The following is a 110,719-nucleotide window of genomic DNA, read 5'->3' as shown; positions in this document are numbered from 1 at the left end:
CCGTGCTGAAATCGGGATGACCATGTCCAACTCCACGCCCGCCTCCATCCGCCTGCTGATCGTTGACGACCATCCCATCGTGCGGCAAAGCCTGAGCGCCCTGCTCGGCGCCTATGGCCCGCCTATGCAGGTGGTGGCCAGTGCTGGCAGCGCCGAAGAAGCCCTGATGCTGGCCGAACAGCACTCGCCCAGCATTGTGCTGACCGACCTGCAGATGAAGCCCACCAGTGGCATCCAGCTGATACAGCAGCTGAGCCTGCGCCAGCCGGACATCCGCTACGTGGTGTTCACCGCATCCACGCAGGACGAGCACATGCTGCAGGCTTTTGATGCCGGCGCCCAGGGTTTTGTACTGAAAGAGGCCGAAGCGGGTGAACTGATAAAGGCGATTGAAGCCGTGATGGGCGGCGCCACCCACTACCCCGCCGGCCTGAAGCGCGCCCTGGACCGGCGCCAGCAGCAACCCGCCCTGACCGCCCGCGAAACCGAGGTGCTGGCCCTGGTAGCCCAGGGTCTGACCAGCAAGGAAATCGCCCGGGCGCTGGACATCGATTCACGCACCGTGGACGCCCACCGGGCCAACATCCGGCAGCGCTTTGGGTTGGACAGCAGCGCGGCGCTGCTGCGGTTTGCGGTAGCACACAGCACGGGCCCGCGCTGAAATCTGGACCCACAGGCCTTTCACGCATCCACCATCTAGGATGCGCGCTACTAAAAGAGTAGCAAATTTTCCTCAATACCACGTATACCCATATGTTCTCGCTCGTAGCAGAAGTAGAACCTGGGCGCTGCATCATCTTGTTACAAAAATGCATATGGCACATGTTTTGCTTCATGCTGCAAAACATCACATTTCGTCATTTTTACGCGTAAATGGTTATTGACTTGTCACCCTCAGCCTGTATAAACCACTCCCATGCGAACTTATGTATCGATTTACGTATTTTTTCTCGAAATATCGATACCACCGCCACTCCGCTCTGGCGGAGGGTTATTTGAAAAATGTAAATACTTGTATCCAACCGTTTACAAAGCAGAAGGATTCGAACGCTGATGACGCCACAAGCAAAGAAAAGCAGAGCCAATGAATGTCCGTGCAGTACTTAAAACAAATACGTTTAACTTGCCGGACTATTTACTTTTGAATTGACAAGACAGTTAGTTTTTCCCAAGAGTTGAGTTAACGCAAATAAGGCAAAACCACTCCGATAGAAAACACAAAACCTAGCCAAGTCGAACCCGGCCCCTACCAGAACATCAAGAATCTCCCCCGATCTTTGCTGCATAACCAGCAGTCAAGAATTTAATGTGCCTCCAAAATGAAAAAGGAGTTGTTATGAAAAATTCACGTCGATATTCGGCGTTGGTAGTGGCTGCAGCTTTATCAGCCGTATCGAGCATGGCCTCAGCGTCATGGATTAGAACCGATACTGGCCAGGTAATACCGGGTGATGGGACCTATGCATTAAATGCCGATCTTCAAGCATCCAATACATACGATGATTGGTACTGGCGCGGCAAGTACCACAATATGGCAATGTACTGCAGTAGCGGCTCTCTCGACTGCACCTATAGTTTGGGCAGTACCGTCACAACGACGTACCAACGCGAGCAAGGAATTTCCGTAGCCGCCGGGCTGGGTTATAGCCTTGGACCATTTACGGCCCAATACCAATACGCGACCACAAAAAGCCAGCAACAAACAAAAAGTTCTACGGATACCTTTTCGAATGGCGTCACTTTTAAAGGTGGCCTCTGGTGCAACCCTATTAAGGTGACTGTACGTCGCTGGACGCGCGGTAGTTTCATGAACGCCTGGTTCCGCACAGGGTATATCAGTGGTGGCGGCAATAATACCGTTTACGACTGGTTAAATAAAAAACATGGTTATTGGACTGCCAACAGAGCCGAATGGCACTACATCACGTTCCAGATCGCCAAATCCATCTAATTGACGTTGATTTTTTGTCGCAAAAATTTAACTAAATGAAAAAACCCAATATGAAAAAATTTGTTAAGGCTGCAGTTGCAACAGCCATGATTGCCGCGGGCGTGGCCCCCTCCATCGCGTTAGCGCACGACGTATGGATCTGCGGTGGCAAACGTAACCTCTCGTTCGGTTCCCAGTACGGCAACTCAAGCACCCCACACAACTACTGGACTACCCGCGTACAAGGCATCAACCAAGCCTCAAACACTTGGAATGATTGGACATGGCGTGGAAAGTCCCAAGGTTTGGTTCAGTTCTGTTCTGCCGGTTCGAGCTACTGCACTTTCACTTGGGGTGGATCCAAGACGACAGGTTATGGCCACAGTACAGGTACCAGCGTAGGCTTTGACCTTGCCTTTGCAGCCGAAGAAGCCGGTAAACGATGGACGAATAGTGAAACCTATTCACAGTCAACCACGCAGTCATGGGCCGCAAATGCACGCTTTGCACCAGGCATGTGGGCAGAGCCTGTAATTGCCGTAGCCCGCCGCTGGAAACAAGGGAAGTTCGCAGGATTTTTTGTTCCCCAACAACAAGTTTCCTGGGATGAATGCGGCAACAACCTGGCTTGGGCCTATAACTGGAACGGTGAACGGACTGACGGCCACTGGGTCAAAAATGAGGCCGAATATACCTTCAAGATGTTCTACGTAACGGCAGATCGCAATACGCTCTGATTTTCCGTGCAATTTCCTATTGTTATATGCACTACCATTAACATAGGAATAAATCACCCCAAGGATTGAAATATTTTCAATCCTTGGGTAATTAATAAAATTACAAATCAAAGACAAGGTTAATCAAGGAAGGTATTTTTAAATTTCCCCGAATACCTTATCACATTTCTGAAAATGAATAGCAACGAACGCACCAGTCTTTGCCCTCACCGCACAAGCAGGAGTCACAACATTTGTAATCGCACCAACATGTAGCGTGCGTACCCGAACGAGTGAACTCATTTCGTGCATCCATTTTTCTTTATTTTCATATGAAAATTCAATCATTCTTCTTAGTGCTCGCAGCCTGCGCTGCTCTGGCCGCCTGCAGCGCCAAGACTGAAGAGCAAGTTGGCCAAACAAGCACTGACAGCAAGCCCAAAGCAAGTGCAGAGAACAACTTGTTGACCGACGCCCAAATGGATGCCCTGCGCCAATCGCGCACCGTAGCGGTGGTATTCACCCCAGCGGCTGGCAGCAGCGGGAATGGCGAAGTCATGACCGAACTCAAGGCCATAGGCGGCCCATTGCGCGAACCGAATCTCAATTACGATGTTTACGACACACAAAGCAATCTCAGTACAAAAGAGCTGAAGCAACGCATTGTCGAAAGCCTGGACAAAGATCGCCAGGTGCTGGTGGACAACGGTGGCACCAACGAATCGCGGGAAAAAGCGGCGGCCATTGTGTTTGAAACCACGGGTGGCTCCATCCCGGAGGCCGCCGGGACCATTATCCGCAAGGCTCCAGAGGACAAAGGCGGCGGTTATTTACTCATTCCCATTTACAGCAAGGCAGATGTAGAAGCGCAAGTGGCCAAGGGCTTACTGCCCAATGCAGCAGAACAGAGCAACTCCATAGAAAACTTCTTCATTGAGCCGCAAAGCAAGTAACAGTCGCCCCAATTGCGAGCGCAGCCAGGCCATATCGCGCTCATTAACAGTTGATTGGAGCATTTGAATGCGTTGGAATTTTTCCGGCCTGCTGTCGCGTGCCCGTATGGGATGGTCGCCATACGCTGGCATGTTGTGGGCCGTACAGTGCCTGGCTTGCGTGGCTATAGCCTGGATTGCCGCGCAAACAATTTGGTGGCTGGCAACGCCAAGCAGCGCCCCGCTTGCAGGCAAAGCCTCGCTCACACTCGTGGAGCAGAGCAACCGCGTGACGGCTCGCCATTTTTTCGATGTTGAAATTGCACGGCGCCCCGCCGCTGGGCCTGGCGCAGATACCCCACCAGGAGGCATTGACCCGCGCTGGCGGTTGCTGGGCACGTATGTGGACTCTGGTGGCAGGAGCCGTGCACTGTTAGTGCTGGAAGGCAGTGCCCAAGTAGTAGTGGCCCAGATCGGGGACCGGCTGCCATCCGGCCATACTGTCATGGAGGTGCTGCCTGAGCGCATCGTTCTGGACAAGGCGTCCCAGCGCAGCGAGTTAACTCTAAGGCCAACAGCCCCCAACGGGCGAGAGCAAGAAGCACCCGGAAGTCGCTCCGGGATGCCTAGCCCACCACCGCCCTCGGGCCCCATTTCGTTTACCAAGGATCCTCGATGAATTTTCGCAAGTTGCTCTGGGGCGTCGGCCTGGGGCTGTGGGGCCTGGCTGCGCAGGCTGCCGAAGACACGGTAACTCTTAACCTGGCCAATGCCGAAGTGTCTGTGGTGTTGAAGCTGGCGTCTGAGTTGACCGGCAAGCTATTCGTACTAGACCCCAAGGTCAAAGGCAATGTCAACGTAGTGTCGGCAAGCCCGATGCCGCGTTCGCTCGTGTATCCCACCTTGGTGGCTGCACTGCGCTTGCAAGGCATTGCCGCAGTGGATGATGGAAAAGTAGTGCGCATCCTGCTTGATGCGGATGCTCGTCAACAATCTGTTGGGGTAGGCGTGGGTGGATCACCCCTGAGCGGTGACACCATTGCAACCCGCATGTTCGCGCTGAAATATGAAGCTGCCCAGTCGGTGGCTTCTGCAATCAAGCCCTTGCTGAACAATAACGCGACCGTTGTCGCCTATTCGGCCAACAACACCCTGGTGGTTACCGACTATTCGCAGAATCTGAAGCGACTTGAAGTCGTGTTGGCAGCTATCGACGTGTCGGGGTTGGGCTTACCCGTGATGGTGCCACTGAGCCACGCGACGGCAACGGAGTTGGCGCCCCTTATCCAGAATCTGATGAGCGACAGTCCTTCCCAACAGGCGTCTACAACAGCTTCGCCCGGCGGTGCTGCTGGAGCCAATGCTGTGACTGCTGTGGGTGATAGCTTCGCCGTCATGGCCGAACCGCATAGCAATAGTTTGCTCATTCGCAGCAGTTCACCGGGCAAGCTGTTGCGCGCGCAGGAACTGATCAAGCAGATAGACCGACCTGAAGCGGGTGCCAGCATCGAGGTCATCTACCTCAAGAATGCCGTAGCCAGCGAGGTGGCGCAGATGCTGCGCGCCATCCTGTCTGCCGACCAGGCGACTTCCAAGGCCGCCGGATCCGTATCAGGGGAAAGCAACAACTCGTCGGCGCTCGGCTCCAACCGCTCGTCTGGCCTGGTGCCCAACAATGCCATGGGCAGTAGCACTTCAACGTCAGGGGCAGGAGCGAGCGGCGGCAGCAACGGTGGCTGGCAAACCACCGGGGGCTTGGTACAGGGAAGCTATGTGCAGGCGGACGTAGCCAACAATGCGATTCTCATCAGCGCGCCCAACATCGTGATTGAACGCTTGCGCAAAGTTATCAAGCAAATGGATTTGCGCCGTGCGCAGGTCTATGTGGAAGCGCTGATCGCCGAGGTCAACAGCGACACCGCTGCCCAGTTCGGCTTTCAATGGCAGGCATTAAGCGGTTTGGGCACCGGCAGCTCCGGCGCCCAATTGGTGGGGGGCACCAATTTCTCAGGAGCCAATACAGGCATCCTCAGCTGGGCCCAAAACCCGACTTCGGCCGGAACCGGGCTGAGCCTAGGTATCGCCAACGGAACCATCACGCTGCCTAACGGAACCATCATCAACAACCTGATGGGATTGGCGACGTTCCTGGAAACCACTAGCAGTGGCAATATTCTGTCCACGCCCAACCTGATGACCTTGGACAACCAGGAAGCACAGATCATGATCGGACAAGACGTGCCGATCGTCACAGGCAGCTATTCGTCAACCAGCTCATCGTCCACAGTCACCCCGTTCCAGACATTTGACCGGCGCAAAGTGGGCTTGTCTTTGCGGATCCTGCCCCAAGTGTCCGAAGGGGGCATGGTCCGCATGAAGATCGTTCAGGAGGCGTCGTCAGTGGTGCAAGGCACTACATCGAACGCATCGGGGCCCACCATCAACACCCGTACCATCGAAACAGCGGTCCAAGTACAGGATGGCGGTCTGATTGTTCTAGGCGGACTATTGCAGGACAACTTGGGAGATACAGAAAACAAAGTCCCCGGCCTAGGGGATCTACCGCTGGTAGGGGCTCTGTTCAAGCACACAAGTAAAACCCGGTCCAAGACCAATCTGCTGGTGTTCATCCGCCCAAAGACTCTCCGCTCGGCAGAGGCGGATGAAACGCTGTCCATGTCCCGCTATTCCTATATCCAGGGGCTACAAAAATCGACCAACGAAAAAGCCAAACTGGAGTTGGGCCCCCTGCTGCCTTCCCCTGAGTTGAAAGCTGACGCAACCCTCACACTTCCCGCCCAACCCACACCCATAACGCAACCCGTTGCTGAAGAGCCGAGGTAGTCGATGGTGGCGCTGAATTCGTTGGACGGTGGACGCATACCGTATCTATTTGCGCGGCGTCATGGGATGCTGCTGCACCCTACTGATGGAGGCGAGCCAGTCCTATGGGTGTGCAAGGCCACGCCTGTAGGGCCTTTGGCCGAGGTTCGCCGCGCCTTAGGCTCAGCAGTTACGCTCAGGATGGTCTCGGATGAAGAGTTCTCCCAAGCCCTGACATCGATTTATTCAGACGGCACAGACAGCGCCGCCTCGATCGTGGACACGGCCGGCCAGGAGGTGAACCTGGACCAGTTGGTCAACGATTTGCCGCCGGTCGAAGATTTGCTGGCCAGCGATGGCGATGCCCCCGTCATTCGCCTGATCAACGCACTCATCGCCCAGGCCGTGCGCGAAGGCGCATCGGACATCCACATTGAGCCCGAGGAGCAGCGCACCGTGGTGCGTATGCGTCGCGATGGCGAATTGGTGGAGGTACTGGCACCGCACCGGGCACTGCACGCCGCCATGTCCTCCCGCATCAAAATCCTGGCGCAACTGGACATTGCCGAAAAACGCCTGCCACAAGATGGTCGCATTGCCATCCGGCTGGCGGGCAAAACGGTGGATGTACGGGTATCCACAGTGCCGACTTCGCACGGCGAGCGCGTGGTGATGCGCCTGCTGGACAAAGACCCCAAGCGCATGGACTTGGCCGTGCTGGGCATGGCACCCGACACGCTGGCGAGCTTCGACTCCGCCATCCATGCACCGCACGGCATCGTGCTGGTGACCGGTCCGACGGGTTCGGGCAAGACCACGACGCTGTATGGCGCCTTGATGCGCATGAATTCGCGCAACCGCAACATCATGACGGTAGAAGACCCGGTGGAGTACGACCTGGCAGGTGTTGGTCAAGTGCAGATCCATTCCCGCATCGACATGACTTTTGCGCGCGCGTTGCGCGCCTTGCTGCGGCAAGACCCTGACGTGGTGATGATCGGTGAAATTCGGGATCTCGAAACAGCCCAGATCGCCATCCAGGCCAGCCTGACAGGCCATCTGGTGCTGGCCACTGTGCACACCAATGATTCGGTCAGCGCCGTTACCCGTCTGGTGGACATGGGCGTTGAACCATTTTTGCTGGCGTCCAGCCTGATCGGGGTACTGGCGCAGCGCCTGGTACGTCAGCTGTGCCCTCACTGCAAAGAACCCGATCCCGCGTACGCCGACGAACCCGAGGAACTGGGGCGCGCGTTTCGCCCACGCGGCTGTGTGCAATGCAGGGGCACCGGTTATGCAGGACGATTAGGCATTTACGAGTGGCTGACCATGGATGACCGGCTGCGCCGCCTGGTCCACGACGGCGCAGGCGAACATGTCCTGCGCGACACTGCACGCGAGCACGGAGGCCTTCGGCTGCTGCAAGAGGATGGTCAGCGCTGGGTTCGATCTGGCGTGACGTCGGTAGACGAGCTGATGCGCGTGGCAGGAGACCGATGAAAACTTTCCGCTACCAGGCCATTGATGCATCCGGGGTACGGGTCGAAGGCAGCCAGGAGGCGGACAGCGCCCCCCAGCTACGCACCACCTTGCGGGAAAAGGGGCTGCTGCCGGTATCGGTGGAGGAAGCCAACGCCCACACATCCTCGGCAGGAGGACGGCGCAGCCGCATCCCGCCACGGGCCTTGTTTCTGCTGACGCAGCAATGGTCGTCGTTACTGCGAGCGGGGCTGAATGTGGACGCCTCGCTAGCGACCCTGGCCGGCCAAGTGGACAAGCCTGCACACGGTTTAATCATCAATGCAGTGCGCAATGAGGTCCGTGCAGGCCACAGCCTGGCCAACGCCTTGGCTATGCACCCGCGCACCTTTCCCCCGCTGTACCTCGCATTGATCCGGGCAGGCGAGACAGCGGGCGAACTGGGCGAAGTCATGTCTCGCCTGGCCGACTACCTGGCCGAAAGCCAAACCCTGCGCAGCAAAACGATGGAGGCCATGATCTACCCCCTGGTCATGTTGGTGGTGGCCCTGAGCGTAGTGGGTGTGCTGTTGGCATATGTGGTCCCCCAAGTGGTAACCGTGTTCCAAAACCAGCACCAGACACTGCCGCTGCTCACCCGCGCATTGCTGAGCGTGAGCAGCGGTGTACGCGCAGGTGGCGGCTATGCAGTAGGAATGGCCATTCTGGCCGGCATCTGGTGGCTCCATGCCATGAAGCAATATGCCTTTCGCCGCGCGGTGGACGTCCGACTGCTGCGCTTGCCTATTGTGGGAAAGCTGCTGCGGTCTGCAGACACCGCGCGGTTTGCCAGCACCTTGGCCATTCTGGTGCGCAGCGGTGTCCCGCTGCTACTGGCACTGGAGGCAGGCAAGGCGCTGCTCGAACGCCTTCCCCTGAAGGAAATTGTGGGTGGAGCACTTCAGGAGGTCAATGCCGGCAAGAGCCTGAGCCGTTCGCTCAAGCACAAAGATGGGTTCCCGCCTTTGCTGATCAACCTCATCGCCAGTGGCGAACAAAGCGGCCAACTGGCTGAGATGCTGGCCCAAGCCGCCCGGCTGGAACAGTTGTCGCTGGAACACGATGTGGCCATCCTGATCCGGCTGCTGGAACCACTGATGATCCTGGTGATGGGCGGCATGGTGCTGATGATCGTGCTGGCCATCCTGCAACCCATTTTCAATATCAACCAGGTGCTGATGTAATGGGTTTCAAGACGCTCCGGGTACGGGGCTTTACGCTGATTGAAATCCTGGTGGTTGTCGCCGTCCTGGGAATCATGCTGGCCATGGCCATGCCCAACACCCGCAATGCCGCGATGGTGCAACGGCAGGTTTCGCTGGAAAAATTCGTGAACACACTGGAGGCGGCTATGTTCGCCAGTGTCATTGGAGGCCAGCACCTGCGCCTGCTGTCTGATGGGAGCCACTACCGCTTCGAAAAGCGCCAAAACGATGGCACATGGATGCCCCCCACCGACGCCGACGCATTGAAGGCGGGCCAGTTGAACGACGATGTGCACATCGAGCAGGCCTGGCAGGACAACAAAGCGATGCAACCGCCACTGCGCATCGAGTTCATCGGCGCCACCCCACCGCTGCTGCGGATCCAGCTGCGCGACGGTGCCCGGCTCGTCCGATTGGAAACCACGGCTTCCGGCGGTGTAGTGCAAACGGTGGAGCCAGGGGGCTGAATGCCATACAGGAGCTTGAACGTGGCCGCACAACGTAGTCGTGCCCGGGGCATCAGTCTGTTGGAAGTGCTGGTGGCACTGCTGGTGCTCAGCATCGGCCTCATTGCGGCCGTGCGGGCCACAGGCCTGACGGCGGCCAATGCGCTGCGCCTGCGCACCCAAATGTGCGCCGATTGGGTGGGGCAGAACCGGCTCGAACTGCACCATGCGCGCGCAGACTGGCTGGACGCGGGCATCCAGCCCGCGCAAACAGAGCGCCAGTGCGGGCTGGAGTTTGTTGTTGCCGAAGAAGTGAGCGATACCCCCAGTCCCTTGGCCCGCAAGGTAGACGTGCATGTGTCCCTAAAAGACGATCCAACGGCAAAGGTAACGGTTCAGGGGTATCTGACCCACCAGGTCAACCTCATACCAGGAGAGCCATATTGACTTTCCGGCATAGCGCAAAAGGCATGACTTTATTGGAAGTCATGGTCGCCATGGCCTTGCTGACCGTGCTGGGAGCCATGGCGAGCAAGGGTCTGACACAAGTCCTCCGTGCCCGCGACGTGGTGTATGCCGAACAGTCGCGCTGGCGCAGCATTGCCATGGCCTGGGCACGCATCGGGGAGGATGTCACTTGTGCGGTCGATGGCTTGCCCATCGACGTTATCCAGGTTCACTGGCAGGGCGAAGGTGCCACAGCCCGCTGGGCCATCTGGGGCTCGGCGGGAAGCGTGCTGCCAATTCAGTACAGCTTGCGCAATGGCACGGTAGTGCGTACTTTGGGGGCCGACCTTTCTCGCCCGCAAGTTGCTGGGCCTGGCACTGGCCGAACGCAAGCCCCGCCTGCGGAACTGGATACACCGCTGCTCGGTGGCGTGCGGACCATGGCACTGTCTTTCCTGGATGGCCAGGGCAATTGGCACGATCGCTGGCCAGTCGAAGGGGCATCCGATGCCAAACTGCGGGCCCTGCGTGTCGCCCTGACGCTGGACGATGGGCGCGACGTCACACGGGTCTATGCCCTGCCATGAGCATGCACACCTCGCACGTTACCCGGCACCAAAAAGGCGTAGCCCTGCTGATGGCACTGCTCTTGGTGGCTGTGGTCACCGTGTTGGCGTCGGCCATCCTCTGGCGCGTCGATATCTGGGTTACGCAGGTAAAAGTGCTGCGCGACGCACGCCAGGCGCATCGCCTGGTAATGGGTGGTGTGGACTGGGCCCGTTCGGTCTTGTATGAACGCCAGCGCCAACGCATAGGCAAAGACTACCTGGGCGAGGCCTGGGGCACGCGGGTGCCTCCCATCCCGATCGCCGGAGGCGAAATCAGCGGCCAGATGTTTGATGAGCAGGCCAAATTCAACATGGCATGGCTGTTGGCCGGGGACCCCTATGTCTGGGGCCAATATGAACGCCTGCTGCAGGCGCTGGGGCTGCCCCCTGCGCTGGCCGCGTCCCTGAAAACGGCGCTATCGGGCAAGGTGTCGGAACGTGTCCGCTATATGGGTACGGCCAGCCTGGAGGCTATACCCGGCTACACACCGGAAACCATTGCAAAACTGGACAAATACATCACCCTGCTGCCCACCGCCAATTCAAAGCTGAACGTCAACACTGCGCCTGTGGAGTTGATTTACGCCATAGCCCCCGGCCTCAGCTTCCAGCAGGCGAAAGAAATTTTTAACCGGCGTGCCGCCACACCTTTTGAATACACCCCGGATTTCTACACCTTGCTCAACGAGGATGCCAGGGACACATTTCGCACGGAATCCGTTTCGGTTCGCAGCGACTTCTTCAAGGTCGAAGTGCACGCCAACTTTGAACAAGGCCGGGCGTCTGCGATTGCCCTGCTAAGACGCAAACCCGGAGCCTGGCCCGATGTTGTTTGGATGAAGCGCCCATGAATCGAACCTTATATCTCTCTATCGATGCGGGCTGGCCGCATCAACACCTGGACTGTCCCTGGAGTCTGGTCGAAGGTGAGCGCCTGCTCACCACAGGGCAAGACACCCACAAGCAGTGGCCACCAGCCACGGAGCACGTGCTCATTCTCTCCCCAGAGCAGCTTGTTTACCACACGGTAAAGCTCCCTCCAAAAGTGAATTGGAAAGACGCTGCCGCAGTCGCCATGGCGCTGGAGGACCGATTGGTGGACGACCTGGGCCGTTTGGTCGTGATTCCCCTGCGCCAACAAGGTGACGAAGTGGTCTGCTGCACATTGCAGCGCCAGCGACTGGAACTGCTGGTAGCCACGATGCAAGAACTGGGGCGGTCCTTGGCGCGCGTGGAGGCATTGGCCGAGAAGCTCCCCACCGCCGCGGGCGCATGGCGGGTTTTCCAAAATGAAGACGACCTTCTGTGGGTTCACGATGGCATGGTTGCAATGGAACTGGACATGCCCGGCGACGGTGCAGGCATTCCCATTGCCCTGGCCTTGCACCGTGAGCAGGCTACGCCCCCGCCACCGACCCGCATCCAGTTGTACGGCGTGACACCCACTCTCTTTCAGGGGCTGGAAGAGGCATGGGGTATTCCGGTCGAACGCGTAACTGCATTGGATTGGCGCGCCACCTTGTCGAACCCCAGTGCCAACCTGCTGGTCGGAGACTGGATGCCCCGGCGCAAGCTTATGGCCGAGCCCGCATTCAGGACTGCGCTGATCGCGATCGCAGCCTGCGTGTGCATTCAGACGCTAATGGCCTTGGCCAGCATAGGCAAGACATGGTGGTCCATCCACCAGGTCAAGAGCGAGCAACTGGCTTTCTGGCAGGAGGTAAGTGGCAAGGCCGACCAGACCGACAAGCCGGCCCGCCAGTTGCACCAACTGTGGCAGGCCGCACGCGCCCGCGTGGGCGAATCGCGTACAGACGGGTTTGTGCCAGTGCTGGCGGCGCTGGCGCAGCAGCTACCACAGGCCAAATTCACCAGCCTGGACTATGACCAAGGCCGCTTGATCGCCGTTTGGAGCGGCAGCAGCCAGGATGCGCGCGCGCTGGAAACCGGCATGCTGCAACGCGGCTACACCGCCGTCACGCAATCGACCAACAATGGCACGGTCACCACGGCGCTAATGGCCAAGGAATAACCATGAAACAACTGCAATCCTGGTGGAAAGGCCTATCCCGACGGGACCAGCGCCTGCTTACGGCGTGGCTGCTCGGCATGGCCGTGGTGGCGCTGGTCTGGTTCTGGTCGGCGCTGGCCGCAGCCCAGGAACGGGCCCAAAGCCAGCTGGCGACTGAATTGAAAGTCCTGGGCACGATGCGCGTCCAGGCCGACGAGTTGCAACGGCTCAAACAACTTCCCACAGCGGGCGGCAACGTCAACCAGGTGTATTCAGTGGCGGTGTCTGATGCACTGACCAAGTTTGGCTTGCCCACCGAAATCGTCCAACCCCTGGATTCCGAGAATCAGGTCTCTTTGCAAGGCGTGGTGCCATTCGACAAGTGGGTGGATTGGCTCGCCTTTGTGCAGAAAGACATGCGCATGCTTGTGCAAAAGGTAAAAGTCACCCGGGCAGATGTACAAGGCATGGTTGAAATCCAGGCCACGTTGGAACTGTGGAGGACCGAGCCGTGAAGCGCTCCCGTCAAATCGCCGTCACCTGCCTGCTAACCGTGGTGTTTATGCTCTGGCTGGCCCCAGCCAGCCTCATTGGCACAGTTCTGCAACAAGCCACCAACCATGAGTGGGATTTGGCCGACGCCGACGGCACACTGTGGAACGGACGCGGGGTAGTTACGGGTATGCGCGGCAAAGACCCGCGTCAGCTGTCTCTGCCGCCTCTGGAATGGAGGCTGGACGGATTCCAGAACGCTGGCCTGCTGTTCCAGATCAAGGTCAATGGCTCGTCCATCGGGCAAGTACAGCTGGGCTTGTATGGCTGGCAGGTCAACCTGCGGGGACTGGGCGTAGAGGCAAAGGAAGTCACACCGCTGCTGCCCGGCATGCTGAACAAAGGCGACTGGCAAGGCTTTTTGAACTTTCGCCAGATTTCTGCGCAAGGCAACCTGCAGTCCACCCGCATATCCCAGATTGAAATGGAATGGCTCAACGCCGCGACCAGCCTGGTTCCAAAAGGGCAACTGGGCACTTTCGAGCTGAAAGGCCATAGCGAGAATTCCGGTGTGAGCTTTTCAATCACCAGCCAGGACGGCCCTCTGGTGATTTCCGGCCAGGGTAGCCACTCCGTGCAACAAGGATTCCAGTTCACCGGAGAGCTCATCGACAATGCCGGGTTGACCGCCCAGTTCCCGGGATTTCTTGGAGCTTACTTGCAAGCTGCTGGAGCCCCTGGCCACTACACCCTGAATGTTTCCAAACTGAATATTTGAGCAAGGACCATCACATGCCACGCATTCGCAAAAACACCGGCTTCACGCTGATCGAAATTCTGGTGGTCATCACCATCCTGGGGATTCTGGGGGCTTTAGTGATTCCTAAAATCATGGACCGCCCGAATGATGCGCGGGTCGCTGCAACCAAGCAGCAAATTGCCGACACCGTGCAGGCCTTGAATCTGTACAAACTGGATGCCGGAAGTTTTCCCAGCAGCAGCCAGGGCCTGGGGGCTTTGGTACAAAAGCCCAGCAGCGGCAAAGTGCCACCGAACTGGCGCGTGTATATGGATCAAATGCCCAAAGACGCCTGGGGCAATGAATTGCAATACCGGTCCCCAGGCTTGCACGGAGAGATCGATGTATTCAGCCTGGGGGCTGATGGCGAAACTGGCGGAGAGGGATACAACGCCGATATAGGCAGCTGGATGCACTAGGCGCTGATACCTCCTGGGTTATTTTTGTTCACGAAAGCTGAGTCTGGGAGTTCGGAAACAGCCCTCCGAACTCCCAGGGGTAATCGATTAAATCCCCCAAAGAACCAAAGATTGCCCGTGGCTCTGGCAGTTCTCCAACCCCTGTATCCATACAAAAACACCTTGTAGCGCAGATAAAACCTGCGGAGACAGCTACAAAAAAAGTAGCACACCCCACCCTTGAGCGACTGCGGCCACGCAGCCGATCCAGCGCAGACACACCAGCCACCTACGCTTGCCCGGCGAAAAGATCGGGCGAACATGGGTGCTAGTGAACGCACTACCTGATCGATTCACGCAACATTAATGTGCAACTACACGGGTTTATCTGCGCGATTGAAGAAACTACATTGCACTCCAACGCACCGGGCGTTACTTACCCACAAGTGACCTTGGCGCCATGTCCCTGGACATCGGCGCCAAGGTCAACAAGGGCGAGATGAAGCGCTAAGTAGTTAACCAGCAGCAACCCCGATAGGAGCCCAAAATGAAACCCTTTAAAACCCTCTTCGCCGCAGCATCTCTTGTGGCGATCTTCTCCAGCAGTGCTTTTGCCCAAACCAACAAAGAGATTGTGGTTGCGGGCATGAAGGGGCTGTTCATCACGCATGACGCTTCGGTCATTGACAAGTACTGGTCGCCCAACTACACCCAGCACAACCCTGCGGTGCCCAACGGTTCCGAGGTGCTCAAGGGCTGGATTGGCAGCCTGGGGCCAGACTTCAAGTACGAACCAGGCATGGTGGTGGCCGAAGGCGACTTCGTCATGGTGCACGGCCGCTATACCGGCATGGGCCCCAAAGCCATGGTGGGCGTAGACATCTTCCGTTTGGCAAATGGCAAGATCGTGGAGCACTGGGACGTTTTGCAGGAAGAAGTCGTGAAGACCACCAGCGGCAACCCGATGTTTTCCAATCCACAAAAGTAATTGGATGGCCCCACGCACATGACAGCGGGCTGTTTATTCGCCCCTGTGCGTGGAAGCAGCTATGGTGTACAGAACACCCACAAAGGAGCATGCAATGGCCATTCTTCACCAAGTCCTGGAGCATATGCGCTCGGGTCGCTGGATCGAGGCCCACAACCTGGTGCAGACCGACGACTCGCAACTGGCCGCCTGGCTGCACGGCATCTTGCACATCCAGGAAGGCGATCTGGAGGATGCCGAGTACTGGTACGACAAAGCCAACCGCCCATTCCGCAGCCGCGGGACTTTGGATGAAGAGCTGGAACGCTTCCAGGCAGAGTTGCTGAGCCGGGACGGGCAGGCATAGCTGGCAGAAGCCGTATTCAACAAAAGTGCCTGTAGCGCATATAAAACCTGCGCAAGCAGCTACCAAAAAAAATAGCAACTACTTACCCACACCCTGCTGTGCCCGCGTCGTCACCAGCACGCCCAGGGCCACTACCACCGCCCCCAGCCAGGTCAGCAGGCCATAGTGCTCGCCCAGCACCAAGGTGCCCGTGCCCAGCCCCACGGCGGCAGCCACGTAGCCGATCTGGCTCAGGTACACCGGCCCGCCCACGCTTTGCAGGCGGAAGAACACGGCGAACATGGCCGCACTGATCGCCACCTGGGCCAGCAATAGGCCGGGTACGGCCAGGGCAGCCGAGAGCGGCAAGCTGCCAGTCCACACCAGCGACAGCACACCCAACACAGCGCCAGCCCCCAGGTTGGTGCCCGCGGCCAGAGCCAGGCCGCTGGTGCCGGCGGGCCAGGCCACGGTACGGTAGATATTGCCGCAGGCCAGCAGCAAGGGGATCAGAAAAGCCAGCGCCAACCACAGGGCCGCGCCGCCACCGGCTGTATCGACGCGGCCCTTGGACAGCACAATGACCAGGGCCCCGGCAAAGCCCAGGGCAATACCCGCTGCACCCAGTGCGCTGGGGCGCCGGCGCTGCAGCAGGCTGTGCAACACCAGGGTCACGATGGGCGAAAACGCGAAGAAGATGGAGATAAAGCCTGCCCCCAAATGCGGCATGGCGCTGAACACCAGCAGATTGGGCAGCGCGTTAGATACCGCGCCCGTCACCAGGTAGTAGCGCAGATGGCGTGCGTCCAGCGGCAGCCGCACGCGGCCCAGCCACAGGGCCAGCAGCAAAACCAGGCCGGCGCCAACGGCCATGATCCAGGACCAGACGATGGGCGCAACACCCGCCGCCCCGGCCAGCTTGCCCAAAGGAAAGCCCAGTCCCAGCAGACTGCCGGTGATTAACAGGAGGGGAAGTGGGCGGTTCAGCATGCGGTCTACAAAAAGCCAAACCTGCAGGATAACCCGCTATAAGAAAAATAGCTGCCGACGCAGACCACACCTGCGCGGGCAGCTAAAAGGAGACCGGTTAAAGACTAGGCGAGCGCCTGTTGCGAAGCGGCGATCAGCTTTTCACGGGCGGCGTCGTAAGCCTTCTTGGGCACGGGCACGGCGTCGGGGTTGCCCAGGTCCACCATCTGCACGCGGTAGGTTTCGCGGGCGGTCCAGGCAGCGATGGCGGCAATCACCGTTACGGCCAAGGTGATGGAGCCAATGGTGAACGGGATGTTCATCGCACCGGGGGGCGCTACAGCGGTGAACAGCGCGGGCAGCAAGGCGGTGACCAGCGTGCCCAGATTTTGCGAGATGGCCATGGCCGACACCCGGGTGCGGGTGGGGAACATCTCGGGGTAGAAGCTGGGGAACACAGCGTTATAGCCCTGGTACACCACGCCCCACATCAGCAGCGACATGGTGATGGCCAGCGGCACGTTGTGCACGCTGATGGCGTACAGGTAGCCGAAGGACAACAGACCCGAGCCCAGGGCACCGATGATGATGGGTGGGCGGCGGCCGATCTTGTCGGACAGATTGCCCACGAAGGGGATCACCAGCACGGCGACGATATTGCCCATTACCGGAATCCACAGGTACACGTCTTTCTCAAAGCCAATGCCGTAGCCGGGCTGCACTGCATAGGCCGCGCCGAAGATGGTGGTCACCACCGGGATGACGTTCATCAGCGAGCAGCACATCACACGCAGCATGTCGCGCCAGCTCTCGGTCACTGCCTGGATCATCGGGGCCTTGGGCACGGTGCCGTGGGCACCTTCTTCGGCGAAGGCAGGGGTTTCGTCCACTTCACGGCGGATGATGTAGCCGGCCACGATGACCAGGAAGCTCAGGATGAAGGGTATGCGCCAGCCCCAGGTGTTGAAGGCCTCGGTGGGCATGAAGTGCGCCAAGGGCAGGAACACCGCCGCCGCCAGGATCTGGCCGGCCTGCACGCCCTGCAGCGTGAAGCTGGAGAAAAAGCCGCGTCGCCCGAAGGGCGCGTGCTCCAGAATCATCGAGCTGGCCCCGGATATCTCGCCAGCCACCGCAAAGCCCTGGATCAGGCGCAGCATCACCAGCAGCGTAGGTGCCCACAGACCGACCTGGTCATAGGTCGGCAGCAGGCCCACGGCAACGGTGGAAAAGCCCATCAGGAACATGCAGATGATCAGCACTTTCTTGCGGCCCTGGGTATCGCCCCAGTGGCCTAGAAAGAAGGCCCCGATGGGCCGCGCCACATAGCCCACGCCATAGGTGGCCAGCGAGGCGATGATGGCGGTGGTGGGGTCGCCCTTGGGGAAAAAGATCTGCGGGAAGATCAGCGACGCCGCGGTGGCGTAGATGAAGAAGTCGTAATACTCCAGCGCCGAGCCGATCCAGCCACTGGCTGTGGCCTTCTTCGACTGGTGCTTGGCGCGTGAATCGCCGGCGGTGGTGCTCATGCATGTCTCCTGGGTGGGTGAACGTTGTTCTGCAAGCGGCTCATGCCGGACAGAGGGCGGAGGGTGCGGTCGCGCCAGCGTTCAGATGGTCCGTTAGCGGCCAGACCTGGCCGCGGTGCGGAGCAGAATGTAGTGTCGCCAAGGGCAAATCGCCATACAGCAGACGATCCACTCGTGCGATTATCAAACCAAGACGTTCACTAATCGCTCACAACTGGGGTAAGCCCTAGCATATCAACGCAGGCCCTTCCAGCCCGCAGTGCATCACGTGCCGGCATATGACTCGGTTCTATTTTTATAAAAAATACCGCTTCAGCGCAGAATTTATCTGCGTAAGCAGCTACTAATTCAATAGCATTACAAATGCTTGCATGGGGCCCGACACCCCGCTTTACACTCCCTTCACAGCCAGCCGCTAAGCTCCGCGACGACCGAACCGGGAGCCGCCCCATTAACTTGCCCGATCTTTGCAGGGCCCGCCGCCACTCCGATGCCAGCCCCCTCGCCCACGCGACAGAACGTCCACTACCCGCATTCAGCGCGCCCAAGCCCGCGCCCCAACCGGCACCAGCGCCATAGCTGACATGACCCCAATCCCCTCCTCTTTTTCTTCCTCCCATCCCGTACCGTCCCGCGCCCAATCCGGCAAGCTCTGGCTTACCGCCATATGGGTCTGCCTGGGCCTGGGCGTGATCGGCACACTGGTGCTAGCCATTGCAGCCGTCTGGTACTACCCCGGCCTGCCGCCGTTGGACAAGGTAACCAGCTACCAGCCGCAGCAGGCCATGCAGGTCTACACCAGCGACAACGTGGAGATTGCCCAGTTCGGCTCCGAGCGGCGTGACTTCCTGCCCATCGCGCAAATCCCCAAGCTAATGCAGGACGCCCTGCTGGCCGTGGAAGACGCGCGCTTTCGCGAGCACAGCGGCATCGACCCCATAGGCGTGCTGCGCGCCGTGGTGTCCAACCTGACTGGCGGGCGACGCCAGGGCGCGTCCACCATCACCCAGCAGGTGGCGCGCAACTTCTTTCTGAGCAACCGCAAGACGGCCGAGCGCAAGCTGAAAGAAGCCATGCTGGCCATCAAGATCGAGCACAGCCTGAGCAAGGACGAGATCCTGGAGCTGTACATGAACCAGATCTACCTGGGCCACCGGGCCTACGGCTTCAGCGCCGCCGCCCAGGTGTACTTCGGCAAGACCCTGCCCGAGCTGTCCGTGGCCGAGGTCGCCATGCTGGCCGGCCTGCCGCAGAACCCGGCCTTCGCCAACCCCATCAGCAATATGGAACGCGCCACGCGGCGCCAGCAGCTGGTGCTGGGACGCATGCTCAGCGTGGGCGTGATCGACCAGGCCCAGTTCGATGCCGCCACCAAGCAAAAACTGGTAATCCGCTCGCCGCTGCAGGTGCCGGTACATGCCGAGTACGTGGCCGAGATGGCACGCCAGGCCGTATTCGAGCGCTATGGCCAGCAGGCCTATTCGCAGGGCATCAAGGTCTATACCTCGCTGATCGCCGCCGACCAGCAGGCCGCCTACCAGGCACTGCGCAAGGGTGTGCTGGCCTTTGACCGCAAGCAGGCCTACCGTGGCCCCGAAGAAAACGAAGACCTGCCGCCCGCCCCGGCCGACGCCACCGAAGAAGACGCAGCCGCAGCCCAGGCGCTGAAGGACTACAGCGACGACGAAGACCTGCGCGTGGCCATCGTGCTGCAGGCCAGTCCGCAAGAAGTGGTGGCCCGCCTGGCCACAGGTGAGACGCTGCACATCCAGGGCGATGGCCTGCGCTGGGCCCAGCCCGCGCTGAGCGCCAAGGCCCAGGCCCCGCTGGCGCTGCGCCGTGGCGCCATCATCCGCGTGCAACACATGGACGGCAAGGGCGGCGGCTACTGGGCCGTGTCGCAATGGCCCGAGGTGCAGAGCGCCTTGGTATCGCTGACGCCGCAGACTGGCCGGGTGCGCGCCCTGGTGGGTGGATTCGACTTCTCCGACCAGCAGTTCAACCACGTGACCCAGGGCTGGCGCCAGCCCGGCTCCAGCTTCAAGCCCTTCATCTACTCCGCCGGTATCGACAAGGGCGTGATGCCGTCCACCCTGGTGAACGACTCGCCGCTGAACGTTGCCGCCGCCAATGGCGCACCGGCCTGGAACCCGCAGAACGACGACGGCCAGTTCCTCGGCCCGGTCAGCCTGCGCCAGGGCCTGGCCCAGTCGCGCAACCTGGTCAGCATCCGGCTGCTGCAGTTCCTGGGCGTGCAGCCGGCCCGTGAATGGGCAGGCCGCTTCGGCTTTGAGATCGACAAACAGCCGGACAACCTGACGCTGGCGCTGGGCGCCGGCAGCACCACGCCGCTGCAACTGGCCTCGGCCTATTCGGTGTTCGCCAACGGTGGGCATCTGCTGCCACCGGTGGTAATTGAGCGCATCACCGACGCCCAGGGCAAGCTGTTGTTCGAAGCTCCGCCCGCCCCCGCCCTGACCGACGAAGACCGCGTGCTGCCCGAGCGCAATGCCTACATCACCAACAGCCTGTTGCAAAGCGTCACCAGCATCGGCACCGCCGCCAAGGCCCAGTCCACGCTGAAGCGCCCCGACCTGTACGGCAAGACCGGCACCACCAACGACGCGGTGGACGCCTGGTTCGCCGGCTTCCAGCCCACCCTGGCTACCGTGGTGTGGATGGGCTATGACAAGCCGCGCAGCCTGGGCAGCAATGCCTTTGGCGCCAGCCTGTCGCTGCCCATCTGGATCGACTACATGAGCCGCGCGCTCAAGGGCGTGCCGGTGGCGCCATTCGCCCCGCCGTCGAGCGTGATGCGCGACGCACTGAACGACTGGACCTACACCGAGCCGCCGGAAAACGGCGAGCTGATACGCATAGGTTTTGACGAGCCTCCAGCAGACGCGAACACGGTCTTCCCCGCGCCGGCCGCGCAGTCTGTGGCGCCTGCAGCGCCTGCAGCGCCCGCTTTCCCCACAGCGCCTGCAGCCCCCATAAGACACTGAGCGGACCCATGTTGTCGTTGTTTCTGAAATGCCTATTGGGCGCGCTGGCGGTGCTGGCGATTGCACTGCTGTCGCGCTCCAAGAATTTTGTGGTGGCCGGGCTGGTGCCGCTGTTTCCCACCTTCGCTCTGATCGCCCATGCCATCGTGGGCAGCGAACGCTCAATGGCCGACCTGCGCACCACCGCCTTGTTCGGCCTGTGGTCGCTGCTGCCCTACGCCGTGTATTTGCTGACCGTCTACGCCCTGAGCCTGCGCTGCACGCTGACCACCACCCTGCTGTCGGCCACGGCCAGTTGGGCGCTGGCGGCCACGCTGCTGATGCTGGCCTGGTCCAGGCTCTATCCCGTGGGTCAATAACACCACGCTGGCCTATCGGCATTGGCGCATACACCTACAATCGTGTGCATGCGCGCCCTTCTATCCCTCCCCCTTGCCTTGCTTAGCCTGTTGCTGAGCCTGTCTTCCGCCTGGGCTGCAGTACCTGCTGCCCCCGCCCCTCCTATCGATCAGCGCATCGAGCACATCGAAGTCATTGACTCCGGCGCCCGCGTCAACGAACTGCGCGTAGGCGGTGAAACGCAAAACATCAGTGTCCAGCCCAGCAACGGCATGCCCGCCTATGAAGTGGTGCCGGCCAACGGTGCACGCAACCGCCGGCTGGACGAGCGCGATGGCGGCTCTGGCAGCGTGGGTCAGCGTGTCTGGAAACTGATCAGCTTCTAAGCCATGGCGGTGTACACGAAAGTCTCGCTGAAAGAGGCACAGGCCCTGGCGCGCCAACTGGATCTGGGTGATGTAAGCGCACTGCGCGGCATCGAAGGCGGCATCGAGAACACCAACTACTTCGTCACCACCGAGAGCGGCGAATTCGTGCTCACTCTGTTCGAACGCCTGAGCTTCGAACAACTGCCGTTCTACCTGCACCTGATGAAGCACCTGGCCCAGCGCGGCATCCCGGTGCCCGACCCGGTGGCCACGAAGGCCGGCAGCATCCTCCACACCGTCAAGAAAAAACCCGCCTCGGTCGTGAGCAAGCTGCGCGGCAAGAGCGAACTGGCGCCGGGCGTGCTGCACTGCACCGCCGTGGGCGACATGCTGGCGCGCATGCACCTGGCTGGCCGCGACTTCGACATGGAGCAACCCAATCTGCGCGGCCTACCCTGGTGGAACGAGACCGCGCCAGTGGTCATGCCGCACCTGGAACCAACCCAGGCCCAGTTGCTGCAAAGCGAGCTGGCCTACCAGAACCACATTGCCGAATCCAGCGCCTATGCGGCCCTGCCGCGCGGCCCCATCCACGCCGACCTGTTCCGCGACAACGTGATGTTCGATACGGTGGACGGTGCGCCCCAGCTCAGCGGCTTCTTCGACTTTTATTTCGCCGGCACCGACACCTGGCTGTTCGACCTGGCCGTGTGCCTGAACGACTGGTGCATAGACCTGTCCACAGGCGCCAATGACGCGGCGCGTTGCCAGGCCTTTCTGGACGCCTACTGTGCCGTGCGCCCGCTGGCCGCCGCCGAGCGCCAGCTGCTGCCCGCCATGCTGCGCGCCGGCGCACTGCGCTTCTGGATCTCGCGCCTGTGGGACTGGCATCTGCCGCGCGAAGCCGACATCCTGAAGCCTCACGACCCCGGCCATTTCGAACGTGTTCTGCGCGAACGCGTGGCCCATCCCATCACGCTCTGACCCCCGCGAAGCTCTCCATGAAACTCAAAATTGTCTCGGCACGCACTGGCATTGTGTGGGTGCGGCTGGGCATACAGGTGTTCTTCAAACAGCCGCTGGCGCTGACCGGCCTGTTCTTCCTGTTCATGGCCACGCTGTCGGTGCTGAACCTGGTGCCTCTATTGGGCAGCGTGGTGTCGCTAATGCTGCTGCCCACGCTGGGCCTGGGCCTGATGGCGGCCGCCCAGCGTGCCAGCCAGGGCAGCTTCCCTATGCCCACGGTGCTGCTCACCGGCCTGCGCGGCCCGCAGGCCAGCACCAAGCCCCTGCTGGTGCTGGGCCTGATCTACACCTTCTGGTTCTGCGTAATCGTGGCCCTGACCGCGTTGGCAGACGGCGGCGAATTCGCCCGCATGTTCTTTCTGCACGGCCCGCAGGACGAGGCGGCCGGCAGCGCATCGGGCATGGAGCTGCCGCGCGGCATCTTCCTGTTCATGCTCTTGCATCTGCCTTTGTCGCTGGCCTTCTGGCACGCGCCGGCGCTGACGCACTGGCATGGCATCACGCCGGTGAAAAGCCTGTTCTTCAGCCTGGTGGGCTGCTGGCGCAACAAGGGCGCGTATGTAGTGTTCGGCCTGGCCTGGTTCGCGGTGGTCATGGCCGAAGGCATCGTGGTGCAGATCCTGGCGCTGCTGCTGAACTCGGCCGAAGTGCTGGCCATGGGCACCTACGCCGTCAGCCTGCTGACCACCAGCATGTTCATGTGTTCGGTGTACTTCAGCTTTCGCGACAGCTTCGAAGCCGACGAAACCCTGGAAGAGCTACCAAAACCATAGCTGCCAGCGCAGACTCTACCTGCGCTAGCGGCACTTTTCATCTATGCCTAGCGCAGCAGCACCTGCATTTTCCCGCCGCATCCCTCTGATCGTGGCGACGGCCTTCTTCATGGAGACGCTGGACAGCACCATCGTCACCACCGCGCTGCCGGCCATCGCCACCAGCTTCCACACCAGCACGCTAAGCCTGAGCCTGAGCATCTCGGCCTACTTGGTGGCGCTGGCCGTGTTTGTGCCCACCGCAGGCTGGGCCAGCGACCGTTTTGGTACGCGCAAACTGTTTGCCGGGGCGATCGCGCTGTTCACTCTGTCGTCCCTTCTGTGCGCGCTCAGCCCCAATCTGTGGAGCTTCATTGCCGCGCGCACGCTGCAGGGCATGGCCGCCGCCTTTATGTCGCCAGTGGGCCGCTTGGTGGTGCTGCGCAGCACGCCCAAAGCCAGGTTGATCGAAGCCCTGGGCCTGATCACCTGGCCGGGGCTGATAGGCCCGGTGCTGGGGCCGCCGCTGGGCGGGCTGATCGCTACCTATGCGTCCTGGCATTGGATCTTCTTGATCAACCTGCCGCTGGGCCTGATCGGCATCTGGCTGGTGCTGCGCTATGTGCCGAATGAAACCGCCCAACGAACACCTTTCGACCTGTACGGCTTTGTATGTACCGCCGTAGCGCTGGCCGGGCTGGTGCATGGCCTGGCGCTGCTGGGCGAGGTGCAGGGCTCGGCCCAGGTCGCCCTGCTGTGGCTGGGCGGCGCTGGCGTTGCCGGGGTGCTGGCCATACGCCACGCGTTGCACCACCCCACGCCCATGCTGGACCTGCGCGCCGTGGGCGTACCCAGCTTTGCCATCAGCATACTCACCGCCGGCATGCTGGCGCGCATCGCCATCAACGCCACGCCCTTTCTGCTGCCGCTGATGTTCCAGATCGGTTTTGGATTGAACGCCTTCCAGGCCGGGCTGATGATCCTGGTCTACATGGGCGGCAACCTGGTGATGAAAAGCGCCACCACGCCGGTGCTGCGCCGCTTCGGCTTTCGCCGGGTTTTGACGGTGAATGGCGCCATGTGCGCAGCGGCCATGGCGGCCTGCGGCCTGTTGGCGCCAGGCCAGCCCATGGCCCTGGTCTACCCGGTGCTGTTCATCGCCGGCATGACCCGCTCCATGCACTTCACCACGGTGTCCACGCTGGCCTTTGCCGACATCCACGCCGAACAGCGCGCCGGTGCCAGCACCTTGTCGGCCATGTCGGCGCAGGTGGCTGCCACGCTGGGCGTGGCTTTTGCCGCGCTGGCCCTGGCGCTGTTCCAGCAGCTGCGCGGCGCGGCGGCCCTGGGCTTGGCCGACTTCCAGCACGCCCAGCTGGCCGGTGCGGCGCTGATGGCAGTCGCCGCTGCATGGTCCCTGCGGCTGGCGCCGAATGCGGGCCACGAGGTCAGCGGCAAGGTCTGAGCTGCTTGCTATGAAATTGGAAGCTGCCAGCGCAGGTTTTATCTGCGCTGACGACCCATTTCATCCTTAAATCTCCCGCTGATTCACCCGCCGGGACAAGGCCTCGGCACTTTCCTTGCGCTCGCTGTAACGGTCCACCAAGTACGGCGTGGCGTCGCGGGTCAGCAGGGTGAACTTGACCAGTTCCTCCATCACATCCACCACCCGGTCGTAGTAGGCCGAGGGCTTCATGCGCCCGGCCTCGTCGAACTCCAAAAAGGCCTTGGCCACCGACGACTGGTTGGGGATGGTCAGCATGCGCATCCAGCGGCCCAGCACGCGCAGCTGGTTCACCGCGTTAAACGACTGCGAACCTCCGCTGACCTGCATCACCGCCAACGTCTTGCCCTGGGTGGGCCGCACTGCGCCCTGGCTGAGAGGAATCCAGTCGATCTGGGTCTTCATGATGCCGGTCATGGCGCCGTGCCTTTCAGGCGAACACCAGACCATGCCCTCGCTCCACAGCGTCAGTTCGCGCAGCTCCTGCACCTTGGGGTGCGACTCCGGCGCATCGTCGGCCAGCGGCAGGCCGTGCGGGTCGAAGGTGCGCGGCTCGGCGCCCATGGCGCTCAGCAATCGGGCGGCTTCCTCGGTCAGCAAACGGCTGAACGAGCGCTCGCGCAGCGAGCCATACAGCAGCAGGATGCGCGGCGGGTGGCGGCTGGGCGTGGCAGGCTGCAGCGCGGCCTGCGTGGACGCCATGAAAAGTGCCGGGTCGATGTGAGGTAGTGCATCAGGGAGCAAGGCGCTGCCCCTGGGCGTTGACGACCTTTTCGCCGTCTTCCTTGGCAAAAGCGCCTTGCTGCGGGTGGGGCAGGATGTCCAGCACCGCCTCGGACGGGCGGCACAGCTTGGTGCCCAGCGGCGTGATGACGATGGGCCGCTCCAGCAGGATGGGGTGGGCGACGATGGCGTCGATCAAGGCGTCGTCGCTCAGCGCGGCATTGCCCAGTTCCAGTTCTTCATACGGCGTACCCTTTTTGCGCAGCACGGCGCGCACCGGCAGGCCCAGTTGGACGAGTAAGGCCAGCAGCTTTTCACGGTCCGGCGGCGTTTTCAGATACTCGACCACGGTGGGCTCGACGCCCGAATTGCGGATCAAAGCCAGCACATTGCGCGAGGTGCCGCAGGCCGGGTTGTGGAAGATGGTGGTGTCAGACATGGTGTGCTCCTGCAGAAGATGTTTCTAAAAGTCTGCCCAGGCCTGCACCCGCCAGGGCGCCCAGGCACTGGGCCCATACAAAACCAGGCGCGCTGGCAGGCGCGATACCGGAAAAGCTGTCGCTCAGCATGCGCCCCAACACGGCGGCCGGGTTGGCAAAGCTGGTGCTGGCGGTAAACCAGTAGGCCGCGCCGATATAGCTGGCCACCAACGCGCTGGCCTTGCCGCTGGGCGCGCGCAGTATGACCAGCACCAGCCCGGCGGTGGCCACGGCCTCGGCAATCCACTGGCCCGCGCCGCTGCGCACATGCTGGCTGGTTTGCAGCAGGGGCAGCGCGAACATGGCATGTGCCAACCAAGCCCCCAACACCGCACCCAGCAGCTGAAATGCTATGAATAAAAGAGCTACCCGCGCAGGTTTTATCTGCGCCAACCGGCCTTTTGACCACATGAGCAAAGTCACCAGCGGGTTGAAGTGCGCGCCGCTCACCGGCCCGAATATCTCGATCAGCACGTACAGCGCAAACACCGTGGCCAGGGTATTGGCCAGCAAGGCCAGGCCGACGTTGCCGCCACACAGGCGTTCGGCCATCACCCCGGAGCCGATCACTGCGCACAGCAGCCCAGCCGTGCCCAGGCATTCGGCCAGCAACTGTTGCGGCAGGCTCGGTGGCGTGCCGGGCTCAGCAGCAGACATTAGGGGCTCCGCAGGCTGCGCCCTGGCAGCAATGCTCGGTCAGGTAGCCGAGCAAGGCATTCATCTGGTCGAAGTTGGCGCGGTAGATCAGGTTGCGGCCGCGCGGCTCACTGGCGATCAAACCGGCATGGGTCAGCTCTTTGAGGTGGAACGACAGCGCGCTGGGCGCCACACCCAATTGCTCGGCCATGGTGCCAGGCGTGAGCCCCTCAGCGCCCGCAACCACCAGCGCCCGGAAGGCACGCAAGCGTTGCACCTGGGCCAGCGCGGCCAGCGACTGCACTGCGCTGGTTTCGGAGATGTTTAATATTTCCATAATTCAATAATAATTGAATTATGAAATACTCCACGTAAAAAATCCCCTTCAATACGAAAAGACGACAGCTATTCGCCACCGCGTCGCAACAGACCATCGACATGCTCTATGTTCGTTCCCAGCCACTCCTGGGCAAATTGGTCCCGAAAGCGAATGAGCAATTGCACACGCGATTGCGCCAACGCCCGTCCCTCAGCCGTCTGCATGCTGGCAGGAAGCTGCAGCAGCTTGTTCTCAATATGGTCAAGGGTGTAATGCACATCGTCTAACGGGCGATCCTGCGCAAGCGGGTCGGTGGCGTGCGCAAGTGCCCGCCCCAGCTGCCCTCCAATGTGGAACATGCGTGCCAGCCCCACAGCCCCCAAAGCGTCCAGACGGTCCGCATCTTGGACGATCTTCGCTTCAATCGTTTCAGGGCTTATGGCAGCGGAAAAGCTGTGCGCTTCAATGGCATGCACTACGCCCCTCAGCTTGTCCTGCGGAAATCCCAACTTCGACAACGCTGTCTCGGCCTGTTGTGCAGAAAGCCGCGATGCCTGTGCTCGCTCAGGATGGTCCTTGGGCAGATTGACGAGGTCATGCAGATAGCACGCCGCCATCACCACCAACGGATCAGTCTGCGGATGCGATGAAAGAAGTTGCCTGGCCGTGGCCCATACCCGATCCAAGTGGTTGAGATCATGCGCACGATCAGTCGCTCCAGCTTGGGTGGCCAGTCGAACCAATACAGGTCGCCAATGGCCAACCAGGTCTTTCCATTCGTTCATGAGGCAAGCAGGCTTAAGCAATCCATAGCTTGCCATCCTAAACCCAAGCGGTCTGTGCCTTGAAGACTAAGGCCGCCGCCCAACTATCGGAAAACAAACCGTCAAGCACCCATCTGCAAAAATGCCACCGGGTCGCGTGCGATGCGCAGGCCTTGCTCGCGGGCGTGGGCCAGGGCAGAGTCTTCGGACATGAAGGGGTTGTCAAAGCTCAGGGTACGCTGGCTGGGGATGGGCATGCCGTAGTGCTGGGCGATGCCGACACGGGCCAACCAGGTGCCGTCGATCATGGGTTTGGCATACAACGAGACGACGCAGTCGCCTACGTGGAATTCGGTCAGGTCGGTCATGGTGCGCTCCTGGATTGTTCTTGGGCCTCAACACAAGCATGCTGCGCCCGCTGTATGACAGCCAGAAGACACAAACCGGATACATCGCAGATACCTTGTGTATCAGGGCACGGGTGTCAATTTCGCAACACTTAACGCCAGCCACTTCACGCCGTGGCGTGGAAAGTTGATCTGCGCGCGCGCGTCATCGCCCTTACCCTCCAACAAATTGACCTTGCCTTCACCGAACTTGGTGTGGAACACCTTCATGCCCACGCGCAGGCCGTGGCTGGGTGCCTCTTTCTGCGGTGGCACAGGTGGGCTGGCAAAGGGCGCATCTTCTTTATTGAATCGGCCTCCAGCGCTGTATCCGCCTGCGCTAGCAGCTCCGAATTTAGGAGCAAAGCTGGAGGTGCCGTAGCCCGCGCTTTTGGAGGTGATCCACTTCAACGCGGACTCCGGCAGCTCTTCAAAGAAGCGGCTGCGCGGGTTGTAGCGCGTCTGGCCATGCAGCAGCCGGCTTTGCGAGAAGCTCAGGTACAGGCGCTGGCGCGCGCGGGTGATGGCCACATACATCAGGCGGCGTTCTTCCTCCAGGCCCTGGCGGTCACTGAGCGAGTTCTCATGCGGGAACAGGCCCTCTTCCATGCCACCGACGAACACCGCGTCGAACTCCAGGCCCTTGGCCGAATGCACGGTCATCAGTTGCACCGCGTCCTGGCCGGCCTGGGCCTGGTTGTCGCCAGCCTCCAGGGCAGCGTGGGTCAGGAAGGCGGCCAGCGGCGACAGGGTTTCACCACTGTCCTGGTCCAGGAAGCCGTCGGCAGACGGCGCGTTCGGGTCCAGGCCCTGGCTGACAGGTGACTGGCTGAGCTCGTCCACCGGCAGGGCCACGGCATCGCGGCCAAAGCCTTGCTGGGACACAAAGCTCTCAGCGGCATTGACCAGTTCTTCCAAGTTCTCCACCCGGTCTTCACCCTCACGGTCGGCCTTGAAGTGGGCCATCAGGCCGCTGTGCTCCAGCACCAGCTTGATGATGTGGGCCAGGCTGCTGCCCTGCGTCTGCTCGCGCAGCACGTCCAGCTTGGCGACAAAGGCGCCGAAATTGGCCCCCGCCTTACCGGGGATGGCGCTGACCGCATCGTGCAGCGAACAGCCGCTAGCGCGGGCCGCGTCCTGCAGTATCTCCAGGCTGCGGGCTCCAATGCCGCGCGGCGGGAAGTTAACCACGCGCAGAAAGCTGGTGTCGTCGTTGGGGTTCTCCAGCAGGCGCAGATAGGCCAGCGCGTGCTTGATTTCAGCCCGCTCGAAAAAGCGCAGGCCGCCGTACACGCGGTAGGGAATGCCGGAGTTGAACAGCGTGGTTTCGATCACCCGGCTTTGCGCATTGCTGCGGTAGAGTACGGCGATCTCCTTGCGCTCCATGCCCTCGCGTACCAGCTGCTTGATTTCATCGACGATCCACTGGGCCTCGTCCAGGTCACGCGGGCTTTCCACCACGCGCACGGGCTCGCCGGGGCCTTGGTCTGTGCGCAGGTCCTTGCCCAGGCGGTTGCTGTTGTGGCTGATGAGGTGGTTGGCCGAATCCAGGATGTTGCTGAAGCTGCGGTAGTTTTGCTCCAGCTTGATCTGCTGGGTAACGCCAAATTCACGCACGAAGTCGGCCATATTGCCCACCCGCGCGCCGCGAAAGGCATAAATGCTCTGGTCGTCATCGCCGACGGCCAGCACGCTGCCACCGGGGATGGAACTACCAGCAGCCAAATCTTTCTCGCCATAGCCGCTGAGCATCTTGATCCAGGCGTACTGCAGCTTGTTGGTGTCCTGGAACTCGTCGATAAGGATGTGGCGAAAGCGCCGCTGGTAGTGCTCGCGCACGGCATCGTTGTCACGCAGCAGCTCGTAGCTGCGCAACATCAGCTCGCCAAAGTCGACCACGCCTTCGCGCTGGCACTGCTCTTCATACAGCGCATAGATTTCTACCTTCTTGCGGGTTTGCGGGTCGCGCGCCTCGACCATGGCGGGGCGCAAGCCCTCTTCCTTGCAGTTGCCGATGAACCACTGGGTCTGCTTGGCGGGGTATTGCTGGTCGTCGATGTTGAACTGCTTCATCAGGCGCTTGATAGCGCTCAGCTGGTCCTGGGTGTCCAAGATCTGGAAGGATTGCGGCAGATCGGCCAGCTTGTAATGGGCGCGCAGCAGGCGGTTGCACAGGCCGTGGAAAGTGCCAATCCACATGCCACGCACATTGATAGGCAGCATGGTGCCCAGGCGGACCACCATCTCCTTGGCGGCCTTGTTGGTGAAGGTCACGGCCATGATGCCGCCGGGCGTGACGCGCCCGGTTTGCAGAAGCCAGGCGATGCGGGTGGTCAGCACCCGGGTCTTGCCCGAGCCGGCCCCGGCCAGAATCAGCGCATGCCCGGTCGGCAAGGTCACTGCGGCCAGCTGCTCCGGGTTCAGGTTGTGTAAGAGCGGCGAATTTTCTGCGACCAAGGGTGTATTTGCTGAGAACATATGTCGATTGTAGGAACCCCCATGAAACCCAGACTTGCCGTCGGTCCCGCCGCCCTGTTCGCTGCCCTGATCCTGGGTCAGCCTGCCATCGCCCAGTCCAGCTGCTCCAGCGATGGCCAGCCGGCCTTCCAGGCCATACGCGACCGCTTCATCAGCGCCGACTGCGAAGCCTGCTGGAGCAATCCCCAAACCGCCCTCCCCAGCCCGCAAGCCATCGCGCTCGACTGGATACTACCCGGCGCGCTGGGCGAAGATGCGCCCTTGTCGGCCGCAGCCCGCCCAGAAGGCCTGGAGCGCATGCGAGCGAGGCAGCAGGCAGCCATCCACGCAGCCCCCCCGCCGTCGCTGCAAACACCCCCGCAACTGCGCGTCGCACGTGGGCCGCTGCTGAGCGGCTATGTAGGCACCTCCATCGCACTACTGCCGGCAGACACTCCAACCGGGCCGCTGAAGGCCTGGCTGGTGTTGGTAGAAAGCATCCCAGCCGGAGAAGACGGCACGCCGATCACACGCAACCTGGTACGCAACGCACTGGTGCTGGATTGGGCCCCCACGGCCAATGGCTGGCAGGAGCTGCGCGCCATGTCCGTACCGGAAGGTGCCAAACCCGAGCGGCTACAGGTCATAGGCTGGGTAGAGGATGCGGGCGGGCACCCCCTGGCGGCAGTGCAGTCCCACTGCGAGGCAGAAGTGGAATAAGCCTTCCGCCCGCCGGCGCAATATGGTACTTTGCGCCTGCGCAGGAGGGTTTTGCACATGTTTTCGGTCTACGGGGTTTCGGGCAGGGTGTTCACTGGCACCGTAGAGCAGTTGCGCCATATCGACCAGGTGCATGCCGTGGCGCGCATGCACCGCATCGAAAACAATGAGCTGGAGATCCTGCCCGAGTTCCCCCAGGAAGTGGAAGCTCCTACGGCGCAAGAGCAAACTCACAAACCGCTGCCCAACCCGGCGCTGGCCGCCTACGCGCAAGCCGCCCAACCAGACACGCCCCGCCAGCCGCTGACCCATGTGGCCCAGCTGATGACCCAGCCAGCCACCACCATCCAGGCCGATACCCTGCTATTCGATGCCGCCGACCTGTTGGCCCGAAAAAGAATTGGCCAAGTGCCGGTACTGGACACGAATGGCCAGTTGGTAGGTATGTTGCTGCGTGCCGACCTGTATCGCACTGATCTAGCGCCCAACACGTCCGGCCGGCCCAGTGCACCCGACTACTGGGCCACCCGCATGGCGCAGCCGGTCTCCACCGTCATGTGGACGCCAATAGCCAGCGTCTCGGCAGACACCGACATCCGCCGGGTGGCCCGGGTGCTGCTGGATACCGAACTGCCTGGCCTGCCGGTGGTGGATGACGTCGGCAAGGTCATGGGCTTTGTGTCACGCTCCGACATCTTGCGCGCCGTGGCCATGGACCCGCCGCTCGACGTCTGGGGTTAGAACATAGTCCGTGGCTAGCCCAGACGTAAAAAAACCCGCCGCAGCGGGTTTTTTTACGTCCCCGGCACGCCGGGAACCACTATCAGGCGTGCGCAGCGCGCAGCTTTTGCGAGAACTCTTGCAGAGCAGCGATACCGCTGCTTTCGGCGCGGTGACACCAGGCTTGCAGATCAGCTGTCAGCTGTTCGCGCGACTGCGAGGTGTTCAGCCACATCTGGCGAAGTTCTTCGCGCATCACCACCATCTTGTCCAGTACCGGATGGGCGGCACGGGCCTGGGCCAACTGGGGCTGGGCAGCCGCAGGCACTTTTTCAGCGTCGCGGTGCATCCAGCGCTTGGCAGCTTGCAATGCAGACAGATCACCCTTGCGGGCTTTCAGCGTTTCCAGCTCGGCCTTGCAGGCTTGGCGAAGTTCACGGGCATAACCGGCCATGACTTCGTAACGGTTGGCAATCAGCGCTTCCAAAGTCTTTTCGTCGGCCACCGGCTTGATGGCGCCGAGTTGCAGCTTAGGCGGCGTCTTCTTGACCTTGGCCCAGCCGATCTTCTCCATCATGCTGATGTAGACCCAGCCCATATCGAATTCGTAAGGCTTGACAGAGAACTTGGCCGAGGTGGGGTAAGTATGGTGGTTGTTGTGCAACTCTTCACCGCCAATGATGATGCCCCAGGGCGAGATATTGGTGCTCGCGTCCGGTGCTTCAAAGTTGCGGTAGCCCCAGTAGTGGCCAATGCCGTTGATGATGCCGGCAGCCGTCACCGGAATCCAGATCATCTGCACGGCCCAGACCGACAGCCCGGCAATACCGAACATGGCCAAGTTCAGGATCAGCATCAGGCCCACGCCTTGCCAGCTGAAACGGGTGTACAGATTGCGCTCGATCCAGTCGTTCGGGCAACCATGGCTGAACTTGGCAACGGTTTCCAGGTTCTTGGCTTCCTTGCGGTACAGCTCGGCACCGGTCCAGAACACGGTTTCAATACCGTGGGCGTGCGGGCTGTGCGGATCATCCTTGGTTTCGCACTTGGCGTGGTGCTTGCGGTGCACGGCCACCCATTCCTTGGTGACTTGGCCAGTGCCCAGCCAAAGCCAGAAGCGGAAAAAATGCGACGGAATCGCGTGCAGATCCATCGCCCGATGCGCCTGGTGGCGGTGCAGGTAGATGGTCACGCTGGCGATGGTGATGTGGGTGGTGACCAGCGTGTACAACACGATCTCCCACCAAGACAGGTTCCACAAGCCGTTTGCAAGCCAGTCAACGGCTGCGTTCAACACAGCCCAATCGGGTAACAACATAGGTAAATAGCCTCGTTTTTAGAGTGGGCTCGCCGCGTATCCCGGGCGCGCCAACCCTCTATTCTAGGTTGGAGCACTCAATTTACCTAGAGAGCAACCCCAAGCAACACACGCATTGCCTTATTTTTTCTGCCAAACTGCAGCAAAAAAGCCATCCGTGCCATGGCGATGCGGCCACAAACGCAGGTACTCGCCGCCCGTTACCGGGCCGCTGCACAAGCTGGCTGCGTTCTCCACCTTTAAATGGGTCAGCAAGTCGACTGTTTCAAGGGGGGTGAATTCGGGATTCGCCGCCGAGAAGGCTTGCGCAATGGCCTCGTTTTCCTGGGGCAGGATACTGCAGGTCGCATACACCAGGCGACCGCCCGGCTTCAGCAAACGGGCCGCGCTTTGCAAAATCGCGGTTTGCTTGACCACCAGCTCTTCGACCGCCTTGGGCGATTGACGCCATTTCATATCAGGATTGCGGCGCAGCGTGCCCAAGCCGGAGCACGGTGCATCGACCAACACGCGGTCGATCTTGCCGGTCAGGCGCTTGATGCGGTCGTCGCGCTCATGGGCGATAGCGGCGGGATGCACATTCGACAAACCACTGCGCGCCAGACGTGGCTTGAGCGCATCCAGGCGGTGGCCCGAGGTGTCAAACGCATACAGGCGTCCAGTGTTGCGCATGCTGGCGCCAATCGCCAAGGTCTTGCCACCGGCGCCAGCACAGAAGTCCACCACCATTTCGCCGCGCTTGGCATCCAGCAGCAAGGCCAGCAGCTGCGAACCTTCGTCCTGCACTTCGATCGCACCGCGCACAAAGGCATCCACCTTGGTCAATGCAGGCTTGTCCGTCAAGCGCAAGCCCCAGGGCGAATACGGGGTGGCAACCGACTGGATCCCAGCCTTGGCCAGTTCTTTTTGCACATCATCACGTTTGGAGTTCAAGGCGTTGACGCGCAAATCCAGGCCGGCGCCGTGGACCAGGCTTTCCACCAGCGGCCAGAACTCGTCCTTGAGCTGCTCTTTCAACGGCTGTACCAGCCATTCGGGCAGGTTGTGGCGGTGACGGTCCAGCAGGTCTTCCTGCTTGACCTTGTCGCAGTTTTCCAGCCAGGTTTTCTCTTGATCGTTCAGGGCGGCGTACAGGAAGTCGCGTGGGCCATGGAAGCCCAAAATCGCCATACGACGCTGCTTGGAGCCGCTGCCCGAAGGGGCCAAATGGTCGAACAGTAGTTTTTTGCGCAGAACCGTGTACACGGTTTCCGCCAGCGTGGCGCGCTCACGCGGGCCCAGCGAGCGGTTGTCGCGGAAGAAACGCGAAACCACCGAATCGGCGGGATGTTCAAATTGGAGCACGAGGCGGACGAGTTCAGAACACTCGTCAAGAAAGTCTTTAGGATGCATAAGCCCGATTGTCCCACGTCCCCCTTTTTCACGAACCTGCACCATGTCTGACGCCGTTTTACCTCCGCTGCACCCCACCCCGCCAGGCCGCTACCGCCATTACAAAGGCATGCTGTACGAAGTCATCGACACCGTGCGCCACAGTGAAACCCTGGAACCCATGACGCTGTACCGCGCGCTCTACGGCGAACACGGACTATGGGTACGTCCGGCGGCCATGTTCGCCGAAGAGGTGGTGATAGACGGCGTGCGCCAGCCGCGTTTCACCCGCCTGCAGGACGCTTAGAACGTATTCAAGGCCTTAAGACCGGCTGAACAGCCAGGCGCGGTAGCTGCAGCGTGGCGACCAACCCAGCGGTGTCGCCGTTGCGCAGCGTCAGACTACCCTGGTGGCGGCGCGCAATGTCCAGCGAAATCGACAAGCCTAGGCCTACGCCGGCGGTATTGCGCCCGGAAGTCTGCTGGAAGCGGTAAAACGGAGCCAACACCTGGATCAGCTCAGACTCCGGCAGACCTGGACCAGGGTCGTGTACCTCGATGCACAGCTGCTCCGGGCTGTCCACCATCTCGATATGCGCCGCACCGCCGTAGCGCACCGCGTTGTCCACCAGATTGTTCAGGCAGCGGCGCAAAGCCGATGCTTGCGCCCGCAACGGCGCAGCCGTACCGCCAAAATCCACGCGAAAACCGCAGTCCTGCTGATCATCCACCAGGCTTTCAACCAAGGCGGCCACGTCCAGGTGCACCCAGGGTTCCTCTTGAGCGGCACCACACAGATAGTCCAACGTGGCGGTAATCATCTCGTCCATCTGGACGATGTCGTTGCGAAAAGCGTTCTTCTGGGTCGAGTCGCCCAGCCCCTCGGCCCGCAGGCGCAGGCGCGTCAAGGGCGTACGCAAATCATGCGAAACGGCGGCAACAAAGCGGTCGCTCTCCACCAGCTGCTGTCGGATCTGAGATTGCATCTGGTTGAACAAGCGGCTGGCATCACGGCATTCCCTGGGCCCATCTTCCGGCAAAGGCGGATGGTCCAGATCCTGGCCCAGAGCCTTGGCGGCGCTGGCCAGTCGCCGCACCGGGGCCGATAACCAACGGGCTCCGATCCATGCCGCCACCACCAAAGCAGCCAGGCGTACGCTGATGTCCAGCCACAGCGCAGAAGCAGGCGGTGCCATATCGTCCGGAGGGCCAGACTGTGGCGGCGCAGATACGGGCAGACCAAACTCTATGAGTGGCTTGGCACCCGGGCGTAGCACGGGGGTCGGCAACGGCGGCGCCGCGCGCGGGTCCCGCGCAGGCGGGCGCATATGGAACATCATGGCCAAAGCCAGCACATGGCCGGTTAAGACACCCACTGACACCAACACAGCCAAACGCCCAAACAGGGTGGACGGCAACAGTCGCGAAATCAGGCGCCTCAGGACGTCCACGAAGGTTGACCCTGCACAGACTGCACGGTAAACATATAACCCGCGCCACGCACGGTTTTGATCAGCGATGGCGCGTCGGGAGACTCGCTCAACTTCTGCCGCAGCCGCGACACCAGCAAATCAATGCTGCGCTCGTACGCATCCATGGCCCGGCCACGCGCCTGCTCCATCAGTTGCTCGCGGCTGAGCAGCCTGCGAGGCATGCCCAGGAAGGCCAGCAGCAGGCGAAACTCCGCGTTCGATAGCGGCACCACCAGACCGGACGGCGAAGTCAAGCGACGCTCATGGCGTTGCAGTGCCCAGCCATCGAAGTACACCACGTCTCCGCCCACTTCTTGCAGGATGCGGTCGTGCACGGTGGCGGCCCGGCGCAACACGGTCTTGATGCGCGCCACCAGCTCACGCGGCTCGAAGGGCTTGCTCATGTAGTCGTCGGCCCCCATTTCCAGACCGAGCACCCGGTCGTAGGAGTTGGTGCATGCCGTCAGCATGATGATGGGAATGCGTGAGCGCTGGCGCAACTCGCGCGTCAGGGCCAAGCCGTCCACACCGGGCAGCATCATGTCCATCACCACCAGATCAATAGGCTGTGCAGCCAGTTGCTGGCGCATGCTGGGCCCGTCGTGGGCGGTATGCGCGCAAAACTCAAAACCCGTCAGGTATTCCTGTAGCAGATTGGTAATGCCGGCATCGTCGTCCACGACCAATATTTGGCGTGAGGGGTTCATATTTCATCCATTTCGCCGAAAAGTGTAGGGAGAGTACCCCCCCTTAAAGACACAAACAGGCAGGTCTTTACCTTTCTTTTCCGCCTCTTAAACAAGCTTTTGTACCAACTTGGATACACGGTTGACAAACAAGCTTTACACGTGGCGTAAAAAATACAGTAGTCGCCCAAACCACTTGCTGGGGTGACATCCCACCCTCATCCGCCTAAAGGAAACAACGATGTCCAGCATCAGCAGTGTCAGTAACAGCAGCAACGCGTGGGCCTCAACCGGGGCGACACGCGGCGCCCCCAAAGACAAACTCTTCAGCCTGGTCGATTCAGACAAAAGCGGTGGCATAGACGCCGACGAGCTGAAGACCCTGATGGAGCAGGTCACCAAGAAGACCGGTGTGGCCAACAGCAATACCGCCGCCGAACTGATGACCAAGCTGGACACCAATGGCGACGGCAGCCTGGACGGCACCGAACTGCACAACGGAATCACCAGCATCGTGCAGCTCCCGTCCACCATGGACTTCGCGCAAAGCCGTAGCGACAGCAGTACCGGCGCTACCGGCCAGGCCGGCGACGATCTGTTCTCCAAGGTGGACAGCAATGGCGACGGCAGCCTCAGCTCCAGCGAATTCACCGCACTTATGGACAAGATGTCGGCCAGCGGAGACGCAAACGCCACCGATAGCAGCAGCGACAAATTTGCCAGCCTGGATACAGATGGCGACGGCAAGCTGACCCAAAGCGAATTCGACGCCGGACGTCCTTCGGGCGCAGGCGGCCCCCATGGCGCGGGCGGCCCGCCGCCCGGCCCGCCGCCCACCTCCAGCAGCAGCGACAGCACCACCTACGACCCGCTGGACACCAACAAGGACGGCATCGTGTCCGCCGCCGAGGCCGCCGCGGGCCAGGCCAACGGCACGGCCGATACCATGCAGGCCCTGCTCAAGGCAATTGACACCGACAAGGACGGCAAGCTCAGCAACACAGAAGCCGACACCTTCGTCCAACAGGTGGCCGCCACCGTGGACACCTTGCAAAAGTCCTCCAGCAGCACAGACAGCATTGACCTGAACCAACTGGCCCAGCAAGTGCTCAAGCAATACACCCAGATCGCTGCGGGTTCCGCCAGCAGCAGCACGGGTAGCACCGTCAGCCTTACGGCATAAATACGGCTCCAGCGCAGGTAATACCTGCGCTGGTAGCTACATATTTCGCAGCAAATCCGCCACCACGCGCGGATACAGCAGGTGCTCCTGCGTGAGCACGCGGGCAGCCAGCAGTTGGGCCGTGTCACCTGGCAAGATGGGCACCACCGCCTGGCCAAGGATGGGCCCGTGGTCCAGCTCGGCCGTTACCTGGTGCACGGTGGCACCGGCAAATCGGCAACCCGCATCCAGTGCACGCTGGTAGGTATTCAACCCGGTGAAGGCCGGCAGCAAAGACGGATGGATGTTCACCAGCCGGCCAGCGTAGTGCTCCACAAAACCCGGCGTCAGGATGCGCATAAAGCCGGCCAGCACCACCAGCGCGGGCTGGTGGCGGTCTATCACCTGCATCAACTGGGCGTCAAACGCGGCGCGCGGGTCGGGTGCCTCGGCAAAGGCCTTGTGCTCCACCACCTCGGCAGCCAGGCCCTGGGCACGCGCAAAGTCAAGCCCCGCAGCCGTGGCTTTGTTGCTCACCACCGCCACTACCTGGGCTCCCAGGCGCTTGGCCCAGTCGTCGCGTTGGGCCGTGCGCACGATGGCCGCCATATTGGAGCCACCGCCTGAGATCAAAATAACAATATTCTTCATACTGACCGGAATTATCCCTGTGACCACCACCCTCTCGCCCAACGAAGCCCGCGTGCTTGCCACACTGATGGAAAAAGCCCGTACCGTGCCCGACAGCTACCCCATGTCGCTCAGCACCCTGCTGGCCGGTTGCAACCAGAAAACCAGCCGTGACCCGATCATGACGCTCAGCGAGGCCGAGATCGCCGAGGCCCTGGGCACGTTGAAAGACCTGGCCCTGGTGCGCGAATCCAGCGGCAGCCGGGTCACGCGCTTCGAGCACAACTTCCAGCGCGGCATCGGCGTGCCCGAGCAATCGGCCGTCATCCTGGGTCTGCTGATGCTGCGCGGCCCGCAGACCGCCGGCGAACTGCGGCTGAACACCGAGCGCTGGTACAAATTTGCCGATATTTCCTCGGTCGAGGGTTTTCTGGACGAAATGCTGGAGCGCAGCGAAGAAAAAGGCGGCCCGCTGGTGGTCAAACTCGCGCGCGCACCGGGTGAGCGCGAGCAGCGCTGGGCGCATCTGCTGTGCGGGCCGGTGGACATCAACGCAACCGCAGCCCCCGCAGGCAGCGGCAACACCAGCCGGCTGGAAGCCCGGATTGAAACCCTGGAAGAAGAAGTGGCCCAGTTACGGGCCACGGTGCAGAAGCTGTGCGCTGAGCTGGGGATCGGCTAAATCAGCAGCCTTGACGACTTCGGCACGTGCGCCATCAGAAACTCCATCTGGTCGGCCAGGATGCGGCGGTTGCGCAGGATGAAGTCTTCCCACAGGCTGGGCACATAGGGCGTGTACAGCAGCGGCATGTGGGCTTGCTCGGGCGTGCGGTTGCTCTTGCGGTGGTTGCAGGCGCGACAGGCGGTGACCACGTTCATCCAGGTGTCGGCGCCCTTCTGGCCTAGGGGCTTGATGTGTTCGCGGGTCAGCACTTCCTCGTGGAAGCGGTTGCCACAGTAGGCGCAGACATTGCGGTCGCGGATGAACAGCTTGGCGTTGGTCAGGCTGGGGCGCAGGTCGAAAGGGTTGATATTCGGCACGCCGCGGGTGCCGATGATGCTGTTGACGGTGATGATCGACTGCTCGCCCGTGATGGCGTTGTGCCCGCCATGGAACACTGCCACCTGCGCGCCCATCTCCCAGCGCACCTCTTCGGCCGCGTAATGGACGACGGCTTGCTCCAGCGAAATCCATGACTGGGGCAACCCTTGGGCTGAGAGCTTCAAGACCTTCACAACACGCCTCCTGGATCGATAAAAGACCGCTTACCGGAAATGCTAGGCAGGGCGCCAACCTGCTGGTGAACGCCTTGCATCTGTCTGCTGCGTCACAATATACATTGTTTCTATGAACATTGAGCTGACAGCGCTTATTACACGGGCGCAATACGCTATCAAAAAGATAACGATCCATGCTGGTTTTTCGTGGCTTCCACCATCCGGGCATAGCCCCCCACTGCGCGCTCACCATCGGTAATTTCGACGGCGTGCACCGCGGTCACCAGGCCATGCTGGCGCTGCTGATCAACGAAGCCCGGCACCGCGGCATTCCCAGCTGCGTGATGACCTTCGAGCCGCACCCGCGCGACTACTTCGCCAAAGCCACCGGCCAGCCGGATCTGGCGCCGGCCCGCATCGCCACCCTGCGCGACAAACTCACCGAGCTGCACCGCTGCGGCGTCGACCAGACGGTGGTGCTGCCCTTCGACGCCAAATTCGCCGCCCAGTCGCCCCAGGCCTTCATCGACGACGTGCTGGTGCGCGGCATGGGCGTGCGCTACGTGCTGGTGGGCGACGACTTCTGCTTCGGCGCCAAGCGCGCCGGCGACTACGCGATGCTGGACGCGGCAGGCGAAGCCCTGGGCTTCGACGTGGCGCGGATGAACAGCTACGAGGTGCACGGCACCCGCGTGTCCAGCTCCGCCGTGCGCACCGCGCTGCAAGCCGGCCGCATGGCCGACGTCAGCCGCCTGCTGGGCCGCCCCTACAGCATCAGCGGCCACGTGGTGCATGGCCGCAAGCTGGGCCGGCAGCTGGGTGAGTCCGCCGCCGGCCGCGAAGACGGCTTTCGCACCCTGAATCTGCGCTTTTCGCACTGGAAACCCGCCGCCAGCGGCATCTTCGCAGTACTGGTGCATGGCCTGGATGCCAAGCCTTTGGTCGGCGTAGCCAACCTGGGCATACGCCCTTCGCTGGACCCGAACGACATCAACGGCGGCCGGGTGCTGCTGGAAACCCATTGCCTGGACTGGCCCGCCGCGCTGGGCCCCGAGGGGGCCTACGGTAAAATCATCCGCGTGGAACTGCTGCACAAACTGCATGACGAGCTGAAATACGACAGTCTGGACGCCCTTCAAATCGGCATCGCCAAGGACTGCGACGAGGCACGCGCCTATTTCAAGACTCTGCACGCAGAAACCAGCCGCCAGACGACGCGCGACCGAATTTAGACGATCGAGTTGCTGTCAGCAGACAGCCTGCCGATCCCGCAGCCCGCCTCCTTTGTACGCCGGCTGCCTCCCCAACGTGCTTTTCCAAAATCCCATGACCGAATCCACAGCCCCTGACTACCGCAGCACCCTGAACCTGCCCGACACCCCGTTTCCCATGCGCGGCGACCTGCCCAAGCGCGAACCCGGCTGGGTCCAGGAATGGGAAGACAAAGGCCTGTACAAACGCTTGCGCGATGCCCGCCTGGGTGCGCCCAAGTTCGTGCTGCATGACGGCCCGCCCTATGCCAACGGCAACATCCACATCGGCCACGCCGTCAACAAGATCCTGAAGGACATGATCGTCAAGGCGCGCCAGCTCAAGGGCATGGACGCGACCTATGTGCCGGGCTGGGACTGCCACGGCCTGCCGATCGAGAACGCCATCGAGAAACTGCACGGCCGCAACCTGCCGCGTGACGAAGTGCAGGCGAAAAGCCGCGCCTTCGCCACCGAGCAAATAGCAGGACAGATGGCCGACTTCAAGCGCCTGGGCGTGCTCGGCGAATGGGACAACCCGTACCGCACGATGGATTTCGGCAACGAAGCGAACGAGATCCGCGCGCTAAAACGCATCATGGAACGCGGCTTTGTGTATCGCGGCCTCAAACCCGTGTACTGGTGCTTCGACTGCGGCTCCTCGCTGGCCGAGTTCGAGATCGAATACGCCGACAAGAAGTCGCAGACCCTGGACGTGGGCTTTGAATGCGCCGAGCCCGAGAAGCTGGCTGCCGCCTTCGGCCTGGACAAGCTGGCCCAGCACGCCTATGCCGTGATCTGGACCACCACCGCCTGGACCATCCCCGCCAACCAGGCGCTGAACCTGAACCCCGCCCTGACCTACGCGCTGGTGCAAACCGAGCGAGGCATTCTGCTGCTGGCCGAAGACCTGGTGGAAAAAGCCATGGCCCGCTATGCACTGAACGGCACCGTGCTGGCCACTACCCTGGGCGAAAAGCTGGCGCTGATCAACTTCAAGCACCCGTTCTACGACGTGGACCCCGGCTACCAACGCCTGAGCCCGATCTTTCTGGCCGACTACGCCACTGCCGACGACGGCACCGGTATCGTCCACTCATCGCCCGCTTACGGTGTAGAGGATTTCAACTCCTGCGTGGCCAACGGCATCAAGACCGACGACATCCTGAACCCGGTGCAAGGCAATGGCCGTTACGTGGACGATCTGTCGCTGTTTGGTGGTCTCAATATCTGGAAGGCCGCGCCGCTGGTTATCGAGAAACTGCGCGAGCACGACCGCCTGTTCGCCACCGAGACCATCACCCACAGCTACCCGCACTGCTGGCGCCACAAGACGCCGGTGATCTACCGTGCCGCGGCCCAGTGGTTCATCCGCATGGATGAAGGCCAGGGCGTGTTCACCAAGGACAAGGCACCCCAAACCCTGCGCAAGCTGGCCCTGGCCGCCATTGAGGAAACCAGCTTTTACCCCGAGAACGGCAAGACCCGGCTGCGCGACATGATCGCCGGCCGGCCCGACTGGTGCATCAGCCGCCAGCGCAACTGGGGCGTGCCTCTGCCCTTCTTCATCCACACCGCCACCGGCGAACTGCACCCGCGCACCATGGAAATCATGGATCAGGCCGCAGCCATGGTGCAGGCCGGCGGCGTCGAAGCCTGGAGCAAGGCCACGGCCAAATCCATCATCGGCGCCGATGCAGAAAACTACACCAAGGTGAACGACATCCTGGACGTGTGGTTCGACTCCGGCACCACGCACGAACACGTGCTGCGTGCCAGCCACGCCGCGCAGTCGCAGTGGCCGGCCGACCTGTACCTCGAAGGCCATGACCAGCACCGCGGCTGGTTCCACAGCTCGCTGCTCACCTCCTGCGCGATGTACGACCACGCGCCGTACAAGGGCCTGCTGACGCACGGCTTCACCGTCGACGGCCGCGGCCGCAAGATGAGCAAGAGCGAAGGCAATGTGGTGGCCCCTCAAGAGGTCAGCGACAAGATGGGCGCCGAGATCATCCGCCTGTGGTGCGCCTCCACCGACTACTCGGGCGACCTGGGCATCGACGCCAAGATCCTGGCCCGCGTGGTGGATACCTACCGCCGCATCCGCAACACGCTGAAGTTCCTGATGGCCAACATCAGCGACTTCAACCCTGCAACCGATGCCGTGCCGTTTGATGAGCTGCTGGAAATCGACCGCTATGCACTCAGCCGTGCTGCCCAACTGCAGGCTGACATCCTGGCGCACTACGAGGTGTATGAATTCCACCCCGTGGTCGCCAAGCTGCAGGTGTATTGCTCGGAAGACCTGGGCTCGTTCTACCTGGACGTGCTGAAAGACCGGCTCTACACCACCGCGCCCAAATCGCTGGCCCGCCGCAGCGCCCAGACCGCGCTGGCGCAGATCACCCACGCCATGCTGCGCTGGATGGCGCCGTTCCTCAGTTTCACGTCGGAGGAAGCTTGGAAGATCTTCGGCAGCAGCGAGTCGATCTTCCTGGAAACCTATGCCGAGCTGGCCGCACCGAACGCCGCGCTGCAAGCCAAGTGGAGCCGCATCCGCGAGATCCGCGACGCGGTCAACAAGGACATCGAAGTGCTGCGCGCCAATGGCGAAGTCGGCGCCTCGCTGCAAGCCAATGTGGCGCTGACCGTGCCGGCCGACGACTACGCCTTGCTGTCCAGCCTGGGCGCCGACCTGAAGTTCGTGTTCATCACCTCTGCTATCAACTTGGTAGCTGGTGACGCACATAGCATCAGCGTCAAAGCCAGTTCTGATGCCAAATGCGAGCGCTGCTGGCATTACACGCCGGATGTGGGCAGCGATGCCGCCCACCCGACGATCTGCGGCCGCTGCAGCAGCAACCTGTATGGCGCGGGCGAAGTTCGCAAGGTGGCGTAATGGCGGGTAAAGGCAGAACCACTTTCGGCAAATCCAGCGCCAGCGTACTGCCCTGGCTGGGCCTGGCACTGATCGTCCTGATCCTGGACCAGTTCACCAAGGTGCTCATCACAGGCTACTACCAACTGGGCGACAGCACGCCCGTGACCAGCTTCTTCAACATCGTGCGGGCCCACAACACCGGCGCGGCGTTCTCGTTTCTGCACGACGCGGGCGGCTGGCAGCGCTGGTTCTTCACCGGCATCGGCGTAGCGGCTGCACTGTTCATCATCTGGATGCTGCGCAAGCATGCGGGGCAGAAGCTGTTCTCGTTTGCCATGGCCTGCGTGCTCGGCGGCGCCATCGGCAATGTGATCGACAGGATGATGCACGGCTATGTGGTGGACTTCCTGGACTTCCACTGGCGCGGCATGCATTTCGCGGCCTTCAACCTGGCCGACGCCGCCATCACCCTGGGCGCGATCTGCCTGATCCTGGACGAGCTGCTGCGGGTCAAGCGCGGCAAATAGGTTCTCGATAGGCCCTTTGCCCTGTTCCTGAAGCCCGCGGATGCGGGCTTTTTTTTACCCCGCGTTTACTCCGGCACACCTGTCATCACGGTGTCACGCCCAGCTTGTCCAATGAAAACGTTTTCAGTCAGGACAACAACGTGAGCATCCGAGAAGTAGCACATCAAGCCGGCGTATCCATGGCCACCGTATCGCGGGTTTTCAACCGCCCCGACACGGTGAATGCCGTGACGCGCGCCCATGTGCTGCAAATGGCGCAAACCCTGGCCTATCTGCCCAATGCCAGCGCCCGCAGCCTGCGCACCCAGCGCAGCCGGGTGATTGGCGTGGTCCTGCCCACGCTGCTGAACCCGGTGTTCGCCGAGTGCCTGGACGGCATCGCCCAAGCCGCCAGTAGCGCCGGCTACGCCATCCTGCCCATCACCACCGACTACCGGCTGGAAAGCGAAGAACTAGCCGTACAGCAGCTGCTGGCCGGCAATGTGGACGGCATGTTGCTGGTGGTATCCAACCCGGCCACATCCAGCGCGCTGGCCCGGCTGCGTGCGGCCCATCTGCCCTATGTGCTCGCCTATAACCAGCACCCCGACCACCCTTGCGTGTCGGTGGATAGCGAACGGGCTGTGCGCGAACTGGTGGCGCGGCTGGCCGCCCTCGGCCACCGCCGCATCACGCTGATCAGCGGCCAGCTGGCGGCGTCCGACCGGGCCCAGCAACGCCAACGCGGCTTTAGCGCCGGCATGCAAGCGCTGGGTCTGGACGGCACGCAGTGGCTGGAAGTGCCGTTTGTCGAAACCGCGGTGCAAGACATCTGCGCACTGCTGCAGCGCAGCCCCCGCCCCAGCGCACTGGTGTGCTCAAACGACCTGCTGGCTATCCGCAGCATCCGCGCCGCGCACCTGGCCGGCCTGCGCGTGCCACAGGACATCAGCGTCACCGGCTTCGACGGCATTGCGCTGGGCGAAGACCTGACGCCCATGCTCAGCACCATCACCCAACCGAATGCCGATATCGGCCGCCACGGCGTGCAGCTGCTGGTGGCCGCCATGGCCGCCGGCGCAGCGGTATCGCCCGATGCCAGCGTGCTGCTGGCCCATGGTTTTCGCACCGGGGAGTCCTGCGCCCCGGTGCTGCAGTCATAACAAGAAGCTACGTCCCCCCACCCTTTTATTTCAACGGAGTTTTTATGCGTAAACCCTTCCAAACCCTGGCGCGCGCAGCGCTACTGGCACTCGGCCTGGCCGGTGCCAGCGCCTTCGCCCAGAATGCCATTTGCTACAACTGCCCGCCCGAATGGGCCGACTGGGCCAGCCAGATGAAGGCCATCCGGGCCAAGACCGGCATCACCGTGCCGCCCGACAACAAGAACTCCGGCCAGTCGCTGGCGCAGATGGTGGCCGAAAAAGCCAGCCCGGTGGCCGACGTCACCTACCTGGGCGTGACCTTCGCCATCCAGGCGCAAAAAGAAGGTGTGGTCGCCGCCTACAAGCCCGCCGGCTGGGCCGATATCCCCGACGGTCTGAAAGACCCGCAAGGCCACTGGTTCACCATCCATTCCGGCACCATGGGCTTCATGGTGAATGTGGACGCGCTCAAGGGCAAGCCGGTGCCGCAGTCCTGGGCCGACCTGCTCAAGCCCGAGTACAAAGGCCTGATCGGCTACCTGGACCCGGCCTCGGCCTTCGTTGGCTACGTGGGCGCCGTGGCGGTGAACCAGGCACGCGGTGGCACGCTGGACAACTTCGGCCCCGGCATCGACTACTTCAAGGCGCTGCAAAAGAACGAACCCATCGTGCCCAAGCAGACCGCCTACGCCCGCGTGCTGTCGGGTGAAATCGCCATCCTGCTGGACTACGACTTCAACGCCTACCGCGCCAAGTACAAGGACAAGGCGAATGTGCAGTTCGTCATCCCCACCGAAGGCACGCTGGCCGTACCTTATGTGATGAGCCAGGTGGCGAATGCGCCGCACGCAGAAAACGCCCACAAGGTGCTGGACTTCGTGCTGTCCGACGAAGGCCAGGCCATCTGGGCCAACGCCTATTTGCGCCCGGTGCGCGCCACGGCCATGCCGAAAGAAATCCAAGCCCGCTTCCTACCCGCCAGCGAGTACGCTCGCGCCAAAACCGTGGACTACGCCAAGATGGCGGCGGTGCAAAAGGCCTTCTCAGACCGCTACCTCAAAGACGTTCAATAAGCTGGCATAGAGGCGCTCCGCATGATTTCCCCTTCCCGCCTGCTGGGCGCCTGCGCGGCGCCGGCCGTGGCCTTCTTTGCCGCCTTCTGGCTGCTGCCGGTGGTGCGCCTGTTCGCACTGCCGGCAGACAAAGGCTGGACCACCTATTTCGCGGTGCTGACCGACAGCCGCTATCTGCGCAGCCTGCTGAACACGCTGGGCCTGTCGCTGGCCGTGACCTTGGCCACGCTGCTGCTCGGCGGCCTGGTCGGCATCACGCTGGCGCGGCAGCGCTTCAAGGCCAAGCCGCTGCTGCTGTCGCTGCTGACATTGCCGCTGTCGTTTCCCGGCGTGATCATCGGCTTCTTCATCATCCTGCTCGGTGGCCGGCAGGGCCTGGTGGCCGATCTGACCGAGTGGCTGGGCCTGGGCCGCACGACGTTTGCCTACGGGCTGACCGGCCTGTTCCTGGGCTATCTGTATTTCTCGCTGCCGCGCGCCATCGCCACCTACACCGCCGCCGCCAGCGCCATGGATGCGCAGCTGGAAGAAGCCGCGCGTTCGCTGGGTGCGTCCCGCTGGCGCGTTGCCAGAGATGTGTGGATTCCCGAGCTGGCGCAGACCACGCTTGCGTGTGGCGCTATCGTTTTTGCTACGTCCATGGGCGCCTTTGGCACGGCCTTCACCTTGGCCAGTAAGTTTGAAGTGCTGCCCATCACGCTCTATAACGAGTTCACCAACTACGCCAACTTCGCGTTGGCCGCCAGCCTGTCGATCACGCTGGGCACCATCACCTGGTTGAGCCTGTTCCTGGCGCGCCATGCGGCCGGCCCGGCGGCTGCGGGGGCATAAAACCATGACTCAATCCCGCCAACTCCCCTTCTTGCTGCCGGCGCTGACCGCGCTGGTCAGTGTCTTCATGATCGCGCCCATCGCCTTGTCGGTGCTGGCCGGCCTGGTCAACAACTACAGCACCGGCCTGGCCAGCGGCCTGACCCTGCGCTGGATCAGCGAGGTGCTGGACGTGTACGGCGGCACGGTGGCCGCGTCGCTGCTGCTGGCCTTGCTCAGCGTGGTCGGCAGCCTGCTGCTGGGCGTGCCTTGCGCCTATGCGCTGGCGCGCAGCAGATCCCGCTGGGCACGGCTGTTCGAAGAACTGCTGACCCTGCCGGTGGCCGTGCCCGGCCTGGCCACCGCGCTGGCGCTGATCCTGGCCTATGGGCAGCTCAGCGGCTTCCGCCAGAGCTTTGCCTTCATCCTGGTCGGGCACCTGGTGTTCACCCTGCCGTTCATGGTGCGCACCGTGGGCGCGGCATTTCGCCGGCATGAACTGCTGGCGCTGGAGGAAGCCGCGCGCTCGCTGGGCGCCAGCTTTGCCCAGCGCTTCATGGGTGTGCTGGTGCCCGCCGTGCTGCCCGCCATCGTCGCCGGCAGCCTGATGGTCTTCACCCTGTCGGTGGGTGAATTCAACCTGACCTGGATGCTGCACACGCCGCTGACACGCACCCTGCCGGTCGGCCTGGCGGACAGCTATGCATCGATGCGCATCGAGATCGGCTCGGCCTACACCCTGGTCTTTTTGCTGGTCATCCTGCCGGTGCTGTGGGGCTTGCAATGGCTGGGACACTTTATTGAGAAACACCATGAACTTTGAACGCACGCGCGTCGATGTGATCGACTGCGCCAAGACTTATGCCGACGGCACACGCGGTCTGCAACCCACTACGCTAGCCATAGAACCCGGTGAGGTACTGGCCTTGCTGGGCCCATCCGGCTGCGGAAAAACCACCTTGCTGCGCCTGATCGCCGGACTGGAAACGCCGGATGCCGGCAGCCGCATTCTGTTCGGCGGAGAGGACGTGACGGCGCTGGCGATCGAGCGGCGCGGCATCGGCATGGTGTTCCAGCACTACGCGCTGTTTCCGCAAATGTCGGTGGCGGCCAACATCGGCTACGGCCTGCGCATCCGCGGCGTACCGGCCGATGAACAGCGCAAAACCGTCGGTGAACTCATTGACCTGGTGCGCCTGAACGGCCTGGAAAACAAGCGCCCGGCCGAGCTGTCCGGCGGCCAGCGCCAGCGCGTGGCCCTGGCCCGCGCCGTAGCAGTGCGCCCGCGTGTGCTGCTGCTGGACGAGCCGCTGACCGCGTTGGATGCCAAGCTGAAAGAATCGCTGCGCGATGAGCTGGCCGAGCTGCTGCGCCGCCTGCACATCACCGCCATCCACGTGACCCACGACCAGCAAGAAGCACTGGCCATTGCCGACCGCCTGGCGGTGATGCAGGCCGGCCGCATCGTGCAGGTGGGCGACGGCGAAACCCTGTACCGCCGCCCTGGGCATCCGTTTGTGGCAGCGTTCCTGGGCCGGGTAAATACGCTGAAGCGTGACAACCCGGCCCTGCTGCGTAACCTGCTACCGCTGGGCGGCATGCTGCTCGAATGCCCACCGGCCCGCGCCGGCCAGACGGCACTGCTGGTGCGCCCGGAAGACATCCAGATCGGCCCGGTCCATTCCGGCGCCGGACAGGCCGTGGTGCAGCACCGCAGCTTCTTGGGCGACCGCTTGCAGCTCACGCTGGCGCTGGCCGACCAGGCTCCGCTACACGCCGAAGTGCCGCGCGACCATCCGGCCAAGGTGGGTGACACCGTGGGCATACACATCGCCCCCGAACGCCTGATGTCCTGCGAGGAAGCCACATGACGACTCTGCTGCTACAACTCTCCGACCTGCACATCCGCGAACCCGGCCGCCTGGCCTATGGCCGGCTCGACACCGCGCCGTACCTGCAGCAAGCGGTGGACAGCATCCTGCGCCTGCCGCAGCAGCCCGATGCGGTCGTCATCACCGGCGACCTGACCGACTTCGGCCGCGCCGCCGAGTACGCGCACCTGCGCAGCCTGCTGGCACCGCTGAGCATGCCGGTGTATCTGATGCCCGGTAACCACGATGACCGCGAACAGCTGCGCGCCAGCTTTGCCGACCACGCTTACTTGGGCCACAGCGGCTTTGTGCAGTTCAGCGTGGCGGTGGGCGGTTTGCAGCTGGTCGCGCTCGATACCGTGGTACCCGGCGCCAGCCATGGCAGCCTGTGCACCGAGCGCCTGCAGTGGTTGGCCGACACGCTGGACCAGCAGCGCGACCGCCCTGTCGTCATCGCCATGCACCACCCGCCGTTTGCCACGCTGATCGGCCATATGGACGACATCGGCCTGCTGCAAGGCGCGGCCGCGCTGGAAGCGCTGGTGGCGCAACACCCGAATGTGGAACGCATCATCTGCGGCCATCTGCACCGCAGCATCCAGGTGCGCTTTGGCGGCAGCATCGCCATGACCGTGCCGTCGCCAGCCCACCAGGTGTGCCTGGATCTGGCGCCCGACGCGGCCTCGGCCTGGACGCTGGAGCCGCCCGGCTTCGCCCTGCATGCACTGGGCAACGGCGGCACACTGGTCAGCCACCTGGCGGCCAGCGGCAGCTTTGCGGGGCCGTACCCGTTCCACGATGGGGGCCAATTGATAGACTGAAGCCGCCCCGTTTGCTACGAAATTAGCAGCTGCTTGCGCAGGTAATATCTGCGCTGCAGCCATTATTTCCTTATAAACCCCAGGAGCACGCCCATGGCCCATGCATATGCCGCCGAACCAACCCGCGCCGAGGTGGATGCCACGCCCGGCGCGCTGGTGCTGGAGTTTGGCGACGACTACTGCGGCATCTGCAGCGCCGCCCGCCCGGCCATAGAGCAGGCGCTGGCGGCACGACCTGGCGTGCGGCACCTAAAGGTCGCCGATGGGCGTGGCCGGCCGTTGGGGCGATCCTTTGGCGTCAAGCTCTGGCCCACGCTGGTTTTTCTGCAGGACGGCCAGGAGGTGCAGCGGCTGGTGCGCCCCATGGCGGCCGAGCCGATTGCCCAAGCGCTGCAAACCTTGAAAAGCCAGTAGAAAATAAAATGCTATTGAATAAATAGCACCCACCACAGGTTTTATAAGCGCCAGAGGCCTAAATGGCTTGCAACACCGGCCATCTGACGGCGCTGGTTTACACAAACTTTCGCCCGGAAAGTCGGCAGTAAGAGAGGTGTGCGCACAATGGCCGGCATGCACAGTTCCGTCCATTCCCTCCGCCGCGCTCCGGCCTGACACCATGGGTCGCATCGCACTCGTAGAAGACCACGAACGCCTGGCCCAGCTGGTCGGCAAGGCGCTGGCCCAGGTGGGCATTCCGGTGGACACCTTCGGCCGCATCGATGCCGCCTGGGCAGCGCTGCGCGAGGGCGATTACGAAGCGGTAGTTATAGACCGTGGCCTGCCCGATGGCGATGGCATCGACCTGGTGCGCCGCCTGCGCCAGGCCCGCCTGTCCATCCCCTGCCTGATGCTGACCGCCCGCGACGCCTTGCACGACCGGGTGGATGGCCTGGAGTCGGGGGCCGACGACTATTTGACCAAGCCCTTTGCCATAGAAGAACTGGTGGCCCGGGTGCGTGCCTTGACACGCCGCCCAGCGCAACGGCTGAACACCGTAGACAGCTTCGCCGACATCGAGCTGCGGCCCGACGGCGGCATGCTGGTCTGTAGCCACGAGGTCATTACCCTGGCACCCGCCGAAATGCAGATCATGCTGGTGCTGCTGCGCGCTGGCGGCCAGACGGTGCGGCGCAATGCACTGGAACTGGCGGCCTGGGGCCTGACCGATGCCGTCACCCCGAATGCGCTGGACGTGGCCCTGCACCGGCTGCGCCGCAAGCTGCTGGCGATTGGCTCGGTGGTGCGCATCAGCAATATCCGTGGTCACGGTTATGCGCTGGTCGAAGCATGACCCAGCATAAGTGGTTCCGCAGCCTGCGCGGCCGCCTGCTGGCCGCCTATGCCGTGGGCGTGCTGATCGTCGTCACGGTGCTCGGCAGTCTGTTCATGGCCGTGTTTGTCTGGCAGGACAGCTGGACTGCGCGGCACCGTATGCTGCAAGACATTGCCACCAAGACTGCCAATAATCTGGAGCGCAATGCCGATGGCACCCCCAGCCGCATCGTGCAGCCGCAGGAGCTGCTCTGGTTCTACGACGCCTTTCCCGGCGACATCGAGTTCCGGGTGGTTGATGCACAGGGCCGCTCGGTGCTGCGCGTGCATCCCCGCGAGCAGTTGCTGCCCATGGACTACCAGCCTGTTCCCAAGGTAGGCGCCACCGATCTGCGCATCAAGGATGCAGCCGTGCAACTGGCCACGGTGCAGGTGGAGGACACGCCGGCCGGCCAGGCCTTCTACCTGCAGGCCGCCGCCAGCGAACGCATTCTGGCCGTGGCCCAGCTGGCGGCCCGCAGGCCGGTGGGCGGCAGCCTGGTATTGACGCTGCTGATCACCGTTCCAGTGCTAATCGGCCTGATGCTGCTGGCGCTGAAAAGCCTGCTGCGCCCGTTGCGCGACACCTCCGAGGCAGCGGCGCACATCGATGCGCGCAATCTTTCAGCGCGCTTGCCCATAGACCATGTGCCGACCGAACTGGTGCCGCTCATCCTCGCCTTCAACCAGGCGCTGGAGCGGCTGGAACAGGGCTTTCGTGTGCAGCAGCAATTTCTGGGTGCAGCGGCGCACGAACTGAAGACACCGCTGACCCTGATGCGTGGCCAGATCGAGCTGGACGGCATGGCCGACCGCGACACCCTGCTGATGGACATCGACGTAATGGCCCGCCAGGTGCACCAACTGCTGCACCTGGCCGAAGCCAGCGAGGCCCACAACTACAAGTTCGCCCCCATGGCCCCCGCGAGCGTGGCCGAGGAAGTGCTGGTATTTCTGTCGCGCCTGGCCGACCGCCATAGCGTACAGCTGGACTTGCAGCTGCCAACACAAACCCTGCTATGGCAGGGCGACAAATCAGCCCTGTTTACCCTGCTGAAAAACCTGCTGGAAAACGCGGTGCAACACTCCCCCATTGGCGGCGTAGTGATGCTCACCATCGACACCTCGGGCCTGAGTGTGCGTGACGAAGGCCCGGGCATTGCCAAAGAGCACCAAGCCCACTTGTTTGAGCGTTTCTGGCGCGGCCCACGCCAGCAGAATGCCGCCCCGCAAGGCGCCGGGCTGGGCTTGTCCATCTGCCAGGAAATTGCCCTGGCCCATGGCTGGCGGCTGCACGTTGTTGATACCCCTTCAGGCGCCCTGTTCCGCCTGGATATACCCGACTCCCTTAACTCTCTTCACCACTGAAAGCACATTCAACATGCTCACATCTTTCTCCGCCCGCCGCCTGCGCTGGAGCGCCATAGCCTTGGCCGGCGCCAGCAGCGTTCTGGGCGCCAACGCCTGGGCCCAGGAGTCCAACGATAGCTGGAACTTCACCGCCGGCCTGGGTGTTGTGAGCCAGCCCAAATACCCCGGCAGCAGCGAAACCAAGACCTCGGCCCTGCCCATGTTCAGTGCCAACCGAGGCCGCTATTTCATCGGTGGCCTGCCCGGCGCGGGTGTGCCGGCGGGCGTGGGTGCCTTCCTGGTGCAAAGCGAGCATTTGCGTGTGGGCGTGGGCCTGGGCGGCAACCTGGAAAAACCGCGCAAGGAGTCGGACTCGGCCCGGCTGCATGGCATGGGCGACATCAGCGCCACGGCACTGGGCTCGGTCTTCGCCAGCTACAGCGACAGCTGGTGGAAGGTGGGCGGCAATATGGTCACCGACCTGGCTGGCAAAGACCAAGGCACCCGCGCCACGCTGGACCTGGAGGCCCGCTACAGCCCCATGGAGCGGCTGATGCTGACCGCAGGCCCCAGCATCACCTGGGCAGACAGCAAATACACGCAGACCTTTTTTGGTGTCACTGCAGCGCAAAGCGCAAGCTCCGGCCTGGCAACCTATACCGCCAAATCAGGTATCAACTCGGTCAGCTTCAACATCGGCGCCAACTACCAGCTCACCCAGCAATGGGGCCTGGGCGCCCGGCTAAGCGCCAGCAGCCTGCGCGGTGATGCAGCCGACAGTCCGATCACCGAGAAGAAGACGCAAACCACGGTGGGCGTGTTTGCCAGCTACCGGTTTTAAGACGTCTAAAGCCCCCGTCGCCCCGCATGAAAAACCTCCCGAGCCCCACCTATGGCCGCATTGAAAGCGTCTTGCTACGACTCACCGCCCTGCCCACCGTGGTGCAGGAGGTTCAACCGCTGAGCGACCGGTTTCGGCTCATCACCTTGCAGGGTGATGGGCTACGCAGGGTGCACTGGAGCCCGGGAGAAAAGGTGGAACTGAAACTGGGCAGCTTTGTGTCGCGTACCTACACGCCGTTGAACTGGAACTATGCCAGCGGCAACATACAGCTGCTGGTGTATCTGCATGGCGATGCACCGCATCGCTCACCCGGCGCGGGCTGGGCCCAGTCCGCGAACGTGGGCGACAGCTGCATGCTGTTTGGCCCGCGCAACGCTCTAAGCCTGCATGCACGCAAACACAACACGGTATTTTTTGGTGACGAAACTTCGTTCGCCACCGCCGGCGCGTTCGTGGCAGCCAACGAACAACACCCTGTGTCCTATGTATTCGAAGTAGACAACGCACAGGACGCACGCCGCGTGCTGGATGTGCTGCAACTGCGCAGTGCCGTGTTGGTGCAACGCAATGCCGACAACAGCCACCTGGCCGAGGTGGAAGCCGAGATGGTGCGCCTGGCCCAGGCTACGCAAGCGCAGGACTTCATCTTCAGCGGCAATGCCAATTCGATACAACGCCTGCGCCATGCGCTCAAGCAGCGCCGCATGCTTTCCACCCATATGACCAAGGCCTACTGGGCTGTCGGCAAACTGGGTCTGGATTGAATACCCGTGGGTGTCCCCACCCAACCGATACCACCATGCACTCTCCGTCTCCCCGTTCCGTCTTCAGACGGCCCGTCCTGCTGCTGTGCAGCGCCCTGCTCTGCGGCTGCGCCGCCGTAGGCCCGCAGTACCAGGCACCGGTGCCACAACAGCTCACCGTACCCAGCGCCTGGCAAGCAGCCTTGCCGCATGCGGGTGATACCGGGCAATTGCTGGCCTGGTGGGAACAATTCCACGACGCCACGCTGAACCAGCTGCTGCAGTCTGCCGAGGCCAGCAACCCCTCGCTGCGCAAGGCGGCGGCCAACATCGCCTCGGCCCGCGCCAACGTCAGCACAGCCAATGCCGCGGGCCAGCCCACGCTGACCGGCAGCGCCGCCGCAAGCCGAGGCCGAACCACAGGCACCAGCACTACCACCACGACAACCGGTGCGTTGGACGCCAGCTGGGAGCTGGACCTGTTCGGCAGCGTGCGCCGCTCGGTAGAGTCGGCCGACGCGCTGGTATCTGCGCGCCAGGCCGACTGGCATGACGCCCGGGTGTCGCTGGCCGCCGAAGTGGCCACCGACTACTTCACTTATCGCGCCTGCCAGCTGACCCTGGCCAGCACCCAGGCCGACGCGCTGTCACGCCAGGCCACCGCCGACATCACCCGCCGCTCGCTGCAGGCCGGCATGAGCGCGCGGTCTGACGCAGCGCTGGCCGATGCCAGTGCCGCCAGTGCCGCCGCCACCGCCACGGCCCAGCAAGCCAGCTGCGACCTGACGGTCAAGGCCCTGGTCACCCTGACCGGGCTGGACGAGCCCACCCTGCGCCAGCAACTGGCAGCGCAGGCCCCCAGCCTGCCTACACCGCAGATGTTTGCTCTGAGCGCCTTGCCGGTGGCACTGCTCAGCCAGCGGCCCGACCTGGTGTCGTACGAGCGCAGCCTGGCTTCTGCCAGTGCCGAAATCGGCGTGGCCGAGGCCGACCGCTACCCGCGCCTGTCACTGGTGGGTTCGCTATCAGGCAGTAAGACGGCGGGCAACGCCAACAGCACGAGCTGGTCCTTCGGGCCCAGCCTGTCGCTGCCGCTGCTCAACGGCGGCGCCAAGCTGGCGGCCGTGGCCTCGGCCCAGGCCGCCTACGACCTGGCCCTGGCCAACTACCAGCAGGCCGTGCGCAGTGCAGTGCAAGAGGTGGAAGAAGACCTGGTGCAGCTCGACAGTGCCACCCGCCGCGAGGCCGACCTGCGCCGCAGCGCGCTGGGTTACCGGGCCTATGCCAACACGGTGGAGTCACTGTGGCGCGCCGGTGGCGAAAGCCTGCTCAACCTCGAAATAGCCCGGCGCGATGCCATCGCCGCCGAGCAAAGCCTGATCACCGTGCAGCGCGACCAGCTGCTGTACGGCGTGGCCCTGTACAAAGCCGTTGGCGGCGGCTGGTCGGTGCAAGCACCGGCAATGTCCTCTGGAGAAGCGAAGTGAAATTGCATAGAAAAACATGGATTGCAGCTGCTGTCATCGTGCTAGTGGCCGCTAGTGGCCTGTGGATGGCGAAAAGCCCGGCCCAAACCCCCAGCACCGCCCCGGCCAGCGCGAATGCCGGCCTGTCCGTCACGGCGGTACAGCCGCAGCAGCTCAACTGGCGGCGTACCCAGCAGTTTGCAGGTGGCCTGTTTGCCTGGCAGACCGCCAGCATCGCCAGCGAAGAAGCCGGCCTGCGCATTGCCGAGGTGCTGGTGGACGTGGGCAGCGTGGTCAAACGCGGCCAGCTGCTGGCCCGCCTGGCCGATGACAGCGTACGTGCCGACCTGCGCGCCCAGGAGGCCGCCGTGGTCCAGGCCCGCGCCAAGCTGGCCCAGGCCAAGGCCGAGGCCGACCGCAGTCGTGCGGTGCGCGACAGCGGTGCCCTTTCAGAACAACAGGTCACCTCCTACGTGATCGCCGAGCAAACCGCCCAGGGCAGCCTGGACGCGGCCCTGGCCACGCTGGACACGCAACGCATCAAACTCGGCCACACACGCATCCTGGCGGTGGACGACGGGGTGGTCTCCAGCCGTAGCGCCACTCTGGGCAATGTGGTGGCATCCGGCACCGAGCTGTTCCAGCTGGTGCGCCAACGCCGCGTGGAATGGCGGGCCGAAGTCACGGGCAAGCAGCTCAGCACGCTCAAGCCCGGCCAAACGGCCAAGGTCACGCTGCCCGACGGCAGCCAGGTACAGGGCCGCTTGCGCATCGTCGGCCCCACGCTGGACAGCAGCACGCGCAACGGCCTGGCCTATGTGGACCTACCGATCGGTAGCGCTGCCAGCGCCGGCATGTATGTGCGCGGCGAGATCGACACCGGCGAGGCCCCAGCCCTGGTGGTACCGGCCAGCGCCGTAGTGCTGCGCGACGGCAACAGCTATGTGTTCGAAAAAGACGGTACCGCCAAAGTGGCCCAGCGCCAGGTACAGACCGGTCGCCGGCTGGGCGATATGGTGGAGATCACCAGCGGCATAGGCGCACAGGCCACGCTGGTGCTGAGTGGCGGCGCCTTTCTGAAGGACGGTGACCCGGTGCAGTGGACTACCCCTGCTGGCACCGCCAGCGCCGCCAAGGGGACTCCATGAATCTGTCGAGCTGGTCGATACGCAATCCCGTCCCAGCGATCCTGCTGTTCATCATCCTCACCGGGGCCGGCCTGCTGGGCTTTCACCGGCTGGCCATACAGAACTTCCCCGACCTCGACGTACCCACCATCCAGGTGTCGGCCACGCTGGAGGGCGCGGCCCCCGCGCAGCTGGAAACCGAAGTGGCCCGCAAGATCGAAGACAAACTGGCCTCGGTAGGCGGGGTGGACCACATCACCACCACCATCACCGACGGCGCGGCCAGCATCGTGGTCAGCTTCGACATGGACAAGGACAGCGAGGTCGCGCTGAACGAGGTGCGCAACGCCGTAGACAGCGCACGTGCCGACCTTCCTACCGAGGTCGCCGCACCCGTGGTGTCCAAGGTCACCCGCGCCAGCAGCGCACTGCTGACCTATACCGTGCAGGCGCCGCACCTGGGCGAGGCCGATGTGTCCTGGTTCATCGACAACGATATCAGCAAGGCGCTGCTGTCCGTCAAAGGCGTGAGCTCCGTGACACGCGTGGGCGGTGTCACGCGTGAAATGCATGTAACGCTGGACCCGGCACAACTGGCCGGCCTGGGCGTAACCGCCGGCAGCGTGTCCAGCCAGATCAAAGCCGTGCAGACCGACGCCTCCGGTGGGCGTGGCATGCTGGGCGGCGCCAACCAGTCGGTGCGCACCCTGGGCCGGCTGGACCGCCCCGAGCAACTGGCCGGCCTGGCCATTCCCGTGACCACCGCCACCGCACAACAAACCAGCGTGCGGCTGGACCAGGTGGCCCAGGTCAACGATACTGCCGAAGAGCGCTTTGCCTACGCCGCGCTGAACGGCAAGTCGGTGGTCGGCTTCCAGGTCAAGCAGCTCATCGGCACCAGCGACGTGGCCGTGGCAGCGGCGGTGCGCAACGCCGTGCAAAGCTTCAACCAGACCCACCCCCAGGTGCAGATCACCGAGGCGGTGGAAACAGTTACGCCCACGCAAGACAACTACAAGGGCTCCATGCACCTGCTGTACGAAGGTGCGGTGCTGGCGGTGGTGGTGGTGTGGCTCTTCCTGCGCGACTGGCGGGCGACTTTTGTGTCTGCCGTGGCGCTGCCGCTGTCCATCATCCCGACCTTTCTGGTGATGTACCTGTGCGGCTATTCGCTGAACCTGATCACGCTGCTGTCGCTGTCCCTGGTGGTGGGGGTGCTGGTGGACGACGCGATTGTGGAGGTGGAGAACATCGTGCGCCATCTGCGCATGGGCAAGACGCCAATGCAGGCCGCGCTGGAGGCGGCGGATGAAATCGGCATGGCGGTGATCGCAACCACCTTCACCCTGGTGGCAGTGTTCCTGCCCACCGCCTTCATGAGCGGCATACCGGGCAAGTTCTTCCGCCAGTTCGGCATCACCTCGGCGGCAGCCGTGCTGGCCTCGCTGCTGGTGGCGCGTCTGCTGACGCCGATGATGGCGGCCTACATCCTCAAGCCCAGCCCCAACCACGTGCAGCACGACGGCCCCATCATGCGCCGCTACCTGGCCATGGTGCACTGGTGCCAAACCCACCGGCGCAGCACGGTGCTGCTGGCAGGGCTTTTCTTTGTCGGCTCGGTCTGCCTGATACCGCTGCTGTCCACCTCGTTCATCAACGCGTCGGACAACGCGCAGACCACCATCTCGCTGAAGCTGCAGCCCGGCAGCACGCTGGAGCAGACCCGCGCCGCCAGTACCCAGGCCCAGGCGCTGATTGCCAAGATGCCCGAGGTGCGCCAGGTGTTCACCGTAATTGGCGACTCCACCAGCGACGCCAGCAGTAGTACGGTGAACGAGGCCACGCTCACCGTCAGCCTCACGCCACGCGGCACGCGGCCACGTTCGCAGGCACAGGTCGAAGCCGCCATCCGCCAGGCCCTGGGCGCCCTGCCCGGCACCCGCGTCGGTGTGATGGGCCAGGGCAATGGCCAGTCGCTGGACGTAACCCTGGCCAGCGACGATGCCGTGGCCCTGAACCAGGCCACCGCCGCGCTGACCAAGGACCTGCGCACCCTCAAAGGCATAGGCAACATCACCGACAGCTCCAGCCTACAGCGGCCGGAAATCCATGTGCGGCCCGACCCGGTGCGCATGGCCGAGCAAGGCGTGACCACCACCGACCTGGCCAGCGTGGTCCGCGTGGCCACCTATGGCGACTACGCCACCAGCCTGGCCAAGCTGAATCTGCCGCAACGCCAGATCCCCATCCGCGTGCGCTTTGACGACAGCCTGCGCTCCGACCTGGACGCTATCGGCCAGCTGCGCGTGGCCGGGCGCAGCGGTGCTGTGCCGCTGGCATCCGTGGCCGATCTGTCACTGGGCGGCGGGCCGTCGCAGGTCGCACGGCTGGATCGCATGCGCAACGTCACCCTCAGCATCGAGCTGGGCAGCCTGACCACGGGCGAGGTGAACAAGATGGTGCAGGCCCTGCCCAGCATGCAGAGCCTACCCAGCGGCGTGCAGCAGATCGCCACCGGCGACGCCCAGCGCATGGCCGAGCTGTTCACCAGCTTTGGCGGCGCCATGCTGGTCGGCATCTTGTGCATCTACGCGGTGCTGGTGCTGCTGTTCCACGACTTCATGCAGCCCGCCACCATCCTGGCCGCCCTGCCCTTGTCGGTGGGTGGCGCGCTGATGGCGCTGCTGATCACCGGCAGCGGCTTCTCCATGTCGTCGGTGATCGGCCTGTTGATGCTGATGGGCATCGTCACCAAGAACTCCATCCTGCTGGTGGAGTACGCGGTGGTGGCCTACCACCAGCAAGGCATGGGCCGCTATGAAGCGCTGGTGGACGCCTGCCACAAGCGGGCCCAACCGATTCTGATGACCACCATCGCCATGGTCGCCGGCATGCTGCCCATCGCCCTGGGTTGGGGCACCGACCCCAGCTTCCGCGGCCCGATGGCCATCGTGGTCATAGGCGGCCTGATCACCTCCACCGTGCTCAGCCTGCTGGTGGTACCGGTGGTCTTCACCTATGTGGACGACCTGCTGCTCTGGCTGCGCCGCCACGTTAAACGTCACCACCACAGTGCTACATAAAAAGTAGCTGCCAGCACAGGTATTACCTGCGCTGGCAGCCATTTTCATTTAGACCCCAGAGCGCAAAAGGCACCTGCCATCAGATGGATGGCAGGTGCCTTTTTTAGATTGCGACGGCCAGAAGCCGCTGGGCAATATTTAGTCGTTGCTATCGGTCGAGAACGTGCGCACCGAGCTGTAGGCGTTGTGCACACCAGGCACCGTGCTGGCCACATAGCGGGCCTTGGCTTCTTCTTGCGGGCCTTGGGCCCAGCCGTGCAGGGTGATGCTGCCGTTGTCGGCGGTGACGGTCAGGTCCTTGGCATCACTGCCCAACTTGCTGCTCAGCGCAGCTTGGACTTGGCCTGCCAGGTCAGCGTCGTTGCCGGCGGCATGTGCGGGCAAGAAGGCGCCAGCGGTCAGGGCGAACAGAGCAGAAGCGGCGATGCGATTGAAAGTGCGTGTCATGGTGAAGTCCTTCGGGGTTTGCACCGTGACCGGTGCGGTTGGTTGTCGATGGGGTGATCTTCCCAAGCCCCCGCCAACCCCGTGTTGCGAAACCCCACAGGCAGATGTCAACTGCAATCCGGGGTGAAACCCTAGGCCACCATTCGCTATTAACTTGATAGCTACCAGCGCAGTTATTACCTGCGCCAGAGCCACTTTTTACCTAGATTTCACAGACTGCGCATGACGCACCGCCAAATACGCAATGCTTCGCGCCATACGCACTTCCATCTATTTGCCGACCTTCTTGTAGGTCGACAGCACGCCAAGGCCGTCGTCGCTGCAGATCAGCTTCTCTTGCAACGTATGGGCTTTTGCACAATCGAAGCTGGTGGCGTTGGCCGGACTTCCGAGCAGGAGCCAGAGACAGACAGCCAAAGCTTGGGAGCCACGCCGTAAGCCCAGCATCAAATCCTCTCGCAAAAGGGTTACGGCCTTGGTATGCACCATATATTTTTGTTTCAATATGCAGTTGAAGGACGACACGCCAGCCGCCAAAGTTTCGCTGTATTCCATCTGCGTGCGGAGCCTATGAAGCAAGCGTAGCTTTGCACTACATGGTGTATGTCATGAGCAAAGATTGGTACTAATTAGTTAGCGATTGCCTTCTCGTCGTCGGCCCGGAGCTCACCCAACACTGAGCGCGCCGGGCGCGCTGCACCCAGATGCAGATAACGTAGTTCATCCATAAGGGCACTCCAAAGTGGAGGGCCGCCCTTTTCCAACAGTTCCCCGCGCAAAGACGCCTCCTTGCTCGGATGCGTATGCCGAAGGCCCCAGGCGGTCATATGCGCGAGCAGAGGTACAAGCTGTATGGCCGCTTCCGTGAGGCTGTAGATGCCTTTCTGTTGATGATTCGGATCCGAACGTCGTGTCAGCAGGCCAACCGCGATCAAGTGTTTCAGCCGGCTTGCGAGGATGTTCGAGGCGATGCCTTCCTCGTTTTGCTCCAGCAGGGCGCCATAACTGCGCCTGTTCTCGAACATGACATCGCGGATAACGATCAGGCTCCAGCGGTCGCCGATCTGCTCAAGCGTCAGATTGATCGGGCAGCCCGATCGTTTTGTTTGCGTCACAACCATTTTTCTTAAATTTCCACTTGCATTGTGCAAGTAGTATAGGTACTATTGAACCACTTGCAAAATGCAAGTACTTTAGAGATCTTGGCAGATCGGCAGAGGAATCGAACATGCGTGCGGCTTTCATCGCGGGTTACGGCGGCAATTCGGTAGTGCAGTTGACCGAAAAGATGGCAACAACAACATGACCCGATGGGCTGCGTTCGGCTAAAGATCATTACGTATGTATGTATGTATGTACATACACCATCACACACACATTGGTTAGGAAACACTATGAAATTCTCCACCTTCACTTCGCGCACCGTGCTCGCGGTATCGTTAGCATTCGCCAGCACCTTCGTTGCTGTAGCACCGGCCCAGGCCGCAGCGCCGATGCAGCACAAGCAGGTTGCGGGCTTCTATCGCACGATGATTGGCGACTATGAGGTCACCGCTCTGCATGACGGCAGCGCCGGCATTGACTCCAGCCTCCTGCATGGCGATCCAGCGCTCATCCAATCCCTCCTGGCGCGCTCCTTCCAAAACGATCCCAAGAATGTCTCGGCCACCGTCCAAGGCTTCCTTGTCAACACCGGCTCCAAGCTCGTTCTCATCGATACGGGTGCGGGCGGCCACTGGGGCCCACCAGAGCTGGGCAAGCTGGTGCAGAACTTGAAAGCCTCCGGCTACAAGCCGGAGCAGGTTGACCTGGTGCTGGTGACCCATCTTCACGCTGACCATGTTGGCGGAATCTACAAAGACGGGAAACGCGTCTTCCCGAAGGCGACCGTGATGATGAAAAAGGCAGACGCCGACTTCTGGCTGTCGAAGGAAATCGCCGCCAAGGCCCCGGAAGAAGCAAAAATCTTCTTCACGGTGGCACAGGATGCTGCCGCGCCTTACGTCGCTGCTGGCAAGTGGAAGCCATACGAAGGCATGGACGAAATCGTCCCCGGCATCGCACCGTATGCCATTCCCGGCCATACGCCCGGTCACACCGGCTACATGATTTCCTCCAAGGGTGAGTCGCTGCTGGTCTGGGGTGACACAGCCCACGTCCTCGCCGTCCAGATGCCGCACCCGGAAATCGGCATCGCCTTCGACTCAGACAGCACGACGGCCATCAAAACGCGTGAAGACCTTCTGGTGAAACTTGCCGCGGACAAGACGATGATCGCCGCCGCCCACATGCCGTTCCCTGGCTTGGGCCGTGTTCGCAAGGCCGACACCGGCGCTGGCTACGACTGGGTACCGGCGACCTTCCTCAACCTGAAGTAAGCCAAAGCATCACTTGCGCGGTAACGACTACCGCGCACATCCGACAAAGCGCAGCAGCGCTTTTTAGTCCGCGCCATCGGGCGCGCCCTCTGCGAAGACGCAGACATTTGATAGGAGATTGCAATGACTACTAACACCAACACGCCGGGAACGGCATGGATGCAAATCGTCAAGAAGAAGGGAACGAGCGACTTCGCGACTTCGTTCACCGCTGACGCCAGCCTTCAGACCACAGCCCTCAGCAAGGCCGTGGTCGGCCCGACACTCATCGGGGCATTCTTTGCCGCGACGAGCACGATGTACGAACACTTCGTATTCACTGCGGAGACGGTTGACGGTGTGAAGACTTACCTTGAGTGGGATGCCATCCACGGTGGCAAGCCGATCGCCGGCACCACCATCATCACCCGGAATGCGTCTGGCCTGATCGACAACATCAAGCTCTTCCAGAGCCCGCTTCCCGTCGTTCGTGAGTTCTCGTCTGGCCTCAAGGAGCGACTCGAAGGAACACTCGGCCAGGACTTCTTTAGCTAAGCCGAGAAGACAACCAACGTTATCGCCTCGTTCAACCTGAACAACACAACCGAGCAACTACTTATGCCAATATTTCACGCCCATATTCCGGCTCAAAAGTTCTCCAGCGAACAGAAGCGAGCTCTGGCAGATGCCTTAAATCTCGCCCTTCATGAAGCCATGGATACGCCTATGGATGACCGTTTCATCATCATCAGTGAGCACAAGGAGGATGAATTCTTCATCCATCCGACTTTTCCTGACTTGACGAGATCCGACAAGCGCATGGTCGTAACGGTGACGTTCGGTACGAGCAGGACGGTGGAGCAGAAACGCAAGCTCGCGGAGCTGGTCACCCGATACGCAGTAGAAAAGGTTGGCGTCAGCCAGGACGATGTCACCCTGATGATGTATGCCCTTCCCTTGGAGAACATGAGCTTCGGTGGTGGAAAGCTGGTCTCTGACATCGACCTTTCTATGCCTTGGGTCAACAAGTAAGAACGACGAAGCTATGACCGACTGGCATTTCTACGAGCCGGCGCAGGGGCATTCCCTGCGTCACGACCCGCTCAACGCCATCGTCGCTCCGCGGCCGATCGGCTGGATCAGCACAGTCTCTAACGACGGCGTGCGCAACCTTGCGCCCTACAGCTTCTTCAACCTGTTCAGCTACAAGCCGCCGATCGTCGGCTTTTGCTCGCTTGGTGCGAAGGACTCGCTCGCCAACGCGCGTGACACCGGCGAGTTCGTCTGGAATCTGGCGACGCGAGAGCTTGCCGAGGCGATGAACGCCTCCGCGGCGATGGTGCCAGCGCACGTCGATGAGTTCGAGTTGGCCAGGCTGGAGACGCTGCCCTCTGCCAAGGTGCGGCCATCGCGCGTTGCGGCCAGCCCGGTGCAGTTCGAGTGCGTGGTCACCCAGATCGTGCAGCTTGAGGCGCAGGGCGGCGCGGCGCTCCCAGCGTGGCTGGTGTTGGGCGAAGCAGTAGCGATCCACATTGACCGGCAGCTGATCAAGGACGGCGTGTACCAGACTGCGCAGGCGCGTCCGATCCTGCGCGGCGGTGGGCCGGCCGACTACTTCGAAATCGGCGCGGGACAGCTCTTCACGCTTGCGCGACCGGGTGATTGACCGAGGCAAGGTCGATGCCTGTCACTTTTACGGCACCGCCTGACATCTTTCTACAAGGAGAACTTCCATGTTTCAACGTACCGATATCGCATTCGAAGCAGAAGGCGGCGTCACGCTGCGCGGCTGGCTCTATGTGCCCACCGGCGGCACCGGCCCCTATCCCGCCATCACCATGGCGCATGGCTATGCCGGCGTGAAGGAGCACGGCCTGGAGCGATTCGCCGAGAAATTCGCCTCCAACGGTTTTGTCGTCCTCCTGCACGATCACCGCAACTTCGGCGCCAGCGACGGCACGCCGCGCCAAGATATCGACCCATGGCGTCAGGTTGCCGATTGGCGGCGCGCGATCAGCTTCCTCGAACGCCAGGACGTCGTCGACGCGAAACGCATCGGCTTGTGGGGCACGAGCTATGCCGGCGGTCACGCGCTCGTGCTTGGCGCAACCGACCGCCGCCTGCGCGCAGTCGTCGCGCAGGTGCCGACCATCAGCGGCTTCGAGCAAGGACTGCGCCGCATTCCACCCGACGCCGTCGCCGCCATCGAGGATGCCTTCTCGGCGGACGAACGCGCGCAGGCGCGCGGCGAGCCACCGCGCAGGCAGACGATCGTCAGCGCCGATCCGGCCGTCCCTGCTTCATACCGGGCCAAGGACGCCATCGAGTTCTATCTGCAGCCCGTGCCCGACGGTGCCTGGGACAACAGCGTCACGGTGCGCTCGACGCGTGCCGCGCGCATGTACGAACCGGGCGCGTGGATTGCGCGCGTGTCTCCCACGCCGCTGCTGATGGTCGTCGCGCTGCAGGACACGATCACACTGACCGATCTCGAGCTGGCCGCCTACGAGCGCGCCCTTGAGCCGAAGCGCCTCGTGACGATCCCCGGCGGCCATTTCGATCCGTACCTCACCAGATTCGATCAGTCCAGTACTGCCGCGCTGGACTGGTTCAAGGAACACCTCGCGTAACCGCAACTTGCGACAACACAGGAGCACGACATGCCTCATCTCACCCATACCATCGAGCATGGCATTGCCACAATCATTCTCGATCGCTCACCGCAAAACCGCATCGACGACCAGATGGTTGACGAACTGGCCACGGCGATCAACGCGATCGAACGCAGTGACGCGCGCGTCGTGCTGGTGCGCGCCGAAGGCGAGAACTTCAGCTTTGGCGGCGATATCTTGCCCTGGCCCAACGACACCCCCCGCCAGTTGCGTGCGCGCTTCGAGGGTTATATGGACGTCTTCAATCGCTTCGAACGCCTGCCCTTGCCTGTCATCGCGGTGGTGCACGGCTTGTGCGCCGGCGGTGGTTTCGAACTGGCGTTGCGCGCCGATGTCATCTTTGCCGCTGAAAGCGCCACCTTCTGCCAACCGGAACAGTCGCTTGCGCTCGTGACCCTGCTGGGCGGCATTTACCGCGTCGCCGAACGCGCCGGACGCGCACGTGCCATGGAATGGGCACTGACTTCCGAGCGCGTCCCCGCCGCGACCATGGAGCGTTTCGGCGTGATCAACCGCGTCGTCCCCGACACCGAACTGCTTGCAGAGGCGCATGCCTTCGCCGCGAAGTTCGTGCACGGCCCGACACGCGCCCACGCCGCGCACAAGGCCTTGCTGCGCACCTGGGCCAACGGCGGTGTCCAGGCGGCCGACGATGTGATGTTCAACATTGCCATGCCCTTGTTCGAGACCGAAGACGTGAAGGCCGGGCTTGCTTCGGCCACCCAGGCCCTGAAGGCCGGCACGCCGCGCCCGGTGCTCGAATTCAAGGGCCGTTGATCCGCCACGCAAGCCTTGTCACGGAGCGAAACATGCACGAATTGCGGGCGCAAGTAGTCGAGGCGCATGGGGGATTGGTGCGCTGGAAGCGGCATGAAACGCTCAGCGCCACTATCGTGGAGGATGGCGTGTGGACGCCAACGCCAGAACCACGAGCACCGCCAGTCTTTTGATGACCACCCGGGTTCTCGCAGGCCTAAGCTGGATATACCCTAGTGGAGAATATGACCGGTCAGCATGAAATCGACACAAGTGAGCGCAATTGCTCAATTCAATGCATGCAACAACAAAATGAGTATTGGCAGGCGCCTGGCACCGGGAATTTACCGGGTACAGTGAACTAGACGCTTGTCGGCCAAAACCGGGCTTTCACCAACACCGTATGTTCAATCCGGAAATCGATGTAGAACTGACGCTCCTGTCTTCGGATGAAGGTGGCAGGAGAGGTCCAATATTTGGGGAATACCGAGGGGTGTTCAGCGCTTCATCGAACGAGGGTTATTCAATGCGATTCCTGTTGCCCGATGGATGTAGTTTCTCGCCAGGTGAAACGCTCACGCTCGCAGTTCAGTTTTACTTTCCCGAGCAAGCGTTGCCTGCTTTTTCGCTCGGAACGGAGTTCGCTATGTTGGAGGGCCGTGTCGTTGGATACGGCCGTGTCGCAAAGGTCTATCGGCCGCAAGCGAGTTAATTCAGTAAACGGCCACAAGCAGACCTTCAATACATGATTCCTCGCTTCGAAATCGACTTCAACGAAATGGTGGACAGCGACCTTTTTCTGCTGTCGAAAGACGACGTTCGACTGGATGTGCAAGGGCGGCCTGTCAAACTTTTTGAAGGCATGCCGATTGAAGTGACAGAGGACGACCCGTACGCCGACGGGACCACCGCTTTCTTGATAGCAAGCGGCATCGCGACCGTAAACATTGACGGCCCCGATTGGACGAAAGCTGCCAAGTGGTGCTGCCGGCTCGACCCTGCTGGGATTCGCCGCGAGGCATCGCGCTGAGCCCCAATGTCTAACGTAGCAATCGGCCAGAAACGGACATTTGCGTATGCCTAATATTCCACTAGAGAAAGATCAGCTCTGGTTTCGATCTCCGCTATTCGAGATAGAGCCGGGTGAGGATGCAGAAACAAATCCGTTGTGCTATGGCCGGGCACTTGCGAACTGGCTTGCCTCCGCGCTACGCGATGAAGGTATAGAAGTTAACGACGTATTTCCCGAGGATTGGGGATGGTGCGTCATGGTGAAAAGGGCACCGTTCCTCTTGTGGATAGGGTGCGGTAACGTCCATGACTACGAAAAGCAAAAGTCAGGCGATCCTTTGCCTAGAGGCGAAGATGTTGTCTGGACGTGTATTGTTGCTGCCGAAGTACCGCTATTGAAGAGGCTATTTCGTGCACCAGCTACTACGTTTGAAGTTGACGAGCTTTATGCGCGAGTCAAACGCATTGTCACGTCGGCCCGAGGCACGACTTTGGTGGATGAACCGTAAGGACTGGGCTTCGGTTACGAACCTCAAGCAGCCTGCCTGCACCCGGCCAGCAGCGGACATTTCGGTGAGTCTCCAGAGCTCGCAAGCGCGCCCAAACATACAGAAAGCTTTGTCTTATGCCAATCGACGACAACTGGTTTGAGAACGAACGAATGCATGGGGCCGCTGCCGAAGGCAATATGGAGGAAATGTGCAAACTACAGGCGGCAGGACACGGGATTAACGTCTTCGACGATTTAGGACGAACGCCCTTGCACTATGCCGTCGAGGGAGAGCATTACCGCGCAGCGGAATGGCTTGTAGAGCAGGGTGCCAACGTTAATTCAAACGACGAGGCGACAATTGGGGAGACCCCACTGGCATTGGCCGTTCAGCGAGACAATCTAGAAATGGTCGACCTGCTTCTTGAGCATGGCGCGGACCCTGACATCGCTGGTTGGATGGCGAATACTGCGCGCAGTCGCGCCGAGCGTCGCATGGATGAAGACGGTAAAAAAATTTCTGCACTCATTCAGAGACGCTGCCCCTCCTAAAGCAAATCTCCCGTCACAGGCGACAGTCGGCCAGTAGCGGACATTCACGCCAGTCTGCCACTCGTCCCTATTTTTGAGGACGGGTTGAAAGGGGTGGGCCTCCAAGCTGCGGCAAGATGCTGCTCTTGCCTTACGTTGGACTAATAAAAGCCAAGCGCAGTTATGCAATATCAGCCGGTTCACGAATTGGAAGCTTGGTCCAAGCCAGGAAAACTGCTGCCCTTGGAATATCCGAAAGAGTTGCTTCAACATGAAATTTGGAATGCCGGAATTCCAAAAGATATGTTTCTTGGTCTCAGCGCGATTCCCGAAGATATCGACTGCGTGAATCTCAAAAGTTCGTTTGCAGCCGAAGAGGCAACTGAATCTGAATTCTTGGCGTTCTGCGTTGAAAATGAATTGCTTGCAAGCGTAGAGTCTCAAATGTCAGCCATGCGGTTCCTCGAATTTAAGGAAGGCCGCGCCCTTGCGTGGATTCATATCCCCTCAGATGCGCCTACATCGCTCCTAGAAAATATCAGGACACTGCTCGATGCCAGAGGGCATATCGTCATCGACCCTGCATAGTCAGGCATCGGCCAAAAGCAGACCTTACTGACCTTTTAATGAAGCATGAAAATCAATCGCGGTGAGCCTGACCACCCTTATTGGAAGACGCCTTTTTCTCCCAAAGAAATGGCAGTTGCATATTGGGGGTTAAGTGCCTGCTGTGTAGCTCTTGGGCTTGCACGATGGGTCACCCCTCCGACCCCACCGTTCACGGGCCGCTGGGGTTGGTTGGACTCCATGACCAACAGCGCCATGGGAGAGCACGGGCCTGCTATTTTCCAGTTAGGCATCGCGGCAATTTTAATTTTGTGTGGTTTCGCTAAATGGGCCACTCATCTGTCACAAAAACGTCCCTAGCGGACCGGTGATGAATGACTGTTTAGCTGTAGCTTGCACTTCTGCTTCGGGCCCGATTGGACCAGCCAGCCTTTCGACTACAGTCGGCCAGAAGCAGACACCCAGGGTGTATATACCGCGCCAACATTTTTTCCCCTAAGTGTTGCGGCCTACATTATCTTAGGTGCCTCAAACTTTGCCTACCGAACGCCACCGAAATGCACAAGCCGCTCCAAGACTCAACGCAAGCACTTCTTTCGCTTTCGATACAAGAACTCCGCGCCATCTCCGTAGCAGTCGCGGAATCATGCAAGTCCGAGCCTTTAGATGAACCTAAGTTTGCGGAAAAATACGGCATCACCAGAGACTTCATGCGTAACATCTGGTCTGAACTTACGTCAGAGCCAAGTGTGGGGCGTCAAACCAACGAGTTGCTCGGCGCATGGGAAGACAGTGGAGCCGTGATGGTCCGTGCTATGAACACGTTTGGTGATCCAATTGAACTTGGTGAGCTAGCAGCAAGCGAATTCGCTGATCAGCTGGCGAAGGCTATAAAAGACGCCTCGTGAACACCAGTCAGGCCGAATGTCAGCTCCGGAGAACTGGAACTTCTGGTTTGGGCCCAAGGCTGTCTTTGTGATTACTCCCAAGCGGACGTTAAAACGCAGTAGCAGCCAGCCTCGTCCAACGGCAAAAAGGCCTGCAACGCAAACGTTGCAGGCCTTTGTTTTTGGAACGTGCCCACACGGGGCACAGGTCCGAATTACTCGTTGCTATCGGTGGAGAAGGTGCGCACCGAGCTGTAAGCGTTGTGCACACCAGGCACCGTGCTGGCTACATAGCGGGCCTTGGCTTCTTCTTGCGGGCCTTGGGCCCAGCCGTGCAGGGTGATGCTGCCGTTGTCGGCGGTGACGCTCAGGTCCTTGGCATCGCTGCCCAACTTGCTGCTCAGGGCAGCTTGGACTTGGCCTGCCAGGTCAGCGTCGTTGCCGGCAGCGTGTGCGGGCAGAAAAGCGCCAGCGGTCAGGGCGAACAGGGCAGAAGCGGCGATGCGGTTAAAAGTGTGTGCCATGGTAAAGATCCTTTGGGGTTGTTACACCAAGTTCGGTGCGGTTGGTTGTCGATGGAGCGATCTTCCCAAGCCGCCGCCAATGGCGTGTTGCCACAAGCGCTCGCCCTATTTCAACTGCAACCCAGAGTGAAACCCTGGCAGCTGAATTACTACAAAATTGATAGCTACTTGCGCAGGAATTACCTGCGCTATAGGCAAATTTTCCCTATATTTCTCGAATACAAAGAGGCCGCAGAAAACACGGCCAAGCCGTGGTTTTTTTACGTGATGCGCGTACCGGCTGCACCTCCGCACCAAGCCTGCATCGTGCAGAACATGCAGGCTTTTCGGCCCATGGCAGCAGTGCCCATCCGGAGCCAGCCACAGGAGCCAACATTTAGACTGGCACCCATGTACTTGGATTACGAACCCGACGACTTGGACGTCAAAATTTCGGAGTTGCTGGTCGCCACCAGCGACTCGGCGGACCCCGAACTTCCTGCCGCCGTACCGGAAGTTCTGAAATTGCTGCGCACGCGCTTGGGCATGGATGTGGCCTTCGTGTCCCAAATTGCCAACAACCGCCGCACCTTCATGGCGGTGGACCACGCGCCGGACTTCGCGCCTGTGCAGGCCGGCATGTCCGACCCGGTGGAAGAGAGCTGGTGCCAATGGGTGGTCGAAGGCCGCTTGCCAGAGCGTATGGACGATGCTGCCGCTTACGTCGCGTCAGGGCAGGCACCCGACCCCGGCATCCCCATCGGAACCCACCTGAGCACGCCCGTGCGCCTCTCGGGAGGTGCGGTGTACGGCACCTTGTGCTGCTTCAGCCGCGGCATCCAAGCCGGAGCCGACATAGACCGCCTGCGCTATACGGCCAGCCTGCTCGCAGCCCGGCTGGCACCGGATTCAGTAGCAACTTAGGGCAACGTTTGCCCCATCAGCTTGTAGCGCGAGGCGGGTTTTCAAAGTACGGCAGCAAGGCTGCCGCAGCCTGAATTCTCAGGTGCATTTCTATGCTGGTGTCGCCCATGACATCCAGCAAAAACTGTTTTGGATTCTGCTGTGTTGCAGCATGCGCCAGATCGCTTGCGCCGCCGCCTTTTTCGCTGGTTGCCAACGCCATGCGAGATGTCGTGGTTTTGGCTGCAGCCCCCAGCCGGGCCAAGACCCTTTGAAAATCTGCAGCCTTGATACCCACCAGGCGCGACAGGATGTCTGCCTGGGCATCAGGACTGGGACAGATGTCGAGCCAGGGCTCATCGGAAAAAACGGGGGCCAAATCGGGAGCAATGAACGCCGACCATAGCCCGGTATCTTTCAAGTGAGCCGGAACCATATTGGCGTGCTGGTAATGCCCTGGAGCCGAAGCATCCACCGCAGGCCATATGGCAATGCGCCCCAGCGCAACATGGCCCAAGTAACGCAGGCGCAGGAACTCCAGGAAGCGCCTCGCCTCTAGCACGGGCACCGGTTCAGGAAGCGAAAACCATAACTGGTAACCGTCTGTGCCCGAAACGGCGATAGCCGGTGCGGGCAGCTCCAGATCGGCTTGAACGCCTTGCCACAGTGCCGATAGAACACTCCAATCCGCTGGCCGGGCAAATTCCAGGACCATCGCCCGCACACCCGCTTCGGGGCTGATCAAGCAAGGGGCTTCGGCACTGGCAACGTCGTCTGCGGGACTACCCAAGAGGTAGAGGCGACGCAATTCGGTTTGCAATCTGTTCATGGCGAGAAATGGACAATCGCTTGCTGCAAAAGTCTGACTTTACTTGATGCCCATCGTGGTGATCGGCCTCCAACTCTTTGCCTCGTCTAACGGCAAAAAGGCCTGCAACGCAAACGTTGCAGGCCTTTGTTCTGGAGCATGCCCACATGGGGCACAGGTCCGAATTACTCGTTGCTATCGGTCGAGAACGTACGCACCGAGCTGTAGGCGTTGTGCACACCAGGCACCGTGCTGGCCACATAGCGGGCCTTGGCTTCTTCTTGCGGGCCTTGGGCCCAGCCGTGCAGGGTGATGCTGCCGTTGTCGGCGGTGACGGTCAGGTCCTTGGCATCACTGCCCAACTTGCTGCTCAGCGCAGCTTGGACTTGGCCGGCCAGATCGGCGTCGTTACCGGCAGCGTGTGCGGGCAGAAAAGCGCCAGCGGTCAGGGCGAACAGGGCAGAAGCGGCGATGCGGTTGAAAGTGCGTGTCATGGTGAAGTTCCTTTGGGGTTGTTGCACCATGTTTGGTGCGATGGGGTGATCTTCCCAAGCCACCGCCAACCCCGTGTTGCGAAACCCCACAGGCAGATGTCAACTGCAATCCAGGGTGAAACCCTAGGCCGCCATTCGCTATTAACTTGATAGCTACCAGCGCAGGCATTACCTGCGCTAGAGCCACTTTTTACCTAGATTTCACAGACTGCGCATGGCGCACCGCCAAATACGCGAACACCAGGCCCGGGCCCAGCGTGATGCCGGGCGCGGTGTAGACCCCACCCATGATGGACTGCATATCGTTGCCCACGGCGTACAGGCCGGGGATGGGCGTCTGGTCCTCACCCAGCACGCGCGCATCGGCGTCGGTGGCGAAGCCAGTGGCGGCGCCGATATCACCCGGGTACAGGCGCACCGCGAAGTACGGCGCCTGGCGCAGCGGGCCGAGGTTGGGGTTCTTGCCGCCGGCAGCGGGGTCGCCCATATTCTGGGAATAGGCAGTGCTGCCGCGCTGGAAGTCCGGGTCCACACCGGTTTCGGCATAGTGGTTGATCTGGGCCACGCTGGCTTGCAGGCCTTGCGCATCGAAGCCCAGTTTGTGCGCCAGCGCATCCAGCGTGTCAGCCTGCGCCAGGTAGCCGTCGGCCAGGAAGGGCTCCAAGCCTTTTCCGCCGGGGCGCACCATGCCGATGCCATATTTGCGCAGAGCCACGGCGTCGCACACCAGGTAGGCCGGCAGATTGCCCGGCTGCTGCATGGCCAGGCCGAACAGGTGGTACGAGGTGCTCTCGTTGACGAAGCGCCGGCCTGCCTGGTTCACCGCCAGCATGCCGGGCTTGGCGCGGTCCATCATGAAATGCGGGAACACGGCCGTGCTGCCGTCTGCGCGCAGGCGTTTCGACACCGGCGCCCAGAAGGCCGGGCTCAGGCCGCCTTGCCCATAGTGCGCACCCACATGCTGGGCCAAGCCGTGGGCTTCACCGGTGTGGCCGGGCGCAGACGGGCACCAGTCGGCCGGAACGCCGGGCAGCAGGTCGGCGCGCAGCTGGGCGTTGCGGTTGAAGCCACCGCTGGCCAGCACCAGGCCAGCCCCCACGCCCACCGTGCGGTGCTGGCCGGTTTGCAGCAGGGTCACGGCCGTAATGCCCTGGGCCTCGCGGTGGATGCGCCGCACCGAGGTGTTCAGCGCCAACGTGACATTCGCGTGTTGCGATAAGGAATACAGCAGACGCCCGACCAAGGCATTGCCCATCACCAGCCGCGTGCCGCGCGGGTGGCGCAGCCGGTCCAGCGCGTGGCGGGCCAGCAGCCTGGTCGCCTGCTTGAACGAGCGGAACGACTTACTGAGCGCCAGCAGGTGGTTGATGTCGGTACGGTCCACCATCATGCCGCCGAGCACGGTGAACTCAGGGATGGGCGGGCGGATCAGCGCAAACAGCTCGCCCAGCTGGCGGCCATCGAACGGCAGCGGCTCCAGCGCGCGGCCATTGAGGGTGGAACCGCCCAGGTCAGAGATGTAGTCTGGGTGCTTGGGGTAGGCGCGGTAGTGCACCTCGCTGCGGCTTTCCAGCAGCTCCACCGCCTGCGCGCCGTTATCTAGAAACGCCTGGCGCGATGCCGCCGGGCTGCGCGCGCCGATGGCGTTGTCGAGGTAGCGTTTGGCGTCTGCCAGCGTGTCTGCGGGGTTGACGCTGGCCGCATGCTGCGTGCCCGGAATCCAGGTCGTACCACCTGACCAGGCCGTTGTGCCGCCCACGTACTCTGTGCGTTCAACCAGCAGCACCTTCTGGCCCGCAATGGCCGCAAACAAAGCCGCCGCCATGCCCGCGCCGCCAGCCCCCACGACCACCAGGTCGAAGGCAGAGGATTCGGGCAAAGCCGCCAGGGATGGCAGAAGCTGCATGCTATTGCTCCAAGAGGAAGTCGACCATCAGGTCGCGCACGCGGCCAAACATGTGGGCGCCGGTCATGGTCTGGCAGCCCTGGGCGCGGGCGGCGGCGATCAAGGGGGTGATGGCCGGCGCGGTGATCACGCAGCCGACGAACATGCTGGCTTGCAGCTTGTCGATATCCACCGGAATCGGGTCGCTGGCCTGCATGCCCACCGGGCTGGCGTTGAGCACGATATCAAAGCCCGTGGGGTCGGCCGAGCCGTGCGTGACCGGGCATTTACCCAGGCTGGCCAGGCGGTCCACCAGGGTGCTGCGCCGGGCCGAGTCCGGGTCGAAGATGGCCAGGCTGCTCACGCCGGCCACCACCAGGGCATGGGCAATGGCAGAGCCCGCGCCACCGGCGCCGACCAGCAGGGCTTTCTTGCCGGCAGGTTGGCAGCCGTTGTCTTGCATGGCGGACACAAAACCCAGGCCGTCGAACATGTCGCCGTGCCAGCTGCCGTCGGGGTTGCGGCGCATGGTGTTGACGGTGTGCAGGAAGGCGGCGCGCTCCGAGGTGGTAGCGCATAGGCCATAGCAAGCGAACTTGTGCGGCACGGTGACGATGACGCCGTCCACGTTCTGCGCCAGCGACACGCCATCCAGCCAGGCAGCCAACTCGGCCGGCGCCACATGGGCCGGCATCACATAGGCGTTGTGGCCCCGGTCGTGGAATGCCTGGCTGACGCCGGCGGGTGATTTCACCTGCGCGATCGGGTCGCCCACGATGAAATGCACACGGGTGGCGCCGCTCAAAAGTTCTGACATGCTGAAGTTCTCCGTTGTTCTGGTCGATGCCTAGATCATAAATAAAAGTGGAACACTATTCAATTATTGAATTTTGTTCTAATTTTGTTAAGATCACGTTCTACTGAACAGACGGAGCACGCTGCATGAATGGCGTATTGGAAAGAACCCTGGGCATCCTGGAGCTGCTGTCCCAGCACGGCGGCGGGCTGGAGCTGGCTGCCATTGCCGACCAGCTCGACATCCCCCGCAGCGCGGTACACCGCCTGCTGGCCGACCTGGTGCGCTGCGGCTACGTGCGTCAGACGCGCGACCACGGCGACTACCTGCTGACCACCAAGCTGGTGTCCATGGGCCTGAGCTTCTTGAGCCATACCGGCATCGTCGACATAGCCCAGCCGCTGCTGGACCGCCTGGCCGAAATCTCTGGCGAACTGGTGCGCCTGGCCGTGGTCGACGGCAACCGCCTGACCTGGGTAGCCCGCGCCCAGGGCGCACGCCAAGGCCTGCGCTACGACCCCGACATGGGCAGTGATGCGCGCATCTCCTGCTCGTCCTCAGGCCTGGCCTGGCTGTCCACCATGGACGACGACGCGGCACTGGCCCTGGTGGCCCAGCAGGGCGTCGGCCCGGTAGAAGAATTTGGCCCCAACGCGCCGAAGACCCTGCAAGAGGTGATGACCCAAGTACACGCCACACGCGAACGCGGCTACAGCCTGACGCTGGAAACCTACACCCCCGGCCTGAACGCCATGGCCGCGCCCGTGCGCCTGAACGGCCAGCCCGCGCTAGGCACCATCAGCATCGCCGGCCCGTCGGCCCGCTTCACGCTGGAACGCATGCAGGCCCTGGGTGCCGACCTGGTGTCGCTGGCCGCGCAGCTGGCCTCAGCCAGCAGCGCATCGCCCTTCTTCAACCAGCCGCGCGCTACCGCCGCTGCTAGCCTGAAGAAAATTTACGCAGCCTGATCCATGGCCGCCACTGAAACCTGCGATCTTTTGGTGATCGGCTCCGGCGCTGGCGGTTTGTCCGCCGCCGTCACTGCCGCGCACCTGGGCTTGAAGGTCTTGGTGGTGGAGAAAGAGGCCCAATACGGCGGCACCACCGCCTGGTCGGGTGGCTGGATGTGGATTCCGCGCAACCCGCTGGCGATTGACGCCGGCATCGTTGAGGACATCGCCCAACCCACGGCGTATCTGCGGCAGGAGCTGGGCGCGCAGTTCGACGCAGCGCGGGTCCAGGCCTTCTTGCTACAAGGGCCGCGCATGGTGGAGTTCTTCCGCAGCCAAACCGCACTGCAGTTCATCGACGGCAACAGCGTGCCCGACTTCCACGGTCGCAACCCGTTTGCGGCCAAGGGCGGCCGCTCTCTCTGCGCCGCGCCGTTTGACGGCCGCCGCCTGGGCAAGCACATCCAGCAGCTGAAGCCACCGCTAGCCGAGACCACGCTGTGGGGCATGGGCATTGCGTCCGGAGCGGAGCTGCGGCATTTCTTCAACGCCTTGCGCAAACCCGCATCGCTCTGGTATGTGACCAAGCGGGTACTGCACCACTTCACCGACCTGCTGCGCTACCGGCGCGGCATGCACCTGGTCAACGGCAATGCGCTGGTGGCCGGCCTGGCCGCATCGGCCTTTGCCAAGGGCGTGGAGATTCGCACCAGCAGCCCGGCACAGCGCCTGCTGGTCGAGCATGGCCGCGTGCTCGGCGCGGTGGTCAACAGCACGGAGATACGCGCGCGCCGCGGCGTAGTGCTGGCCTGCGGCGGCTTTCCGCACGACGCAGCGCGCAAGCAGGAACTGCTGGACCACGCACATTGGTCGGCCGCATCGCGCGGCAACACCGGCGACGGCTTGCGCCTGGGCGAATCGGCCGGAGGCCAGGTCGCGCGTGACGCGGTACAGGCCGCAGCGCTGGCGCCGGTGTCGCTGGTGCCGCAGGCGGACGGCAGCTTCGCCCACTTCCCCCACCTGATCGAGCGCGCCAAACCGGGTCTGATTGCGGTGACGGCGAACGGGCGCCGCTTCACCAACGAAGCCGATTCCTACTATGACTTTGTGCGTGGCATGCTGGCCGCCACGCCAGCCGGGGCACCGGTGCAGGCTTGGCTGGTCTGCGACCACGCTTTCATCCGCCACTACGGCCTGGGCGCGGTGAAGCCCGCCCCCATGCCCATGGGCGCCATGCTGCGTAACGGCTACCTGCAACGCGGCAACACTTTGGCAGATCTGGCCCTGGCCTGCGGCATCGACGCGGCGAACTTGCACGCCACAGTACAGCGCTACAACCAGCAGGCGCTGGAAGGCCACGACGCCGACTTCGCCAAGGGTGAGACCCTCTACAACCGCGTGCAGGGCGATGCCGGCGCCGGCCTGGCCAACCCCTGCATGGCGCCACTGGCGCAAGGCCCGTTCTACGCAGTGAAGATCGTCCCCGGCAGCCTAGGCACCTTCGCCGGGCTACGCAGCAATGCCAGCGCACAGGTGCTGGATGCGCGCGGCTATCCCATTCCCGGCCTGTACGCCGGTGGCAACGACATGCACAGCGTGATGGGCGGCAGCTACCCCAGCGGCGGCATCACGCTGGGGCCGGCGATGACGTTTGGCTTCATCGCTGCCCACCACGTAGCGGGTGTGGATTTATAAGAAATCGGCCTCTACCGCAAACACTACCTGCGCAAGCAGCTCTCAATTCAATAGCAAAAGGAACATCCATGTACTACGAACTCGCCACCATGACCCTGCCCTTTGGCACCGCCGGGCAGGCCGCAACCCACGTGCAGACCTACACCACCGCGCCCGAAGCAGGCGGTGAGCTGCTGGGCTGCTGGTTTACCGACATCGGCCAGCTGAACCAGATGATCGTGCTGCGTGGCTTTGCCGACCTGGGCGCGCTGCAAGCCGAGCGCGAGCGCACGCAAAAAAGCGCCGACCCTTTCGGCTGCGGCGGCATCTTCCAAAGCCTGGAGCAGCACAGCTACCAGGGCTTTCCGTGGATGAAGCCGGTGCGGCCGTCTGCAGAATCGGGCATCACCGGCCCGGTGTACGAGATCCGTACCTATGGCATCAAGACCGGCGGCGTGCAGGCCACGATTGATTTGTGGGAGCAGTACGTGCCACCACGCGAAGCGCTGTCGCCCTGCGTGGTGGCGATGGTGGCGCTGGACGGCCCGCTGCGCTTCACCAACATCTGGTCCTACCCCACGCTGGACGCGCGCAGCAAGGCCCGCGCCGACGCAGTGGCCCAGGGCATCTGGCCACCCAAGGGCGGACCTGCGCACCTGACGACGAATATGTTCTCCACCATCGCGATGCCCACCGCGGTATCGCCGCTGAAGTAAGGCGGGGACGGCGATGCGCACCTACTCCCTGGCCTACCTCACCGCCTCTGGCCTCACACCGCCGCAGATGCTGGCCGCTGCAGCGCAGCTGGGCTACCGCCATGTCGGCATGCGGCTGCAGCCCAATATGCCCGGCGCGCCGCACCAGGTCTTGCTGGGCGATGCCGCCATGCTGCGCGAAACCCTGGCGGTGCAGCGCGACACCGGCGTGGGCGTGTTCGACATTGAAATCATCCGCCTCGGCGCGGACTTTGACCCGCAGGCACACCGCCCGCTATTGGAGGCTGGCGCCGCCCTGCAGGCCAAGGCCGTGCTGGTCGCCGGCGACGACCTGGACCTGCCGCGGCTGGCCGACAGCTACGCCCGGCTCTGCGCCTTCATGCAGCCTTATGGCATGACAGCCGACCTGGAATTCATGCCCTGGACCGCCGTGCCCGACGCCCAGGCCGCGCTGCGCACGGTGCGCGCCGCGGGCAGCCCGGCGAATGCCGGCATCCTGGTCGACGCACTGCATTTCGCCCGCTCCAGCACCACGCTGGAGGACCTGCGCGCCCTGCCACGCGAGCTGCTGCACTACGCGCAGATTTGCGATGCGCCTGCCGGCAAAGACTTCACGGTAGAGCAGATGATCCACACCGCACGCTGCGAGCGCCTGCTGCCGGGCGAAGGAGGCATCGACCTGGCCGGTTTGTTCGGCGCGCTGCCAACAGACCTGCCCATCAGCGTCGAGGTGCCGCACCAGCTGCGGGTCGCGCAGCTTGGCGATGTGGAGTGGTCGCGCCTGGCGCTGGAGGCGTCGCGCAAACTGCTGGAATAGGCAGCAGCGGATGGTTTGACCCAGGTCAACACAAGCGCCATCGCCAAGCAGATACTGGACCTCCACTCTGGAGGCTGCGTATGAAGCTGACATTTATCGGGGCCGCGCAAGAAGTCACCGGCTCCTGCTATCTGGTAGAGGCGGAGGTGGAAACTGGCTCACTCAAGTTTCTGGTGGACTGCGGCATGTTCCAGGGCGGGCGCGAAGCCCGGGCGCGCAATCTGCAGGCCTGGACCTTTGACCCGCGGCAGATCGACTTTGTGCTGCTGACCCACGCCCACATCGACCACAGCGGGCTGCTGCCCCGGCTGTCCGCGCTGGGCTTTCGCGGTCCGATCTACGCCACCACGGCCACCGTGGACCTGCTGTCCGTCATGCTGCTCGACAGCGCCTTCATCCAGGAAACCGACTGGGCCCGCGCCCAGCGCAAAAACCACCGCCAGCGCAGGCTGGCGGCCACGCCCGCACCGCTGTACACCGTAGCCCAGGCCCAGGCCTGCCTGGAGCAGCTGAACGGCGTTGCCTACGACGAAGACGTGCAGCCGCATGCCGCCCTGCGCTGCCGCTTTCGCGATGCGGGCCACATCCTAGGCTCGGCCATTCTGGAGCTGTGGCTGACCGAAGGCGCCAAGACCACCAAGCTAGTGTTCTCTGGCGACCTGGGGCAACCCGGGAGGCCCATCGTGCGCGACCCGACCATCATCGACAGCGCCGATGTGCTGCTGGTCGAATCCACCTACGGCGACCGCCTGCACCGGCAGATGAAGGACACCGTGGACGAGCTGGTCCAGGTGGTGGAAGACACGCTGCGCCGGCGCAAAGGCAACATCATCATCCCCGCCTTTGCCCTGGGCCGCACGCAAGAGGTGCTGTGGCTGCTGGCCGACCTGTGCCGACAGGGCCGGCTGCCCAAGCTGAAGGTGTTCGTCGACTCCCCCATGGCCACCAAGGCCACCGAGATCACCTGGCGCCACAAGGAGGTGCTGGACGACGAAACCCGCGCATTCCTGGTGCCCAAGGACACCCTGCCCCGCTGGATCGACCTGCACTTCACGCAAACCGTGGAGGAGTCGATCGCCCTGAATGACATCAAGGCCGGTGCCATCATCCTGTCGGCCAGCGGCATGTGCGATGCGGGCCGTATCAAGCACCACCTGAGCCACAACCTGGGGCGCTCGGAATGCGCCATCGTCATCATCGGCTTCCAGGCCGAAGGCACGCTGGGCCGCAAGCTGGTGGATGGCGCCAAACGCGTGCGCATCTTCGGCGAAGAGCATGTGGTGCGGGCGCAGATCCACACCATCGGCGGGCTCTCGGCCCATGCGGACCAGGCGGCTTTGCTGGGTTGGCTCAAGGGCTTTGCGCGCCCTCCTCAGCGGACCTTCGTGGTCCACGGAGAAGCGCAGACCGCACGCGGGTTTGCCGACCAGATATCCAAAACACTGGGCTGGAACGTGGAGGCCCCGGCGCCCGGCACGCAAGCAGATCTGTGACCGCCTGAACCCGGCACTGGCTGCACCCAAGGTCAAGGGGCAAGGCAACCCCATGCAGCCCTGGCATGCATCAGCTATGGCTGATTGGACTGGCTTTCAGGCGCTCGCCAGCGCTGCAATGTCAGCCGCCGTCAAGGCGCCCTGGTACACCCGGAAATCGTCTACCTTGGCCTTCAGATAAGGGTCGGCCGCGTACTGCGAACGGCCAATCCAGCCGTCCATGCCAGTACCCAGGTGGTAGGGTGCAAGCTTCATATCCGTATTGCTGCCAACGACCGCGCCGTTCAAATACAGCGTGCCCACACCCGCCGACAGGGTGACGGCTACATGGATCCAGCTCCCTACGGGAAACGCGGTATTGCCGTCGATCACCTGCGCGTTGTAGCCGTGGATGGTGTCTATGCAGAAGCGCGGCACGCCTGCCCCATTCCGAACGGTTAGAAACATGCAACGTCGCGGGCCCGAGCCGAAATCGAAAATGCGCGCCCAGGTCGCCGCAGAGTCCAGATACACCCAGGTGGCCATCGTGAAGTCGCTCAAGGTGTCCACGATCCCGGCGGGCAAGGCGACATAGTCGTCCACACCGTCCAGCGCACAGGCACTACCTTCATGGCCCGCGACCCATGCCGCTCCATTGGTCAAGGTTGCCGCCGGCCATTGCGCCGTGCTGTCGGCTGCGGCTGTACCGCTGGCCTCATTGAACTTCAGCTGCAGCGACAGCACCGGGGAGAGAGATACGCTCACAGCATTCGATACCGCGCTCTCGCCGCTGGCCGACACGGCTGTCACCACGTACCAGGATGTGCCCGCCGGCAAGGTGTCGGTCCAGGTCAGCAGGTCGGTGATACCCGAAGCCACGGTCGCATAACTGCCGCCAGCGGAACTGGCACGCTTGACGTTGTACGACGTAGCGTCTGGCGTACCCCACCAGGACAGCACCGCTTGAGTGCCTTGCTGGCGCACGGTCAAGCCCTGCGGAGCGGCACCTGTGAGCGAGTCGCGTGCAAACGTCAGCGTGCCAAAGCCGAGCTGATCCCCGTTGCCACCATCGGTTTCAGGCCGCAGCTGTAGTGCCTCTTGCCCCACGTACTTGGCGGCGATACCACGGCGGCCCTGGTAGTGGTGCAAGGGCATTTCCCACACCGGGCGCAGACTGCCTTGTGCAGCGGTGGACAGGCCCGTGAACACGCCCTGCTTGTCGGCATAGGTCAACCAAGGCACGGTATTGAACACGCCATTGGCATCCCGCAAGTTGGACTTGGCCACGTATTCGGCGCCCGCCAAATAGCGGTTGTTGTCATAGCCGTAGATGTCGTCGCCCTGGTTCCATGCCATCTCACAGAATGCGCCGGCCAAGCCGATGCCTAGCGTGCAGTGCCCCTGGTCGCGCCCGCTCTCCTGCCATTGGCCCAGGTAACCAGGATGCACGTGGTACACCGCCTGCAAGCCGGCACCATTGCCCGCCCCCGACCGGTAGTAGGCCATGGCCTCGTTGTAAATGTCTTCACGGTCGCACAGCACGCCCACGCTGAGTACACAGGCCAGCGCACACTGGTCCCAGTTGGCCCAGTAGTTGGTGATCACCGCATCGTTGTGATTGACCAGGAACCAGCTGCTGAGCGGGTAGAACACCGTCAACATCATGTTCTGGAACTGCGCAAAGTCTGCCGCAGCCCAACCGCTGTAGGTGCGCATGATCTCGGCCGCGTTGGCAAACTGGTAGCCGTAAATGCCTGCCGCGAGATAGCGATCGGCATTGCCCTGGATGGACGTCAGCGTGGACGACCACGCGTTCAGGAACACCACCGCGAGATCGGCGAACCGTGTGTCGCCCGACACCTTCCAGCGCAAGGCCAGTTGGTAGGCTCGGTCAATATCGATGTACATCTGCGCGGAATTATTAGTAGTGCCGCGGTACACCGTGGCCAGGGGGCGTGGCGTCGCACCCAGCTGGCTGCGGCCATTCGCCGTGAGCGCATTCCAACCCGCAAGCCAGGGCTGGGCCTGGGCCGCGACCTTGTCCCGCATGCGCGTGAAGTCCGCTTCGGTATGCAGCAAACCCGGGTGTGCGAAGACTCTTGCGGTGGCAGTTGTGTTGTCCACCTGTGTCGTGCCCGCGTCGCTGCTAGCGAGCAGCGTGGCGGAGCCGCTCGTTGTACTTGCGGAGCTTGCCGCAGCAGAGTCGCCCGCCCCATTGGCGGAGCTGCCGCACCCGGCCAGCCCGAACACCGCCATGCCGACAGCTGAAGAAATCACGGTTCGCCGCTTGAGCTGGATGGCGGGGGCTTGGGTTCTCGGCATATCGACTCCTATGTATATGGGCGGTAGTGAAAAAAAACATCCAGACTGGCATCCACCCTGCGCGGGGCCTGTCTGTCTCTTCAGCAAACTTGCTTTTGTACTTGAACTGCAAACACAAATTTACATTTACACACATCCTACATGAGCCAATATGAGCCTCATCCATTCTTTACACAAGAAAATCGGGGTGCCCCCATGGCGCCTCCCGGCCAATCCATGGCGTCCCCATGCCAAATACAACAGCGCTGCGGCGTATAGTTGCCGGCTAACCCTATGAAGCATCTCCTTAATTTATTGGCGGCCATTGCGCTGCTTGTGTGGGGCACCCACCTGGTACGGACCGGTGTGCTGCGTGTATTCGGCGCCAACCTGCGGCAAATCCTGGCCAACAGCATGGGCAACCGTTTCACCGCCGCCCTATCGGGCATAGGCGTGACGGCATTGGTGCAGTCCAGCACAGCCACCTCGTTAATGACATCCTCCTTCGTGGGCCAGGGCCTGATCACCCTGCCCGCCGCACTGGCCGTGATGCGCGGGGCCGACATCGGCACCAGTCTGATGTCGGTGCTGTTTTCCTTCGACCTGTCGTGGCTGTCGCCGCTGTTCATCTTTGTCGGCGTGGTGCTGTTCCTGTCCAGCAAGGACGGTACGCCCGGGCGCATCGGCCGGGTGCTGATCGGCCTGGGCCTGATGCTGCTGGCCCTGCGTTTGGTGGTGGACGCCACCGAGCCGCTGCTGGCCTCACCCGCCATACGCGGGCTGCTGAGCGCCGTCAGCAGCGACGTGGTGCTGGAGATCTTCCTCGGCATGCTGCTGGCCATACTGGCCTACTCCAGCCTGGCGGTGGTGCTGCTGATTGCGGCGCTGGCCGCCTCGCATGTGATCCACCTGGACGTAGCGCTGGGCCTGGTGCTGGGTGCCAACCTGGGCAGTGGCGCGCTGGCAGTACTGACCACGGCCAAGTCGGCCATCGAGGTGCGCCAGGTCACCGTGGGCAACCTGGTGTTCAAGATCATGGGCGTGGTGCTTGTGGCGCCGTTCATCGGCCTGTGGCTGCGCCATGTGCAGCCCTCCATGCCCGACACCACGCAGGGTGTGGTGCTGTTCCACCTGGCCTTCAACGTGGCCATGAGCCTGGCCTTTATTTTCCTGACCCAGCTAGTGGCCAAGGCCATGGAAAAGCTGCTGCCCAAACCCCTGCCCTCCGCATCCCAGATGCGGCCGCGACATCTGGACCCGTCCGCCCTGTCCACGCCCTCGCTGGCCATCTCCTGTGCCGCGCGCGAAGCCCTGCACCAGGCCGATGTGGTGGAAACCATGCTGCGCGGCGTGATGGAAGTGATCAGCCACGACGACGAGGCCCTGGCCAAGGAGCTGTGCAAGCTGGACGACACGGTGGACGAGCTGTACTCAGCCATCAAGTACTACCTGACCAAGATATCGCGTGAAGCCCTGGCCGAAGCCGAGAGCCGACGCTGGACCGACATCATCAGCTTCACCATCAATATGGAACAGATCGGCGACATCATCGAGCGTGTGCTGATCGACGTACAGGACAAGAAGATACGCCCCCGGCGCAACTTCTCAGAAGCCGGCCTGCAGGAAATCGGCGAGCTGCACGCCCGCCTGCTGGACAACCTGCGCCTGTCCATGAGCGTGTTCCTCAACGGCAATGTGCACGACGCCAAAAAGCTGCTGGAGGAAAAAGCCCGCTTCCGCGACCTGGAGCACGCCTACTCGCGGTCCCACTTGGTACGGCTGACGGACAACACCCTGTCCAGCATCGAAACCAGCTCGCTGCACATCGACCTGATCAGCGAGCTCAAGCGCATCAACTCGCACATCTGCTCCATTGCCTACCCCATCCTGGATTCGGCCGGCGCCCTGGCCCCGAACCGCCTGCGCAACTCCAAGCTGGCCGAGCTGGAATAGCCGGCGGGCGTTAGCACTGCATCTCGGACAGGGATGCAGGCTTGCTCTCAAATGAATAGCAGCTACCGCAGATTCTTTCTACGGTAGCAGACAATTTGGCTTGGGATCTCCGTTCACCCTAGGCGAACTAGAGCCACCACTCCCCCCAAGATCAACCACTCACCCAAGACCAAAATAACATGAGCAACTTACCCCCCTGCCCCCAATGCGGCTCCGCCTTCACCTACGAAGACGGCATTCTGTTCATGTGCCCAGAATGCGCGCACGAGTGGCCGCAGAAGGCCGCAGAAGACAGCGCTGAAAAAGAACGCGTCGTCCGCGACGCCCATGGCAACGTGCTGGCCGATGGCGATGCTGTCACCCTGGTCAAAGACCTGAAGGTCAAAGGCTCCTCCCTCGTCATCAAAGTGGGCACCAAGGTCAAAAGCATCCGCATCATCGAAGGCGACCACGACATTGACTGCAAGATCGACGGCGTGGGCGCGATGCAATTGAAGTCGGAGTTTGTGAAAAAGGCATAGGGCCTGGCAGGGCTAATACCAACACAAACAGAGGAGTTCCATGAAACTTGGCTACACCATCATCTACGTGCCAGATGTCTCCGCCTCGTTGACATTCTTCGAGCAGGCATTTGGATTGAAGCGAAAGTTTCTCCACGAGAGCGGCACTTACGGCGAACTGGATACCGGGGAAACCACGCTGTCGTTCGCTGCGCACGCACTCGGAGACATGAACTTTCCGGGCGGCCATGTGCACGCAGACACATCCTTGCAACCGCTGGGTTTTGAAGTCGCTCTGGTCACAGAAAATGTGCCATCCGCCCATGCACAAGCGGTAAACGCCGGCGCCACCGAGTTGGCCGCGCCGCAAGTCAAACCCTGGGGACAAACGGTTTCATACGTGCGCTGCCCCGACGGCGTGCTCGTCGAACTTTGCTCACCGATTACTGGCTGAGCCCTATAAAAGCCGCACAGCCCATATGGGTGTGCCCCCACCTAACTATCCCCCCGTCACTGGTGGGAAAAATGCTACCTCGGCCCCCTCTACCAAGGCAGCCTGCCCATCCACCATCACCTGGTTCAGCGCGGCGCGCACAGCGCGACCAGGGGCTAGGCTGCTGGCGTAGGCACCGCCGCGTGCCACCAGCTCATCTCGCAGGGCCTGCACGGTGGGCGCGTCGGTTTCGATAACTTCGCGGCCCTGGCCCAGGGCTTCGCGGATGGAGGCGAAGTACTTCACAGTGAGCTTCATGCCTGCAACTCTGCCAATGAAATGAAACGCACCATGTCGCCATGGGCAATGGTCTGGCCGGCCGGGTTGTCCACCACGCCGTCGCCCCAGGCGGCGGAGGTCAGCACGCCAGAGCTTTGGTTGGCGAACAGGTCCAGGCCGCCGGCCGCGTTGCGCCGCACGCGCAAAAATTCGCGGCGTTGGTCGGCGCGGGGCCAGTTGAAATGCGCGGGCAGTGCCATGGCCTGCGGCACCAGCTGGGTCGCACCCTGCAGCCGCAGCAGGAAGGGGCGCACCAACACCAGGAAAGTGATGTAGCTGGACACCGGGTTGCCCGGCAGACCGATGAAGTGGGCGCCGCCCACCCGGCCACAGGCAAACGGCTTACCGGGCTTGATGGCGATCTGCCACAGATTCAGCTGGCCCAGGGCCTGCACAGCGGGTTTGACATGGTCTTCCTCACCCACCGACACGCCGCCGCTGGTCAGTATCAGGTCGTGCGCCTGGCTGGCATCGCGCAGCGCTTGCTCGGTAGCGGCGCGCTGGTCCGGCACGATGCCGTAGTCGGTCACCACGCAGCCCAGACGCTGCAGCAGGGCACGCAGAAAGAAGCGATTCGAGTTGTAGATAGCGCCGGGCCGCATAGCCTGTGGCGCCACTTCGCCGGGCATGACCAGTTCGTCACCGGTGGAAAACAGCGCCACCCTTGGGCGCCGCGCCACCGGCAGCTGGTCCATGCCAATACTGGCCGCCAGCGCAGTAGATGCGGGCGTGAGGCGCTCACCTTTCGATAGCACCACGGCGCCCTTGGCCACGTCTTCGCCAGCCCGACGCAGCCACTGGCCGGGCTGGGGTGGGCGCAGCACGCGGATGCTTTGGTCGGGCAGGACTTCGCAGTCTTCCTGCATCACTACCGCGTCGGCACCAAAGGGAATCGGTGCTCCGGTAAAGATGCGCGCCGCCGTACCTGCCTGCAGGGCCAGCGCCGGGCTGCCGGCGGCTACGCGTTGGGAAACCGGCAAGCTGGCTGCACCCGCCAGGTCCGCACAGCGCAGGGCATAGCCGTCCATGGCGCTGTTGTCGTGCGCGGGCACTTGCAGCGCCGACACCAGGTCTTGCGCCAGCACGCGGCTGTCGGCATCGAAGGTGGACACCTGCTCCACCCCGGCCAGGGGCTGCGCCTGGGCCAGCAGCTGGGCCAGGGCGTCGTCCAGCGGCATCAAAGGAGCGCGGGGTCGGGTCATGTCGGGGCCTTGTAGACAAACAGAGGGGCGTGCTGCAGCAGCCAGGCGACTACAGCGTCGGGGTCGTTCAGGTCCAGCACCGGGTGCGGGCTGGGCTCGGGCAATGTGTCGGCGGCCACGTCGGTGGCTATGGCCACGATGTGCGGGTCCGCCGGGTACTGCACCGGTTGCTGCGCGGCGGCGCGCCAGACTTCGATCTTGGGCAGGTCGCTGGACTTGAAGCCCTCGACCAGCACCCAGTCCACGCTGGGGCTGAGTTCGGCGATCAGCGCATGCACCGACAGCTCTTCGGGTTGTTCGAATTCGCGCACCAGGGCCAGGCGCCGGTCGGAGGCCACCACCACCTCGAAGGCGCCGGCCTGGCGGTGCCGCCAGCTGTCCTTACCGGGGTGGTCGATGTCGAATTTGTGGTGCGCATGCTTGGCCACGGACACCCGCAGGCCCTGCTGCTTGAGACGAGGAATCAGCTGCTCCACCAGGGTGGTTTTACCCGACCCGGAAAAGCCCGCGAAGACGACGGCCTTCACGTTGTGGCGCGACGCAGAGGCCAGAAACACCGTGGAACCGGCTTTGCCGGGCCACTGGTGTTGCCCCCTGCAAGGGGGTTGGAGGCCACGCGCAGCGGGCAAGCCTGGGGGTGTCCCATGTTAGCTACAAGTCTTCTCGATCAGCGCCTTCACCAGCGTCACATCGGCGGGCAGGTTCAGCACGCGCTTGGGCAGGGCTTCGATGCCTTCGAACTGCACGGGACGCTCGGGTTCACGGCCCAGGGCTTCGACGATGGTGGCGGCGAACTTGATCGGCAGCGCCGTCTCCAGCACGATCATCGGTGTGCCGATTTGTAAGTGCTCCAGCGCCACCTTCAGACCGTCGGCCGTGTGCGTGTCGATGACCATGCCATGGCGGTCTGCCGTGTCGCGGATGGTGGCCAGGCGGTCGGCATGCGTGCTCTTGCCGCTGACGAAACCGTAGCGCGCGGCCGCGTCCTTGAACGCCGGATCAGCGCTCAAATCGAAGCTGCCGGTGGCGGACAGCTGGGTGCTGAACAAATCCTTGGTGCGCGCGCCATCACGGCCCACCAGGTCGAACACGAAGCGCTCGAAGTTGGAAGCCTTGGAGATATCCATCGAGGGGCTGGAGGTCTCGTGCGTATCGGCGCTGCCGCGCACGCGGTAGACGCCGGTACGGAAGAACTCGTCGAGCACATCGTTCTCGTTGGTGGCCACCACCAGCTGTGCCACCGGCAGACCCATCATGCGGGCTACATGGCCGGCGCAGACGTTACCGAAATTGCCCGAGGGCACGGTGAAGCTGACCTTCTGGTCGTTGGTCTCGGTGGCCTGGATGTAGCCGGCAAAGTAGTAGACCACCTGGGCCAGCAAGCGTGCCCAGTTGATGCTGTTGACGGTGCCGATCTTGTACTTGCGCTTGAAGTCCAGGTCGTTGGACACGGCTTTGACGATGTCCTGGCAGTCGTCGAACACGCCTTCCACAGCGATGTTGATGATGTTCGCGTCCTGCAGGCTGAACATCTGCGCCTGCTGGAACGGGCTCATGCGGCCGGCCGGCGAGGTCATGAAGACGCGCACGCCCTTCTTGCCGCGCATCGCGTATTCGGCCGCGCTGCCGGTGTCGCCGCTGGTGGCACCCAGGATGTTCAGCTCTTCGCCGCGCCGCGCCAGCTCGTACTCGAACAAATTGCCCAGCAGCTGCATCGCCATGTCCTTGAAGGCCAGGGTCGGGCCATTCGACAGGGCTTCCAGGTAGACGCCGTTTTCCACATGGCGCAGGGGCACGATCTCGCCAGTGCCGAACACCTGGGCGGTATAGGTCTTGCGGCACAGGGCGCGCAGGTCGTCGGCCGGGATGTCGTCGATATACAGCGACAAAATTTCAAACGCCAGCTCGGCATAGCCTTGCTCGTGGTAGACCTTGCGCCAGCGCGTCAGGGTGGTGTTGTCCACCTGCGGGTACTGCACCGGCAGGTACAGGCCGCCATCGGGCGCCAGGCCTTCGAGCAGGATTTCACAGAACTTGCGCGGCGTGGCGTCGCCACGGGTGGAGATGTAGTGCATGAATAATGTCCAATAAATCAATGGGCAAGTCGCCGAATCCCGGCTACGAGATTGCGAAAACTGTCAGATCGGAAGTTCTCAAGATCAAGATGGGTACCTATCGCTCGCGATCCACCTACTTTTTGGTAAAGCCCTTTCGTCAAGATGCCTAGTTCTTTAGACGGAGATCCTAGGTAATCAGGACTGCGGAATTTCTTAGTAGCCTGCAATTTCACCAATCCGGAAATACCGAGTCCACGCTCGACTGCAGCTAAATCAGCCAAATAAAAAGTCTCAAGCTCCCTACAGGCAATGCGTACCAAGCTGTCGGGACGCCCCGCCTGGATACATATGGCCAACAGCTTTTCCTTCACCGCGCCGCAATCCGGATTGGAGTCTTGGTCGCGTAATACTACAAATTTTGCTAATGGATTCTGATAACCACGTAACTTTCGAAGTAATTGCTTTTCTAGATCCTGCTTACCTTGAAAGGTGATGTACCGGTAGACCATCCCTCCATCTGGAAACAAACGGGGCAACAGTCCCTCCAGCATGGCCTGTGCAGAGGCCTCCTCCAAGCAAAAAACCAACTCCGTCATATGGGGTCAGCCCCCTTAAAGAAGCCTTGTTTCCACAAATTGCCCATTTGATCGCCGTCTGCCATATAGGCTGCAATTTGCACATCATCCCTTGCTCGACGAATCTGAGTTCCGCCACCCTCCTTCACCAACCAAAATACCTCATCAAGCTCAATCGCATTCAGAAAATCCGGCGAATGGGTGGACACGAGTACTTGTCCACCACGTTGAGCGTACAGACGGAACTCTTCAGCCAACTCAATCATTAACTTGGGATATAGCTGATTTTCAGGCTCTTCTACACACAGCAATGGGTGCGGTTTAGGGTCATGTAACAACACAAGATAGGCAAACATCTTGATAGTGCCATCGGAAACATAGCGATCCAAAAAAGGGGTCTTGAACGAACCATCCTGGAACCGAAGCGTCAAGTACCCATCATCCAACAACAATGGCTCCACCGCACGAACCCCTGGTACACGCCGAGCCATGGTGGTCAAAATGTTCTGAAAATCCCGGGGGTATTGCTCGTACAAATAACGTGCAACCAATGGCAGGTTATCGCCCGTTTCAGACAGATGCTCTGAATCACCGGACGGCTCTTTACGCCCACGTGCGGCATCAATGTGAAAATCGGAAACATGCCACGACTCCATTAACTGACGAAAAGCATTGGCCGCCTTGAATCGCTCAAACTGCCCTAAACCTTTGATGGCTAAAGTGTCAGGTGCAACCGTTTGGAACTCTCGCTCCAACTCGCCGTCGGGCTTATGGAAATCCTCTTCGTTATTAATGGCAAAACCTTGCCCATTGGTGAAGTCTAAAAATCTGTAAGGACTCCCGTAGCGCCCGCGCTTGTAGCGAAGCACCTCTCGCTTCACATAAGGCGCATTTCCTTTTTCGGCGATTTCCAACGAATAGGTGACCAGGCGATCAACGCCCGCAATCGGCATGCGGTATTGAATTTCGATCAAGATTGTGTCTTCCACACTGTCTCGACTCAAAACCTCTTTGAATCTACCCCGACGATCCAGGGCTTGTCGTACATTGCCCTTGAGGCAATCATGTAGGAATCCAAACACATCAAACAAGGTCGTTTTACCCGCGCCATTTGCTCCCACTACGACGAGAAAATCAGGCATTTCAGAAATATGAACATCCCGAAAAGCCTTAAAGTTTTTTAGGCGTATCGACTCAATTTTCATAGCGCAACCCTCACAGTTTTAATGCGTAAAGGAGTATGAGGTCAGGCCAGCTCTTCCTTGCGGATGCGGGTGATGGGCGCGAGCACGGTGGGCAGGGCCTGCATCTGCGCCAGGGCGGCGTTCATGCGCGACTCGGTGCAGTCGTGGGTCAGGATGATCACATCGGTTTGCGTGGCGCCTTCGCCGCCGATTTCATCGGCTTCGCGCTGCAGCACCGCGTCGATGCTGATGTCGGCCGCGGCCAGCAGGCCGGTGACGGTAGCCAGCACGCCGGCCTGGTCGGCTACGCGCAGGCGCAGGTAGTAGCTGGTGACCACGTCGCCCATGGGCAGCACTTGCAGATCGCTCAGGGCATCTGGCTGGAAGGCCAGGTGCGGCACGCGATTGGTCGGGTCGGCGGTGTGCAGGCGGGTGATGTCCACCAGGTCGGCGATCACCGCGCTGGCGGTGGGTTCGCTGCCCGCGCCCTTGCCGTAGTACAGCGTGGTGCCGACGGCATCGCCCTGCACCACCACCGCGTTCATCGCGCCTTCGACATTGGCGATCAGGCGCTTGGCTGGCACCAGGCTGGGGTGCACACGCAGCTCCACGCCCTGCGGCGTGCGCTTGGTGATGCCCAGCAATTTGATGCGGTAGCCCAGTTGCTCGGCGTACTTGATGTCTTGCGAGCCCAGCTGGGTAATGCCTTCGACATAGGCCTTGTCGAACTGCACCGGGATGCCGAAAGCGATGGCCGACATCAGGGTCAGCTTGTGCGCGGCGTCCACGCCTTCGATGTCGAAGGTGGGGTCGGCCTCGGCATAGCCCAGGCGCTGGGCTTCTTTGAGCACCACGGCAAAGTCCAGGCCCTTGTCGCGCATTTCGCTGAGGATGAAGTTGGTCGTGCCGTTGATGATGCCGGCCACCCACTGGATGCTGTTGGCGGTCAGGCCTTCGCGCAGCGCCTTGATGATGGGGATGCCACCGGCGACGGCGGCTTCGAAGGCCACCATCACGCCCTTGGCGTGGGCTGCAGCGAAGATCTCGGTGCCGTGCACGGCCAGCAAGGCCTTGTTGGCGGTGACCACGTGTTTGCCGGCGGCAATGGCTTCCAGCACCAGCTCTTTGGCCAGAGTGTAGCCGCCGATCAGCTCGACCACGATGTCGATGTCGGGGTTGGCGATGATGGCGCGCGCATCGGCCACCACCTGGGCGCGGTCGCCCACCAGGGCTTGGGCCTCGGCCACATTGCGGCGCGACACCATGGTGACCTCAATGCCACGGCCGGCCCGGCGCTTGATTTCTTCCTGGTTGCGCTGCAAAACGTTGAACACGCCGCTGCCGACAGTGCCGATGCCGAGGATGCCTACTTGGATGGGTTTCATAACAGATATTTAAGTAAAAAGTGCCGATAGCGCAGGTAGTACGTGCGCTAGGCGCTACGTTTACGATAGCTTTCAAGAAATTTGGCAACGCGGCCAATGGCTTCGCGCAGGTCGTCTTCGTGGGGCAGGAAGACGATGCGGAAGTGGTCCGGTTGCTGCCAGTTGAATCCGGTGCCCTGCACCAGCATGACGCGGGTTTCGCGCAGCAGTTCCAGGAAGAATTGGCGGTCGTCGGCGATCGGGTAGACCGCCGGGTCCAGCCGGGGAAACATATACAGCGCCGCTTGTGGCTTGACGCAGGTGACGCCCGGAATGGCGGTGATCAGCTCGTAGGCCAGGTCGCGCTGGCGGCGCAGACGGCCGCCTTCGCAGACCAGGTCGTTGATGCTCTGGTAGCCGCCCAAGGCGGTCTGGATGGCCCATTGGCCGGGCACGTTGGAGCACAGCTTCATGTTGGAGAGCATGTTCAGGCCCTCAATGTAGTCGGTGGCCACCTTTTTGTTGCCCGACACCACCATCCAGCCCGCGCGGTAGCCGCAGGACCGGTAGCTTTTGGACAGCGAATTGAAGGTCAGGGTCAGCACGTCGGTCGACAGGCTGCCCATCGCCGTGTGCTTGACGCCGTCGTACAGCACCTTGTCGTAGACCTCGTCGGCCAGGATCACCAGGCCATGCTCGCGGGCGATGGCGACGATCTCCAGCAGCAGCGCGTCGGTATACACCACGCCCGTGGGGTTGTTGGGGTTGATCACCACTATGCCCTTGGTGCGCGGCGTGATCTTGGCGCGGATGTCGTCCAGATTGGGCATCCAGTTGTTGCCCTCGTCGCACAGGTAGTGCACCGGGGTGCCGCCAGACAGGCTGGTCGCGGCCGTCCACAGCGGGTAGTCGGGCATGGGCAGCAGCAGCTCGTCGCCGTTGTCCAGCAAGGTGTTGGTCGCCATGGTGATGAGCTCACTGGCGCCGTTGCCCAGGTAGATGTCGTCCAGCGTCACGCCCGCAATGCCTTGTTGCTGGGTGTAGTGCATGACCGCCTTGCGCGCGCCAAAAATGCCCTTGCTGTCCGAATAACCTGCCGAATTGGGCAAGTTGCGGATCATGTCCTGCTGGATCTCTTCCGGCGCGTCGAAGCCAAAAACCGCCAGATTGCCGATATTGAGCTTGATGATCTTTTGGCCTTCGTCCTCCATCTGGCGCGCTGCGTCCATGATCGGCCCGCGAATGTCGTACAGCACATTGGCCAGTTTGCTGGATTTTTGGATGGTCTTCATGGTGGCCTAGTGGGCGCTTAATGGGCAAATACGCAAGCCGCCTGCTCCCGGACTGCCTGCAAGGATGGAAACCTATAATTGGACCACATTTGCCGCCCCGTTCCAGGGCCTGGCAACATCCAACCCAGGCACGCCGCCCCATGAAGATCCAACCCGATAAATTCGACGTCCAATCCATCACCGGCTACGGACCCGGTTGGGTGGGCATCAACACCGACAAAGTGGAGCACAGCGTGGTGCTGGGCTCGCACGGTGAGCGCCTGGTATGGAATTGCGCACGCTTTGAGGACCTGACGGAGGAGCACTTCGCACAACTCGCCGCGCTGCAGCCCGAGCTGGTGATCTTTGGTAGCGGCAGCCGTATCCGCTTTCCCAAACCGGTCTGGATGAAGGAACTGATGGCCCGGCGCATAGGCCTGGAGACCATGGATACACAAGCCGCCTGCCGCACCTACAACATCCTGGCCCAGGAAGGTCGCCACGTCGTGGCAGCCCTGATACTTGAGCCTGCGCCGTGAGCCTCAGGGTTTTCAGGGTAAAATCGAAGGTTGCAGCTGCGTAATAACCTTCACAGCAGATTGGTCAGCCGCGGTATCTTGGTCAAGCATGTGATCGCATCTTTCCAAGCCACTTTCAGCTTTCAACGACCACATCCCGTCACAAGAGACCCCAAGCACTATGGCGATCGTTGTCAATAAACCTATCCCCGAATTCGAAGCCAACGCCACGGGTGGCGTAAAGGTCTCCAACACCACCCATCTCGGTAAAGTTGTCGTCCTGTATTTTTATCCCAAAGATAACACCCCTGGGTGCACCACGGAGGCCATGCAGTTCCGCGACAAGCATAAAGAATTTGTAAAGGCCGGCGCCACGGTGTTCGGTGTGTCGCGCGACAACATGAAGTCGCACGACGAGTTCAAGACCAAACTCGAACTGCCGTTTGAACTGATCGCCGACACCGAAGAAAAAATGTGCCATATGTTTGGCGTGGTCAAGAACAAGATCATGTACGGCAAAAAGGTCAAGGGCATCGAGCGCAGCACCTTTCTGATCGGCGCCGACGGCGTACTGAAAAACGAATGGCGCGGCCTGAAAGTACCCGGCCATGTGGACGACGTGCTGCAAGCCGTCAAGGACCTGAAAAAAGCCGTTTAAAGCCGTCATTGCTGCACGGCACCAAAATGCCACGCAGCTCATGCATAATGAATTCATGTTTTTGGTGAATTCGAACGCGCTTCCCCCTCAAAAGCCGCCCGGGCCTCCTGGCGGCTTTTTCGCTTTTTGATCCTTCTTTTTAGCGAGCCCCACGCCCTATGCCATTGCCACCCGCCCCCACCAAGCGCGCCGCCACCCTGGCCCGTGAAGCCTATGACGTGGTCGCCAAGCCCGTCAAAAAATCGGGGACCAGCCGGGCACCTAAAGCCAGCGCCAATGCCGGCCCCGTAGACGAAAAACCCCAAGCCCGCAATGTGGCGGTGGAACCGGTGGAGCAGCGCCTGCCCACCCAGCGCGACAAATCCAGCCCCGCGGCCGAACCCAGCAGACCCGCACCAGCGGCAGACCGCGCAGCCCCCGCACGCAACCGTGGCGTGGCCCTGCTGCAAGAACCCGCTGCCAAGCGCAAGCCCCCCAAGAGCACGGGGCCGGCCAAGCTGTTCGTACTGGACACGAATGTGCTGATGCACGATCCGATGTGCCTGTTCCGCTTCGAAGAGCACGACATCTTCCTGCCCATGATCGTGCTGGAAGAGCTGGACAGCAACAAAAAGGGTATGACCGAAGTCGCCCGCAACGCACGCCAGACCAGCCGCTCGCTGGACGCCCTGGCCGGCAGCAATGGTGGCGACATCGGCATCGGACTGAAGCTGGATGCCACCGGCCACCCCGAAGCCGGCGGTAAGCTGTTCTTCCAGACCCAGACGCTGGACTACACACTGCCGTCCAGCCTGCCCCAGGGCAAGGCCGACAACCAGATCCTGGGCGTGGTCGAGGCGCTGCGCCCGCTGCATCCCGGCCGCGAAGTCGTGCTGGTGTCCAAGGACATCAATATGCGCGTCAAGGCCCGCGCACTGGGCCTGGCCGCCGAGGATTACCAGAACGACAAGGCGCTGGAAGACGGCGAGTTCCTCTACTCCGGCGCACTGGCCCTGCCGGCCGATTTCTGGAGTAAGCATGGCAAAACCGTGGAAAGCTGGCAGCAAGGCCTGCACACTTTCTACCGCATTTCCGGCCCCATCGTGCCCGAGATGATGGTCAACCAATTCGTCTACTTCGAAGCCCCGGGCGAGCCCAGCCTGTATGCGCGCGTGACCGAAATCCGCGCCAAAACCGCGGTGTTGAAGACGTTGAAAGACTACAACCACCTCAAACACGCCGTGTGGGGTGTGACCACCCGCAACCGCGAACAAAATTTCGCAATGAACCTGCTGCTCGACCCCGAAGTCGACTTCGTCACCCTGACTGGCAACGCCGGCACCGGCAAGACCTTGATGGCCTTGGCCGCCGGCCTGACCCAGGTGCTGGACGAACGCCGCTACACCGAGATCATCATGACGCGGGCCACGGTCAGCGTGGGTGAAGACATCGGCTTCCTGCCCGGCACCGAAGAAGAAAAAATGGGCCCGTGGATGGGCGCACTGGACGACAACCTGGAAGTGCTGGCCAAAACCGAGACCAGCGCAGGCGAATGGGGCCGCTCGGCAACCAACGAGCTGATCCGTTCGCGCATCAAGATCAAGAGCATGAACTTCATGCGCGGCCGCACCTTCCTGAACAAGTACGTGATCATCGACGAGGCACAGAACCTGACGCCCAAGCAGATGAAAACGCTGATCACCCGCGCAGGCCCCGGCACCAAGATCATCTGCATGGGCAACCTGCAGCAGATCGACACGCCGTACCTGACCGAAGGCTCATCCGGCCTGACGTTCGCGGTGGACAAGTTCAAAGGCTGGCCGCACAGCGGCCACATCATGCTGGCGCGCGGCGAGCGTTCGCGCCTGGCCGACTTCGCCAGCGAAGTCTTGTAAATTTACAAAGTGACCAACATGATTTTAGAAATTGCCGATATCCGTATCCGCCCCGGCGAGCAGGCCGCCTTCGATGAGGCCATCACACGTGGCCTGCAAACCGTCATCAGCAAGAACGCTGGCTGCAAGGGCTACAAGGTGAACAAGGGCATCGAGAGCCCCGAGCGCTATGTGCTGCAGATCTTCTGGACCTCGGTAGAAGCCCACAACGTCGGCTTCCGCGAAAGCCCGGCCTTCGCCGAATGGCGTGCCATCGTCGGGCCGTTCTTTGCCAGCCCACCGGTGGTGGAGCACTTTGACTTGGTCACCAAGTCGGACTAAGACAGCAGACGTCAAAAGGCCCGTGGAACCATTGGTTCCACGGGCCTTTTTTATGGGTGAGATTTACTGCTGCGCGCGTTCGGCCAGGTAGATCTCGACGCGGCGGTTGCGGGCCCGGCCGGCATCGCTGCTGTTGTCGGCAATGGGCTCGTACTCACCACGGCCGGCCACCGCCACACGGCGCGAATCCACACCGCGTGCGCTCAGGTAGTCGCGCGCGCTTTCGGCGCGGCGCAAGGACAGCGGGTTGTTGATGGCGTCGGAGCCGGTGTTGTCGGTGTGGCCAATGATGCGCACCTCGGTGTTAGGCTGGTTCTGCAGGCCACTGGCAAACTGGTCGAGGATGGGGCGCAGATTCGGCTTGATATCGGCGCGGCCGGTGTCAAAAGAGATGTCGCTGGGGATATTCAGCTTGAGCTGGTTGTCCGCGGTTTGCGTCACCGCCACGCCGGTGCCGGCGGTGGCCTGCTCCATCGCGGCCTTCTTGTCCTGCATGTGCTTGGACCAGACATAGCCGCCGAGCGCGCCGACCGCGCCGCCCACGGCCGCGCCGGTTTTATTGCCGCCGATCAAGGCACCGGCGACTGCGCCAATACCTGCGCCAATACCAGTCCCTTTTTGGGTTTCGCTCATGTTTGCGCAGCCGCCCAAAGCCAGGGCGGCAATGGTGCAAGCAATCACAGGTGCGCGCAGGGAAAAGAAGGTGTGTGCCATGGTATCCATCCGTTTTTCAGTAGTAGTTCAACAACGTAATAAGTGACTGTTCGTTGACAGTGCGTCTTGGTTATACGCCAGAAAAATGGCTACTGGATGTGAACGGGATATTTGCCTACACAGCGCTACGGTGGCGGCTGACGCAGGTATTCAGCACCTCTTCGCCGGGGCGCTGCCACCAGTCGAGCTCCGAGAATATCTCGACCTCGCTATAGCCCTGGTAGCCTGCCGCTTCCACCCAGCCACGGATCTTCTTCAGTTCCACAACGCCGTCACCCATCATGCCACGGTCATTCAGCAAATCGCGGGTGGGCAGCAGCCAGTCGCACACATGGTAGGCCAGCAGCCGAACCGCGCCGGCGCGGGCAATCTGCTGCTGCAACTTCGGATCCCACCACACGTGGTAGATGTCCAGCGCCACGCCGAGTGCACCGGTCTGCTGCGGGTCCAGTGCGTCGCAGATATCCAGCGCATGCTCCAGCGTGTTGACGCAGGCGCGCTCCGCCGCCTGCATAGGGTGCAGCGGCTCGATGGCCAAGGGCATGCCGACCTGACGCGCGTACTCCAACGCGGCGGCAATGCCATCAAAGACTTCAGTGCGAGCGCGGGCGATGTCGGTATAGGCTGGCTTGCCGATCAGCGCGCCGGGCAGGCTGCCGACCACCAGCACCACGCAGGGTGCACCCAGGGTCTTGGCCTCGTCTATGGCTTGGCAGTTGTCGAGTAGCGCAGCTTGATGGCCAGCAGCGTCAACCGCCGGGAAGAAGCCTCCACGGCAATAGCCGGAAAGCTCTATGCCGGTATCACGCAGCTGCCGGGCGATCTTGTCCAACCCGACAGCTGCCACCTGGTCTCGCCAGGGACTGATGGCGCGGATGTCGCGCTGCGCGCACTCTTCGATGATGCGGTCCAGCTTCCACTGCTTGCGCACGGTGGCGGTGTTGATGGACAACCAGCGGTGGTTTTCAGAGAAATCACGCATGTTGTTATTCCACTCCGTGCAACGCCAGTAGTGTGCGCATGCGGTGCACCGCCAGGTCCGGTTGCTCCAGCAAGTTGGCCGTATCGGCCAGGCGGAACAGCTCGGCGAAGTGCGCCAGCGAACGCGTGCTCTGCTGGCCGCCGACCATGGTGAAGTGGCTCTGGTGGCCGTTCAGCCAGGCCATGAAAACTACGCCGGTCTTGTAGTAGCGCGTGGGCGCGGCAAAGATGTGGCGCGACAGCGGCACCGTCGGGCCCAGGATGGCGTGGAACTGCGCGCTATCGCCCTGCGCCAGGGCGCTGAGCGCGGCGCTGGCTGCGGGCGCGATGGCGTCGAAGATGCCCAGCAGCGCATCGCTCTGGCCATGCGTCACCTGCTTGCCGTAGCCGTCACCAGCGATCAGCTCGGCGTAGTTGAAGTCGTCGCCGGTGTACATGCGCACACCCGCGGGTAGACGCCGCCGCATGGCGATTTCCTTATCCTTATCCAGCAGCGAAATCTTGATGCCATCCACCTTATCCGGGTGCGCGGCGATCACAGCCAGAGCGGTGTCCATGGCCACATCTAGATTTAGTGAACCCCAGTAGCCTTTGAGCGCCGGGTCGAACATATCGCCCAGCCAGTGCAGCACCACCGGATGGCGGGCCTGGCGCAGGATGCGGTCGTAGACGCACTCATAGTCGGCCGGACTGCGCGCCACCCGTGCCAGCGCGCGGCTGGCCATGACGATCAGCCTGCCGCCGAATTTCTCGATGGCTTCCATCTGCTCTTCGTAAGCAGCGGTCACCTGGTCCACCGTGCGCACATCCTCCAGCACCAAGTGGTCGGTGCCGCAGCCGGATGCCACCAGCGCGCCGGGCACGTCGCGCGCAGCATCCAGCGAGCGGCGGATCAGCTCCAGCGAGGTCGGCCAGTCCAGGCCCATGCCACGCTGCGCCGTGTCCATGGCCTCGGCCACGCCCAGACCCAGCGACCACAGGCGCTGGCGGTAGGCGATGGTGGCGTCCCAGTCCACCGCGCACTGCAGCCAGGAGTCGATGGCGGCGCGCGGGTCGGCCACCACATGGGCGGCGGAATAGGCGATGCGGTTGAACGGCACGCGGGTGCTGGACGCCAGCGGCGCCGTGCCGCGCAAGGTATAGGGTTGCAGCGCCCCGGCGGTGGGTAACAAAAGGGTATGGGCCATGGTCATCTCACCACTTTTAAAGAAAATCGGGCTCTAGCGCAGGTAGTACCTGCGCCAGGAGCTATCAAATGTGTAGTGCGGGCACATCCACCCAGCGCCGTTCCTTCCAGGACTGCAGGGCCACTTCGACCAGTTGCACGCCCTTGGCGCCTTCGGGCAGGGTCCAGCGGTAGGGCTCGTTTTCCACCACGTGGCGGATGAAGTGCTCCCACTGGATCTTGAAGCCGTTATCAAAAACCTGTGAGTCCGGCACTTCCTGCCACTGGTCGAAGAAGTCCATGGTCTGCTTCTGGTCCGGGTTCCACACCGGGCGCGGTGTGGTCACGCGGCTTTGCGCACGGCAGTCGGTCAGGCCGGCGACGGCCGAGCCGTGCGTGCCGTCTACATGGAAGGTGACCAGGTCGTCGCGGCGCACCCGCGTGGCCCACGACATATTGAGCTGGGCAATCACCGGCTCGCCGTTGTGGCCGATGAGCTCGGCCGTGGCGTAGGCGGCGTCGTCGGCCGTGGCCTTATAGGGCTTGCCGGCCTCGTCCCAGCGCTCGGGGATGTGCGTGGAGCCTATGCACGACACGGACTTGACCTCGCCGAACAGATTGTCCAGCACGTAGCGCCAGTGGCACATCATGTCCAGGATCATGCCGCCGCCGTCCTCGGCACGGTAGTTCCAGCTCGGGCGCTGGATGGGCTGCAGATCGCCCTCGAACACCCAGTAGCCAAACTCCAGGCGCACCGACAGCATGCGGCCGAAGAAGCCGGCGCGGCGCAGCATGTCGAGCTTGCGCAAGCCGGGCAAAAACAATTTGTCTTGCACCGCACCGTGCTTCAGGCCGGAGGCCTCGGCCAGGCGGGCGATCTCCACCGCCTCGTTCAAATTGGTGGCAATCGGCTTTTCACAGTACACATGCTTGCCCGCGCGGATCGCCTTGGCCAGCAGGGTTGGGCGCATCTGGGTGGTGCCGGCGTCGAAGAACACGGTATCGGCCGGGTTCGCCAAGGCCGCGTCCAGATCCGTGCCCCAGCGGGCGATGCCGTGGGCCTGGGCCAGGGCCTGCATCTTCTCGGCGTTGCGGCCGATCAGGATGGGGTCGGGCATGACCTTGTCGCCGTTGCTCAGGGTCACGCCGCCCTGCTTGCGGATGGCGACGATGGAGCGGATCAGATGCTGGTTCATGCCCATGCGTCCGGTGACGCCGTGCATGATGAGACCGAGGGTGTGTGTCGTCATGGCTATTGCTTCCAATGGGCAAGGAGGTAAATAGATGGGCTAGCGCTGGGCCAGCGTCACACCGTCTTCCGCAAAGCCGTGGCAGCGCGCGGGCGGCAGATGCACCTGCACGGTGTCGCCACGCTTGTAATGGCTTTGGCCCACCACCTGCACCACCAGCGACTGCTGGGCGCCCAGGGTGCCGTACAGCACGGTGTTGCCGCCCAACTGTTCAGTCAGCACCACCTGCATGGCCAGGCTCGTGCTCTGGCCGCCCTGCTCTGCCAGCTCCACATGCTCGGGGCGTATGCCCACGCAGACCGGCGCGCCAACGGCAATCTGCGCGGCCAGCACGGGCAGGTGCACGGTCTCACCGCCTTGCAGACGCACATCCAATCCGTTGGCGTTGCGCGCAGCCACCGTGCCCTCCAGAAAGTTCATCTTCGGGCTGCCGATGAAGCCGGCCACGAAACGGTTCACCGGATGGTTGTACAGCTCCAGCGGGGAGCCGGCCTGCTCGATGATGCCGTCGTGCAGCACCACGATGCGGTCGGCCATGGTCATGGCCTCCACCTGGTCATGGGTGACGTAGACCATGGTGGTGCGCAGCTCGGCATGCAGCTTGGACAGCTCGACGCGCATCTGCACGCGCAACTCGGCGTCCAGGTTGGACAGGGGTTCATCGAACAGAAACAGCTTGGGTTCGCGCACGATGGCCCGGCCTATCGCCACCCGCTGGCGCTGGCCACCGGACAAGGCCTTGGGCTTGCGCTGCAGATAGCTGTCTATCTTCAGCATCTTGGCAGCGTGCTGCACGCGCCGGTCGATCACGTCCTTTTTCTCACCCGCAGTTTGCAAGCCAAAAGCCAGGTTGTCGTAGACGCTCATATGCGGGTACAGCGCATACGACTGGAACACCATGGCAATCTTGCGCTGGGCCGCCGGCACCTCGTTGACGCGGTCGCCGTCGATGCAGAACTCGCCATCGGAGATTTCTTCCAGCCCGGCGATCATGCGCAGCAAGGTGGACTTGCCGCAGCCCGAGGGGCCGACGAAGACCACGAACTCGCCATCGCGGATGTTCAGGTCGACACCGTGGATGATCTCCACGTTGCCGTAGCGTTTGATGATGCCCCGCAGTGACAGCTCAGCCATGGTGTGCCGCCTTGTTGAAGCTGCCACTGGTGGGTGCCCAGCTGTTGTATTTGGCGTGGCCTTGCGAGATGGGCAGGCTCACCTGCGTACCGGTTTCGGCCGAGTGGTAGATCGCCGTGATCAGCTCCAGCGATTGGCGCGCGTCATGCAAGCTCACGGGCGTGGGGGCACCGCCGGTCACGGTGGCGTGGATCAGCGCGAACTCGCCTTCGAAGGACTCCAGCGCCGGCACGAAGTCGGCCAGGGCGGCGCTGATGGCGGCATCGATCGCAGGCGTCTTGCCCTGGAAATGCCAGGGGTCCTTGCCGGGCCGGTAGGGCTCGGTGCTGCGGCTTTCCACCGTCAGGTCGGAGAACATGAAGCGCAGGCGCGACAGCTCTTCGGCCGCGCCCAGGGTGACCGACAGCGTAGCCACCGAGCCGTTTTCCATCCCGATGGAGATGGCGGCGCAGTCTTCCACCTCGATCGGGTTCACGCGGGTTGCCAGATGGGCGAACACGGTTTTCACCGGGCCGTTCACATAGGACAGCATGTCGTGCGCATGCAGAGCCTGGGTCAGGCAGCAGCCACCCATTTCGGTCGCCCATTTGCCGCGCCACTGGACCTCGTAGTAGTCGGCATCGCGGCGCCAGGATGTCTCGATGGTGGTCAGGAACGGCGTGTGCGCAAAGCCCTTGGACTGCAGATGCTTGAGCTTTTGCAGGCCGTGGCCAAAGCGGTACTGGAAGATGGGGAACAACATGCCTCTGGCAGCCTTTTGCGCGGCCGCAATCGCATCGGCCTCGGCCAGCGAGCCGACCAAGGGCTTCTCGCAAACCACATGCAGGCCGGCGGCCAGCGCCTGCTCGATCAAGGCGCGGTGGGTATAGGGTGGCGTGCAGATGTCGACGATGTCCACCTTGCCGCTGACCAACAGCTCGCTGAACTGGGTGGTATGCCAAGGCACGCTGAATTCGGCAGCTGCGGCGCTGGCCTTGGCCGCGTCCAGGTCGCACACCGCCACCACTTCGTACAAATCGGGAATCTGGGCATAGGCCTCCAGATGGCCCTTGCCCACACCCAGGCCAACCACAGCCACACGTAATTTTTGTAGTATCTGCACCATCACGCAACTCCTCCTACACGGGTGGCCAGGGCTTCGGCCTTCAGGGCCAGCTCGGTAGCCAAGAAACAATGGGCTTGGGACATGGCAGTTTCGGTACGGTTCAGCACATCCTGGATCAGCCGCGCGCCATAGGGCAGAACTTCGGCCTTGCAGTCCATGTGCTGCGTGCCCTTACCATCGACCAGGAACAGGTGGTCGCCGCCCGGGCGGCCGGCAATGTCCACGTATTTGCGCAGCTCGATATAGCCCTCGGTGCCCAGAATGGTCAGCCGACCGTCGCCCCAGACACCCAGGCCTTTGGGCGTGAACCAGTCCACGCGGATGAAGCCGGTGCCGCCATTGCCGCGCAGCAGCACTTCGCCGAAGTCTTCCAGCTCGGGGGTCTCCGGGTTACCGAAATTGCCGATGTGCGAGGCTACAACTTCGGCCCGCGTCGAACCGGTGAAATGCAGGAACTGGTCGCACTGGTGGGCCGCGATGTCGCACAGAATGCCGCCGTAGCGCTTGCGCTCGAAGAACCAGTCAGGGCGCGGGTTGTTGCGCAGCGCATGCGGGCCCATGCCCATGGTCTGCACCACGCGGCCGATGGCGCCTGCGGCTACCAGCTGGCTGGCCTTCTCGGTAGCACGGTTTTCGAAACGTTCGGAAAAGCACACCGAGAAAATCCGCCCGGTCTCGGCCTGCACCTTGCGCACCGCGGCCAGTTCATCCAAGGTGATGACACCGGGCTTGTCGACCATCACATCCTTGCCATGGCGCATGACAGTGATGGCGGTGGCGGCACGCACATCGGGAATGGTGGCGCTGACCACCAACTGGATGCTGGCGTCTTCCAGGATTTCGCGCTGGTCGGCCACGCGGCGGGCCTGCGGAAAAGCCTTGGCGTAGTCGGCGGCCAGGTCGTCTTCGACGGCATGGAAGCTGACCAGCTCGCCCCCGGCGTCCAGCACGGCGCGGGTCTGGCCGTAGATGTGGTTGTGGTTCAGGCCGATGGCGGCAAAGCGTATCGTAGGAGATGTCATCGTTTCATTCCAGATTGGGCAACGCCTTCAATGATCAGACGTTGGAAGCAGAGAAAAAACAGGAAGATCGGCAGGATGGCCAGTACCGACATGGCGAACAGCTGGCCCCAGGCCGATTGGCCGGTGGAGTCGACAAACGAGCGCAACGCCAGTGGCACGGTGTAGTTGCTGGCCTCGTTGAGGTACACCAGCGGGCCCAGAAAGTCGTTCCAGGTCCAGAGGAAGGAGAAGATGGCGGTGGTGGCCAATACCGGCATGGACAGCGGCATGATGATCTTCCAGTAGATGCGCCAGGGGCCGCAGCCATCCAGCACCGCGGCCTCGTCCAGCTCACGCGGAATGCCGCGGAAGAACTGCACCATCAGGAAGATGAAGAACGCATCAGCGGCCAAAAACTTGGGCACGATCAGCGGCAGAAAGGTGTCGATCCAGCCCAGCTTGAGGAACAGCACGTACTGCGGAATCAGGGTCACGTGGTAGGGCAGCATCAGCGTGCCCAGCATCACCACGAACCAGATACGCCGGCCGCGAAATTCCAGCCGCGCAAACGCATAGGCGGTGATGGAGCAGGATATGGTGTTGCCTACCACCACCAGCACCGCCACCAGCACCGAGTTCTTGAAGAACACGGTGAAGCTCTCCTGCAGCGCCGTCCAGCCCTGCACATAGTTGCCAAAGTCAAACGCGTGCGGCCAGATCGACAGGTCGGTAAAGATGATGGACTCGGGCTTGAACGACGAGGCCACCATCCACAGCAGCGGGTACAGCATCAGAAAAGTCGCGCCGATCAGCACGGCGTGGCGGGCCAGGCCCCCGACCAGCAGGCGCAGCACGCCCGGCCCCCGGGATTGGTTAGCGCGGATCGTCTTCATAGTAGACCCAGTATTTGGAGGTAAGGAAACTGATGCCGGTGAAGGCGCCGATGATCAGCAGCAGCACCCAGGCCAGCGCCGAGGCATATCCCATGCGGAAGTAGGAAAAGGCTTCCTGGTACAGGTACAGCGTGTAGAACAGCGTGGAGTCGATGGGGCCGCCGGTGCCGCCCGACACCACATAGGCCGGGGTGAAGGCCTTGAAGCCTTCGATGATCTGCAGCACCATGTTGAAGAAGATCACCGGCGCCAGCAGCGGCAAGGTGATCTTGCGGAACTTGCGCCAGGTGCCGGCGCCGTCCATGGAGGCGGCTTCGTACAGGTCTTGCGGAATCTGCCGCAGGCCGGCCAGGAAGATGATCATCGGCGAACCAAACTGCCATACCGCCAGCAGCACCAGGGTGTAGATGGCCGTGTCCGGGTTGGCGATCCAGCTCGGCCCCTTGTAGTTGAAGAGCCACAGCAGAATCTGGTTCAGCGTGCCATTGCCTTCGAACAGCTGCCGCCACAGCACGGCAATCGCCACCGAGCCGCCCAGCAGCGAAGGGATGTAGAACAGCGCCCGGTACAGGGCGCCGCCGCGTATCGCCTTGTCCAGCACCACCGCCACCAGCAGCGCGAATGCCAGCTTCAGCGGTACCTCCATCAGCATGTAGCTGAAAGTGACCTTGAGCGACTGCCAGAACCGGGCGTCCGCCGTAAACATGCGCACATAGTTGTCCGCGCCTATCCATTGGGCCGGACGCAGCAGATCGAACTTGGTGAACGACAGATACAGCGACGCCAGCACTGGCCCCAGCGAGAAGCAGACGAAGCCGATCAGCCAGGGCATCAGGAAGGCATAACCCACCAAGTCCTTGCGCCAGGCGGCACGCGACTGCCCTCGCCGCGCACGGGAGGTTTTTTCATCAAGGGTTGACACGTAGTTTGCCTTCCAGGCTAGACAGCAAAAAAGCGGAAGTGAAGCGCCCCTGCGGTCGCATGCCGTGGCCCTCAGGCCCTGGCGAGGATGCCTTCGACTTCGGTGTGGAACTGCTGGGCACCGTCCTTGATGCTGGTGCGGCCGAAGGCCACGGCATCGGCAACCCGGCGCAGCAGGTTCTCCACCTCGCCCGCGCCTTTGGGTGGTGGCGGCGGCAAGGGCACGGCGACCTTGGTGACGGCGGCCACATAGTCGAGCTGCATCTTGCCCAGGGCGTCCAGATCGGGCGCCAGTGCGGCACGTGCGGCGGCAGAGCACGGCACGCCGCGCTCGATGCCCAGAATCTTCACGCCCTCGGGGTCGTTGACCATGAAGTTGATCACTTTGGCCGCTTCTTCCGGCGCCTTGCAGCGGGCCGACACGCTCATCATCTGGGATGGCTTGATGTAGTGGCCGGACGAGCCGGTCTTGGCGCGTGGGAACACGCTAATGGCCAGCTTGTTCTTGTTGATGCCCTGGAAGGCCACCACCTGGTTGGAGTTGACGAAACTCATGGCCGCCAGGCCGCGGGTCAGCTCGTATTCCTCGACCTTGCCGTTGTTGGTGGCGCCCACATCGGCCGGTGGAATCGCCCCGGCCTTGCGCAGCTTGTCCCACAGGTCGAACCAGGCCGCCACGTCGTCGCGGGTGAAGGCGGCCTTGCCCTCGGCGGTGTAAAGCATCTTGCCGCGCTGGTTCAGCCACTGCTCGAAGCCCTGCTCCCAGCGGCTGTTGTCGCTGGCGCCCCAGTACTTGCCGGGGTTGATCTTGGAAATCTCGCCACTAATCTTGGCGAAGTCGTCCCAGGTCCAGTTGATGTCGATGGCTTTCACACCGACCTTCTCCAGCATGCCGGTGTCATACACCATGGCCTTGGAGTTGGAACCCAGGTTCACGCCATACAGCTTGCCGTCCACCTTGCCGCCGTCTTTTTCCTGCGGGCTGAAATCGGCCAGGGGCAGCAGCTTGTCGAGCGGCAGCAGGGTTTCACGGCGCGCGTACTCGAACAAATAGCGGTAGTCCATCTGGATCAGGTCGGGCGCATTGCCGCCAGCGGTCTGGGTACCCAGCTTGGTCCAGTAGTCACCCCAGCCCAAGGACTCAGCCGCGATCTGGGTGCCGCTCTTCTTGCTATAGGTGTCCAGCAACAACTTGGTGCGCTTGTCGCGATCCGGGTTACCCCACCAGAAGCAGCGCAGGCGGGTCGCCTGGGCCTGCGCCAATAAAGGATTCAAACCAAGTGCGGCCGTTGCCGCAGCGGCAGAGACTCCAAATTGACGACGGGTGAAAAGTGCCATAACCGCTAGCTCCTATAAGACGGGGAATGCGCGAATAGTTAACTCACTGGTGAATTATGAAATCGCCCATTTCCGCTGTAAATGGCTGCGGCGAGTCAATCTCTCAGGACATACCCTAGGACCACATCGCAGATGTGGGACAGCCGTTCACTGTGCGCCTTGGTGGCCATCAGATCCCGTCCAAAAATGGCCGACAAGGTGTAATGGTTGGACAGGTAAAAGTACGATAGGCTGGCAATCGAAATATAGAGTTGCACCGGATCGATACCGCCACGAAAGACCCCCTCAGCCCGCCCTCTTTCCAGAATATCGCCCAGGTCCTGGACCAAGGGTGAATTCAACTCACGGATGCGGGTGGACTGCGTCAAGTGCCGGGCCTGGTGCAGGTTCTCGCTGTTCAGCAAAGTGATGAATTCCGGGTGAGCGATGTAGTATTCCCAGGTGAATTCAGTCAAACGCCGGATGGCCTTGGCGGGCTCCAGATCACGCAGATGCAGCTCGCGCTCGGCATCGCGGATATCGGCATAGGTGCGCTCCAATACCGCTAAAAACAACTCGTCCTTGCTGGTGAAGTAGTAGTAGATCAACCGCTTGTTGAGTTGGGCGTTTTCGGCGATCCGGTCTACGCGCGCACCGGCAAAACCATAGCGCGAAAACTCATCTCGGGCGGCCGCCAGAATGGCCAGCTGCGAGCGGTCTGCGTCGCGCGAACGGGGCTCCACTATGGGGGTCTGCGTGCTAGTCATAGCGCTCCAGTGCAAAGAAATGCAGCAACAAAAAATATGCGCATGCAGGGTGTCAAGACAGGCCTTTCTGTGGATTCTATTCACTATTTAGTTAAATAAGACTATGATTTACAGACGAATTTGTCCCTCAGGCGACCGCTGCTGGACGCCCCAGGTTTACCAACCCCGCTGAAGCCGCGTGGTTTCAGAACCCATTCCATTTGCACCATGAGCAAGAAGCGTCATGCGTTTGTCGGCACCGGCGGACGCGCCCTGAGTTTTATCGAACCCCTTGTCACCACCTATGCCGGGCAGAATGAACTGGTGGCCATTTGCGACACCAGTCCGGCCCGCATGGCCTACTACAACAAGCTGCTGGAGGGCGACATCGGCTACCACGCGGTACCGGCCTACACGGCCGGCCGGTTCGACGCCATGCTGCGGGAGCAAAAGCCGGACGAAGTATTCGTCTGCACCCAGGACTCGGCCCACCACGACTACATCGTGCGCGCACTGCTCGCCGGCTGCGACGTGATCACCGAAAAACCCATGACCACCGATGCCGCCAAGTGCCAGGCGATTCTGGAGGCCGTCAAAGCCAGCGGGCGCCGGGTGCGGGTGGCATTCAACTACCGCTGGGCACCGTTCCGCACCAAGGTCAAGGAACTGATTGCCAGCGGCGTGGTCGGCAAGATCCACTCGGTGAATCTGGAGTACCTGCTGGACACCAACCACGGCGCCGATTACTTCCGCCGCTGGCATGCGCACATCGAAAACTCCGGCAGCCTGCTGGTGCACAAGAGCACGCACCACTTCGACCTGGTGAACTGGTGGCTGGACGCGATTCCGCAGCAGGTGTTTGCCTATGGCGACCTGGTGTTCTACGGCAAGCAAAACGCCATCAACCGCGGCGACGAGAAGCTGACCCGCTACGCACGCTACACCGGCGTGCCCGAAGCCAAGGACGATCCTTTCTACCTGGACCTGAACGAGAGCGAATCCTTTCGCGGCCTGTACCTGGCGGGCGAAGCCGACTCGGGCTATCTGCGCGACCAGAACGTGTTCCGCGACGGCATCACCATCCCCGACCAGATGTCGCTGAACGTGCGCTACCGCAGCGGCCAGGTGCTGACCTACTCCCTGGTTTGCTACAGCCCGCGCGAAGGCATGCGCGTGACCTTCAACGGCGACCGTGGCCGCATCGAATACCACGAGTTCATCGGCACCCACATGAACCGCGCCGTCAGCCCCAAGAACTGGAAGATCGAAGAGAAGCCCGGCGCCGAAGCCGAAGGCGAATGGATACGCGTGTTCCCGCACTTCCAGAGCAGCTATGTGGTACCCATGCCGGAGATCCGTGCGGCCCATGGCGGTGCCGATGAAATTCTGAACGCCCACTTCTACGGCCCACCGCAAGCCCCGGACGCCTGGGGCCGCACCGCAGGGCACGAACAGGGTGCGGCATCCATCGCCATCGGCATTGCGGGCGTGCAGTCCATGCAGTCCAATCTGCCGGTGAACATCAGCGACGTGGTGGCCTTGCCGCCCCAGGCGCGGCGCCTATCTGAGCTTATATAGAAAATATGCCTGATTAGCTACCTGCCTCAGACAGACTTGAATTTTGGTTCAGATGCGCCATACTGGTGTTTCATCCAGTTGTGTGCGAGGTGCCCCATGCCTATGAACCGCATCCAATTCCAGCCCGGCCTGTCTATGCCGGACTTCCAAAGTCAGTAC

General features: G+C 62.1%; 116 protein-coding genes (1 of these 116 cut by a window edge). 73 read left to right on the top strand and 43 right to left on the bottom strand.

The features are described 5' to 3' along the window. The 19 genes from AC07VY_RS00580 to AC07VY_RS00490 form a co-directional block, all read left to right on the top strand. A protein-coding gene (locus AC07VY_RS00580; RefSeq protein WP_495095991.1) for a cache domain-containing protein crosses the window boundary here: on the top strand, positions 1 to 20 show its end. The gene continues 1,360 nt to the left of window position 1, outside the view; only the last 20 of its 1,380 coding nucleotides appear in the window; the start codon falls outside the window, past its left edge; it ends in the stop codon at positions 18 to 20. A gap of 2 nt (positions 21 to 22) precedes the next feature. Beyond that, positions 23 to 661, top strand: coding sequence for a response regulator (locus AC07VY_RS00575; protein WP_495095992.1), 639 nt, complete (start codon positions 23 to 25; stop codon positions 659 to 661). 675 nt (positions 662 to 1,336) lie between these two features. Continuing rightward, positions 1,337 to 1,951, top strand: a complete 615-nt coding sequence (locus AC07VY_RS00570) for a hypothetical protein (RefSeq protein WP_495095993.1) — start codon at positions 1,337 to 1,339, stop codon at positions 1,949 to 1,951. Between the two features lie 35 nt (positions 1,952 to 1,986). Beyond that, entirely contained in the window at positions 1,987 to 2,667 is a 681-nt protein-coding gene (locus AC07VY_RS00565) for a hypothetical protein (RefSeq protein WP_495095994.1), read from the top strand. Positions 2,668 to 2,978: 311 nt separating this feature from the next. Continuing rightward, positions 2,979 to 3,599, top strand: coding sequence for a hypothetical protein (locus AC07VY_RS00560; protein WP_495095995.1), 621 nt, complete (start codon positions 2,979 to 2,981; stop codon positions 3,597 to 3,599). 67 nt (positions 3,600 to 3,666) lie between these two features. Then, positions 3,667 to 4,257, top strand: coding sequence for a type II secretion system protein N (locus AC07VY_RS00555; RefSeq protein WP_495119469.1), 591 nt, complete (start codon positions 3,667 to 3,669; stop codon positions 4,255 to 4,257). Next, on the top strand, positions 4,254 to 6,422 hold the full coding sequence (gene gspD, locus AC07VY_RS00550) for a type II secretion system secretin GspD (RefSeq protein ID WP_495095996.1): 2,169 nt from the start codon (positions 4,254 to 4,256) through the stop codon (positions 6,420 to 6,422). The genes AC07VY_RS00555 and gspD overlap by 4 nt, the downstream gene beginning before the upstream one ends. A 3-nt stretch (positions 6,423 to 6,425) precedes the next feature. Further along, the gene (gene gspE / locus AC07VY_RS00545; protein WP_495095997.1) at positions 6,426 to 7,901 is read left to right on the top strand and encodes a type II secretion system ATPase GspE; all 1,476 of its coding nucleotides are present in this window, start codon (positions 6,426 to 6,428) and stop codon (positions 7,899 to 7,901) included. After that, a complete protein-coding gene (gene gspF / locus AC07VY_RS00540; protein ID WP_495095998.1) occupies positions 7,898 to 9,103 on the top strand; it encodes a type II secretion system inner membrane protein GspF in 1,206 nt (401 codons plus the stop codon). Before gspE ends, gspF begins: the two co-directional genes overlap by 4 nt. Next, on the top strand, positions 9,103 to 9,591 hold the full coding sequence (locus tag AC07VY_RS00535) for a prepilin-type N-terminal cleavage/methylation domain-containing protein (RefSeq protein WP_495095999.1): 489 nt from the start codon (positions 9,103 to 9,105) through the stop codon (positions 9,589 to 9,591). The genes gspF and AC07VY_RS00535 overlap by 1 nt, the downstream gene beginning before the upstream one ends. Before the next feature lie 21 nt (positions 9,592 to 9,612). Next, complete coding sequence (locus AC07VY_RS00530) at positions 9,613 to 10,017, top strand: type II secretion system protein GspI (RefSeq protein WP_495096000.1); 405 nt, start codon at positions 9,613 to 9,615, stop codon at positions 10,015 to 10,017. Further along, on the top strand, positions 10,014 to 10,604 hold the full coding sequence (locus tag AC07VY_RS00525; RefSeq protein ID WP_495096001.1) for a type II secretion system protein GspJ: 591 nt from the start codon (positions 10,014 to 10,016) through the stop codon (positions 10,602 to 10,604). Before AC07VY_RS00530 ends, AC07VY_RS00525 begins: the two co-directional genes overlap by 4 nt. Next, entirely contained in the window at positions 10,601 to 11,476 is an 876-nt protein-coding gene (gene gspK, locus AC07VY_RS00520; RefSeq protein ID WP_495096002.1) for a type II secretion system minor pseudopilin GspK, read from the top strand. Before AC07VY_RS00525 ends, gspK begins: the two co-directional genes overlap by 4 nt. Next, on the top strand, positions 11,473 to 12,657 hold the full coding sequence (gene gspL, locus AC07VY_RS00515) for a type II secretion system protein GspL (RefSeq protein WP_495096003.1): 1,185 nt from the start codon (positions 11,473 to 11,475) through the stop codon (positions 12,655 to 12,657). Before gspK ends, gspL begins: the two co-directional genes overlap by 4 nt. A 2-nt stretch (positions 12,658 to 12,659) precedes the next feature. Then, entirely contained in the window at positions 12,660 to 13,151 is a 492-nt protein-coding gene (locus AC07VY_RS00510) for a type II secretion system protein M (protein WP_495096004.1), read from the top strand. After that, entirely contained in the window at positions 13,148 to 13,906 is a 759-nt protein-coding gene (gene gspN, locus AC07VY_RS00505; protein ID WP_495096005.1) for a type II secretion system protein N, read from the top strand. Before AC07VY_RS00510 ends, gspN begins: the two co-directional genes overlap by 4 nt. A gap of 14 nt (positions 13,907 to 13,920) precedes the next feature. Continuing rightward, a complete protein-coding gene (gspG, locus tag AC07VY_RS00500; RefSeq protein WP_495096006.1) occupies positions 13,921 to 14,346 on the top strand; it encodes a type II secretion system major pseudopilin GspG in 426 nt (141 codons plus the stop codon). 526 nt (positions 14,347 to 14,872) lie between these two features. Further along, on the top strand, positions 14,873 to 15,313 hold the full coding sequence (locus tag AC07VY_RS00495) for a nuclear transport factor 2 family protein (protein WP_495096007.1): 441 nt from the start codon (positions 14,873 to 14,875) through the stop codon (positions 15,311 to 15,313). Between the two features lie 94 nt (positions 15,314 to 15,407). After that, the gene (locus tag AC07VY_RS00490) at positions 15,408 to 15,659 is read left to right on the top strand and encodes a hypothetical protein (protein ID WP_495096008.1); all 252 of its coding nucleotides are present in this window, start codon (positions 15,408 to 15,410) and stop codon (positions 15,657 to 15,659) included. A gap of 78 nt (positions 15,660 to 15,737) precedes the next feature. Here the strand turns inward: AC07VY_RS00490 and AC07VY_RS00485 are convergent, their stop codons facing one another. Together AC07VY_RS00485 and AC07VY_RS00480 are read right to left on the bottom strand one after the other, a co-directional pair. Continuing rightward, positions 15,738 to 16,628 carry a DMT family transporter gene (locus AC07VY_RS00485; RefSeq protein ID WP_495096009.1) on the bottom strand — a complete coding sequence of 297 codons (891 nt, stop codon included), beginning with the start codon at positions 16,626 to 16,628 and terminating at the stop codon, positions 15,738 to 15,740. A 104-nt stretch (positions 16,629 to 16,732) separates the two neighbouring features. Next, complete coding sequence (locus tag AC07VY_RS00480; RefSeq protein ID WP_495096010.1) at positions 16,733 to 18,133, bottom strand: MFS transporter; 1,401 nt, start codon at positions 18,131 to 18,133, stop codon at positions 16,733 to 16,735. 584 nt (positions 18,134 to 18,717) lie between these two features. On the opposite strand from AC07VY_RS00480, the gene AC07VY_RS00475 reads away from it, so the two are divergent. Genes AC07VY_RS00475 through AC07VY_RS00450 form a run of 6 tightly spaced genes read left to right on the top strand, consistent with a single transcriptional unit; the run spans position 18,718 to position 25,088 of the window. After that, positions 18,718 to 21,138 (top strand): penicillin-binding protein 1A, encoded by a 2,421-nt coding sequence (locus AC07VY_RS00475; RefSeq protein ID WP_495096011.1) that lies wholly within the window; start codon positions 18,718 to 18,720, stop codon positions 21,136 to 21,138. A gap of 8 nt (positions 21,139 to 21,146) precedes the next feature. Beyond that, complete coding sequence (locus AC07VY_RS00470) at positions 21,147 to 21,497, top strand: GlpM family protein (protein ID WP_495096012.1); 351 nt, start codon at positions 21,147 to 21,149, stop codon at positions 21,495 to 21,497. Between the two features lie 48 nt (positions 21,498 to 21,545). Next, positions 21,546 to 21,863 (top strand): hypothetical protein, encoded by a 318-nt coding sequence (locus AC07VY_RS00465; RefSeq protein WP_495096013.1) that lies wholly within the window; start codon positions 21,546 to 21,548, stop codon positions 21,861 to 21,863. 3 nt (positions 21,864 to 21,866) lie between these two features. After that, positions 21,867 to 22,829, top strand: coding sequence for a homoserine kinase (locus tag AC07VY_RS00460; protein WP_495096014.1), 963 nt, complete (start codon positions 21,867 to 21,869; stop codon positions 22,827 to 22,829). A gap of 17 nt (positions 22,830 to 22,846) precedes the next feature. Beyond that, on the top strand, positions 22,847 to 23,644 hold the full coding sequence (locus AC07VY_RS00455) for a BPSS1780 family membrane protein (RefSeq protein WP_495096015.1): 798 nt from the start codon (positions 22,847 to 22,849) through the stop codon (positions 23,642 to 23,644). Positions 23,645 to 23,687: 43 nt separating this feature from the next. Further along, positions 23,688 to 25,088, top strand: coding sequence for an MFS transporter (locus AC07VY_RS00450; RefSeq protein WP_495096016.1), 1,401 nt, complete (start codon positions 23,688 to 23,690; stop codon positions 25,086 to 25,088). A 66-nt stretch (positions 25,089 to 25,154) separates the two neighbouring features. Here the strand turns inward: AC07VY_RS00450 and arsH are convergent, their stop codons facing one another. The 7 genes from arsH to AC07VY_RS00415 form a co-directional block, all read right to left on the bottom strand. Then, positions 25,155 to 25,871, bottom strand: a complete 717-nt coding sequence (arsH, locus tag AC07VY_RS00445) for an arsenical resistance protein ArsH (protein ID WP_495096017.1) — start codon at positions 25,869 to 25,871, stop codon at positions 25,155 to 25,157. Further along, a complete protein-coding gene (gene arsC / locus AC07VY_RS00440; protein WP_495096018.1) occupies positions 25,861 to 26,289 on the bottom strand; it encodes an arsenate reductase (glutaredoxin) in 429 nt (142 codons plus the stop codon). Before arsC ends, arsH begins: the two co-directional genes overlap by 11 nt. Then, a complete protein-coding gene (locus tag AC07VY_RS00435) occupies positions 26,282 to 26,986 on the bottom strand; it encodes an aquaporin (RefSeq protein ID WP_495096019.1) in 705 nt (234 codons plus the stop codon). Before AC07VY_RS00435 ends, arsC begins: the two co-directional genes overlap by 8 nt. Continuing rightward, on the bottom strand, positions 26,973 to 27,302 hold the full coding sequence (locus AC07VY_RS00430) for an ArsR/SmtB family transcription factor (RefSeq protein WP_495096020.1): 330 nt from the start codon (positions 27,300 to 27,302) through the stop codon (positions 26,973 to 26,975). The genes AC07VY_RS00435 and AC07VY_RS00430 overlap by 14 nt, the downstream gene beginning before the upstream one ends. 68 nt (positions 27,303 to 27,370) lie before the next feature. Beyond that, positions 27,371 to 28,069, bottom strand: coding sequence for an HD domain-containing protein (locus AC07VY_RS00425; protein ID WP_495096021.1), 699 nt, complete (start codon positions 28,067 to 28,069; stop codon positions 27,371 to 27,373). Positions 28,070 to 28,170: 101 nt separating this feature from the next. Further along, positions 28,171 to 28,416, bottom strand: a complete 246-nt coding sequence (locus AC07VY_RS00420; RefSeq protein WP_495096022.1) for a hypothetical protein — start codon at positions 28,414 to 28,416, stop codon at positions 28,171 to 28,173. Between the two features lie 102 nt (positions 28,417 to 28,518). Continuing rightward, complete coding sequence (locus AC07VY_RS00415; protein ID WP_495096023.1) at positions 28,519 to 30,912, bottom strand: UvrD-helicase domain-containing protein; 2,394 nt, start codon at positions 30,910 to 30,912, stop codon at positions 28,519 to 28,521. 21 nt (positions 30,913 to 30,933) lie between these two features. Here AC07VY_RS00415 and AC07VY_RS00410 point away from each other — a divergent pair, with 21 nt between their 5' ends. Together AC07VY_RS00410 and AC07VY_RS00405 are read left to right on the top strand one after the other, a co-directional pair. Further along, complete coding sequence (locus tag AC07VY_RS00410) at positions 30,934 to 31,611, top strand: hypothetical protein (protein ID WP_495096024.1); 678 nt, start codon at positions 30,934 to 30,936, stop codon at positions 31,609 to 31,611. Between the two features lie 57 nt (positions 31,612 to 31,668). Next, complete coding sequence (locus tag AC07VY_RS00405) at positions 31,669 to 32,352, top strand: CBS domain-containing protein (RefSeq protein WP_495096025.1); 684 nt, start codon at positions 31,669 to 31,671, stop codon at positions 32,350 to 32,352. Positions 32,353 to 32,434: 82 nt separating this feature from the next. Here the strand turns inward: AC07VY_RS00405 and AC07VY_RS00400 are convergent, their stop codons facing one another. Further along, positions 32,435 to 33,649 (bottom strand): DesA family fatty acid desaturase, encoded by a 1,215-nt coding sequence (locus AC07VY_RS00400; protein WP_495096026.1) that lies wholly within the window; start codon positions 33,647 to 33,649, stop codon positions 32,435 to 32,437. Positions 33,650 to 33,769: 120 nt separating this feature from the next. Beyond that, a complete protein-coding gene (locus AC07VY_RS00395) occupies positions 33,770 to 35,041 on the bottom strand; it encodes an RsmB/NOP family class I SAM-dependent RNA methyltransferase (protein ID WP_495096027.1) in 1,272 nt (423 codons plus the stop codon). Between the two features lie 43 nt (positions 35,042 to 35,084). Here AC07VY_RS00395 and AC07VY_RS00390 point away from each other — a divergent pair, with 43 nt between their 5' ends. After that, on the top strand, positions 35,085 to 35,327 hold the full coding sequence (locus AC07VY_RS00390; RefSeq protein WP_495096028.1) for a DUF1653 domain-containing protein: 243 nt from the start codon (positions 35,085 to 35,087) through the stop codon (positions 35,325 to 35,327). 7 nt (positions 35,328 to 35,334) lie between these two features. Here AC07VY_RS00390 and AC07VY_RS00385 read toward each other — a convergent pair whose 3' ends face one another. Together AC07VY_RS00385 and AC07VY_RS00380 are read right to left on the bottom strand one after the other, a co-directional pair. Continuing rightward, positions 35,335 to 36,471, bottom strand: a complete 1,137-nt coding sequence (locus tag AC07VY_RS00385) for an ATP-binding protein (protein ID WP_495096029.1) — start codon at positions 36,469 to 36,471, stop codon at positions 35,335 to 35,337. After that, the gene (locus tag AC07VY_RS00380; RefSeq protein ID WP_490592569.1) at positions 36,459 to 37,199 is read right to left on the bottom strand and encodes a response regulator; all 741 of its coding nucleotides are present in this window, start codon (positions 37,197 to 37,199) and stop codon (positions 36,459 to 36,461) included. Before AC07VY_RS00380 ends, AC07VY_RS00385 begins: the two co-directional genes overlap by 13 nt. Positions 37,200 to 37,419: 220 nt before the next feature. Here AC07VY_RS00380 and xopAW point away from each other — a divergent pair, with 220 nt between their 5' ends. After that, the gene (gene xopAW / locus AC07VY_RS00375; protein WP_495096030.1) at positions 37,420 to 38,361 is read left to right on the top strand and encodes a XopAW family type III secretion system calcium-binding effector; all 942 of its coding nucleotides are present in this window, start codon (positions 37,420 to 37,422) and stop codon (positions 38,359 to 38,361) included. 36 nt (positions 38,362 to 38,397) lie between these two features. Here xopAW and purN read toward each other — a convergent pair whose 3' ends face one another. Continuing rightward, positions 38,398 to 38,991: a phosphoribosylglycinamide formyltransferase gene (purN, locus tag AC07VY_RS00370; RefSeq protein WP_495096031.1), complete on the bottom strand. Its 594-nt coding sequence runs from the start codon at positions 38,989 to 38,991 to the stop codon at positions 38,398 to 38,400. On the opposite strand from purN, the gene AC07VY_RS00365 reads away from it, so the two are divergent. Beyond that, positions 38,990 to 39,652: a YceH family protein gene (locus tag AC07VY_RS00365; RefSeq protein WP_495096104.1), complete on the top strand. Its 663-nt coding sequence runs from the start codon at positions 38,990 to 38,992 to the stop codon at positions 39,650 to 39,652. The genes purN and AC07VY_RS00365 overlap by 2 nt on opposite strands. Here the strand turns inward: AC07VY_RS00365 and AC07VY_RS00360 are convergent. Next, on the bottom strand, positions 39,649 to 40,206 hold the full coding sequence (locus tag AC07VY_RS00360; protein ID WP_092758048.1) for an HNH endonuclease: 558 nt from the start codon (positions 40,204 to 40,206) through the stop codon (positions 39,649 to 39,651). The two genes, AC07VY_RS00365 and AC07VY_RS00360, sit on opposite strands and share 4 nt — an antisense overlap. A gap of 176 nt (positions 40,207 to 40,382) precedes the next feature. On the opposite strand from AC07VY_RS00360, the gene AC07VY_RS00355 reads away from it, so the two are divergent. The 17 genes from AC07VY_RS00355 (at position 40,383) to AC07VY_RS00275 (ending at position 60,469) form a co-directional block, all read left to right on the top strand. Further along, positions 40,383 to 41,420 (top strand): bifunctional riboflavin kinase/FAD synthetase, encoded by a 1,038-nt coding sequence (locus tag AC07VY_RS00355; protein WP_495096032.1) that lies wholly within the window; start codon positions 40,383 to 40,385, stop codon positions 41,418 to 41,420. A gap of 94 nt (positions 41,421 to 41,514) precedes the next feature. Continuing rightward, on the top strand, positions 41,515 to 44,337 hold the full coding sequence (gene ileS, locus AC07VY_RS00350; protein WP_495096033.1) for an isoleucine--tRNA ligase: 2,823 nt from the start codon (positions 41,515 to 41,517) through the stop codon (positions 44,335 to 44,337). After that, complete coding sequence (gene lspA, locus AC07VY_RS00345) at positions 44,337 to 44,846, top strand: signal peptidase II (RefSeq protein WP_495096034.1); 510 nt, start codon at positions 44,337 to 44,339, stop codon at positions 44,844 to 44,846. Before ileS ends, lspA begins: the two co-directional genes overlap by 1 nt. Positions 44,847 to 44,986: 140 nt before the next feature. Continuing rightward, the gene (locus tag AC07VY_RS00340; RefSeq protein ID WP_495096035.1) at positions 44,987 to 45,988 is read left to right on the top strand and encodes a LacI family DNA-binding transcriptional regulator; all 1,002 of its coding nucleotides are present in this window, start codon (positions 44,987 to 44,989) and stop codon (positions 45,986 to 45,988) included. A 44-nt stretch (positions 45,989 to 46,032) separates the two neighbouring features. Beyond that, entirely contained in the window at positions 46,033 to 47,043 is a 1,011-nt protein-coding gene (locus AC07VY_RS00335) for an ABC transporter substrate-binding protein (protein ID WP_495096036.1), read from the top strand. A 21-nt stretch (positions 47,044 to 47,064) separates the two neighbouring features. Continuing rightward, complete coding sequence (locus tag AC07VY_RS00330; protein ID WP_495096037.1) at positions 47,065 to 47,874, top strand: ABC transporter permease subunit; 810 nt, start codon at positions 47,065 to 47,067, stop codon at positions 47,872 to 47,874. 4 nt (positions 47,875 to 47,878) lie between these two features. Next, the gene (locus tag AC07VY_RS00325) at positions 47,879 to 48,676 is read left to right on the top strand and encodes an ABC transporter permease (protein ID WP_495096038.1); all 798 of its coding nucleotides are present in this window, start codon (positions 47,879 to 47,881) and stop codon (positions 48,674 to 48,676) included. Next, a complete protein-coding gene (locus AC07VY_RS00320) occupies positions 48,666 to 49,724 on the top strand; it encodes an ABC transporter ATP-binding protein (protein WP_495096039.1) in 1,059 nt (352 codons plus the stop codon). Before AC07VY_RS00325 ends, AC07VY_RS00320 begins: the two co-directional genes overlap by 11 nt. Further along, positions 49,721 to 50,545 (top strand): phosphodiesterase, encoded by an 825-nt coding sequence (locus AC07VY_RS00315; protein WP_495096040.1) that lies wholly within the window; start codon positions 49,721 to 49,723, stop codon positions 50,543 to 50,545. The genes AC07VY_RS00320 and AC07VY_RS00315 overlap by 4 nt, the downstream gene beginning before the upstream one ends. Before the next feature lie 93 nt (positions 50,546 to 50,638). After that, the gene (locus AC07VY_RS00310; RefSeq protein WP_495096041.1) at positions 50,639 to 50,959 is read left to right on the top strand and encodes a thioredoxin family protein; all 321 of its coding nucleotides are present in this window, start codon (positions 50,639 to 50,641) and stop codon (positions 50,957 to 50,959) included. Positions 50,960 to 51,161: 202 nt separating this feature from the next. Beyond that, positions 51,162 to 51,836 (top strand): response regulator transcription factor, encoded by a 675-nt coding sequence (locus AC07VY_RS00305; RefSeq protein ID WP_495096042.1) that lies wholly within the window; start codon positions 51,162 to 51,164, stop codon positions 51,834 to 51,836. Then, a complete protein-coding gene (locus tag AC07VY_RS00300) occupies positions 51,833 to 53,224 on the top strand; it encodes a sensor histidine kinase (RefSeq protein WP_495096043.1) in 1,392 nt (463 codons plus the stop codon). Before AC07VY_RS00305 ends, AC07VY_RS00300 begins: the two co-directional genes overlap by 4 nt. A 13-nt stretch (positions 53,225 to 53,237) precedes the next feature. Next, positions 53,238 to 54,047, top strand: a complete 810-nt coding sequence (locus AC07VY_RS00295; protein WP_495096044.1) for a MipA/OmpV family protein — start codon at positions 53,238 to 53,240, stop codon at positions 54,045 to 54,047. Between the two features lie 26 nt (positions 54,048 to 54,073). Then, positions 54,074 to 54,814: a siderophore-interacting protein gene (locus tag AC07VY_RS00290; protein ID WP_495096045.1), complete on the top strand. Its 741-nt coding sequence runs from the start codon at positions 54,074 to 54,076 to the stop codon at positions 54,812 to 54,814. A 35-nt stretch (positions 54,815 to 54,849) separates the two neighbouring features. Further along, positions 54,850 to 56,280, top strand: coding sequence for an efflux transporter outer membrane subunit (locus tag AC07VY_RS00285; protein ID WP_495096046.1), 1,431 nt, complete (start codon positions 54,850 to 54,852; stop codon positions 56,278 to 56,280). Then, positions 56,277 to 57,407, top strand: coding sequence for an efflux RND transporter periplasmic adaptor subunit (locus AC07VY_RS00280; protein WP_495096047.1), 1,131 nt, complete (start codon positions 56,277 to 56,279; stop codon positions 57,405 to 57,407). Before AC07VY_RS00285 ends, AC07VY_RS00280 begins: the two co-directional genes overlap by 4 nt. Beyond that, positions 57,404 to 60,469 carry an efflux RND transporter permease subunit gene (locus AC07VY_RS00275; RefSeq protein WP_495096048.1) on the top strand — a complete coding sequence of 1,022 codons (3,066 nt, stop codon included), beginning with the start codon at positions 57,404 to 57,406 and terminating at the stop codon, positions 60,467 to 60,469. The genes AC07VY_RS00280 and AC07VY_RS00275 overlap by 4 nt, the downstream gene beginning before the upstream one ends. Positions 60,470 to 60,607: 138 nt before the next feature. Here the strand turns inward: AC07VY_RS00275 and AC07VY_RS00270 are convergent, their stop codons facing one another. The 3 genes from AC07VY_RS00270 to AC07VY_RS00260 all read right to left on the bottom strand — a co-directional run bounded on the left by AC07VY_RS00270 (position 60,608) and on the right by AC07VY_RS00260 (position 62,037). Beyond that, a complete protein-coding gene (locus AC07VY_RS00270; RefSeq protein ID WP_495096049.1) occupies positions 60,608 to 60,916 on the bottom strand; it encodes a BON domain-containing protein in 309 nt (102 codons plus the stop codon). Between the two features lie 270 nt (positions 60,917 to 61,186). Continuing rightward, on the bottom strand, positions 61,187 to 61,471 hold the full coding sequence (locus AC07VY_RS00265; protein WP_495096050.1) for a lysozyme inhibitor LprI family protein: 285 nt from the start codon (positions 61,469 to 61,471) through the stop codon (positions 61,187 to 61,189). 74 nt (positions 61,472 to 61,545) lie between these two features. Continuing rightward, positions 61,546 to 62,037 carry a winged helix-turn-helix transcriptional regulator gene (locus AC07VY_RS00260; protein ID WP_495096051.1) on the bottom strand — a complete coding sequence of 164 codons (492 nt, stop codon included), beginning with the start codon at positions 62,035 to 62,037 and terminating at the stop codon, positions 61,546 to 61,548. A gap of 273 nt (positions 62,038 to 62,310) precedes the next feature. Between AC07VY_RS00260 and AC07VY_RS00255 the strand changes: the two genes are divergently transcribed. From AC07VY_RS00255 to AC07VY_RS00200, 12 genes are all read left to right on the top strand, one after another. Continuing rightward, a complete protein-coding gene (locus AC07VY_RS00255; RefSeq protein WP_495096052.1) occupies positions 62,311 to 63,294 on the top strand; it encodes an MBL fold metallo-hydrolase in 984 nt (327 codons plus the stop codon). Between the two features lie 123 nt (positions 63,295 to 63,417). After that, positions 63,418 to 63,828: a hypothetical protein gene (locus tag AC07VY_RS00250; protein WP_495096053.1), complete on the top strand. Its 411-nt coding sequence runs from the start codon at positions 63,418 to 63,420 to the stop codon at positions 63,826 to 63,828. 63 nt (positions 63,829 to 63,891) lie between these two features. Continuing rightward, positions 63,892 to 64,305, top strand: coding sequence for a tautomerase family protein (locus AC07VY_RS00245; RefSeq protein WP_495096054.1), 414 nt, complete (start codon positions 63,892 to 63,894; stop codon positions 64,303 to 64,305). A gap of 13 nt (positions 64,306 to 64,318) precedes the next feature. Continuing rightward, positions 64,319 to 64,939: a flavin reductase family protein gene (locus tag AC07VY_RS00240; protein ID WP_495096055.1), complete on the top strand. Its 621-nt coding sequence runs from the start codon at positions 64,319 to 64,321 to the stop codon at positions 64,937 to 64,939. Positions 64,940 to 65,006: 67 nt separating this feature from the next. Continuing rightward, positions 65,007 to 65,903, top strand: a complete 897-nt coding sequence (locus AC07VY_RS00235; RefSeq protein WP_495096056.1) for an alpha/beta hydrolase — start codon at positions 65,007 to 65,009, stop codon at positions 65,901 to 65,903. A 30-nt stretch (positions 65,904 to 65,933) separates the two neighbouring features. Then, the gene (locus AC07VY_RS00230) at positions 65,934 to 66,722 is read left to right on the top strand and encodes an enoyl-CoA hydratase/isomerase family protein (RefSeq protein ID WP_495096057.1); all 789 of its coding nucleotides are present in this window, start codon (positions 65,934 to 65,936) and stop codon (positions 66,720 to 66,722) included. Positions 66,723 to 67,446: 724 nt separating this feature from the next. Further along, positions 67,447 to 67,731: a hypothetical protein gene (locus tag AC07VY_RS00225; RefSeq protein ID WP_495096058.1), complete on the top strand. Its 285-nt coding sequence runs from the start codon at positions 67,447 to 67,449 to the stop codon at positions 67,729 to 67,731. A gap of 46 nt (positions 67,732 to 67,777) precedes the next feature. Beyond that, on the top strand, positions 67,778 to 68,221 hold the full coding sequence (locus AC07VY_RS00220; protein WP_495096059.1) for a hypothetical protein: 444 nt from the start codon (positions 67,778 to 67,780) through the stop codon (positions 68,219 to 68,221). A gap of 116 nt (positions 68,222 to 68,337) precedes the next feature. Beyond that, positions 68,338 to 68,754, top strand: a complete 417-nt coding sequence (locus tag AC07VY_RS00215) for an ankyrin repeat domain-containing protein (protein WP_495096060.1) — start codon at positions 68,338 to 68,340, stop codon at positions 68,752 to 68,754. Between the two features lie 162 nt (positions 68,755 to 68,916). Then, a complete protein-coding gene (locus AC07VY_RS00210) occupies positions 68,917 to 69,321 on the top strand; it encodes a hypothetical protein (RefSeq protein WP_495096061.1) in 405 nt (134 codons plus the stop codon). Positions 69,322 to 69,366: 45 nt separating this feature from the next. Then, entirely contained in the window at positions 69,367 to 69,660 is a 294-nt protein-coding gene (locus AC07VY_RS00205; protein WP_495096062.1) for a hypothetical protein, read from the top strand. A gap of 197 nt (positions 69,661 to 69,857) precedes the next feature. Beyond that, a complete protein-coding gene (locus AC07VY_RS00200) occupies positions 69,858 to 70,208 on the top strand; it encodes a hypothetical protein (protein ID WP_495096063.1) in 351 nt (116 codons plus the stop codon). A 194-nt stretch (positions 70,209 to 70,402) separates the two neighbouring features. Here the strand turns inward: AC07VY_RS00200 and AC07VY_RS00195 are convergent, their stop codons facing one another. After that, positions 70,403 to 70,711, bottom strand: coding sequence for a BON domain-containing protein (locus AC07VY_RS00195; protein ID WP_495075476.1), 309 nt, complete (start codon positions 70,709 to 70,711; stop codon positions 70,403 to 70,405). A 390-nt stretch (positions 70,712 to 71,101) separates the two neighbouring features. On the opposite strand from AC07VY_RS00195, the gene AC07VY_RS00190 reads away from it, so the two are divergent. Then, on the top strand, positions 71,102 to 71,614 hold the full coding sequence (locus AC07VY_RS00190; protein ID WP_495075474.1) for a GAF domain-containing protein: 513 nt from the start codon (positions 71,102 to 71,104) through the stop codon (positions 71,612 to 71,614). Between the two features lie 16 nt (positions 71,615 to 71,630). On the opposite strand, the gene AC07VY_RS00185 is transcribed toward AC07VY_RS00190, so the two are convergent. The 4 genes from AC07VY_RS00185 to AC07VY_RS00170 all read right to left on the bottom strand — a co-directional run bounded on the left by AC07VY_RS00185 (position 71,631) and on the right by AC07VY_RS00170 (position 75,597). After that, positions 71,631 to 72,338, bottom strand: a complete 708-nt coding sequence (locus AC07VY_RS00185; protein ID WP_495096064.1) for a hypothetical protein — start codon at positions 72,336 to 72,338, stop codon at positions 71,631 to 71,633. 248 nt (positions 72,339 to 72,586) lie between these two features. Continuing rightward, a complete protein-coding gene (locus AC07VY_RS00180; RefSeq protein ID WP_495096065.1) occupies positions 72,587 to 72,895 on the bottom strand; it encodes a BON domain-containing protein in 309 nt (102 codons plus the stop codon). A 190-nt stretch (positions 72,896 to 73,085) separates the two neighbouring features. Continuing rightward, positions 73,086 to 74,801 carry an FAD-dependent oxidoreductase gene (locus tag AC07VY_RS00175; RefSeq protein WP_495096066.1) on the bottom strand — a complete coding sequence of 572 codons (1,716 nt, stop codon included), beginning with the start codon at positions 74,799 to 74,801 and terminating at the stop codon, positions 73,086 to 73,088. A 1-nt stretch (position 74,802) separates the two neighbouring features. Next, positions 74,803 to 75,597, bottom strand: coding sequence for a shikimate dehydrogenase family protein (locus AC07VY_RS00170; RefSeq protein ID WP_495096067.1), 795 nt, complete (start codon positions 75,595 to 75,597; stop codon positions 74,803 to 74,805). 125 nt (positions 75,598 to 75,722) lie between these two features. Here AC07VY_RS00170 and AC07VY_RS00165 point away from each other — a divergent pair, with 125 nt between their 5' ends. The 5 genes from AC07VY_RS00165 (at position 75,723) to AC07VY_RS00145 (ending at position 81,226) form a co-directional block, all read left to right on the top strand. Beyond that, positions 75,723 to 76,544 (top strand): IclR family transcriptional regulator, encoded by an 822-nt coding sequence (locus AC07VY_RS00165; RefSeq protein WP_495096068.1) that lies wholly within the window; start codon positions 75,723 to 75,725, stop codon positions 76,542 to 76,544. Positions 76,545 to 76,547: 3 nt separating this feature from the next. Further along, entirely contained in the window at positions 76,548 to 78,221 is a 1,674-nt protein-coding gene (locus AC07VY_RS00160; protein WP_495096069.1) for an FAD-dependent oxidoreductase, read from the top strand. Positions 78,222 to 78,289: 68 nt separating this feature from the next. After that, positions 78,290 to 78,916, top strand: a complete 627-nt coding sequence (locus AC07VY_RS00155; protein ID WP_495096070.1) for an NIPSNAP family protein — start codon at positions 78,290 to 78,292, stop codon at positions 78,914 to 78,916. Between the two features lie 13 nt (positions 78,917 to 78,929). After that, positions 78,930 to 79,733: a sugar phosphate isomerase/epimerase family protein gene (locus AC07VY_RS00150; RefSeq protein ID WP_495096071.1), complete on the top strand. Its 804-nt coding sequence runs from the start codon at positions 78,930 to 78,932 to the stop codon at positions 79,731 to 79,733. Between the two features lie 80 nt (positions 79,734 to 79,813). After that, positions 79,814 to 81,226 carry an MBL fold metallo-hydrolase RNA specificity domain-containing protein gene (locus AC07VY_RS00145; protein WP_495096072.1) on the top strand — a complete coding sequence of 471 codons (1,413 nt, stop codon included), beginning with the start codon at positions 79,814 to 79,816 and terminating at the stop codon, positions 81,224 to 81,226. 96 nt (positions 81,227 to 81,322) lie between these two features. Here AC07VY_RS00145 and AC07VY_RS00140 read toward each other — a convergent pair whose 3' ends face one another. Further along, positions 81,323 to 83,527 (bottom strand): LamG-like jellyroll fold domain-containing protein, encoded by a 2,205-nt coding sequence (locus AC07VY_RS00140; protein WP_495096073.1) that lies wholly within the window; start codon positions 83,525 to 83,527, stop codon positions 81,323 to 81,325. Positions 83,528 to 83,800: 273 nt separating this feature from the next. Here AC07VY_RS00140 and AC07VY_RS00135 point away from each other — a divergent pair, with 273 nt between their 5' ends. The 3 genes from AC07VY_RS00135 to AC07VY_RS00125 all read left to right on the top strand — a co-directional run bounded on the left by AC07VY_RS00135 (position 83,801) and on the right by AC07VY_RS00125 (position 86,413). Further along, a complete protein-coding gene (locus tag AC07VY_RS00135) occupies positions 83,801 to 85,459 on the top strand; it encodes a Na/Pi cotransporter family protein (protein ID WP_495096074.1) in 1,659 nt (552 codons plus the stop codon). Between the two features lie 179 nt (positions 85,460 to 85,638). Continuing rightward, complete coding sequence (locus AC07VY_RS00130) at positions 85,639 to 85,980, top strand: zinc ribbon domain-containing protein YjdM (protein ID WP_495096075.1); 342 nt, start codon at positions 85,639 to 85,641, stop codon at positions 85,978 to 85,980. Between the two features lie 40 nt (positions 85,981 to 86,020). Next, a complete protein-coding gene (locus tag AC07VY_RS00125; protein WP_495096076.1) occupies positions 86,021 to 86,413 on the top strand; it encodes a VOC family protein in 393 nt (130 codons plus the stop codon). Positions 86,414 to 86,458: 45 nt separating this feature from the next. Here AC07VY_RS00125 and AC07VY_RS00120 read toward each other — a convergent pair whose 3' ends face one another. The 8 genes from AC07VY_RS00120 to AC07VY_RS00085 form a co-directional block, all read right to left on the bottom strand. After that, complete coding sequence (locus tag AC07VY_RS00120) at positions 86,459 to 86,710, bottom strand: MoaD/ThiS family protein (protein ID WP_495096077.1); 252 nt, start codon at positions 86,708 to 86,710, stop codon at positions 86,459 to 86,461. Next, a complete protein-coding gene (locus tag AC07VY_RS00115; RefSeq protein ID WP_495096078.1) occupies positions 86,707 to 87,933 on the bottom strand; it encodes a molybdopterin molybdotransferase MoeA in 1,227 nt (408 codons plus the stop codon). The genes AC07VY_RS00120 and AC07VY_RS00115 overlap by 4 nt, the downstream gene beginning before the upstream one ends. Then, positions 87,930 to 88,460, bottom strand: coding sequence for a molybdopterin-guanine dinucleotide biosynthesis protein B (gene mobB / locus AC07VY_RS00110; protein WP_495096105.1), 531 nt, complete (start codon positions 88,458 to 88,460; stop codon positions 87,930 to 87,932). The genes AC07VY_RS00115 and mobB overlap by 4 nt, the downstream gene beginning before the upstream one ends. Before the next feature lie 120 nt (positions 88,461 to 88,580). Then, positions 88,581 to 90,008, bottom strand: a complete 1,428-nt coding sequence (gene thrC, locus AC07VY_RS00105; protein ID WP_495096079.1) for a threonine synthase — start codon at positions 90,006 to 90,008, stop codon at positions 88,581 to 88,583. Positions 90,009 to 90,025: 17 nt separating this feature from the next. Next, the gene (locus AC07VY_RS00100) at positions 90,026 to 90,586 is read right to left on the bottom strand and encodes a DUF4276 family protein (RefSeq protein ID WP_495096080.1); all 561 of its coding nucleotides are present in this window, start codon (positions 90,584 to 90,586) and stop codon (positions 90,026 to 90,028) included. Beyond that, positions 90,583 to 91,770, bottom strand: a complete 1,188-nt coding sequence (locus AC07VY_RS00095; RefSeq protein WP_495096081.1) for an AAA family ATPase — start codon at positions 91,768 to 91,770, stop codon at positions 90,583 to 90,585. The genes AC07VY_RS00100 and AC07VY_RS00095 overlap by 4 nt, the downstream gene beginning before the upstream one ends. A gap of 41 nt (positions 91,771 to 91,811) precedes the next feature. Further along, complete coding sequence (locus tag AC07VY_RS00090) at positions 91,812 to 93,134, bottom strand: homoserine dehydrogenase (protein ID WP_495096082.1); 1,323 nt, start codon at positions 93,132 to 93,134, stop codon at positions 91,812 to 91,814. A gap of 47 nt (positions 93,135 to 93,181) precedes the next feature. After that, the gene (locus tag AC07VY_RS00085; RefSeq protein ID WP_495096083.1) at positions 93,182 to 94,405 is read right to left on the bottom strand and encodes a pyridoxal phosphate-dependent aminotransferase; all 1,224 of its coding nucleotides are present in this window, start codon (positions 94,403 to 94,405) and stop codon (positions 93,182 to 93,184) included. Between the two features lie 140 nt (positions 94,406 to 94,545). On the opposite strand from AC07VY_RS00085, the gene AC07VY_RS00080 reads away from it, so the two are divergent. The 4 genes from AC07VY_RS00080 to AC07VY_RS00065 all read left to right on the top strand — a co-directional run bounded on the left by AC07VY_RS00080 (position 94,546) and on the right by AC07VY_RS00065 (position 97,755). Next, complete coding sequence (locus AC07VY_RS00080) at positions 94,546 to 94,923, top strand: Mth938-like domain-containing protein (protein ID WP_495075452.1); 378 nt, start codon at positions 94,546 to 94,548, stop codon at positions 94,921 to 94,923. Positions 94,924 to 95,083: 160 nt separating this feature from the next. Continuing rightward, positions 95,084 to 95,560: a peroxiredoxin gene (locus tag AC07VY_RS00075; RefSeq protein ID WP_490592504.1), complete on the top strand. Its 477-nt coding sequence runs from the start codon at positions 95,084 to 95,086 to the stop codon at positions 95,558 to 95,560. A gap of 158 nt (positions 95,561 to 95,718) precedes the next feature. After that, positions 95,719 to 97,434, top strand: a complete 1,716-nt coding sequence (locus AC07VY_RS00070; RefSeq protein WP_495096084.1) for a PhoH family protein — start codon at positions 95,719 to 95,721, stop codon at positions 97,432 to 97,434. Between the two features lie 18 nt (positions 97,435 to 97,452). Further along, complete coding sequence (locus tag AC07VY_RS00065; RefSeq protein WP_315234512.1) at positions 97,453 to 97,755, top strand: antibiotic biosynthesis monooxygenase family protein; 303 nt, start codon at positions 97,453 to 97,455, stop codon at positions 97,753 to 97,755. A gap of 63 nt (positions 97,756 to 97,818) precedes the next feature. Here AC07VY_RS00065 and AC07VY_RS00060 read toward each other — a convergent pair whose 3' ends face one another. The 11 genes from AC07VY_RS00060 to AC07VY_RS00010 form a co-directional block, all read right to left on the bottom strand. Then, a complete protein-coding gene (locus AC07VY_RS00060) occupies positions 97,819 to 98,478 on the bottom strand; it encodes a YiaD family glycine zipper/OmpA-like lipoprotein (RefSeq protein WP_495096085.1) in 660 nt (219 codons plus the stop codon). A gap of 106 nt (positions 98,479 to 98,584) precedes the next feature. Then, positions 98,585 to 99,451 carry a sugar phosphate isomerase/epimerase family protein gene (locus AC07VY_RS00055; RefSeq protein ID WP_495096086.1) on the bottom strand — a complete coding sequence of 289 codons (867 nt, stop codon included), beginning with the start codon at positions 99,449 to 99,451 and terminating at the stop codon, positions 98,585 to 98,587. 4 nt (positions 99,452 to 99,455) lie between these two features. Then, positions 99,456 to 100,637 carry a dihydrodipicolinate synthase family protein gene (locus tag AC07VY_RS00050; protein ID WP_495096087.1) on the bottom strand — a complete coding sequence of 394 codons (1,182 nt, stop codon included), beginning with the start codon at positions 100,635 to 100,637 and terminating at the stop codon, positions 99,456 to 99,458. A 64-nt stretch (positions 100,638 to 100,701) separates the two neighbouring features. Then, positions 100,702 to 101,865 (bottom strand): Gfo/Idh/MocA family protein, encoded by a 1,164-nt coding sequence (locus AC07VY_RS00045; RefSeq protein WP_495096088.1) that lies wholly within the window; start codon positions 101,863 to 101,865, stop codon positions 100,702 to 100,704. Positions 101,866 to 101,904: 39 nt separating this feature from the next. Next, complete coding sequence (locus AC07VY_RS00040) at positions 101,905 to 102,999, bottom strand: ABC transporter ATP-binding protein (RefSeq protein ID WP_495096089.1); 1,095 nt, start codon at positions 102,997 to 102,999, stop codon at positions 101,905 to 101,907. Further along, a complete protein-coding gene (locus tag AC07VY_RS00035) occupies positions 102,992 to 104,104 on the bottom strand; it encodes a Gfo/Idh/MocA family protein (protein ID WP_495096090.1) in 1,113 nt (370 codons plus the stop codon). The genes AC07VY_RS00040 and AC07VY_RS00035 overlap by 8 nt, the downstream gene beginning before the upstream one ends. Continuing rightward, the gene (locus tag AC07VY_RS00030) at positions 104,104 to 105,126 is read right to left on the bottom strand and encodes a Gfo/Idh/MocA family protein (protein WP_495096091.1); all 1,023 of its coding nucleotides are present in this window, start codon (positions 105,124 to 105,126) and stop codon (positions 104,104 to 104,106) included. The genes AC07VY_RS00035 and AC07VY_RS00030 overlap by 1 nt, the downstream gene beginning before the upstream one ends. Continuing rightward, positions 105,123 to 105,998, bottom strand: coding sequence for a carbohydrate ABC transporter permease (locus tag AC07VY_RS00025; protein WP_495096092.1), 876 nt, complete (start codon positions 105,996 to 105,998; stop codon positions 105,123 to 105,125). The genes AC07VY_RS00030 and AC07VY_RS00025 overlap by 4 nt, the downstream gene beginning before the upstream one ends. Continuing rightward, entirely contained in the window at positions 105,979 to 106,920 is a 942-nt protein-coding gene (locus tag AC07VY_RS00020; RefSeq protein ID WP_495096093.1) for a carbohydrate ABC transporter permease, read from the bottom strand. The genes AC07VY_RS00025 and AC07VY_RS00020 overlap by 20 nt, the downstream gene beginning before the upstream one ends. A 71-nt stretch (positions 106,921 to 106,991) precedes the next feature. Further along, positions 106,992 to 108,257, bottom strand: a complete 1,266-nt coding sequence (locus tag AC07VY_RS00015) for an ABC transporter substrate-binding protein (RefSeq protein WP_495096094.1) — start codon at positions 108,255 to 108,257, stop codon at positions 106,992 to 106,994. Between the two features lie 95 nt (positions 108,258 to 108,352). Further along, the gene (locus AC07VY_RS00010) at positions 108,353 to 109,003 is read right to left on the bottom strand and encodes a TetR/AcrR family transcriptional regulator (protein WP_495096095.1); all 651 of its coding nucleotides are present in this window, start codon (positions 109,001 to 109,003) and stop codon (positions 108,353 to 108,355) included. A gap of 207 nt (positions 109,004 to 109,210) precedes the next feature. Here AC07VY_RS00010 and AC07VY_RS00005 point away from each other — a divergent pair, with 207 nt between their 5' ends. Beyond that, positions 109,211 to 110,560, top strand: a complete 1,350-nt coding sequence (locus AC07VY_RS00005; RefSeq protein WP_495096096.1) for a Gfo/Idh/MocA family oxidoreductase — start codon at positions 109,211 to 109,213, stop codon at positions 110,558 to 110,560. The last annotated feature ends 159 nt before the right edge of the window (positions 110,561 to 110,719 follow it).

It is taken from the genome of Rhodoferax sp. GW821-FHT02C08 (assembly GCF_059421805.1).
This window is presented reverse-complemented; position numbering and strand designations above follow the sequence as displayed.

Excerpts from the sequence above, each read along its gene's own strand:
- AC07VY_RS00325 (WP_495096038.1), top strand. The coding sequence starts at position 47,879 with ATGACTCAATCCCGCCAACTCCCCTTCTTGCTGCCGGCGCTGACCGCG.
- AC07VY_RS00230 (WP_495096057.1), top strand. The coding sequence starts at position 65,934 with ATGCCTCATCTCACCCATACCATCGAGCATGGCATTGCCACAATCATT.
- AC07VY_RS00135 (WP_495096074.1), top strand. The coding sequence starts at position 83,801 with ATGAAGCATCTCCTTAATTTATTGGCGGCCATTGCGCTGCTTGTGTGG.
- gspG (WP_495096006.1), top strand. The coding sequence starts at position 13,921 with ATGCCACGCATTCGCAAAAACACCGGCTTCACGCTGATCGAAATTCTG.
- AC07VY_RS00270 (WP_495096049.1), bottom strand. The coding sequence starts at position 60,916 with ATGACACGCACTTTCAATCGCATCGCCGCTTCTGCTCTGTTCGCCCTG.
- AC07VY_RS00565 (WP_495095994.1), top strand. The coding sequence starts at position 1,987 with ATGAAAAAACCCAATATGAAAAAATTTGTTAAGGCTGCAGTTGCAACA.
- AC07VY_RS00150 (WP_495096071.1), top strand. The coding sequence starts at position 78,930 with ATGCGCACCTACTCCCTGGCCTACCTCACCGCCTCTGGCCTCACACCG.
- AC07VY_RS00275 (WP_495096048.1), top strand. The coding sequence starts at position 57,404 with ATGAATCTGTCGAGCTGGTCGATACGCAATCCCGTCCCAGCGATCCTG.
- AC07VY_RS00285 (WP_495096046.1), top strand. The coding sequence starts at position 54,850 with ATGCACTCTCCGTCTCCCCGTTCCGTCTTCAGACGGCCCGTCCTGCTG.
- AC07VY_RS00075 (WP_490592504.1), top strand. The coding sequence starts at position 95,084 with ATGGCGATCGTTGTCAATAAACCTATCCCCGAATTCGAAGCCAACGCC.
- AC07VY_RS00290 (WP_495096045.1), top strand. The coding sequence starts at position 54,074 with ATGAAAAACCTCCCGAGCCCCACCTATGGCCGCATTGAAAGCGTCTTG.
- AC07VY_RS00415 (WP_495096023.1), bottom strand. The coding sequence starts at position 30,912 with ATGTTCTCAGCAAATACACCCTTGGTCGCAGAAAATTCGCCGCTCTTA.
- AC07VY_RS00235 (WP_495096056.1), top strand. The coding sequence starts at position 65,007 with ATGTTTCAACGTACCGATATCGCATTCGAAGCAGAAGGCGGCGTCACG.
- AC07VY_RS00125 (WP_495096076.1), top strand. The coding sequence starts at position 86,021 with ATGAAACTTGGCTACACCATCATCTACGTGCCAGATGTCTCCGCCTCG.
- AC07VY_RS00425 (WP_495096021.1), bottom strand. The coding sequence starts at position 28,069 with ATGAACGAATGGAAAGACCTGGTTGGCCATTGGCGACCTGTATTGGTT.
- AC07VY_RS00070 (WP_495096084.1), top strand. The coding sequence starts at position 95,719 with ATGCCATTGCCACCCGCCCCCACCAAGCGCGCCGCCACCCTGGCCCGT.
- AC07VY_RS00050 (WP_495096087.1), bottom strand. The coding sequence starts at position 100,637 with ATGGCCCATACCCTTTTGTTACCCACCGCCGGGGCGCTGCAACCCTAT.
- AC07VY_RS00225 (WP_495096058.1), top strand. The coding sequence starts at position 67,447 with ATGATTCCTCGCTTCGAAATCGACTTCAACGAAATGGTGGACAGCGAC.
- purN (WP_495096031.1), bottom strand. The coding sequence starts at position 38,991 with ATGAAGAATATTGTTATTTTGATCTCAGGCGGTGGCTCCAATATGGCG.
- AC07VY_RS00240 (WP_495096055.1), top strand. The coding sequence starts at position 64,319 with ATGACCGACTGGCATTTCTACGAGCCGGCGCAGGGGCATTCCCTGCGT.
- AC07VY_RS00395 (WP_495096027.1), bottom strand. The coding sequence starts at position 35,041 with ATGCATCCTAAAGACTTTCTTGACGAGTGTTCTGAACTCGTCCGCCTC.
- gspK (WP_495096002.1), top strand. The coding sequence starts at position 10,601 with ATGAGCATGCACACCTCGCACGTTACCCGGCACCAAAAAGGCGTAGCC.
- AC07VY_RS00220 (WP_495096059.1), top strand. The coding sequence starts at position 67,778 with ATGCCTAATATTCCACTAGAGAAAGATCAGCTCTGGTTTCGATCTCCG.
- AC07VY_RS00555 (WP_495119469.1), top strand. The coding sequence starts at position 3,667 with ATGCGTTGGAATTTTTCCGGCCTGCTGTCGCGTGCCCGTATGGGATGG.
- AC07VY_RS00320 (WP_495096039.1), top strand. The coding sequence starts at position 48,666 with ATGAACTTTGAACGCACGCGCGTCGATGTGATCGACTGCGCCAAGACT.
- AC07VY_RS00310 (WP_495096041.1), top strand. The coding sequence starts at position 50,639 with ATGGCCCATGCATATGCCGCCGAACCAACCCGCGCCGAGGTGGATGCC.
- AC07VY_RS00005 (WP_495096096.1), top strand. The coding sequence starts at position 109,211 with ATGAGCAAGAAGCGTCATGCGTTTGTCGGCACCGGCGGACGCGCCCTG.
- AC07VY_RS00035 (WP_495096090.1), bottom strand. The coding sequence starts at position 104,104 with ATGGTGCAGATACTACAAAAATTACGTGTGGCTGTGGTTGGCCTGGGT.
- AC07VY_RS00570 (WP_495095993.1), top strand. The coding sequence starts at position 1,337 with ATGAAAAATTCACGTCGATATTCGGCGTTGGTAGTGGCTGCAGCTTTA.
- AC07VY_RS00490 (WP_495096008.1), top strand. The coding sequence starts at position 15,408 with ATGGCCATTCTTCACCAAGTCCTGGAGCATATGCGCTCGGGTCGCTGG.
- AC07VY_RS00480 (WP_495096010.1), bottom strand. The coding sequence starts at position 18,133 with ATGAGCACCACCGCCGGCGATTCACGCGCCAAGCACCAGTCGAAGAAG.
- AC07VY_RS00460 (WP_495096014.1), top strand. The coding sequence starts at position 21,867 with ATGGCGGTGTACACGAAAGTCTCGCTGAAAGAGGCACAGGCCCTGGCG.
- AC07VY_RS00380 (WP_490592569.1), bottom strand. The coding sequence starts at position 37,199 with ATGAACCCCTCACGCCAAATATTGGTCGTGGACGACGATGCCGGCATT.
- AC07VY_RS00260 (WP_495096051.1), bottom strand. The coding sequence starts at position 62,037 with ATGGTTGTGACGCAAACAAAACGATCGGGCTGCCCGATCAATCTGACG.
- AC07VY_RS00200 (WP_495096063.1), top strand. The coding sequence starts at position 69,858 with ATGCACAAGCCGCTCCAAGACTCAACGCAAGCACTTCTTTCGCTTTCG.
- AC07VY_RS00470 (WP_495096012.1), top strand. The coding sequence starts at position 21,147 with ATGTTGTCGTTGTTTCTGAAATGCCTATTGGGCGCGCTGGCGGTGCTG.
- AC07VY_RS00155 (WP_495096070.1), top strand. The coding sequence starts at position 78,290 with ATGTACTACGAACTCGCCACCATGACCCTGCCCTTTGGCACCGCCGGG.
- AC07VY_RS00090 (WP_495096082.1), bottom strand. The coding sequence starts at position 93,134 with ATGAAACCCATCCAAGTAGGCATCCTCGGCATCGGCACTGTCGGCAGC.
- AC07VY_RS00140 (WP_495096073.1), bottom strand. The coding sequence starts at position 83,527 with ATGCCGAGAACCCAAGCCCCCGCCATCCAGCTCAAGCGGCGAACCGTG.
- AC07VY_RS00040 (WP_495096089.1), bottom strand. The coding sequence starts at position 102,999 with ATGGCTGAGCTGTCACTGCGGGGCATCATCAAACGCTACGGCAACGTG.
- AC07VY_RS00130 (WP_495096075.1), top strand. The coding sequence starts at position 85,639 with ATGAGCAACTTACCCCCCTGCCCCCAATGCGGCTCCGCCTTCACCTAC.
- AC07VY_RS00335 (WP_495096036.1), top strand. The coding sequence starts at position 46,033 with ATGCGTAAACCCTTCCAAACCCTGGCGCGCGCAGCGCTACTGGCACTC.
- AC07VY_RS00390 (WP_495096028.1), top strand. The coding sequence starts at position 35,085 with ATGTCTGACGCCGTTTTACCTCCGCTGCACCCCACCCCGCCAGGCCGC.
- AC07VY_RS00300 (WP_495096043.1), top strand. The coding sequence starts at position 51,833 with ATGACCCAGCATAAGTGGTTCCGCAGCCTGCGCGGCCGCCTGCTGGCC.
- AC07VY_RS00115 (WP_495096078.1), bottom strand. The coding sequence starts at position 87,933 with ATGACCCGACCCCGCGCTCCTTTGATGCCGCTGGACGACGCCCTGGCC.
- arsC (WP_495096018.1), bottom strand. The coding sequence starts at position 26,289 with ATGTCTGACACCACCATCTTCCACAACCCGGCCTGCGGCACCTCGCGC.
- AC07VY_RS00065 (WP_315234512.1), top strand. The coding sequence starts at position 97,453 with ATGATTTTAGAAATTGCCGATATCCGTATCCGCCCCGGCGAGCAGGCC.
- AC07VY_RS00165 (WP_495096068.1), top strand. The coding sequence starts at position 75,723 with ATGAATGGCGTATTGGAAAGAACCCTGGGCATCCTGGAGCTGCTGTCC.
- AC07VY_RS00250 (WP_495096053.1), top strand. The coding sequence starts at position 63,418 with ATGACTACTAACACCAACACGCCGGGAACGGCATGGATGCAAATCGTC.
- AC07VY_RS00170 (WP_495096067.1), bottom strand. The coding sequence starts at position 75,597 with ATGTCAGAACTTTTGAGCGGCGCCACCCGTGTGCATTTCATCGTGGGC.
- AC07VY_RS00100 (WP_495096080.1), bottom strand. The coding sequence starts at position 90,586 with ATGACGGAGTTGGTTTTTTGCTTGGAGGAGGCCTCTGCACAGGCCATG.
- AC07VY_RS00175 (WP_495096066.1), bottom strand. The coding sequence starts at position 74,801 with ATGCAGCTTCTGCCATCCCTGGCGGCTTTGCCCGAATCCTCTGCCTTC.
- AC07VY_RS00355 (WP_495096032.1), top strand. The coding sequence starts at position 40,383 with ATGCTGGTTTTTCGTGGCTTCCACCATCCGGGCATAGCCCCCCACTGC.
- AC07VY_RS00535 (WP_495095999.1), top strand. The coding sequence starts at position 9,103 with ATGGGTTTCAAGACGCTCCGGGTACGGGGCTTTACGCTGATTGAAATC.
- AC07VY_RS00510 (WP_495096004.1), top strand. The coding sequence starts at position 12,660 with ATGAAACAACTGCAATCCTGGTGGAAAGGCCTATCCCGACGGGACCAG.
- gspF (WP_495095998.1), top strand. The coding sequence starts at position 7,898 with ATGAAAACTTTCCGCTACCAGGCCATTGATGCATCCGGGGTACGGGTC.
- AC07VY_RS00045 (WP_495096088.1), bottom strand. The coding sequence starts at position 101,865 with ATGACGACACACACCCTCGGTCTCATCATGCACGGCGTCACCGGACGC.
- AC07VY_RS00265 (WP_495096050.1), bottom strand. The coding sequence starts at position 61,471 with ATGGAATACAGCGAAACTTTGGCGGCTGGCGTGTCGTCCTTCAACTGC.
- AC07VY_RS00410 (WP_495096024.1), top strand. The coding sequence starts at position 30,934 with ATGAAACCCAGACTTGCCGTCGGTCCCGCCGCCCTGTTCGCTGCCCTG.
- AC07VY_RS00055 (WP_495096086.1), bottom strand. The coding sequence starts at position 99,451 with ATGCGTGATTTCTCTGAAAACCACCGCTGGTTGTCCATCAACACCGCC.
- AC07VY_RS00450 (WP_495096016.1), top strand. The coding sequence starts at position 23,688 with ATGCCTAGCGCAGCAGCACCTGCATTTTCCCGCCGCATCCCTCTGATC.
- AC07VY_RS00120 (WP_495096077.1), bottom strand. The coding sequence starts at position 86,710 with ATGAAGCTCACTGTGAAGTACTTCGCCTCCATCCGCGAAGCCCTGGGC.
- gspD (WP_495095996.1), top strand. The coding sequence starts at position 4,254 with ATGAATTTTCGCAAGTTGCTCTGGGGCGTCGGCCTGGGGCTGTGGGGC.
- gspE (WP_495095997.1), top strand. The coding sequence starts at position 6,426 with ATGGTGGCGCTGAATTCGTTGGACGGTGGACGCATACCGTATCTATTT.
- AC07VY_RS00095 (WP_495096081.1), bottom strand. The coding sequence starts at position 91,770 with ATGAAAATTGAGTCGATACGCCTAAAAAACTTTAAGGCTTTTCGGGAT.
- AC07VY_RS00215 (WP_495096060.1), top strand. The coding sequence starts at position 68,338 with ATGCCAATCGACGACAACTGGTTTGAGAACGAACGAATGCATGGGGCC.
- AC07VY_RS00015 (WP_495096094.1), bottom strand. The coding sequence starts at position 108,257 with ATGGCACTTTTCACCCGTCGTCAATTTGGAGTCTCTGCCGCTGCGGCA.
- AC07VY_RS00400 (WP_495096026.1), bottom strand. The coding sequence starts at position 33,649 with ATGTTGTTACCCGATTGGGCTGTGTTGAACGCAGCCGTTGACTGGCTT.
- AC07VY_RS00305 (WP_495096042.1), top strand. The coding sequence starts at position 51,162 with ATGGGTCGCATCGCACTCGTAGAAGACCACGAACGCCTGGCCCAGCTG.
- AC07VY_RS00205 (WP_495096062.1), top strand. The coding sequence starts at position 69,367 with ATGAAAATCAATCGCGGTGAGCCTGACCACCCTTATTGGAAGACGCCT.
- AC07VY_RS00455 (WP_495096015.1), top strand. The coding sequence starts at position 22,847 with ATGAAACTCAAAATTGTCTCGGCACGCACTGGCATTGTGTGGGTGCGG.
- AC07VY_RS00195 (WP_495075476.1), bottom strand. The coding sequence starts at position 70,711 with ATGGCACACACTTTTAACCGCATCGCCGCTTCTGCCCTGTTCGCCCTG.
- AC07VY_RS00025 (WP_495096092.1), bottom strand. The coding sequence starts at position 105,998 with ATGAAGACGATCCGCGCTAACCAATCCCGGGGGCCGGGCGTGCTGCGC.
- AC07VY_RS00485 (WP_495096009.1), bottom strand. The coding sequence starts at position 16,628 with ATGCTGAACCGCCCACTTCCCCTCCTGTTAATCACCGGCAGTCTGCTG.
- AC07VY_RS00030 (WP_495096091.1), bottom strand. The coding sequence starts at position 105,126 with ATGACATCTCCTACGATACGCTTTGCCGCCATCGGCCTGAACCACAAC.
- AC07VY_RS00575 (WP_495095992.1), top strand. The coding sequence starts at position 23 with ATGTCCAACTCCACGCCCGCCTCCATCCGCCTGCTGATCGTTGACGAC.
- AC07VY_RS00010 (WP_495096095.1), bottom strand. The coding sequence starts at position 109,003 with ATGACTAGCACGCAGACCCCCATAGTGGAGCCCCGTTCGCGCGACGCA.
- AC07VY_RS00405 (WP_495096025.1), top strand. The coding sequence starts at position 31,669 with ATGTTTTCGGTCTACGGGGTTTCGGGCAGGGTGTTCACTGGCACCGTA.
- AC07VY_RS00465 (WP_495096013.1), top strand. The coding sequence starts at position 21,546 with ATGCGCGCCCTTCTATCCCTCCCCCTTGCCTTGCTTAGCCTGTTGCTG.
- AC07VY_RS00560 (WP_495095995.1), top strand. The coding sequence starts at position 2,979 with ATGAAAATTCAATCATTCTTCTTAGTGCTCGCAGCCTGCGCTGCTCTG.
- AC07VY_RS00180 (WP_495096065.1), bottom strand. The coding sequence starts at position 72,895 with ATGACACGCACTTTCAACCGCATCGCCGCTTCTGCCCTGTTCGCCCTG.
- xopAW (WP_495096030.1), top strand. The coding sequence starts at position 37,420 with ATGTCCAGCATCAGCAGTGTCAGTAACAGCAGCAACGCGTGGGCCTCA.
- AC07VY_RS00475 (WP_495096011.1), top strand. The coding sequence starts at position 18,718 with ATGACCCCAATCCCCTCCTCTTTTTCTTCCTCCCATCCCGTACCGTCC.
- gspL (WP_495096003.1), top strand. The coding sequence starts at position 11,473 with ATGAATCGAACCTTATATCTCTCTATCGATGCGGGCTGGCCGCATCAA.
- AC07VY_RS00190 (WP_495075474.1), top strand. The coding sequence starts at position 71,102 with ATGTACTTGGATTACGAACCCGACGACTTGGACGTCAAAATTTCGGAG.
- AC07VY_RS00245 (WP_495096054.1), top strand. The coding sequence starts at position 63,892 with ATGCCAATATTTCACGCCCATATTCCGGCTCAAAAGTTCTCCAGCGAA.
- AC07VY_RS00145 (WP_495096072.1), top strand. The coding sequence starts at position 79,814 with ATGAAGCTGACATTTATCGGGGCCGCGCAAGAAGTCACCGGCTCCTGC.
- AC07VY_RS00430 (WP_495096020.1), bottom strand. The coding sequence starts at position 27,302 with ATGGAAATATTAAACATCTCCGAAACCAGCGCAGTGCAGTCGCTGGCC.
- AC07VY_RS00060 (WP_495096085.1), bottom strand. The coding sequence starts at position 98,478 with ATGGATACCATGGCACACACCTTCTTTTCCCTGCGCGCACCTGTGATT.
- AC07VY_RS00330 (WP_495096037.1), top strand. The coding sequence starts at position 47,065 with ATGATTTCCCCTTCCCGCCTGCTGGGCGCCTGCGCGGCGCCGGCCGTG.
- AC07VY_RS00080 (WP_495075452.1), top strand. The coding sequence starts at position 94,546 with ATGAAGATCCAACCCGATAAATTCGACGTCCAATCCATCACCGGCTAC.
- AC07VY_RS00295 (WP_495096044.1), top strand. The coding sequence starts at position 53,238 with ATGCTCACATCTTTCTCCGCCCGCCGCCTGCGCTGGAGCGCCATAGCC.
- AC07VY_RS00210 (WP_495096061.1), top strand. The coding sequence starts at position 68,917 with ATGCAATATCAGCCGGTTCACGAATTGGAAGCTTGGTCCAAGCCAGGA.
- thrC (WP_495096079.1), bottom strand. The coding sequence starts at position 90,008 with ATGCACTACATCTCCACCCGTGGCGACGCCACGCCGCGCAAGTTCTGT.
- AC07VY_RS00495 (WP_495096007.1), top strand. The coding sequence starts at position 14,873 with ATGAAACCCTTTAAAACCCTCTTCGCCGCAGCATCTCTTGTGGCGATC.
- AC07VY_RS00160 (WP_495096069.1), top strand. The coding sequence starts at position 76,548 with ATGGCCGCCACTGAAACCTGCGATCTTTTGGTGATCGGCTCCGGCGCT.
- lspA (WP_495096034.1), top strand. The coding sequence starts at position 44,337 with ATGGCGGGTAAAGGCAGAACCACTTTCGGCAAATCCAGCGCCAGCGTA.
- ileS (WP_495096033.1), top strand. The coding sequence starts at position 41,515 with ATGACCGAATCCACAGCCCCTGACTACCGCAGCACCCTGAACCTGCCC.
- AC07VY_RS00255 (WP_495096052.1), top strand. The coding sequence starts at position 62,311 with ATGAAATTCTCCACCTTCACTTCGCGCACCGTGCTCGCGGTATCGTTA.
- AC07VY_RS00420 (WP_495096022.1), bottom strand. The coding sequence starts at position 28,416 with ATGACCGACCTGACCGAATTCCACGTAGGCGACTGCGTCGTCTCGTTG.
- AC07VY_RS00085 (WP_495096083.1), bottom strand. The coding sequence starts at position 94,405 with ATGAAGACCATCCAAAAATCCAGCAAACTGGCCAATGTGCTGTACGAC.
- AC07VY_RS00435 (WP_495096019.1), bottom strand. The coding sequence starts at position 26,986 with ATGTCTGCTGCTGAGCCCGGCACGCCACCGAGCCTGCCGCAACAGTTG.
- AC07VY_RS00315 (WP_495096040.1), top strand. The coding sequence starts at position 49,721 with ATGACGACTCTGCTGCTACAACTCTCCGACCTGCACATCCGCGAACCC.